Source organism: Candidatus Methylacidiphilales bacterium (genome assembly GCA_028713655.1).
In the GTDB taxonomy this organism is placed as follows: Bacteria; Verrucomicrobiota; Verrucomicrobiia; order Methylacidiphilales; family JAAUTS01; genus JAQTNW01.
Genome location: JAQTNW010000004.1, coordinates 1 through 112,676, shown reverse-complemented (window position 1 = coordinate 112,676; position 112,676 = coordinate 1). Strand labels below are relative to the sequence as shown.

Annotated in this window: 105 protein-coding genes, 3 tRNA genes, 1 pseudogene and 1 riboswitch; of the genes and pseudogenes, 39 read left to right on the top strand and 70 right to left on the bottom strand. The window is 55.2% G+C overall.

The features are described 5' to 3' along the window. Positions 1-776, top strand: a 776-nt coding sequence (locus PHD76_02575; GenBank protein ID MDD5260709.1) for a peptidyl-prolyl cis-trans isomerase, incomplete at its 5' end; no start/stop codon positions are given. Positions 777-790: 14 nt separating this feature from the next. Further along, positions 791-2,170, top strand: coding sequence for an MBL fold metallo-hydrolase (locus PHD76_02570; protein MDD5260708.1), 1,380 nt, complete (start codon positions 791-793; stop codon positions 2,168-2,170). 149 nt (positions 2,171-2,319) lie between these two features. On the opposite strand, the gene glsA is transcribed toward PHD76_02570, so the two are convergent. After that, positions 2,320-4,158: a glutaminase A gene (glsA, locus tag PHD76_02565; protein MDD5260707.1), complete on the bottom strand. Its 1,839-nt coding sequence runs from the start codon at positions 4,156-4,158 to the stop codon at positions 2,320-2,322. Between the two features lie 318 nt (positions 4,159-4,476). Between glsA and PHD76_02560 the strand changes: the two genes are divergently transcribed. The 4 genes from PHD76_02560 (at position 4,477) to PHD76_02545 (ending at position 6,212) form a co-directional block, all read left to right on the top strand. Beyond that, the gene (locus PHD76_02560) at positions 4,477-4,821 is read left to right on the top strand and encodes a hypothetical protein (GenBank protein ID MDD5260706.1); all 345 of its coding nucleotides are present in this window, start codon (positions 4,477-4,479) and stop codon (positions 4,819-4,821) included. Between the two features lie 175 nt (positions 4,822-4,996). Continuing rightward, positions 4,997-5,620, top strand: a complete 624-nt coding sequence (locus PHD76_02555; protein MDD5260705.1) for a serine protease — start codon at positions 4,997-4,999, stop codon at positions 5,618-5,620. Positions 5,621-5,709: 89 nt separating this feature from the next. Continuing rightward, a complete protein-coding gene (locus tag PHD76_02550; GenBank protein MDD5260704.1) occupies positions 5,710-5,952 on the top strand; it encodes a type II toxin-antitoxin system Phd/YefM family antitoxin in 243 nt (80 codons plus the stop codon). Next, the gene (locus PHD76_02545) at positions 5,949-6,212 is read left to right on the top strand and encodes a Txe/YoeB family addiction module toxin (GenBank protein ID MDD5260703.1); all 264 of its coding nucleotides are present in this window, start codon (positions 5,949-5,951) and stop codon (positions 6,210-6,212) included. The genes PHD76_02550 and PHD76_02545 overlap by 4 nt, the downstream gene beginning before the upstream one ends. A gap of 323 nt (positions 6,213-6,535) precedes the next feature. Here PHD76_02545 and PHD76_02540 read toward each other — a convergent pair whose 3' ends face one another. The 6 genes from PHD76_02540 to uvrB all read right to left on the bottom strand — a co-directional run bounded on the left by PHD76_02540 (position 6,536) and on the right by uvrB (position 13,174). Then, positions 6,536-8,404: a potassium transporter Kup gene (locus PHD76_02540; protein ID MDD5260702.1), complete on the bottom strand. Its 1,869-nt coding sequence runs from the start codon at positions 8,402-8,404 to the stop codon at positions 6,536-6,538. A gap of 94 nt (positions 8,405-8,498) precedes the next feature. Then, entirely contained in the window at positions 8,499-8,936 is a 438-nt protein-coding gene (locus PHD76_02535; GenBank protein MDD5260701.1) for a biopolymer transporter ExbD, read from the bottom strand. Positions 8,937-8,953: 17 nt separating this feature from the next. Continuing rightward, the gene (locus PHD76_02530) at positions 8,954-9,454 is read right to left on the bottom strand and encodes a biopolymer transporter ExbD (protein MDD5260700.1); all 501 of its coding nucleotides are present in this window, start codon (positions 9,452-9,454) and stop codon (positions 8,954-8,956) included. A gap of 46 nt (positions 9,455-9,500) precedes the next feature. Continuing rightward, on the bottom strand, positions 9,501-10,286 hold the full coding sequence (locus PHD76_02525) for a MotA/TolQ/ExbB proton channel family protein (protein MDD5260699.1): 786 nt from the start codon (positions 10,284-10,286) through the stop codon (positions 9,501-9,503). Between the two features lie 190 nt (positions 10,287-10,476). Beyond that, positions 10,477-11,130 carry a peroxiredoxin-like family protein gene (locus tag PHD76_02520; protein ID MDD5260698.1) on the bottom strand — a complete coding sequence of 218 codons (654 nt, stop codon included), beginning with the start codon at positions 11,128-11,130 and terminating at the stop codon, positions 10,477-10,479. A gap of 1 nt (position 11,131) precedes the next feature. After that, complete coding sequence (gene uvrB, locus PHD76_02515; protein ID MDD5260697.1) at positions 11,132-13,174, bottom strand: excinuclease ABC subunit UvrB; 2,043 nt, start codon at positions 13,172-13,174, stop codon at positions 11,132-11,134. Between the two features lie 496 nt (positions 13,175-13,670). Between uvrB and PHD76_02510 the strand changes: the two genes are divergently transcribed. Next, on the top strand, positions 13,671-14,198 hold the full coding sequence (locus PHD76_02510) for an adenine phosphoribosyltransferase (protein MDD5260696.1): 528 nt from the start codon (positions 13,671-13,673) through the stop codon (positions 14,196-14,198). A 150-nt stretch (positions 14,199-14,348) separates the two neighbouring features. Here PHD76_02510 and amt read toward each other — a convergent pair whose 3' ends face one another. Next, positions 14,349-16,118: an ammonium transporter gene (gene amt / locus PHD76_02505; GenBank protein ID MDD5260695.1), complete on the bottom strand. Its 1,770-nt coding sequence runs from the start codon at positions 16,116-16,118 to the stop codon at positions 14,349-14,351. A gap of 190 nt (positions 16,119-16,308) precedes the next feature. Further along, complete coding sequence (locus tag PHD76_02500; protein MDD5260694.1) at positions 16,309-16,947, bottom strand: DUF4388 domain-containing protein; 639 nt, start codon at positions 16,945-16,947, stop codon at positions 16,309-16,311. A 121-nt stretch (positions 16,948-17,068) separates the two neighbouring features. Between PHD76_02500 and PHD76_02495 the strand changes: the two genes are divergently transcribed. Both PHD76_02495 and PHD76_02490 read left to right on the top strand, forming a co-directional pair. Continuing rightward, positions 17,069-17,803, top strand: coding sequence for a DUF4388 domain-containing protein (locus tag PHD76_02495; GenBank protein MDD5260693.1), 735 nt, complete (start codon positions 17,069-17,071; stop codon positions 17,801-17,803). Positions 17,804-17,862: 59 nt separating this feature from the next. Further along, on the top strand, positions 17,863-18,795 hold the full coding sequence (locus tag PHD76_02490) for a hypothetical protein (GenBank protein MDD5260692.1): 933 nt from the start codon (positions 17,863-17,865) through the stop codon (positions 18,793-18,795). Between the two features lie 154 nt (positions 18,796-18,949). Here PHD76_02490 and PHD76_02485 read toward each other — a convergent pair whose 3' ends face one another. From PHD76_02485 to metK, 3 genes are all read right to left on the bottom strand, one after another. Further along, positions 18,950-20,695, bottom strand: coding sequence for a 4-alpha-glucanotransferase (locus PHD76_02485; protein MDD5260691.1), 1,746 nt, complete (start codon positions 20,693-20,695; stop codon positions 18,950-18,952). Positions 20,696-20,924: 229 nt separating this feature from the next. Further along, the gene (gene ahcY / locus PHD76_02480) at positions 20,925-22,355 is read right to left on the bottom strand and encodes an adenosylhomocysteinase (GenBank protein MDD5260690.1); all 1,431 of its coding nucleotides are present in this window, start codon (positions 22,353-22,355) and stop codon (positions 20,925-20,927) included. A gap of 21 nt (positions 22,356-22,376) precedes the next feature. Continuing rightward, positions 22,377-23,555 (bottom strand): methionine adenosyltransferase, encoded by a 1,179-nt coding sequence (gene metK, locus PHD76_02475; protein ID MDD5260689.1) that lies wholly within the window; start codon positions 23,553-23,555, stop codon positions 22,377-22,379. A 114-nt stretch (positions 23,556-23,669) separates the two neighbouring features. Here metK and PHD76_02470 point away from each other — a divergent pair, with 114 nt between their 5' ends. After that, complete coding sequence (locus tag PHD76_02470) at positions 23,670-24,605, top strand: metalloregulator ArsR/SmtB family transcription factor (protein MDD5260688.1); 936 nt, start codon at positions 23,670-23,672, stop codon at positions 24,603-24,605. A gap of 302 nt (positions 24,606-24,907) precedes the next feature. Here PHD76_02470 and PHD76_02465 read toward each other — a convergent pair whose 3' ends face one another. The 3 genes from PHD76_02465 to PHD76_02455 all read right to left on the bottom strand — a co-directional run bounded on the left by PHD76_02465 (position 24,908) and on the right by PHD76_02455 (position 25,968). Next, a complete protein-coding gene (locus tag PHD76_02465; protein ID MDD5260687.1) occupies positions 24,908-25,189 on the bottom strand; it encodes a hypothetical protein in 282 nt (93 codons plus the stop codon). Positions 25,190-25,321: 132 nt separating this feature from the next. Then, positions 25,322-25,726 carry a type II toxin-antitoxin system VapC family toxin gene (locus PHD76_02460; GenBank protein ID MDD5260686.1) on the bottom strand — a complete coding sequence of 135 codons (405 nt, stop codon included), beginning with the start codon at positions 25,724-25,726 and terminating at the stop codon, positions 25,322-25,324. Beyond that, positions 25,723-25,968 (bottom strand): AbrB/MazE/SpoVT family DNA-binding domain-containing protein, encoded by a 246-nt coding sequence (locus PHD76_02455; GenBank protein MDD5260685.1) that lies wholly within the window; start codon positions 25,966-25,968, stop codon positions 25,723-25,725. The genes PHD76_02460 and PHD76_02455 overlap by 4 nt, the downstream gene beginning before the upstream one ends. A gap of 158 nt (positions 25,969-26,126) precedes the next feature. On the opposite strand from PHD76_02455, the gene PHD76_02450 reads away from it, so the two are divergent. Then, positions 26,127-26,600: an OsmC family protein gene (locus tag PHD76_02450; protein MDD5260684.1), complete on the top strand. Its 474-nt coding sequence runs from the start codon at positions 26,127-26,129 to the stop codon at positions 26,598-26,600. Positions 26,601-26,615: 15 nt separating this feature from the next. Here PHD76_02450 and PHD76_02445 read toward each other — a convergent pair whose 3' ends face one another. Next, a complete protein-coding gene (locus PHD76_02445; protein MDD5260683.1) occupies positions 26,616-26,882 on the bottom strand; it encodes a hypothetical protein in 267 nt (88 codons plus the stop codon). Between the two features lie 405 nt (positions 26,883-27,287). Here PHD76_02445 and PHD76_02440 point away from each other — a divergent pair, with 405 nt between their 5' ends. Both PHD76_02440 and PHD76_02435 read left to right on the top strand, forming a co-directional pair. After that, positions 27,288-27,758, top strand: a complete 471-nt coding sequence (locus tag PHD76_02440; protein MDD5260682.1) for a molybdopterin-binding protein — start codon at positions 27,288-27,290, stop codon at positions 27,756-27,758. Between the two features lie 533 nt (positions 27,759-28,291). Further along, positions 28,292-31,240, top strand: a complete 2,949-nt coding sequence (locus PHD76_02435; protein MDD5260681.1) for an ATP-binding protein — start codon at positions 28,292-28,294, stop codon at positions 31,238-31,240. A 330-nt stretch (positions 31,241-31,570) separates the two neighbouring features. Here the strand turns inward: PHD76_02435 and PHD76_02430 are convergent, their stop codons facing one another. Beyond that, on the bottom strand, positions 31,571-33,787 hold the full coding sequence (locus PHD76_02430) for a copper-translocating P-type ATPase (GenBank protein MDD5260680.1): 2,217 nt from the start codon (positions 33,785-33,787) through the stop codon (positions 31,571-31,573). Positions 33,788-33,799: 12 nt separating this feature from the next. Continuing rightward, a complete protein-coding gene (locus PHD76_02425; GenBank protein MDD5260679.1) occupies positions 33,800-34,474 on the bottom strand; it encodes a hypothetical protein in 675 nt (224 codons plus the stop codon). Positions 34,475-34,524: 50 nt separating this feature from the next. On the opposite strand from PHD76_02425, the gene PHD76_02420 reads away from it, so the two are divergent. Next, the gene (locus PHD76_02420) at positions 34,525-35,976 is read left to right on the top strand and encodes an AsmA-like C-terminal region-containing protein (GenBank protein ID MDD5260678.1); all 1,452 of its coding nucleotides are present in this window, start codon (positions 34,525-34,527) and stop codon (positions 35,974-35,976) included. Between the two features lie 234 nt (positions 35,977-36,210). Next, a complete protein-coding gene (locus PHD76_02415) occupies positions 36,211-36,420 on the top strand; it encodes a hypothetical protein (protein ID MDD5260677.1) in 210 nt (69 codons plus the stop codon). A gap of 91 nt (positions 36,421-36,511) precedes the next feature. Here PHD76_02415 and PHD76_02410 read toward each other — a convergent pair whose 3' ends face one another. Genes PHD76_02410 through PHD76_02400 form a run of 3 tightly spaced genes read right to left on the bottom strand, consistent with a single transcriptional unit; the run spans position 36,512 to position 38,897 of the window. Beyond that, complete coding sequence (locus PHD76_02410; protein ID MDD5260676.1) at positions 36,512-36,913, bottom strand: hypothetical protein; 402 nt, start codon at positions 36,911-36,913, stop codon at positions 36,512-36,514. 50 nt (positions 36,914-36,963) lie between these two features. Then, positions 36,964-38,559, bottom strand: a complete 1,596-nt coding sequence (gene nadB, locus PHD76_02405) for an L-aspartate oxidase (protein MDD5260675.1) — start codon at positions 38,557-38,559, stop codon at positions 36,964-36,966. Continuing rightward, a complete protein-coding gene (locus tag PHD76_02400) occupies positions 38,553-38,897 on the bottom strand; it encodes a YkgJ family cysteine cluster protein (protein MDD5260674.1) in 345 nt (114 codons plus the stop codon). The genes nadB and PHD76_02400 overlap by 7 nt, the downstream gene beginning before the upstream one ends. A gap of 32 nt (positions 38,898-38,929) precedes the next feature. On the opposite strand from PHD76_02400, the gene PHD76_02395 reads away from it, so the two are divergent. The 3 genes from PHD76_02395 (at position 38,930) to PHD76_02385 (ending at position 40,180) form a co-directional block, all read left to right on the top strand. Next, positions 38,930-39,003 (top strand) — tRNA-Asp (locus PHD76_02395). Positions 39,004-39,413: 410 nt separating this feature from the next. Further along, a complete protein-coding gene (locus PHD76_02390; GenBank protein MDD5260673.1) occupies positions 39,414-39,923 on the top strand; it encodes a hypothetical protein in 510 nt (169 codons plus the stop codon). Beyond that, positions 39,923-40,180 (top strand): hypothetical protein, encoded by a 258-nt coding sequence (locus PHD76_02385; GenBank protein MDD5260672.1) that lies wholly within the window; start codon positions 39,923-39,925, stop codon positions 40,178-40,180. The genes PHD76_02390 and PHD76_02385 overlap by 1 nt, the downstream gene beginning before the upstream one ends. 17 nt (positions 40,181-40,197) lie before the next feature. Here PHD76_02385 and PHD76_02380 read toward each other — a convergent pair whose 3' ends face one another. The 5 genes from PHD76_02380 to PHD76_02360 form a co-directional block, all read right to left on the bottom strand. Then, entirely contained in the window at positions 40,198-41,184 is a 987-nt protein-coding gene (locus tag PHD76_02380) for a hypothetical protein (protein ID MDD5260671.1), read from the bottom strand. Positions 41,185-41,327: 143 nt separating this feature from the next. Further along, positions 41,328-43,145 (bottom strand): DUF4340 domain-containing protein, encoded by a 1,818-nt coding sequence (locus tag PHD76_02375; protein MDD5260670.1) that lies wholly within the window; start codon positions 43,143-43,145, stop codon positions 41,328-41,330. A gap of 34 nt (positions 43,146-43,179) precedes the next feature. After that, a complete protein-coding gene (locus tag PHD76_02370) occupies positions 43,180-44,679 on the bottom strand; it encodes a GldG family protein (protein ID MDD5260669.1) in 1,500 nt (499 codons plus the stop codon). Between the two features lie 29 nt (positions 44,680-44,708). Further along, the gene (locus PHD76_02365) at positions 44,709-45,461 is read right to left on the bottom strand and encodes an ABC transporter permease subunit (protein MDD5260668.1); all 753 of its coding nucleotides are present in this window, start codon (positions 45,459-45,461) and stop codon (positions 44,709-44,711) included. A gap of 26 nt (positions 45,462-45,487) precedes the next feature. Continuing rightward, entirely contained in the window at positions 45,488-46,417 is a 930-nt protein-coding gene (locus PHD76_02360; protein MDD5260667.1) for an ATP-binding cassette domain-containing protein, read from the bottom strand. Between the two features lie 211 nt (positions 46,418-46,628). Between PHD76_02360 and PHD76_02355 the strand changes: the two genes are divergently transcribed. The 3 genes from PHD76_02355 to ppk1 are packed head-to-tail and all read left to right on the top strand — an operon-like array spanning position 46,629 to position 50,534. After that, complete coding sequence (locus tag PHD76_02355) at positions 46,629-47,393, top strand: ParA family protein (protein MDD5260666.1); 765 nt, start codon at positions 46,629-46,631, stop codon at positions 47,391-47,393. Further along, positions 47,393-48,343: an AmmeMemoRadiSam system protein B gene (gene amrB, locus PHD76_02350; GenBank protein MDD5260665.1), complete on the top strand. Its 951-nt coding sequence runs from the start codon at positions 47,393-47,395 to the stop codon at positions 48,341-48,343. Before PHD76_02355 ends, amrB begins: the two co-directional genes overlap by 1 nt. A gap of 37 nt (positions 48,344-48,380) precedes the next feature. Beyond that, positions 48,381-50,534 carry a polyphosphate kinase 1 gene (gene ppk1 / locus PHD76_02345; protein MDD5260664.1) on the top strand — a complete coding sequence of 718 codons (2,154 nt, stop codon included), beginning with the start codon at positions 48,381-48,383 and terminating at the stop codon, positions 50,532-50,534. 166 nt (positions 50,535-50,700) lie between these two features. Here ppk1 and murI read toward each other — a convergent pair whose 3' ends face one another. Genes murI through panC form a run of 3 tightly spaced genes read right to left on the bottom strand, consistent with a single transcriptional unit; the run spans position 50,701 to position 53,872 of the window. Further along, positions 50,701-51,513: a glutamate racemase gene (murI, locus tag PHD76_02340; protein MDD5260663.1), complete on the bottom strand. Its 813-nt coding sequence runs from the start codon at positions 51,511-51,513 to the stop codon at positions 50,701-50,703. 4 nt (positions 51,514-51,517) lie between these two features. Then, complete coding sequence (locus PHD76_02335; protein ID MDD5260662.1) at positions 51,518-53,056, bottom strand: N-acetylmuramoyl-L-alanine amidase; 1,539 nt, start codon at positions 53,054-53,056, stop codon at positions 51,518-51,520. 30 nt (positions 53,057-53,086) lie between these two features. Then, entirely contained in the window at positions 53,087-53,872 is a 786-nt protein-coding gene (gene panC, locus PHD76_02330) for a pantoate--beta-alanine ligase (GenBank protein MDD5260661.1), read from the bottom strand. A 21-nt stretch (positions 53,873-53,893) separates the two neighbouring features. Between panC and PHD76_02325 the strand changes: the two genes are divergently transcribed. Then, entirely contained in the window at positions 53,894-55,135 is a 1,242-nt protein-coding gene (locus tag PHD76_02325) for an LL-diaminopimelate aminotransferase (GenBank protein ID MDD5260660.1), read from the top strand. Here PHD76_02325 and PHD76_02320 read toward each other — a convergent pair. From PHD76_02320 to PHD76_02305, 4 genes are all read right to left on the bottom strand, one after another. Beyond that, positions 55,132-55,860, bottom strand: coding sequence for a cytidylate kinase-like family protein (locus tag PHD76_02320; protein MDD5260659.1), 729 nt, complete (start codon positions 55,858-55,860; stop codon positions 55,132-55,134). The two genes, PHD76_02325 and PHD76_02320, sit on opposite strands and share 4 nt — an antisense overlap. Before the next feature lie 83 nt (positions 55,861-55,943). Next, the gene (locus tag PHD76_02315) at positions 55,944-56,102 is read right to left on the bottom strand and encodes a YqaE/Pmp3 family membrane protein (protein MDD5260658.1); all 159 of its coding nucleotides are present in this window, start codon (positions 56,100-56,102) and stop codon (positions 55,944-55,946) included. A gap of 138 nt (positions 56,103-56,240) precedes the next feature. Next, positions 56,241-57,221 (bottom strand): hypothetical protein, encoded by a 981-nt coding sequence (locus tag PHD76_02310; GenBank protein MDD5260657.1) that lies wholly within the window; start codon positions 57,219-57,221, stop codon positions 56,241-56,243. 122 nt (positions 57,222-57,343) lie between these two features. Next, a complete protein-coding gene (locus PHD76_02305; GenBank protein MDD5260656.1) occupies positions 57,344-58,237 on the bottom strand; it encodes a LysR substrate-binding domain-containing protein in 894 nt (297 codons plus the stop codon). A gap of 82 nt (positions 58,238-58,319) precedes the next feature. Between PHD76_02305 and PHD76_02300 the strand changes: the two genes are divergently transcribed. Beyond that, a complete protein-coding gene (locus PHD76_02300; protein ID MDD5260655.1) occupies positions 58,320-59,015 on the top strand; it encodes a pirin family protein in 696 nt (231 codons plus the stop codon). A gap of 37 nt (positions 59,016-59,052) precedes the next feature. Next, positions 59,053-59,652 carry an NAD(P)H:quinone oxidoreductase gene (gene wrbA / locus PHD76_02295; GenBank protein ID MDD5260654.1) on the top strand — a complete coding sequence of 200 codons (600 nt, stop codon included), beginning with the start codon at positions 59,053-59,055 and terminating at the stop codon, positions 59,650-59,652. A 21-nt stretch (positions 59,653-59,673) separates the two neighbouring features. Here the strand turns inward: wrbA and PHD76_02290 are convergent, their stop codons facing one another. Next, positions 59,674-61,269: a hypothetical protein gene (locus tag PHD76_02290; protein ID MDD5260653.1), complete on the bottom strand. Its 1,596-nt coding sequence runs from the start codon at positions 61,267-61,269 to the stop codon at positions 59,674-59,676. Positions 61,270-61,346: 77 nt separating this feature from the next. Between PHD76_02290 and PHD76_02285 the strand changes: the two genes are divergently transcribed. Together PHD76_02285 and PHD76_02280 are read left to right on the top strand one after the other, a co-directional pair. Further along, positions 61,347-61,922: a TMEM175 family protein gene (locus PHD76_02285; GenBank protein MDD5260652.1), complete on the top strand. Its 576-nt coding sequence runs from the start codon at positions 61,347-61,349 to the stop codon at positions 61,920-61,922. Positions 61,923-61,990: 68 nt separating this feature from the next. Next, positions 61,991-62,317 (top strand): zinc ribbon domain-containing protein YjdM, encoded by a 327-nt coding sequence (locus PHD76_02280; GenBank protein ID MDD5260651.1) that lies wholly within the window; start codon positions 61,991-61,993, stop codon positions 62,315-62,317. 25 nt (positions 62,318-62,342) lie between these two features. Here PHD76_02280 and PHD76_02275 read toward each other — a convergent pair whose 3' ends face one another. The 4 genes from PHD76_02275 to thiC all read right to left on the bottom strand — a co-directional run bounded on the left by PHD76_02275 (position 62,343) and on the right by thiC (position 65,756). Next, positions 62,343-62,636, bottom strand: a complete 294-nt coding sequence (locus PHD76_02275; GenBank protein ID MDD5260650.1) for a response regulator — start codon at positions 62,634-62,636, stop codon at positions 62,343-62,345. Between the two features lie 202 nt (positions 62,637-62,838). Next, complete coding sequence (locus PHD76_02270; protein ID MDD5260649.1) at positions 62,839-63,327, bottom strand: SRPBCC domain-containing protein; 489 nt, start codon at positions 63,325-63,327, stop codon at positions 62,839-62,841. Beyond that, a complete protein-coding gene (locus tag PHD76_02265) occupies positions 63,324-63,668 on the bottom strand; it encodes a metalloregulator ArsR/SmtB family transcription factor (protein ID MDD5260648.1) in 345 nt (114 codons plus the stop codon). Before PHD76_02265 ends, PHD76_02270 begins: the two co-directional genes overlap by 4 nt. 129 nt (positions 63,669-63,797) lie before the next feature. Next, complete coding sequence (gene thiC / locus PHD76_02260) at positions 63,798-65,756, bottom strand: phosphomethylpyrimidine synthase ThiC (GenBank protein ID MDD5260647.1); 1,959 nt, start codon at positions 65,754-65,756, stop codon at positions 63,798-63,800. Between the two features lie 46 nt (positions 65,757-65,802). After that, positions 65,803-65,915: riboswitch (TPP riboswitch) on the bottom strand. A 253-nt stretch (positions 65,916-66,168) separates the two neighbouring features. Between thiC and PHD76_02255 the strand changes: the two genes are divergently transcribed. Both PHD76_02255 and PHD76_02250 read left to right on the top strand, forming a co-directional pair. Beyond that, positions 66,169-66,537 (top strand): hypothetical protein, encoded by a 369-nt coding sequence (locus PHD76_02255; GenBank protein MDD5260646.1) that lies wholly within the window; start codon positions 66,169-66,171, stop codon positions 66,535-66,537. 139 nt (positions 66,538-66,676) lie between these two features. After that, the gene (locus PHD76_02250; protein MDD5260645.1) at positions 66,677-67,141 is read left to right on the top strand and encodes a DUF192 domain-containing protein; all 465 of its coding nucleotides are present in this window, start codon (positions 66,677-66,679) and stop codon (positions 67,139-67,141) included. Positions 67,142-67,162: 21 nt separating this feature from the next. On the opposite strand, the gene PHD76_02245 is transcribed toward PHD76_02250, so the two are convergent. From PHD76_02245 to cpaB, 9 genes are all read right to left on the bottom strand, one after another. After that, positions 67,163-69,631, bottom strand: coding sequence for a pilus assembly protein TadG-related protein (locus PHD76_02245; GenBank protein MDD5260644.1), 2,469 nt, complete (start codon positions 69,629-69,631; stop codon positions 67,163-67,165). 19 nt (positions 69,632-69,650) lie between these two features. Next, entirely contained in the window at positions 69,651-70,301 is a 651-nt protein-coding gene (locus PHD76_02240) for a hypothetical protein (protein MDD5260643.1), read from the bottom strand. 7 nt (positions 70,302-70,308) lie between these two features. Further along, positions 70,309-70,926: a pilus assembly protein gene (locus PHD76_02235; protein ID MDD5260642.1), complete on the bottom strand. Its 618-nt coding sequence runs from the start codon at positions 70,924-70,926 to the stop codon at positions 70,309-70,311. 224 nt (positions 70,927-71,150) lie between these two features. Beyond that, positions 71,151-72,086, bottom strand: a complete 936-nt coding sequence (locus PHD76_02230) for a type II secretion system F family protein (GenBank protein MDD5260641.1) — start codon at positions 72,084-72,086, stop codon at positions 71,151-71,153. A gap of 5 nt (positions 72,087-72,091) precedes the next feature. Then, on the bottom strand, positions 72,092-73,081 hold the full coding sequence (locus PHD76_02225) for a type II secretion system F family protein (GenBank protein MDD5260640.1): 990 nt from the start codon (positions 73,079-73,081) through the stop codon (positions 72,092-72,094). Next, positions 73,082-74,530 (bottom strand): CpaF family protein, encoded by a 1,449-nt coding sequence (locus tag PHD76_02220; GenBank protein MDD5260639.1) that lies wholly within the window; start codon positions 74,528-74,530, stop codon positions 73,082-73,084. 65 nt (positions 74,531-74,595) lie between these two features. Continuing rightward, a complete protein-coding gene (locus PHD76_02215; protein ID MDD5260638.1) occupies positions 74,596-75,747 on the bottom strand; it encodes a response regulator in 1,152 nt (383 codons plus the stop codon). A 15-nt stretch (positions 75,748-75,762) separates the two neighbouring features. After that, positions 75,763-77,808 (bottom strand): hypothetical protein, encoded by a 2,046-nt coding sequence (locus tag PHD76_02210; GenBank protein ID MDD5260637.1) that lies wholly within the window; start codon positions 77,806-77,808, stop codon positions 75,763-75,765. A gap of 15 nt (positions 77,809-77,823) precedes the next feature. Beyond that, positions 77,824-78,723, bottom strand: coding sequence for a Flp pilus assembly protein CpaB (cpaB, locus tag PHD76_02205; protein MDD5260636.1), 900 nt, complete (start codon positions 78,721-78,723; stop codon positions 77,824-77,826). A gap of 290 nt (positions 78,724-79,013) precedes the next feature. Here cpaB and PHD76_02200 point away from each other — a divergent pair, with 290 nt between their 5' ends. Continuing rightward, positions 79,014-80,228 (top strand): C39 family peptidase, encoded by a 1,215-nt coding sequence (locus PHD76_02200; protein MDD5260635.1) that lies wholly within the window; start codon positions 79,014-79,016, stop codon positions 80,226-80,228. Positions 80,229-80,297: 69 nt separating this feature from the next. Here PHD76_02200 and PHD76_02195 read toward each other — a convergent pair whose 3' ends face one another. After that, positions 80,298-81,182, bottom strand: coding sequence for a hypothetical protein (locus tag PHD76_02195; GenBank protein MDD5260634.1), 885 nt, complete (start codon positions 81,180-81,182; stop codon positions 80,298-80,300). Between the two features lie 352 nt (positions 81,183-81,534). On the opposite strand from PHD76_02195, the gene PHD76_02190 reads away from it, so the two are divergent. The 3 genes from PHD76_02190 to PHD76_02180 all read left to right on the top strand — a co-directional run bounded on the left by PHD76_02190 (position 81,535) and on the right by PHD76_02180 (position 84,219). Continuing rightward, entirely contained in the window at positions 81,535-82,293 is a 759-nt protein-coding gene (locus PHD76_02190; GenBank protein MDD5260633.1) for an amino acid ABC transporter permease, read from the top strand. After that, positions 82,283-83,014, top strand: coding sequence for an amino acid ABC transporter ATP-binding protein (locus PHD76_02185; protein ID MDD5260632.1), 732 nt, complete (start codon positions 82,283-82,285; stop codon positions 83,012-83,014). The genes PHD76_02190 and PHD76_02185 overlap by 11 nt, the downstream gene beginning before the upstream one ends. Before the next feature lie 191 nt (positions 83,015-83,205). Next, positions 83,206-84,219, top strand: a complete 1,014-nt coding sequence (locus PHD76_02180) for an endonuclease/exonuclease/phosphatase family protein (protein ID MDD5260631.1) — start codon at positions 83,206-83,208, stop codon at positions 84,217-84,219. Between the two features lie 10 nt (positions 84,220-84,229). On the opposite strand, the gene PHD76_02175 is transcribed toward PHD76_02180, so the two are convergent. Both PHD76_02175 and PHD76_02170 read right to left on the bottom strand, forming a co-directional pair. After that, positions 84,230-85,027, bottom strand: a complete 798-nt coding sequence (locus tag PHD76_02175; GenBank protein ID MDD5260630.1) for a phosphatase PAP2 family protein — start codon at positions 85,025-85,027, stop codon at positions 84,230-84,232. Positions 85,028-85,091: 64 nt separating this feature from the next. Then, positions 85,092-85,439 (bottom strand): hypothetical protein, encoded by a 348-nt coding sequence (locus tag PHD76_02170; protein ID MDD5260629.1) that lies wholly within the window; start codon positions 85,437-85,439, stop codon positions 85,092-85,094. 4 nt (positions 85,440-85,443) lie between these two features. On the opposite strand from PHD76_02170, the pseudogene PHD76_02165 reads away from it, so the two are divergent. Then, a pseudogene (locus PHD76_02165) lies at positions 85,444-85,680 on the top strand (transposase). Between the two features lie 128 nt (positions 85,681-85,808). Here the strand turns inward: PHD76_02165 and PHD76_02160 are convergent. From PHD76_02160 to PHD76_02140, 5 genes are all read right to left on the bottom strand, one after another. Then, positions 85,809-85,967, bottom strand: a complete 159-nt coding sequence (locus PHD76_02160) for a hypothetical protein (GenBank protein MDD5260628.1) — start codon at positions 85,965-85,967, stop codon at positions 85,809-85,811. A 93-nt stretch (positions 85,968-86,060) separates the two neighbouring features. Further along, positions 86,061-86,144, bottom strand: a tRNA-Leu gene (locus PHD76_02155). Between the two features lie 182 nt (positions 86,145-86,326). Then, entirely contained in the window at positions 86,327-86,980 is a 654-nt protein-coding gene (locus PHD76_02150) for an exopolysaccharide biosynthesis protein (protein ID MDD5260627.1), read from the bottom strand. Between the two features lie 41 nt (positions 86,981-87,021). Beyond that, positions 87,022-87,354, bottom strand: a complete 333-nt coding sequence (locus PHD76_02145) for a hypothetical protein (protein ID MDD5260626.1) — start codon at positions 87,352-87,354, stop codon at positions 87,022-87,024. 41 nt (positions 87,355-87,395) lie between these two features. Further along, positions 87,396-89,402 carry a UvrD-helicase domain-containing protein gene (locus PHD76_02140; GenBank protein MDD5260625.1) on the bottom strand — a complete coding sequence of 669 codons (2,007 nt, stop codon included), beginning with the start codon at positions 89,400-89,402 and terminating at the stop codon, positions 87,396-87,398. 63 nt (positions 89,403-89,465) lie between these two features. On the opposite strand from PHD76_02140, the gene aat reads away from it, so the two are divergent. Then, positions 89,466-90,134 carry a leucyl/phenylalanyl-tRNA--protein transferase gene (gene aat, locus PHD76_02135; GenBank protein MDD5260624.1) on the top strand — a complete coding sequence of 223 codons (669 nt, stop codon included), beginning with the start codon at positions 89,466-89,468 and terminating at the stop codon, positions 90,132-90,134. A gap of 100 nt (positions 90,135-90,234) precedes the next feature. Here the strand turns inward: aat and PHD76_02130 are convergent, their stop codons facing one another. Beyond that, on the bottom strand, positions 90,235-91,077 hold the full coding sequence (locus PHD76_02130; protein MDD5260623.1) for a hypothetical protein: 843 nt from the start codon (positions 91,075-91,077) through the stop codon (positions 90,235-90,237). 196 nt (positions 91,078-91,273) lie between these two features. Here PHD76_02130 and PHD76_02125 point away from each other — a divergent pair, with 196 nt between their 5' ends. The 3 genes from PHD76_02125 to PHD76_02115 all read left to right on the top strand — a co-directional run bounded on the left by PHD76_02125 (position 91,274) and on the right by PHD76_02115 (position 94,589). Continuing rightward, a complete protein-coding gene (locus PHD76_02125) occupies positions 91,274-92,596 on the top strand; it encodes a hypothetical protein (protein MDD5260622.1) in 1,323 nt (440 codons plus the stop codon). 54 nt (positions 92,597-92,650) lie between these two features. Beyond that, a tRNA-Gly gene (locus PHD76_02120) sits at positions 92,651-92,726 on the top strand. A gap of 372 nt (positions 92,727-93,098) precedes the next feature. After that, the gene (locus PHD76_02115) at positions 93,099-94,589 is read left to right on the top strand and encodes a glycoside hydrolase family 16 protein (GenBank protein MDD5260621.1); all 1,491 of its coding nucleotides are present in this window, start codon (positions 93,099-93,101) and stop codon (positions 94,587-94,589) included. Positions 94,590-95,477: 888 nt separating this feature from the next. Here the strand turns inward: PHD76_02115 and PHD76_02110 are convergent. From PHD76_02110 to nuoB, 11 genes are all read right to left on the bottom strand, one after another. Next, positions 95,478-96,686: an argininosuccinate synthase gene (locus PHD76_02110; protein MDD5260620.1), complete on the bottom strand. Its 1,209-nt coding sequence runs from the start codon at positions 96,684-96,686 to the stop codon at positions 95,478-95,480. Between the two features lie 47 nt (positions 96,687-96,733). Continuing rightward, complete coding sequence (gene dxs, locus PHD76_02105) at positions 96,734-98,629, bottom strand: 1-deoxy-D-xylulose-5-phosphate synthase (GenBank protein ID MDD5260619.1); 1,896 nt, start codon at positions 98,627-98,629, stop codon at positions 96,734-96,736. Between the two features lie 36 nt (positions 98,630-98,665). Further along, positions 98,666-98,959: an exodeoxyribonuclease VII small subunit gene (gene xseB, locus PHD76_02100; protein MDD5260618.1), complete on the bottom strand. Its 294-nt coding sequence runs from the start codon at positions 98,957-98,959 to the stop codon at positions 98,666-98,668. A 333-nt stretch (positions 98,960-99,292) separates the two neighbouring features. Then, on the bottom strand, positions 99,293-100,516 hold the full coding sequence (locus PHD76_02095; GenBank protein MDD5260617.1) for an NADH-quinone oxidoreductase subunit H: 1,224 nt from the start codon (positions 100,514-100,516) through the stop codon (positions 99,293-99,295). 25 nt (positions 100,517-100,541) lie between these two features. Further along, on the bottom strand, positions 100,542-102,248 hold the full coding sequence (locus PHD76_02090) for a molybdopterin-dependent oxidoreductase (GenBank protein MDD5260616.1): 1,707 nt from the start codon (positions 102,246-102,248) through the stop codon (positions 100,542-100,544). A gap of 222 nt (positions 102,249-102,470) precedes the next feature. Next, positions 102,471-103,802 (bottom strand): NADH-quinone oxidoreductase subunit NuoF, encoded by a 1,332-nt coding sequence (nuoF, locus tag PHD76_02085; GenBank protein MDD5260615.1) that lies wholly within the window; start codon positions 103,800-103,802, stop codon positions 102,471-102,473. A 4-nt stretch (positions 103,803-103,806) separates the two neighbouring features. Next, complete coding sequence (nuoE, locus tag PHD76_02080) at positions 103,807-104,295, bottom strand: NADH-quinone oxidoreductase subunit NuoE (protein ID MDD5260614.1); 489 nt, start codon at positions 104,293-104,295, stop codon at positions 103,807-103,809. Positions 104,296-104,312: 17 nt separating this feature from the next. Then, complete coding sequence (gene bamE, locus PHD76_02075; GenBank protein MDD5260613.1) at positions 104,313-104,594, bottom strand: outer membrane protein assembly factor BamE; 282 nt, start codon at positions 104,592-104,594, stop codon at positions 104,313-104,315. 26 nt (positions 104,595-104,620) lie between these two features. Then, positions 104,621-105,865: an NADH dehydrogenase (quinone) subunit D gene (gene nuoD / locus PHD76_02070; GenBank protein ID MDD5260612.1), complete on the bottom strand. Its 1,245-nt coding sequence runs from the start codon at positions 105,863-105,865 to the stop codon at positions 104,621-104,623. A gap of 11 nt (positions 105,866-105,876) precedes the next feature. After that, positions 105,877-106,473 (bottom strand): NADH-quinone oxidoreductase subunit C, encoded by a 597-nt coding sequence (locus PHD76_02065; protein MDD5260611.1) that lies wholly within the window; start codon positions 106,471-106,473, stop codon positions 105,877-105,879. Between the two features lie 2 nt (positions 106,474-106,475). Further along, the gene (gene nuoB, locus PHD76_02060; protein MDD5260610.1) at positions 106,476-106,988 is read right to left on the bottom strand and encodes an NADH-quinone oxidoreductase subunit NuoB; all 513 of its coding nucleotides are present in this window, start codon (positions 106,986-106,988) and stop codon (positions 106,476-106,478) included. Between the two features lie 317 nt (positions 106,989-107,305). Between nuoB and PHD76_02055 the strand changes: the two genes are divergently transcribed. Beyond that, a complete protein-coding gene (locus tag PHD76_02055) occupies positions 107,306-108,268 on the top strand; it encodes an alpha/beta fold hydrolase (GenBank protein MDD5260609.1) in 963 nt (320 codons plus the stop codon). A 100-nt stretch (positions 108,269-108,368) separates the two neighbouring features. On the opposite strand, the gene PHD76_02050 is transcribed toward PHD76_02055, so the two are convergent. Beyond that, complete coding sequence (locus tag PHD76_02050; protein MDD5260608.1) at positions 108,369-109,604, bottom strand: 4-hydroxy-3-methylbut-2-enyl diphosphate reductase; 1,236 nt, start codon at positions 109,602-109,604, stop codon at positions 108,369-108,371. A gap of 45 nt (positions 109,605-109,649) precedes the next feature. Between PHD76_02050 and PHD76_02045 the strand changes: the two genes are divergently transcribed. Then, complete coding sequence (locus PHD76_02045; protein ID MDD5260607.1) at positions 109,650-109,826, top strand: hypothetical protein; 177 nt, start codon at positions 109,650-109,652, stop codon at positions 109,824-109,826. An 83-nt stretch (positions 109,827-109,909) separates the two neighbouring features. On the opposite strand, the gene PHD76_02040 is transcribed toward PHD76_02045, so the two are convergent. After that, a complete protein-coding gene (locus PHD76_02040) occupies positions 109,910-111,304 on the bottom strand; it encodes a sigma-54 dependent transcriptional regulator (GenBank protein MDD5260606.1) in 1,395 nt (464 codons plus the stop codon). Between the two features lie 207 nt (positions 111,305-111,511). Continuing rightward, on the bottom strand, positions 111,512-112,676 hold a 1,165-nt coding region (locus PHD76_02035), incomplete at its 5' end, for a uroporphyrinogen decarboxylase family protein (GenBank protein ID MDD5260605.1).

Genomic DNA, 112,676 nt, shown 5'->3' with positions numbered 1-112,676 from the left:
CCAAACGCGGTCAGAAGGCCTATGTATTCGCCAATATCTTTTTCCAGGCCTACGACACCAAGCAGCCCGTACCCGATGTCAGCGCAGAAGTCCGGAAGCAAGCCTTGGAGGTCAAAGCAACCGCCGCCTTCACACGTACCGAATCCGTCATCGACAGCACAAAGGGAAAGGCGCTGGCGGATCTGGCCTATACCCTGAATCCGCAGATGCCGGTCAGCGACTATCAACAGGTTGATGACGGGTTTATCGTCCTGCATCTTCTCTCAATCACTCCCAGCCAGCAAAAATCATTCGATACAGTCCACAGCCAGGTGGAAACCGATTACTTGAATTTCCTCACCGTCTCGAGGGTGCAGGAACAGGCCAAAAGCGTCGCACAGGCCCTGAAGGCGAGCCTCGCTCAAGGCAAGACATGGAAGGATGCCACGGCACAACTCGGACTGAAACCCCAAACCCTGCCGCCGCTGGTTCCGGCAAAAACCGATGACCAGAAATCATCGCCGCTGGCGCAAGCCGCATCAGGTTGGGCCGCAAAAACCAAACCGGGTTCAATCAGCGATCCGGTCCGGAGCCCCTCCGGCGCCGCCATACTGTATCTGGCCGCGCGGGAAAATATTTCCGAGGCCGAACGCGCCCTGTTGCAGCTCACCCTTCGCCCCCAACTAGAACAGATGCGCCAGGAACAAGTCTTGAACGATTGGATCTCAGGCCAGTTCAAAAATGGAAAAACCAACATCCCCCCCGAAGTGCTGGGATTGAACCGGAATAATTCCTGAAATGGTCCGGGTTGATGGCCTCACTGCAGAATCTGACGCGAGACAATGAGATAGGGGCCAATTCCTATCTCCTCACTCTGGGTAAAACCAGGATGGTGCTGGATGCGGGCATGCATCCCAAAAAATCCGGCTTCGAAGCCCTGCCGAATCTGGACTGCATCGACCGGAAAAAAATCGACGCCATCTTCCTCAGCCACGCCCATCACGACCACGTCGGTTCCCTGCCCCTGCTCATGCAGCGCCATCCGGACGCCAGGGTTTTCATGAGCGAACCGACGTATTTCCTCGCCGATCCGCTCCTGCACAATTCGGTCAATGTCATGAAACGGCAGCGCGAAGAGCAAGGCATTCGTGAATACCCGCTTTTTAGCCACGGCGATCTCCAGGCCCTGACGGAAAGGTGGCAGGCCTGCCAACTCGAACACTATTGGTCCATCGAAGGATTTCCCATCGATCCCGGCGACTCCTACAACTGCCGGTTCCGATTCTTCAATGCCGGCCACATTCTCGGCGCTGTCATGACGGAGATCGAATGCGGAAAAAAGCGGGTGCTCTACACCGGCGACATCAGCCTGCATGACCAGACACTTGTAAAAAAGGCCGAGGTCCCGAAAGGGCCGTACGACCTCATGATTGTCGAAACGACCCGCGGAGGCCAACCCACCCCGGCAGGTTTTTCCAGAAAAAAAACAGAGCAGGAACTGGTTGCGGCCATCCAGGCCACTTTCGCCAGGGGCGGCGCGGTGTTGATCCCGATTTTCGCCATGGGCAAGACCCAGGAAATCACCACCCTGCTCCACCAGGCGCAGCGCCGGGGGGAATTGCCGGACAGCACCCTGTTCATCGGCGGCTTGGGCAAGGTCTTTTCCCAGGTGTACGACCAGTTGGCGGGACGCCCGGAACGATTGCTGCCCAACCTGCAGATCCTCGAAGACATCCGTCCGCAGGTCTTTGATTTGAGGAAATCGATCGGGTTCAAACCCAAGCGCGGCCATATTTATCTCCTCCCCTCGGGTATGATGACGGAACAAACCACTTCCAACATCGTGGCCCAACATTTCCTTGCCCGGGAAAACGACTCCGTTTTTTTTGTCGGTTACACCGACCCTGATTCCCCCGCTTCACGCGTCCGCCACACCCCGCGCAACGAGCGCGTAGTTGTCAACAATTTGTCAGGCGACCAACCGGTGCGCTGCGAAGTCCGGTATTTCGACTTCACGTCGCACGCCGTGCGCGAGGATTTGCTGGATTTCATCCTGCGGGTCCATCCGCGCCACTGCGCCCTGGTGCATGGCGACAAACCGGCGCTCGAATGGTTTTTCCAGGAAATCCGCAAGCAGGCGCCGGGCATCGATGTGTTCATCCCCGAACCGGGGAAGGAAATAGAGTTTTAAATGGATGAATATTCTCACACGACAACAAAGAAAGCGATTTTACAGAAAGATCGCGAAGGACGTTGAGACGAATGCAGAATTCAGAATGTAGAATTCTGAAGTAAAACTGAAAGCCGAACGCTGAAAGCTGACTGCCCGAGGTTCTGCTTTTACCGGTGAAGCGTACCGAGCTCAATATTGCTCTTGCGCATGCGGTGCGAAATAACCAGCGCCAGATTTCGCAGTAGCGTCACCAACACAGTCGGCCGACTGGCTGACAGCTTTTCCAGCGCATCCACCGTCAGAGAGAGGCATTCGACCTTCGTGTCCGCAGTCACATCCGCCGAACGCGGCAGGCGGTCCAGAACGGCCATCTCACCAAAAACCATTCCCGGCGAAAAGGTCGCCACGCGCCGCCTTTTTCCCGAAGGCAGAGGGATCCAGACGCTGACCGTCCCCTTCAACAAAAAGAAAAGAGCATCGGCCGGATCACCCGCTTTCACAACGACCTCCCCTTCCTTGAATTTACACTCTTTCATGTCCTCCAGCAGGACTGCCACGGCCTTGCGCTCCAGCCCTTTGAGAAGCTCGCACTCATGCAGCTCCACACGCTTGTCGGAAGGATTTCGGACGGCATAGCGGTCCAGGATCTGATTTTCACACCACTCCAATGCCAGATCGCCATCCTCCACAATGCGGAAGAGGGGCTGAGTCAGGTCGCCTTGCGCCTTTTTCAACACCTTGCCCAGCGTCGAAAGATGCTCCAGGCGCGTGAAGACAAGCTGGCGTCCGGCCTTGGAAAGCGCTGGCGCCAGATCAGAAAGGAGTCGCGCAGCGGCAAGGTCAACCGCCTCGACGTGTGCAAAATCCAGCAGGACATGGTCTGGCGCGGGTTCCGCATTCACAGCCCGCCGCACAACCACCTCGGTGGAGGTAAACGTCAACTCTCCCTGCATTTCGATCAGCATCAACTCGTCCCCATGTTCCTTCAGCGAGGCGCTCTCCCCGTCATTTCTTAACATGTTTGAGCCAACCTCGCTCCCCCGCAAGCAGCGCCGGATCACAGACCTCCCGGGACGCAGAACATGGAAAAGGTGCAGGTTGAACTCGCGTGAAAGCTCGCGGCACACCTCGATCCCCCGCACGCTGTTGCCATGCGTGTCCAGGCGCGGCGAAAAGACCCCGATGCCCAACTGTCCCGGCAACACCGCAAGAATGCCGCCCGCGACCCCGCTCTTGGCGGGCATGCCCACATTAAACATCCATTCGCCCGCCGCATCGTACATGCCGCAGGAGTTCATGACACTGATCATCTTCTCAACGTATTCGCCCATCACCGCGCGCTTTTGAGTCAGTGGATTGATTCCCCCGTTCGCAAGAGTGGCGGCCATGATTCCCAGATCACGACAATTGGCCAGGATCGAACACTGCATGAAATAAGCTTCGAGTGCGGGTGTCGGGTCATCCCCAATAATGCTGAAGTTTCGGAGCAGCCAGCCAATCGCCCGATTCCGGAAGCCGGTCTCGCTTTCCGAACGGTACGTATCGGGATCCACCTTCAGGGCTCTTCCGGCATAGCGGCCAAAGGCATCCAGAATCCGATGGATCTTTTGGTCCTGTGTCTTTCCTTCCACAAGGGCGGCGGTGGCAATCGCCCCGGCATTGATCATGGGGTTCGCTGGTTGGCCCGTACCGGGCCGCAGGCTGATGGCATTGAAAGCCTCACCGGAGGGTTCCATCCAGATTTTCTTGAGCACCTCGCTCTGGCCGTTGTCCTCCAGGGCAACCCCATAAACGAAGGGCTTGGAAATGGACTGAATGGTGAAGGTTTGATCCGTATCCCCCGCCGTGTAAATCTCTCCGTCGGCCGTCACCACACAGATCCCAAACCATTCCGGATTGGCCTTGCCCAATTCCGGGATATAGGTCGCCACCTCTCCCGAACGGTCTTGCAACAGCCTGGCATGGAGCTCTTCGAGGTATTTTTGAATGGGAGAAACAATTTTCATTTTTTAGCGAACCTTCCATTTATTTGCCGTTCAGTTTTCTGCAACTAGTGGTCATCCCAACGTATGGAACAAGCCCACTCTCGGCGGCTGTAAAGCCTGCAACAACGGACACTGTGCGCACAAAACCTCGAAAACGTAATAGTTTGGACATAAGGCGACTTTTGAAGCAACAAGCATGCCAAGGAGCTTGAAAGGCTGCATATTTTTAACCGCAGATTGTACTGATAGGCGCGCAAACCGAGTGGTGGGGCGAGCGCCATGTCGTCACACTTTTGACTCGCTCTTGCTCTAACATTCATCAATCATAACCCTGCCTGAATGAATCGGATCCCGGAACCCAATCTGCCTGCATCACGGGCATCATTGCCTGTTGGGTGCTCGGACCTTATCGACGCCTACAAAATTCGGATCGCTTCAAAACAAGAGCGTTCCCATTTTCTATTTAAAATTTCCGCCCTGCTGCACGATCCAGTGCTTTGCCAACTGGATCGGGAATTATTGCTCACTCGGGATCCAGACTTGCTGAAACCCCGCATTTCCGAAATTCTTCACCCCATCCTCCTGCCGAATCCCCAGCTCCAAGAACAGATCGGCTCGTCTGCCGATTTGGTGAACTCGATTTTTGATGTGGTTATGGCCAATTTACATGAAGAAAAAAACTGAACAATACCGCTCTATCACGCTGCTTTAAGCACTCCTACTGGCTGGTTGCGCACCGCTCGGCCAACCCCCCAAACAGGAACGGGACGATTCTTCAAGACGTGGAGCCAAAGAGTTCAGCACACAGTTCCCAAACATCGAACATGGCGGATTCTTTTTGTTTGCGAGCGACTCTCCTATGCACATTAACTTCTCCATCAATGGCAGCCACTGCATCTGGAAAATTGAAAGTCCGGATTGCCTTCTCGGTCTGGCAACGGGGATTACGCAAGATGGTTACCTCATTACCGCAGCCCACGCTGCAAAACCGCACTGCGGCGTCCTCGGCTGGATGGAGGGGAAGCTGGCAACGGCGCGCGCCCGCGTGGTTTATAAAAAATCATTCGGCGAACCCGGAGCGGAATTCGCAATTCTTCATATCGAGAATCACATCGACAATCCTCTGCGATTGGAACCCTTAAAGTCAGACCAAAAACAAGTTTATGCACTTGCCAGTGAGCTGGGCCCAAACGGCAGGCTGATTGTGCTTGCAGGCCAGATACTGAACCAGTCAAAAGTCGGCGCTGACGAAGGTATCTCAGTAATTTCAACAAACCTCCCAACGCAACCTGGGGATAGTGGTGGGGCTGTTTTATCACCCAATGGAAACTTGATCGGCCTGAACACGGGATTCAATATGCCGTGGCTTTCTTTCAAAGTCTTTCACACAGCCTGCGCACCAAGCAAAGAACTGGTAATGTCCATCATCGAACGGGATCGGCAGGAATCTAAAAAGTCCATGCCAATCTCTAAACCCAACTGAACACCCAGGCATACAGATCAGAAGAACAGGATTGTATCTGCAAAAAAATCTTCCTTGACTGCACGCACGCTATTGCGCACGCTTACATTATGCAGACGGTTACAGCCACGACAGCCCGCACCATCATTTACAAGCTACTTGATGAGGCCGCAGACTCGCACGAGCCCATCCAGATAACAGGCAAACGCAGCAATGCTGTTCTCGTCTCAGAAGAGGACTGGCGCGCCATTCAAGAAAGTCTGTATTTGATCTCCATTCCTGGGATGCGCAAATCTATTCGGGCAGGCCTTGCCACACCTATATCGGAGTGCGCCAAGGAGCTTGACTGGTGAGTTACCGCTTGGTTTTCACCAAACAGGCGCAGAAAGATGCAAGGAAGCTTGCAAACACAGGTTTGAAACACAAAGCACAGACGCTTCTGGATATAATTTCAGACAATCCATTCCAAAATCCCCCTCCCTACGAGAAACTGATCGGGGACCTTTCCGGCGCCTATTCACGACGAATCAATATTCAACACCGATTGGTCTATCAGGTTATTAAGGAAGACCGCATCGTCAAAGTCCTTCGCCTGTGGACGCACTATGAATAGATCAGAATGACACAGTGCCCTTGCCATCTTTTCATGAGCGTTATTCGTGTTCATCCACCTGTTCTGATGTGTTTCGGGGGCAAAAATGTGTTCCTCTGCGGCTCCGCGTCTCTGCGTGAGGACCCGCATTTCCAATCACCCTAACCCTGATGTTTCACACGCTTCTGAAAACCTCAGCAAAGTGTCCTGCTCCAAAGTCTGGCAGGAACAGGGATGCAGGAACATCCGGGTTACATAGCCTGCATATGCCCAGTACGTATCTTTCCGTTGTTACGTCCCGGCGCTAACAGGCTGACAATTGAAATGAGCATGAAATATGCAGGCTAAATCGTCATCTGCTCGCCCAACTCGACAACACGGTTGGCGGGAATCTTGAAGAATTTCGCCGGGTCCAGCGCGTTGCGGAACATGAAGACAAACAGGGGCTTCTGCCAAAACGGCAGCCGCGAGCGTCCCGCGCTGGAGGCGATCAATGTCTGGCGCGACAGAAAATACGTGGTCTTCATGGGCGCAAAGGAAAGCTGCTTGCATTCAATCGGCTGGAGAGCCTCGGGAACGTTCGGATTTTCGCGGAACCCGTAATGCAGGGTGATTTGATAAAAGCTTTCTCCCAGTTCCCTGACCTCGGCCCTTTCCCCCTGGACATACGGAACGGTTTCGGTCACTACCGTGAGGAACACGTTTGTTTTATGCAGAACCTTGTTATGCTTGTAATTATGGAGCAACGAACGCGGCACCGTCCCCGGATTCGACGAGAAAAAGACAGCCGTTCCCGAAACACGGTGCGGGCGGCTGCTGCGGATGTCGCGGATGAAATCCGCGCTGCCGATCATTCCGTCGCTCAACATTCGGCGCAGGAGTTCCCGACCCCGGTGCCAGGTGATCATGATGCCAAACAACACGGCGCCCACCAACAGCGGGAACCAGCCGCCGGTTGCTATTTTCAGGGTATTGGACAGGAAAAATGTAATATCCGGGATCAGGAAAGCCCCGGTCAGGCCCAGGGCAAGCCAGAGAGGCCAGCGCCAGATCATGCGGGTGACAAAGAAAAAGAGCACGGTGGTGACCATCATGGTTCCTGAAACCGCCAGGCCGTAGGCGTCGCCCAGCGCTGTCGATTCCTTGAAAGCGACGACAAGGCCCAAACAACCCAGCATGAGAACCCAGTTGACCAGGGGAATATAAATTTGTCCGATGGATTCGGAGGAAGTCTGCAGAATCGCCAGGCGCGGGCTGTAGCCAAGCTGGACCGCCTGGCTTGTGAGGGAATAGGTGCCGGTGATGATGGCCTGGGATGCGATGATCGTGGCCGCAGTGGCCAGGATCACCAGCGGAGTCAACGCCCATTTTGGCGCCAGCAAAAAGAAAATCTGATCCAGTGCCGAGGGATCGTGCAGCAGCAAGGCTCCCTGTCCGAAATAGTTCAGCACAAGGCCGGGCAGCACAATCCAAAACCATCCTTCGCGGATCACCTTGGCATTGAAGTGGCCCATGTCGGCATAGAGCGCTTCGCCTCCCGTGACCACAAGGAAAAGCGAACCCAGCACCCCGAAACTCATCCATCCATGCTTAAGCAAAAAACGAAAGCCCGCCCAGGGATTCAACGCCTGCAACACCTGCGGTTCGCTCCAAATATGGACGACTCCGAGCACTCCAAGCACGGCGAACCAGACGAGCATCACCGGGCCAAAGAAGGCGCCGATCTTGCTGGTGCCATGCTTCTGGCAGGCGAAGAGCAGAACAAGTATCACCAGCGACACCGGAATCACCCATGGGGCAAAGGATGGGTTGATTTCCTTCAAACCCTCCACCGCACTCAGAATTGATATGGCCGGCGTGATCAACGCATCCGCATACAAAAGACAGGCGCCGAAAATGGCCAGGACCAGGAGGGATGCGGCCAACTGTTTCCTGCCTTCGAGCTTTTCGCCCAACAAGGCCATCAAAGCCAGAATCCCGCCCTCATGCTTGTTGTCGGCCCGCAAAATAAACGCCAGGTATTTGATCGAGATGATGAAGATCAAGGCCCAAAATATCAGCGACAGCACCCCGATGATGGACTCGGCGGATATGTCGATGTGATGGGCGCCCTCGAAACATTCCCGGAACGCATACAACGGGCTGGTGCCAATATCTCCATAGACGATACCCAGTACCGCGATAAGCGCAGCGGCCGCACCTTGCCGTTTCATCCCGTTAGACATACAAAAATTTAGGTTAAGAAACGGATGGGTTATTTACGATGCTTGGATTTGCCCAGCCCACAGAAACCGACGCCACCCGCCCCTACTTCTTGGTGGGGGCGACATAGCGGAACGAAAGCTTTTTCACCTTTGCATAGGAACAAGCATCCAGAACCTGTATAAGCCGGGAATGTTTGGTCTGGCCGTCCGGTGAAATAATCACGGGTTGTTCGCCAAAAGTACTCGTGACCTCCTTCAGCTTGGCCCGCAGTTTCTCCAACTTGGCGTCACCCGGCTCTCCCATAGGCTGATCATTGAAACGGACGTTGTCCTCGGCATCGACCGACAAAACAATCGGTTGTTCCTGTGGCACGGGATTGCTCGGTGCAGCCTGGCCCGGTACCTTGATGCCCAGTTCGCCTTCCTTCGACGCATTGGCTCCGGCTCCCACCATGAAAAAGAGCAGAAGTACAAACATCACGTCCAGCATGGGCGCAATCTGCAACCCAAATTCCCCTTCTTCTGATCCGCCACCTGCCATTTGTGAAATCTCCCTGGTTATTTCGTGTTTTTATCCGGACTCTCGTCCGCCGCAAAGATCACATCCAGCACCCCGGCCTGCGCACAGGCCTTCATAATTCCGCTCACCCGTTCGTATGCCGTGTCCTTGTCCGCGCGAATGATCACGCGAAACCCCTTCCCCGGGGCCGAACCGGCGACCGCATTCTGCGCGGCGGATTTGATCAACGGAATGATGGAATCAGCATCGTCGTAATACCGGTCGTTGACCTTGATTTTGAAATTCAAACGCTCGACATTGATGATGAGCTTGCCGGCGCCTTCCTCTTTCTTTTGAGAATCCGTGGCTTTGGGCAACTCCAAATTCGCCGTCTGGGTGATCACCTCCGTCGTTGTCGTCGCCATAAAAAACAGCAACAGCACAAGCAGCACATCGACCATGGGCGCCACCTGGAATTCCATCTCCACGCTTTCCTCCAAACCGGCGGGCGGTCCCGGCAGTGCGTCACTCTGCATGAAGGCTGGATCTGCGTCGCTCATTCGGATGAAATTACAGGTTCAAGGCCGGGGTTGACTGTTAGGCCACTCAAACATTGCCTTCGCCCGGGCCTGCGGCTGTTGCAATCTGGAAGCCTGCCAACTGGGCATACGGCACATTGCGAAGCAGCGCCTTCAATTCCGTATGCACATCCGTGAAAGCCGAAGTGGACGCATTTTTGAAATAATAGAAGAAAATGAACGCCGGGATGGCCACCATCAAACCTGTGGCCGTGGCGATCAACACCTCGGAAATGGCGGTGGACAACCCCGTCATGTTTGCCACACCAGACTGTCCCAAAACGGCAAAAGCGCTCATCATACCCAACACAGTGCCGGACAACCCGATCATCGGCGCCACCACCCCGATGGTCGAAAGGTAGTTGTTTCGCGACTTCAAGCGCACGGAAAACTTCGCAAAATTTTCATTCAGAGCCTCCTCAACCGCATGCTTGCCCAAACCGATGACTTCCAGCGCCGGCCCGAGGACGCGCGTCAGGAAACAGGGGTTGGCCTGGCAGACATCATAAGCCATCTGATAATTGTGAACGGTAATCGCATCCCTCAGGAGCGCCGTAACAGCGGGCGGCGCCAACGCCTTGCCGCGAAGGCGGATGAACAACTCAATAATAAAGGAAATCATGATCACTGAAGCGATCAACAGAATCCACAACACCACTGCCTCGGCTGAGGGTTTGAAGAAAATGTCAACAAAAGTCACATTTTTCGCCTCGGGCTTGGCTGCGTCCTGGGCCGATAGCTGGCTGAGCATGCTGAAATAACCCAGCAGCAGGCCGCCGGCTTTAATGAATTTGGATAGGGTTCTGGATGTCATTCTGAATCGTATGTTAAGGGTTGCTTCCGGCCTTCAACTCTTTAAAGCCCCGGAATTGAGTTTGATAAGCTTTCCATCGGTCATTTGATCTTTTGAAAAAAAATAGAAGGCAAAAGCACAATTGCAACCTAATTAACAAAGGCATTTTACCTCCACCCGCGCCACTCAAAATTCACGCCGCGCGCTCCCTTCAATTCCCGCTCGGGCTGATATTTTCAAGGTCCAGCAGCCGCTTGGCCCGCTGTATCACATCGTCCCCGGATAAACGGCTGGAAATTCGCTCCGGCAGGAACCGGTCCTGTATCTTCCCGTCCCGACCCACAAAATAAAAGGCCGGCTGCGGCAATTCATGATGCGCTTCATCGCTGATGAATTCCAAATCGATGCCGTATCGTTTCAATTGCTGCCATTCCGTACCACTGACCCGATGCGCGATTCCAAACGCCCGGGCGGCAGTCATTTTGTTGTCGCTTAACAGCACAAACCCCGCCCCAAGGTCCGCCGCCGTCTCCTGGACCCGCGCCGGGCGGTCCGGCGACATGGCAAATATCTGGAAGCCCAACGATTCAAGCACGCCCTCGCTGTTGCGGAGTTCCTTCAACTGGCTCATGCCATAGGGACACCAATACCCGCGGTAAAAATAAAGAATCGATCTCAACCCGGTTGTCGCACGCTTGAGGCGGAAATTTTCATCCGACGGCGTTTTAACAAGCACATCCGGAACCGTTGTAACTTCCGGAACCGTTTCACCCCAGGCAACGGCGTCAAAGCCATTCAAAAGACATACGGCCGAAACCACCTTGAAAAGCGCGGTGAACTTCCTCCTGTACCAACCACCGGCCATTTCACCTGCCTCCGCCCACCGGTTTGCGGCCGCCTTTTTTATATCTCACCTGCCTTCCGGCGTTTCCCGGCTCTGCGGTGGCTCCCGACAGCATCGCCCGCAATTCCTGGATCTGGTCGCGCAGCAAGGCGGCGCGTTCATATTCCAGTTTTTCCGACGCCTCAATCATTTCCTCCTCGAGCTCGGCCAGGGTCATGGCCACATCCTCGGTTTCAGGCCCGCCAGCAAGGGGCTTCTTGCCGCCTCCCCGCACAATCGACCCCAGGCTTTCCTGAATCCCTCGTTGCGTCGAACGCGGAATAATTCCGCACTTTTGATTGTACGCAATCTGCCGGACCCGGCGCTCGCGCGTCACGTCGATCAATTTCTGCATCGACCCCGTAATGATGTCGGCAAAGAGAAACACCTGGCCGTTCACATGCCGGGCGGCGCGGCCTGCAGTCTGAATCAGCGACCGCTCGGATCTCAGGTAGCCTTCCTTGTCGGCATCCAGAATCGCCACGAGGGAGACCTCGGGAAGGTCCAGCCCCTCCCTTAACAAATTGATACCCACCAATACGTCAAAATCGCCCGCGCGCAAGGATCTCAAAATCTCCACCCGCTCGATGGCGTCCACCTCTGAATGGATATACTCCACCTTCAGGCCCGCTTCCCTTAGGTAGTCCGTCAGGTCCTCCGCCGTGCGCTTGGTCAAGGTCGTCACAAGAGTCCGCTCATGCCGTTCGGCCCGGAGCCGCGCCTCCCCGATCAACACATCAATCTGTCCCTGAAGCGGTCGAACACTGATCTGCGGGTCGAGCAGCCCCGTCGGGCGGATCACCATTTCCACCTTTTCAGCACCCGCTTTTTGCATCTCGTAATCGCCGGGCGTGGCCGAAACATAAATCGACTGCTTCATCAGCGATTCAAACTCCGCAAAGTTCAGCGGCCGGTTGTCGAGCGCCGATGGCAACCGGAATCCGTGCTCGACCAGCACGGTCTTGCGGGAACGGTCCCCGGCATACATCCCGCCGATCTGCGGCACCGTGGCGTGCGACTCATCGATGACGGTCAAAAAATCCTCCGGGAAAAAGTCGATGAGGGTGTAGGGCCGCGACCCCGGAGGCCGCCCGCTGAGGGGGCGCGAGTAATTTTCTATTCCGCTGCAAAATCCCATCTCCTGCATCATGTCGATGTCATAGGTGGTGCGCATTTTGATCCTCTGGGCCTCCAGATATTTTCCAGCTTTCTCAAATTCCGCGATGCGCCCGTCCAATTCCTCCTGGATGACCACGATGCCACGCCGCAATTTTTCGTGCGGGGTCACATAATGCCGGGCGGGAAAAATGACGGCCTTCTCAAGCGATTCCAGTACCTCGCCGGTCAGCAATTCAAAACGTGAAATGCGCTCCACTTCATCTCCAAAAAACTCAATCCGCAATCCGTCTTCCGAATAGCCCGGGACCAGTTCCACCACATCCCCCCGCGCGCGGAACGCGCCGGAACTGAGTTCGATGTCGTTCCGTTCATACTGCACATCCACCAACTTCGCAAGCAAGGCCTCCCGGCTCAATGCCTCTCCCACAGCCAGCGTAATCACCATGTTCCGGTAGTCTTCCGGCGAGCCCAGTCCGTAAATGCAGGAAACGCTGGCCACCACGATCACATCCCTTCGCGTCAGAAGCGAACTGGTTGCCGCCAGACGCAGCCGCTCGATCTCTTCATTGATGCTCGAATCCTTTTCTATATAGGTGTCGCTGCGCGGAATGTAGGCCTCTGGCTGGTAGTAATCGAAATAACTCACAAAATACTCGACCGCATTTTCCGGAAAAAACTGTTTGAACTCGCTGTAGAGCTGGGCGGCCAGCGTTTTATTGTGCGAAATCACCAGGGTCGGACGGTTTAGACGGGCAATGACATTCGCCACCGCATAGGTCTTGCCCGAACCGGTCACGCCCAGCAACACGTTGTGCTTTTCACCCGCCTGCAGCCGGTTGGCCAGCATTTCAATGGCCGCAGGCTGGTCACCGGCGGGTACATACGGGGCTTTCAGTTTGAATTGCATGCGGATGTGTGGAGACCTTCCAAGAAGATTGGCTTCAAACCGCAGAAGCGCAATCCTTGAAGCTGGTTTAGCGTAGCGCGGGCGTCCTCGCCTGCGAGTTGCGGCCTCCTCTCGATGCCACAGAACGCGGGGCGTGACCCCCCTTGAACCCGCAGCCGGGACGGCAACGCTACACCGCGGAACGCCGCCACTTGGACAGATCCGCCCATCAAATGTGTTTTGTCTTACTTCGTGTCTTGGTGTCTTCGTCGTTAAGTCCGGCTTTTCCTCCCCGCTCTCCGCGATCTTTCTGTAAAATGTCCCTGCTTGGCATCCTGGTGTTCCAAATGTTTTCCATCGGCACGAAAAAAGTTGAATGCCACGGACAAGTCCATTACAATTACCATAACAAGGTGTCATGGCTGTGCCAGTTGCTGCTCAAGAGCAGGCCAAGGGTTCAGTAAGGACAGCCGGTTTGTAATTCAATAGAATAGAAAGCGACTTTTCCATGTCCATCATGCGCAGTGCGACCGAACGGCTCAAAACCGCCATCCGCGACGTTCCTGACTTCCCCAAACCAGGCATTGTCTTTAAGGACATTACGCCGGTCTTTCAAGATCCGCAGCTCCTGCGCCTCACCATTTCGATCCTGGCAGATCGTTACCAGAGAAAACCCGTGGACCAAATCGTGGCCATCGACGCGCGCGGCTTCCTGCTCGGCAGCGCGCTGGCCTATGTGCTCGGCAAAGGAGTTTCCATCGTACGAAAAAAAGGCAAGCTCCCCCATCAAACCATCTCTGCATCGTATGACCTGGAATACGGCTCTAACACCGTGGAAATGCATGTGGACGCAATCAAGAAAGGCCAGCGGGTCGTGGTGATCGACGATGTTCTGGCCACAGGCGGCACCATGAAAGCCACCCTCGATCTTGTCAGCCAGCTCGGCGGTCATGTGCTGGAAACCGCATTTTTCATCGAGATCGGATTCTTGAAGGGCCGCAAGCTTCTGGAACCAACTCCGGCGTTCTCCATCATCAAGTATTAGTAGAGTCCGTTCGGTGGATCGCAAGCAGCAGAACGCGTAGAACCACCTCTAACTCGAACTTTATCTCTATCTCTTAATCCTAATCTTAATCTCCTTCCTATCGCGTCACCGCGAGGAGTCCAACTCCACCCCCGCACCACGTGGCAATCCTTACTTCGATTCGGGATGCACGTCGGCCTGGTAGCCCAGGCATCCCATTTCCGGAATATCCAGCCCGTGCAACTCATCCGCAGGCAATGAGCGATGCCCGACCACCTTGTCGATCGCCTTGAACATGAGCCATGCCATGCCGCCCACCGCCACAATGCATGTGGTCGTGCCCACAACCTGCGCCATAAACTGCGAGGCATCCCCATAAAGCAAACCGGTCACTTTGCCGCTGACCCCGTTCCAGCCATCCCCGTATTGCCCATTCGCAAGCAAGCCAAGGGAAAGTACCCCCCAGGCGCCGTTGGTTGCATGAACCGAAATCGCACCCACCGGGTCATCAACTTTCAACTTTTCCTCAACAATCATCGCGCTAAAAACAACCAGAATCCCCGCCACAACCCCGATGACCACTGCGGCCCAGGAATCCACAAACGCGCAGGGCGCTGTGATCGCCACAAGACCCGCCAACATGCCGTTGCACATGAAACTCGGGTCCGGCTTGCTGAACCGTATCCAGGTGCAAATCATACCCGCGACGGCTCCGCCGGCCGAAGCTAACATGGTATTCGTGGCAATAATGCCGATCTGGGGCGTCATGCCCTCAAGGGTCGATCCGGGGTTGAATCCGAACCAGCCGAAAGCCAGGATGAAGGTTCCAATGATGCCCATTGGAATGTTATGGCCGGGAATCGGGTTGGATGACCCGTCCCTGTTGAACTTGCCGATGCGTGGCCCCAGTATTTTCGCCCCCACAAAAGCCAGCACACCGCCGCAAAGATGCACGACCGAAGATCCGGCAAAATCCACATGGCCATGGCCCAACCCCAGATTCTTGCCCAGCGCGGCAAGCCAGCCGCCGCCCCAGACCCAACAACCAAACAGCGGATAGATGATGGCTCCGACAATGACGGCGTACATGCAAAAGGGCAAAAACCTCCAGCGCTCGGCCATCGCACCCGTGGGAATGGTGGCGGTTGTGTCCATAAAAACCATCTGGAACAAAAAGAGGGCGAAAATTCCGCCCGACAGCATTGAGGGCGGCAAGCAGTAACCGGCATTCCCCATGATACCCCAGAATCCGCTCCCAATTTTAATCCCTAGCAGACTGTTTAAATGTTGCGGCACATCCGCACCAAGGGTCGTAACCGTACTCACAGACCCCGCGGCGCCGGTGCCGCCGAATTGAATGGCAAAGCCCATGAACCAGTACCCCAGCATCGCAAGGGTATAAACCATAAAGTTCATCGACATGGTGTGCGCCACGTTCTTGGCGCGGGTAAAACCGGTCTCCACCATCGCAAATCCGCACTGCATGAACATGACCAAAAAGCCGGTGATCAAGGTCCAGACGATATTGATGGCGGTCGTTTGGCCATCGTTACTCTCCAGCAACGCTTTGAATTTCGTGGCAAAATCGGCCGGGGCCGCCGCAGGCTGGGTCTGTACCACCGGAGCGGCGGCGCTCTTTTTCAAATCCGCAATGGCCGCCTGCAAGTCCTCCTTGTTCTTTTTTAAATCCACGATGTCCTGTTGAACCGAATCCAGATCCTTCAACCTGGAAAGATCCGAACGGAGCGAAGGACCCACGCCGCTGTCCATGAGGGATTTTTGAAGGTCGATGTAATCCCTTTGAAGCTTCCTCATTTCATCCTGCAACGACTGTACCTCCTTGGCCGAAGCGGTATCGCTGCTTTGCTGGGCCTGGAGAGTGCCGCAGAAAAGAACCATCAAAATGCCGGAAGCCACTAAAGACGGGATTTTTATGCTCATCGTGCTTTGTTTAAAGCACTTGCCATGCCACGTTCATTCAAAAGAGCAGGATGTACCCATGAAAGATACAGCGTTCGTCATCGCGGGAACTCAAACCTTTCAGCCGCCAGAGCGCAAAAGAATATCCGCGGCGGACGGCGTGAGAACATTTTCACCCCTCCGCGTTCTCTGCTGCTCTGCGGTGAATCATTCACTCAACCAACTTGCCTCGCCAATAGCGCGGAGATCCACTCTGTGCGTCAACCCGCCCCGCATCCGACTCCGGCGCCTGGGCGGGCGGTGGCTCCGGTGTATGCAACTCCACAATTTTCGCCCTGCGGAATTTTGCGAGAATTTTCGCCGTGTCCGCCGGACTCCGGCTTACCTGATGCGCAATTTCCGACACCGTCCTGCCTCCGTTGCACAACAGCAACAAGGCCAGATCATCCGGAGTCGCCTCCAAACCAGCAAGGCTCGCGCTCTGGTTATAGACCGGAACATCCCCAAAATCCGGAGTCGCCTCATGCATGCTCCGGACTTCTTCCACTTGCTGCCGGATTTTTTCAATCAGCTTCGGAGTCGGGTAAACACCCAAAGTCGGCTTCGATGCGACTTCCCCTTCCTGAAAGGCAAAATTGGCATCGCCGAAATAGCAAATGTCGCTCAACGCATCCAGGCCGGCGGCGGCGCCCGCTTCAGCATGCACGATCTGCCCGCTTTGAAAATACAACGCCGCATTCCGCTCCGCCTCATTCGGTAAAAGTAATTTTAAAACGCCGGTTTGATTCGAGGCGGACAAAAGTCGGCACACCTCGGCAAGCGGTATCTGCAACAATGAACCGGCAAACATAAATGAATTTTCTGGAGCCGAGCTTCGGAATCCGCCGACAGCCCGGCAAGAAGAATATATAGCATCTTTTATACCCAAACATAAAATTCGGCATAAATCGTGCTATACAATAGGTTAATAAATGAAAATCGGGCTGGCGGTCGGGTCTAAAAATGCATGCGAATGGTTCGAGCTGGGCTTAAGCTCCATACCTGACCTGAAAGTCGTTTCCATTGAAACCTGCGATTTGGACTTGCCTCCCGATTTCGATCTCATCCTCATGGATGCGGATCACCCGGGCCCCTCCTTTATCGCCTTTTACCGGAATTTCATCGCGCTCCACAAACAACGCCCACTGGTAATCCTTGGCCAGCCCAGTTCTCCCGCTCTCATGAGGCTGGACTGGGACTCCAACCTGGCAATTTTTATCGCAAAACCATATCAAATTCAGGATGTGATTGAGACGATTTCACAAAAAACCAGGCAGATTACAAGTTTGCCGCATGCACCTGAGGTTAAGGAAAAATCCGCTGCGTCATCCTCTGGAACAGCTGCGAGGCCTCTGGGCTATCTTTCCACACTTCGGCTGCCCGATTTGATTCAAATGCTCTGCTTGAGCAATTGGACCGGTAAAATTGAAATCACCAACCTCACCAGCAATGAAACCGGCGAAATTTATTTGAATGTTGGCGTCATGATCCATGCCTCCCAGGACAAAACCGAGGCTGAAACGGCTGTTTATCGGATGCTACCATGGGGCCGCTGCGAATTTAATTTCATCGAAGAGCACCCCCCCGTGATTCAAACCATCCGGAGCCATTGGCAGGAAATCATGCTGGAAGGAGCCCGCAGGGTCGATGAAAGCCGTATGATGTAATCACAAATATCACGATTTTCACGCATTGACCCTGCCCCCATAAATGCTAGAGTTACTGCATGAAGTACCTCTGGCCTCTGCTTCTGGCCGCCATTCAGCCCGTGTTCCTGCATGCCGAGGACAGCGCCGCCCCCCCGCAAAAACTGCCCGAGCTTCCCTCCGTCAACCAATCCGAAATGCCCGCCCAGCAACTGCCGGACACGAACACCAACATCCTGCCCAACGACAATACAACGCTTCCTGCCAATACGAATTATCGGATGCCCACCAAAGAGGAAATTGACAAATATAATAAGGAAAAAAACTGGGTCGTGACCGCCATGGAAGAAAAAAAGACCCAGGACGCGGAGCAGCAAAGATTGCAGCAAGATGTTAGAAACAAGGAAATCCTGGATAAAGAACGGAAGGAAATCGACAAGCCCACCGCTCCCAGCGACTTCAATTCAAACAGGCCCAGTATCACGCCATTCAGCGACGCCTACAAGAGCCAGTACAACACCACCACCAACAGCAACAAGGTTCATGCGAATCAAAATGCTTCATTCGTGAACTCCGTTCAAAATGGAACGTTCAACAACCCATCCGGGTTCGATAACAAATCGGATGCAAATCTCCCGTTCCACGAAGGAAACACAACGCAGGAGCAAAACAACCCGATGCCCCTGCCCGGAACAATCACTCCGAATGGGCAAAGCCAGGCCTCGGCTCGACACGCCAACACCGGACAACTGCCTTATAAAAAACTTTCCAATAACCCCTACGATATCCCGAAAGGCTACGTGACTCCGGAAGATCGGCTCGCGGCACACCTGCCCAGCAATACGCCCGAACTGGACAAAAAAAATGCCGACGTCGTTGCCGCCAACTCAAAAGCAGCCGCAGATGCCCTGAAAAAAGCCGACGAGGCCCGACAGGAGGCTGCCACGCCACGGCCCACATCAACAGAACTCAACAGCCGTATCCCCGATCCCACCACCATCCGCAGGTATTAAGACATCCCCCATCTCATCCCCATCTAAAAACGAGAAGTCGCATAGATCGCGTTGCACGTACTAGTGATCTGTTTTTCCGGCCGTGTCTATCCGTGGTTCAGGCTTTCTTTCGTGTGTTCCCGACCTCCGTAGCCTCGGCGAAGGAGGTTCGCGGTCAACCCCGCCCTGAGCTCTTGATCTCGCGCCGGATGAATTCAACGATCTCCGCCCGTCCTGGATCGCGGGAAATCTCCTGGACCTCAAACGGCAGCCTCTCCGACCAATTGCTTTCAGCCACTGGCCCCGGCACATTGAAACGGATTTTCATGCCAAACAAATCCGTGATCATAAAAACCGCCAGCCAGGACGCAGTCCCCAGCAGCTTCCGGCAGAGCGCCTCCCGCACCACAGGCTCATAATCACGTATCAACTCTTTGTCATCCAAACCGGCAAAACGCTGGGTTCGATACAATTCCCAGGACGAAAGCTTCCCCTTCTCTTCCAAGGCGGGATCCGATTTGCCGGCGGCGCGGATCTGCTGCGATGTCTCAAAATCCCGCCACCAGCCTTCCCAAAAGCCCGCCATCGTCTCATGGTCGTGCGTCGCAAAGGTGGCCACCGAAAGCTCCGGATAGCCCGCCGGATTCAAATATTCGTGGTCCGATTCCTGCCTTTCAAAGACCGGGATTTTAAACCCGCTGATCCCAAGCGACGCGAGCGAGGGTCGCACATAAACCGGCACCATTCCCAAATCCTCACCGATAACCACGCTGTCCCCGGCTGCACTTTTCAAAATCTGCAGGAGTTTCTCCCCCTGTCGGCGGTTCATCTCCCGCCCCCCCTCCGTCTCGTCATCCGATGGAAAAAATCGCGGCAGGTCCCCGGCCTTTTCGCGCGCCTCATCCGGCGTCAACGCCGCATAGATGCCGTTTTCCTCCGGGCGCCACGGAAAGGCGTAGATTCTGTAAAATCCGAGAATGTGGTCGATCCGGAAGACCGGGAAGAATCTCGCCGCATGCTTGACACGTCTCTGCCACCAATCGTGATTGTCAGACGCCATTGCGTCCCAGTCATAAAGCGGCACGCCCCAGTTTTGCCCCCAGACCTTTGTGAATTCGTCCGGTTGAAAAAAAGGCTCCGGCGGCGCGCCTCCGCTCCACTTCAAGTCAAACTGTCCGGGCCTCGACCAGACGTCCGCGCTGTGCCGGCTGATCCCGAACGGGATATCACCCATCAAGCGCACCGACCGGCTGTCGGCATGGCCGCGCAGTTCATCCCACTGCCGGTGCAGTTGCCACTGGACATAGCTGAAAAATCGAATCCGCTTTGAAAAGGCCTCGCGTTCCGCGTCCGGAAGTGATTTCAACCAAATCCGCGCCAAAGCCGGCGAACGATGCTGCGGCTCCCAGCGTTCCCAGACCGGGCTCTCCCCGTTCCGTTCCATCGATGCCCGGAACAAGGTGTATTCTTCCAGCCAGTCGGCTTCCACTCGTGAAAATTTTTGCCAGCCCGCGTCGCCGCGCCCGCCCATGGATTCAAAATTTTCAAAGGCCGCCTGGCATAGGGTCCATTTTAGCTTTTTGACGGAACGATACGCCACCGGCCCCTCGCGCAGGCGGCAGCGCAAATCATCGGGACACAAAGCGTCGAAAATTTCCTGGGTCAGGCCCGGAATGCTTCCGGGGGAAAGCCCCAACGTGGTAATATCAAGCGCATGGGCGCTGATGGCATTGTAGGGACTGTTGTCAGCGCTGGTTTCGTTGATCGGTAAAACCTGCAAAACCCGGAACCCGGTTTCCGCGCACCACTGGATCAACTCCCGCAGGCAGGCGGTATCACCCACCCCCAGATCGGAACGGGAACGAAGGGCAAAGACCGGCACAAACAACCCGGCCTGCCTTGTGAGAGTTCCCTGGCTCATGGCCGGGAATGATGTAAGGAAATAGTTTTGAAGTCAAAGAAGCTGTTTGGAAAAGAGAGCCATTGCGAACCCGGAATTTTGGAGTGCTCCATCTCAGCTTTCGCTATCCCCCTGAAAAGAAGACAAGGGGGTTTCCCGCGAAAAACGCGAAATGACGCAAAAAAGGTCTTTGTCTTTCCTTTGCAATTTTCGCGTGTTTAGCGGGCAACACTCTCCACCCACGCCAACCTCAATACCTGTAATGCTCGGGCTTGTAGGGACCATCCACCGGCACACCGATGTAATCCGCCTGCTTCTGCGTCAACCGCGTCAGCTTGACGCCGATCTTTTCCAGGTGCAGCCGCGCGACTTCCTCGTCGAGCTTCTTGGGAAGGATGTAAACCGCGGGCTTGTAGGTGTCGCGGTTTTTCCACAGGTCCAGTTGCGCCAGCGTTTGGTTGGAAAAGCTGTTGCTCATGACAAAACTCGGGTGCCCGGTCGCGCAGCCCAGATTGACCAGACGCCCCTCCGCCAGCAGGAAAATTTCATGGCCTCCCGGGAAAATATATTTGTCCACCTGCGGTTTGATATTCACCCGCTTGATGCCGGGATAGGCGTTCAGCTTGTCCACCTGGATTTCATTGTCGAAATGTCCGATGTTCGCCACGACGGCCTGATCCTTCATCTTCGCCATGTGCTCGATGGTGATGACATCCACATTGCCTGTTGTGGTGATGTAAATGTCGCCCCGCCCAAGGGTGTCCTCGATGGGTGTGACTTCATAACCCTCCATCGCAGCCTGCAACGCGTTGATAGGATCGACTTCGTTGACAATCACGCGCGCGCCCTGGCCGCGCAACGACTGCGCACAGCCTTTGCCAACGTCTCCATAACCGCAGACCACGGCGACCTTGCCTGAAATCATCACATCCAACGCCCGATTCAAGCCGTCCACCAGCGAGTGGCGGCAGCCGTAAAGGTTGTCGAACTTCGACTTGGTGACCGAGTCATTGACGTTGAAAGCAGGCACCAGCAGCTTGCCCTGTTCCTGAAGCTTGTAGAGACGATGCACGCCGGTTGTGGTTTCTTCCGACACGCCGCGCCAATGCTTGACGATTTCATGCCAGCGCAGCGGATTCTCGCGATACACTTCTTTCAACAAATCCTTGATGACATTTTCCTCATGGGCGTCGCTGGGCGTGTTGACCCAGTCACTGCCTTCCTCCAACTCGTAGCCTTTGTGGATCAGGAGCGTCACGTCGCCGCCGTCATCGACCACGAGTTCGGGGCCTTTGCCATCCGGATGGGCCAGCGCCTGATAGGTACACCACCAGTATTCTTCCAGCGTTTCCCCTTTCCATGCAAACACCGGCACGCCGGCCTTGGCGATGGCCGCCGCGGCGTGGTCCTGCGTGGAAAAAATATTGCAACTGGCCCAGCGCACCGAAGCGCCCAAGTCCACCAGGGTTTCAATCAAAACCGCCGTCTGGATCGTCATGTGCAGCGATCCCGTGATGCGCACCCCTTTCAAGGGCTTGCCCGCCGCATATTTCCGGCCAATCGACACCAATCCTGGCATTTCCTGCTCGGCAATCTCGATTTCCTTGCGCCCCCAGTCCGCCAGGGACAGGTCTTTGACTTTGAAATCGGCCGATGATTTTTTCGTAGTAGCTGTGGTCATAATAGTTTTAAGTCTTGAAACTTATTTGGCTAGCTTCGCTAGTGTTTTCGCTTTATCCGTCTTTTCCCAGGTAATGCTGTTCAGATCTTTGATCTTTCCAAAATGGCCGTAGTTGGTCGTCTTGCTGTAAATCGGACGGAGCAGGTTGAGCTGCTTCACGATCGCAGCCGGCTTGAAATTGAACGTCTTCAAAACCGCAGCGATGATTTTTTCCTCATCGACCTTTGCCGTGCCAAACGTGTCGATATGCACGCTGACTGGGTCGGGATGGCCGATGGCGTAGGCAAATTGCACTTCGCAACGGTCCGCCAGACCCGAAGCCACGACATTCTTCGCCACATAACGGCCCATATACGCCGCAGAACGGTCCACCTTGCTCGGATCCTTGCCCGAAAAGGCGCCGCCGCCATGCCGGCCCATGCCGCCGTAGCTGTCCACGATGATCTTGCGCCCTGTCAATCCAGTATCGCCTTGAGGGCCGCCGACCACAAAACGCCCGGTGGGGTTGATGAGCAATTCGGTTTCGCGGGTCAGCATCGATTTCGGCAAGACCTTGTTGATCACATGCTCGATGACAAATTTTTCAATCTCGTCATGCTCCACATCCGCGGCGTGCTGGGTGGAAACCACCACCGCCGTGATGCGTGTGGGTTTTCCATCGGTATATTCCACCGAAACCTGGCTCTTGGCGTCGGGGCGCAGCCATTTGGCTTTGCCCGCCTTGCGAAGCCGGGTCAACTCGCTGCCCAAGCGGTGGGCAAACATGATCGGCGCCGGCATCAGTTCTGGCGTCTCGTTGCAGGCATAACCAAACATCAGCCCCTGATCGCCCGCGCCCTGCTCGGCGGTCTTTTTGCCCTTGGCCCCGCGCGCATCCACACCCTGGGCGATGTCCGGGCTCTGGCACGTGATGATGTTGTTGATGAAAACCTTGTCGGCGTGAAACACATCGTCGTCGTTCACATAACCGATCTCGCGGATCGCATTGCGGACGATGGCATTGTAATCCAGCTTGGCCTTCGTGGTGATTTCACCGCCCACGATGACAATGTTGCTCTTGGCATACGTCTCGCAGGCCACGCGGCTATGCCGGTCCTGGGCCAGGCAAGCGTCCAGTACCGCATCGGAAATGGTGTCACAGACCTTGTCGGGATGGCCTTCCCCGACAGACTCGGATGAGAAAATATAACGTTTGGGCATCGCGCAAAAATAAACGATCCGGCGCAGGGTTCAAGTAAAATATTGACGTATCATGATAGATTGATATTTCTTTTCAGAGCCTAAGGCCCCTCTTCACACCCAACATCACCCGTCATGAGCGTTTCCCACCTTAAACTTCTGTCCCTGCTTTCGGACCAAACCCGGCTCCGCCTGCTCGCCATCCTCGAAAAACAGGAGCTTTCCGTGGCCGAATGCCAGGAGGTCCTCAACACCGGCCAGTCCCGCATCTCGTCCCACCTGTCCCAACTCAAAAGCGCCGGACTCCTGCAGTCGCGCCGCGATGGCCAGAAAATATTTTACCTGTGGACAGCCGACATGAATCCCGACGCCCGCCGGGTGATGGACATCGCGCTGAAAGCGGCCCGGGAAATCCCCGCCTCAGCCCAGGATCGCAAGACCCTGGAATTGGTTCTAAAGAAGCGTCAGGAAATCAGCCGGCAATACTTCAACACCATCGCCGGACGATTGGGCCGCAACTACTGCCCCGGGCGCTCATGGGAAGCCATCGGCCAACTCCTCATCCAACTGATTCAGCCTCTCGTGGTTGCCGACCTCGGCGCCGGAGAAGGGTTGCTCTCGCAAATGCTGGCCCTGCGCGCCAAAAAAGTGATCGCGGTCGATAACTCGACGCGCATGGTCGAGGTGGGATCCGAACTGGCCCGCAAAAACGGCCTCACCCGGCTGGAATACCGCCTGGGCGATCTGGAAGATCCGCCGATCAAGCCGGCATCTGTGGATCTCGTCATTTTGAGCCAGGCGCTGCATCACGCCGTCCAGCCCCAACGGGCTTTGGATGCCAGCCATCACATCCTGAAAAAAGGCGGAAGAATCTGCATCCTGGATCTCAACGAACACAATTTCGAAAAAGCCCGCGAACTCTATGCGGATCTTTGGCTGGGTTTTTCCGAGGCGGCGCTCCTCCAGATGCTTCAAAAATCAGGATTTCGCGAAGTGCAGGTATCCATCGTCGCACGGGAAAAAGAGCCGCCGGGATTTCAAACCATCCTCGCCACGGCGACGAAAGGGTGAGGCATATCACCTTTCTCCAGTGGCTTGGGCGTCCCGCCCAAGGCTTGCTGCTGGAATAAAATCTTCTGGCATGCAGCGCAATGCACCCGCGTTCCGCCGTGGCGGACGAGGAGCGGAGCGACGCGGCAATCCATCCAGGAACCTTGGGCGGAACACCCAAGCCACGAAAAACCGCCCCAGCTTACTTGGAGATTTCGGAGATTGAACGTCACCAGTCTGCAACCAAGAGCACCTGGCACCCGAGGTCGTCGCGGCGACCAAAGTGCCAGCGTGTGAAGGGCTGTGGACGACATGGTTCGATATTATTTTTCTTTTCTGCACCAAGGCAAAATGTTGGAGAATGAAGCAAAGTAAGCAACCAGAATAGAAAATAGAAGGCTGATAATAAAAAGAACTAATCCGAATGTTTTAACGAAGTATTTTGCCGCGTCAGCACCAGCCTGATACGAGTTTGCAGGATGATGCATGCCGGCAATACCTCCAGCGATAGCACAACCAAATAGGTAGAGAACACAGAATGTCGGAATAAATAAAACGACAAATATAAAAAACGCTGTCAAGAATCGAATAATGTTAAGGTTCATATGTTTTTATTTTAATCAAACAGTTTTATTGAGCAACATAAAGGCATCGGCATGTTGCTGCTTTGTTGGGGCCAGTGAAGCACTTCGCTGGAGGTTTTTCAAAGAAATTCAGCCACCACTTCCGGCCAGCGGTCAATTGAGCGTGAGGATTTTCAGAGCCGGGAAATAACTGCGCAGATAGCCGCGATCATCCGTGGCCAATGCGCCCGCCTGGGTCGCGGCATGGGCGGCCACGAGAAAGTCCGGCAAGATCGTCCGTCTCGGGCCGCCTTCGGACCGGTACTGGCGAAAGATTTTTCCGGCGAGAAGCGCCGCATCCTCACTCAATGCGCTATGCCGGATTTCCAATGCGCGCAGCGCATTGCTGCAGGCGGCCTCATGCGGGAAAAATGAACGCAGTTCCGCAAGTACGACCGACGAGACAAGCAATGTGGATGTCTCGGCTGATTTGTGCAACCGTTCCAGCCATTGTCCGCCTTTCGGTTCTCCTTTAAAAATGGCCAGCAGGATGGACGTGTCCACGGCAACCGCGTTCATGGCCGTTTCACTTTAGCGGGCAATTCAACCGGGCCGCGCAATTCGTTCATCCACTCGGCCACACTGCGCCCGGCCAGTTCCTTTTTCAGGCAACCCAGTTGCTTGGCCGCCTTGCTGCGATCCACCACCTTGCGCAACCGGATACCGTCGCTGGTGGCAACAAAATCCAACTCGGTTCCAGATTCAATATCGAACTGCTCCCGGAGTGGCTTCGGAATGGTAATTTGGCCTTTCGATGTCACCTGCGCTTTCATCAAGCAAGGGTAAGGAATAAAAGTAAGGAAATCAAGTTGGAATATCAGGATCCGGCATTGTCGCCTTGAAACCCAACCCTGAACCTGTTATCAACTCAATCGGCATCACTTGCAATCAACCCAATCCGCCGACAGGCTAAATCCCTATGACTGAAAAAATCCATTCCTACGCCGTCAAGACCACTTGGACGGGCAACCTCGGCACCGGCACCTCGGGCTACACCGCCTATACCCGTAACCTTGAAATCAGCGCGGAAGGCAAACCCGTCATCCCCGGCTCGTCCGACCCGGCTTTTCGCGGTGATTCCACGCGTTACAATCCCGAGGATTTACTGGTTTCCTCGCTGTCTTCCTGCCACATGCTTTGGTATCTGCACCTTTGCGCCGTCGCGGGCATTATTGTCACAGGCTATGAAGACACGGCCACGGGAACCCTCACCGAAAGCAAGGAAAGCGGAGGGCGTTTTACTGAAATCGTGCTCCATCCCCGGGTCACCATTACCGATGCCGCGAAGGCGGACCTGGCAAAATCGCTCCACGAGAAAGCGCACCATCTTTGTTTTGTGGCAAACTCGGTAAATTTCCCGGTGCGCTGCGAGCCGGAGATTATTGCCAAATAGAGGCGCCGAGCCCGTTCAAACCTGATCCGTGGATAGGGATCGGCTCTGCATCAGATTTTCTTCAGGCAAAATGGAACGCCAAAGCGCCCGGTCATTGACGCTGCCAGACCGCGTGATCAGCCGGACCACACCGTTCTTGTCGCGCACTTTGTAGCACCCGTTCATGCAATACGAGATGACTTCCCTCACCCAGGTAATGGCCACAACCCTTCCCCCGCCGTTCATAAGTTGAATTTCATGCCCTTGCGTCGGCACGGCTGTCGTTGAATCAAAACCAGTCATTCTTCCAATTTAAAGCCTTCTGGGAGGGCGTCAAGCTGCCCCATCAGCCCATTGGGAATAACTTGGCGCTATTGCTTTTTTTGCTTTTCACTGTTTTCCGCGGATTGAAGGCAGGAAGGATCCTCTCGCGTCCGCCAAAGGACGGATTCGTCCCGTGCGCGAACAGGGGCGCGGAGGCGCTGAGTTAAAGCAAGGCTTTAACCACAAGATAGCCGCGAATGAGCGGGCAGAAGTTTGAATTCAGAAATATTAAAAAACTGCGTTCATCTGCGGATAAAATACGGTTGGATTACCTCCGCAGCCAATCTTGACAATCCCGCCCACCCTGCGGATATTAACCTGTGCTTCTGGCATGGAAGACAAACGAATCGTGACTCTTGAAATTCAAACGGCATCTCAAATAAAATGAAAATCGGTTGTGTCATCTACCCGGATTGGAGCCTATGCGGCATCAAGGAAGACCCCTGCACCCCTGAAATCAAGGCCGTGATCAAGGAAGTCTGGCCGGAACCGGTTGATTTCGAAATCCACACCATGCCCAACAATCAGGTGGAGATTGAAAACCTCCTCTGCTACCTCGCCGATTACGGCCACTGCGGTTTGATTCTGACCGCGGGAGGAACCGGCCCCTCATCCAAGGATATCACACCGGAAGCCACCAAAATGGTGATCGAAAAGGAATTGCCCGGATTTGGCGAAGCCATGCGTTCGGTCACCTCCCAGAAGGTGCCGACGGTCATTATTTCCCGCGCCACCGCAGGCACACGCGGCCGATCCCTTATTCTGAATCTTCCGGGAAACCCGAAGTCGATCCGCGAATCCCTGCTGCACCTGGTGCCGGTTATTCGCGAAGTCCTGCGCCAACTGTCCGATTAAAGTACCCATTCGTCGGCGAACCACGGACTTCGACATCCGTCGCGAGCGGGAGTGCATAAGCGGTCAAGGCGCAAGATTACAAGGTTCAGTCACAGATTAATATATGAGTGCCAAAGGCGCGGGTTTATAGCTCCAATTGACTATTTTCTTATCGTTGCTTTTCCTGATTCTTCCTCTCATGCTTCACAGATGGGCGGTTGTATTTCAGTTTTTACAACCCTGACTGTCTCAGGGTCGGACATCCATCCAACATCTGATTTTTTACAATCAAAAAATCGGCGGTAAATTTAAGGAGGCCTTGAAAAAGCGTGTATATCCTTATCAATTGGATTGAGATACTTTTTCGTGACCTCCCGTTACCCATACTGGAAGTGTGGGGCAGGTTCGCCTATTTCATAGGATTCGCCCTCGCGATCGCTGCCTTTGGCGGATTCACATTCAGGCCTGGCGGACGCTGGGGATTGGGCCGGGAGCGGCAGTCATGGGACACAAAGGCAGTTCTGAGCATCCCCATCACATTCATTTTGATCGTCATGTCCGGATACCTTGGCTCTTTCATTATCCTGGTACCCGGCGCGCAAACCTTTGAGTCTCTGAAGGACCTCATGGTTTTTCTCTGCATCGTCTTGTTTGGCTATCCAGCTCTCCTCACGGTGCCGTTTGCTTATGGACTTTCCGATTTGATTGAAGGCGTCCCGCCCGGGTTCCTTCTGGACTGGTTGGCGGGCTACTTCATTAATCCCTCCTGTTTTTGGATCGCCTATCAACTCTTCGGCAAGAATCCGGACTTCCGGCAGGCACGGACTTGGTGGATCTATCTGGTTTTTGTTTTCCTTTTTATGAGCATGGAGCCGGTACTCTGGGGCTATATTTGCGCAGGCAAGTTTACATCGGTGATATCTTACGGAAACATCACACCGGCCCTGTTCTTTACCACAAGCATCACCTGGATCATGGCCCCGTTTGCAATGCTCGCGGCATTGCCCCTGGCACGGAAGATCGGGATGTTTTGGGCTGAAATTCCAGGACATGTAAACGAACGGCGCTTAGGCTCCAGAGAATGGATCTGGGAAGCTGGTGGTGGCAAGACACGTCCCGAAGCCCTCACCATGACCGAGGGCTGGCCAATCCGCATGGTTATCCTTGCACCCTTTATCGGACTCATGCTCCTGATGGTCGGCACAACCGCTTATGTCACATTACGAAGTGCGGAGGAGGATGCGAACAAACTTGTCGTGCGACTTCATCAGGAAATATCGGACAACATCAATCTTCAATTGGACGAGTATCTGGCTCACCAGCCGTCCAATATTGTGAATACAACCGGTATCCGCAGCCTCCTCCAAGGCTTGCCGCTTTCGAAGCATGGTCTCGCTTTAATCATCGACAACTCAGGACATACGATAGCCTCTTCCGCCGAAAACGGCGACGCTGTAGCCGCCGAGGCCGCCGCCACTTTTATCAAAACGCCTGCCAGCTCCGAACAGCTCAAGGCGGGCATCCAGTTCCGGTTTGATCACATCACTGAAAAACCGCTGTCGCGAGAGACTTGGTTGGCATGCGCCACCGCCTATGAGGACCGGCAGGGCGGACACGCGGATTGGGTCGTACTGACTTTGATGCCGGAATCCTTCTATCTGGCTGGCATAAGGGAGGGCAATAGCCGCTCTGCCATGATTTTCGCGATAGCTCTGCTGCTGTCCTTGGCAATGGCCGCTGTCATTGCCGCGCTTGTAACAGGCCGGCTTCGACTCATTTCACTGGCTACCCAGGCCCTGACACAAGGGGATCTGGCCCAACGGGTACCCGGCAGCCGTCTGGAAGAGTTGGACACGCTTGCGAAAGCCTTCAACAACATGGCGGAACAACTCAAGAAATCCTTTGATGATTTGTTGAACGAAGTGGAGACACGCAAGCGGCGTGAATCCCAACTGGAGGAAAGTGAAAACCGGCTGCGAACAAGCGAAGACCGCCTGCAACTCGCCATCCGAACGGCAAACCTTGCCATCTGGGATTGGGATGTGGAAAAAAACCAGTTGCTTTGGGATGATTCGATGTATCAACTCTACGGAGTCAGCAAGGATGAATTCAGTGGCGCCTACGAAGCATGGTCCAAGTGCCTGGCCCCGGAGGACTTCGCCCGCGTTACATCCGATGTCGAGACGGCATTGCGCGGCGAGAGGGAATTCTCATCAGAATTCCACGTGCGCTTGAAGGACGGATCCACGCGCTTTGTCCGTGGCGTTGCCCAGACGATCCGCTCCAAGGATGGACGCCCGTTGCGGATGGTGGGAATCAACTGGGACATGACCGAACGCCTGGCCTTGGAACAACAATTGCGGCAATCGCAAAAGATGGACGCCATCGGCCAGCTCGCCGGCGGGGTGGCGCACGATTTCAACAACATCCTTGCCGTCGTGATGCTGCAGGCCCAGATCACAGAAATGGACGAGCGCATACCGCAAAAAGCACGCGATGAGTTGCAGCAAATCCGTCTTGCCGCCGAGCGCGGCAGCAATCTCACGCGCCAGTTGCTCCTTTTCAGCCGCAAACAAGTGATGCAGCCGCTGGATCTGGACCTGAATGAAGTTGTCACCAGCCTTTCCAAGATGCTGGACCGAATCATCGGCGACGATATTCAGATACATCTGCAACTTAACCCCACAGCCCTGATGATCCACGCCGATGCGGGAATGATCGAGCAGGTATTGATGAATCTGGCAGTCAACGCCCGCGACGCCATGTCGATGGGGGGAAGCTTGCGCATTGAAACCAGCATAAAAAAGGTGAATGCAGATCTCGCCCGCCTTCACCCGGAGGCCTCACCGGGACACTATGTGTGTCTGAGTGTGGCCGACACCGGCACAGGGATTCCGCCCGATATTTTGCTAAAAATCTTCGAACCCTTTTTCACCACAAAGGAGCCGGGTAAGGGCACCGGGCTCGGTTTGGCAACAGTGTTTGGCATCGTCAAACAGCACAAGGGCTGGATTCAAGTCGAGAGCAAGCCGGAGCAAGGAACATGCTTTCGAATCTTTCTGCCTGCATGCGCGGCGACTTCCCCAGGGGCGCCCACCAAAGACAAAGAAGCCAATCCCAAACCACACCGGGGAACAGAAACCATCCTGCTCGTTGAGGACGATGCCTCGGTTCGCGCATTGACGCGGGCGCTTCTGGAACTGAACGGTTATTCCGTTGTAGAATCCCCCTCCGGCGCGGAAGCGCTGACTCTCTGGCCTCAACACCTGCGCCGGGTCGCGCTCGTCCTGACCGATCTGGTAATGCCAGGTGGAGTGGGCGGCCAGGAACTCGCCCGAAGGGTGCGGGAAGACCGTCCGGATCTGAAAATCATCTTTACCAGCGGCTACAGCATCGAGATCGCCGGCCAGGCCTTGGAATTGCGCAAAAACGAATACTTTGTGCAAAAACCCTGTCCCTCAAGCCAATTGCTGCAAACAATCCGCACATGCCTGGATGGATAATGCCGCAAAGAAAAGTCGGCCAAACCTAAAACTATAAATCTGCCATATTCCTCCATTTTTAATGCGTCCGCATTAACCCGGATGTTTCATCCGTTTCTGAAAACCTCTTCAAAGTGTCCTCCTCCAAAGTGTGGCAGGAACAGGGGTGCGGCGACATCCGGGTTACAAGCAAAACCGCCTGAATTGGAATTTTCTTGAATTGGAACTGCCTTATTTTGAGGCGGTTTTGCAATAACCTGCATATGCCCAGCATGTGTCTATCCGTTGTTGCTTAATAAAGCCAACAGGTTGAATGTTGAAATGAGCATGAAATATGCAGGTTAAAAATGCCTATTCAAGCCTGACATTTCGGAGCCTCAGGGCATTGACAATGAGCGAGACAGAACTGCAGGCCATGGCAGCACTTGCAAAGACCGGATGCAATAACACACCCCAAAACGGATACAGCACACCCGCCGCAACGGGCACTCCGAGTCCGTTGTAAATAAACGCAAAAAATAAATTCTGCCGGATGTTCCACATCGTGGCGCGGCTTAACGTGATCGCATGCACAATTCCCAGTAAATTTCCTTTGACCAGCGTGATCCCCGCGCTGTGCATCGCCACGTCGGTTCCCGTGCCCATCGCGATCCCGACATCCGCCGCCGCCAGCGCCGGCGCGTCATTGATGCCGTCCCCCGCCATCGCCACGCGTTTCCCCTCCTGCTTCAATGCAACCACACGCTCGAATTTGTCCCGCGGCATCAACTCCGCATGAACGTCGTCGATCCCTAGTTTTTCGGCGATCCGCCGCGCGGTCTGCGCGTTGTCGCCGGTCAACATAACAATCTTCAAACCCATGCAATGCAACGCGGCAATCGCTTCCGGCGCGCCCGCCTTGAGCGGGTCGGATAAAACAAGCAGCCCGGCAGCCGTTCCATCGACCGCCACACGAATGACCATGAACCCCTTGGCATGAAAAGGCTCAGCCTCCAAATTGAGCGCCTGCAAACCGCGAACACCCTCCTGTAAAAGCCATGCATCGCTTCCAGCGCTCACGGCGCGGCCCGCAATCTTGCCTTTCACCCCGCAACCCGGAACCGCCGCAAACTCATCCACCGCCAGTAACTCCAGATGTTTTTCCTCTGCGGCCCGCAACACGGCCCCGGCAAGCGGATGCTCGCTGTACCTCTCAAGTGAAGCCGCCAACTGCAACAGGCGTTCCTGGGTGTTTCCGTTCACCGCAATCAGTTTTGACACCGCCGGTCGCCCTTCGGTCAGGGTCCCGGTCTTGTCAATCACCAGAGTATCGACTTTGCCCAAAACCTCCAATGCGGCCGCGTCCTTGACCAACACACCCATCCCGGCGCCGCGCCCCACCGCCACCATGACCGACATCGGGGTCGCCAGCCCCAATGCGCACGGGCAGGCAATGATCAAGACCGCAACGGCATTGACCAGTCCGTAGGCCAGGGCGGGTTGCGGGCCTAACAAAGCCCAGCAAATAAACGTCAGCGCCGCCACTCCGACAACAGCCGGAACAAACCAGGCCGCCACGCTATCGGCAACACGCTGGATCGGCGCGCGGCTCCGCTGCGCCTGCGATACCATCTGCACGATACGGGCCAGCAACGTTTCGGCGCCCACCTTTTCCGAGCGCATCAAAAAACTTCCATTCCCGTTGAGGGTCCCGGCCATCACCCGCCCGCCGGATTCCTTGGGCGCCGGCATGGACTCGCCGGTGAGCATGGACTCATCGAGCGCGCTTGCGCCTTCAAGGATTATTCCGTCCACAGGCACTTTTTCACCCGGCTTGACCCTTAACACATCCCCCGCCTGCACCTGATCCAGCGGAACGTCCAGTTCCACTCCGTCCCGCAAGCGGTGCGCTTCCTTTGGCGCCAAGCCCAGCAAGCTCCGGATCGCGGCGCCGGTTGCCGCCCGGGCGCGCAACTCCAGTATCTGGCCCAGTAAAACAAGAACCGTGATCACCGCCGCGGCCTCAAAATAAACCGGCGCCATGCCGTCATGACGAAATGAGTGCGGCAAATACGCTCCGAGAAACATCGACGCCAGGCTGAAAAAATACGCCGTGCCGGTCCCCAGCGAAATCAGTGTGAACATGTTCAACCGGCGTTGAAGAACCGAGCGAAAGCCGCGCTCAAAAAACGGCCAGCCGGCCCAAAATACGACCGGTGTACTCAATACGAGTTGGATCCAAAGCGAAGCTCTCGTTGAAAAACCCGCCAGCATCGGGATGTGCGATCCCATGTCCAATAAAACCACAGGAACAGACAGCAGCAGCGCGATCCAAAACCGCTGTGTCATATTCTTCAATTCCGAGTCCTCTTCCGCTCCAACAAGCGCCGCGGGCGCGCGCTCCAGGGCCATTCCGCAAACCGGGCAGATTCCCGGAAGATCGGACTCCACGCCCGGGCACATGGGGCAGTAATAGGCCTTTGTAATCCGGGGCGCAGGAGTGCCACAGCAATCTTCAGGGGTCGGCTGTTGGGCAGACCCGCAACAGCAGGAATGTTTTTTCTCGGTTTTTTCGTGGCAATCGGTCATGAGGCATCCGGGTTAGTCAAACAGCAATTTCCGCCAACTCGTGTTGTCGTGAAAATATTTTCTGGGGTACGGCGACGTGGACGATAACACCGGCTTCTCCCGCCCGCGAGTGTAATCATAACGGCAAAAGCTTGCCAGCCACTCCCGGTCGGCACCAAAACCAGCAGCGCTCCCGAACAAAGCCAGCGGGATCCGCGCCCAAACCCGCCAGATTTTTCCGGGTGCTTCCACCTGCGTTTCGGAAGAAAACGACCCTGCCGGCAATCCAACACCGGCCAGCCAATTGTCATCCTTGCCCAGGCCGGATGCCACCCGTTGTCGAAAGAAATCCTCACTCTCAAACGCCATCTGGAGCTTCTGATTTTCGGGTGTCACATGAAATTCAAAATATCTCAAGCCCGGCAACGGCCGTAGAAAGATTTCAAACGTGTCCCCCGTTTCCCAAGTCCTCGAATTCTCCTCCCGCGCGCTGTTCGAAATGTCCTCATCCTGCAACACGGCATAAACTCCGAAGTGCGAATCACTCCGGCAAATCCAAACCTGCCCGGGGCGGCAGAAGGGTTCAGGCTCCGGAAGCCAGTGCTGGACCAATTCAGACCCTGCCATGTCTTCAAAAAATCGGCCGGCCTCATCGAGAGTGGCCGGAACGGAGCCCGTTGCAAGGCATCGGATGGGCTGTGCATTCATAAGAAATTGTCACTGGCAAAATATCAAATCCCCTGTAAGATTCCATTGTTATGCTGAAAAAAATAATCATCGTTCTCGGCATTCTCACCCTCCTTGCCATCTTCCTGATCGGAGCCGGCGCGTTCTTCGGATCGCGCTATCTGAACAGCCCCGAATTCAAACAGGTGGTCTCGGCCCAGGTCAACCAAGCCACCGGGCTTCGTGTCAGCCTCGATTCCGTACAAATCGGACTGTTCGGCATCGGGGTGAACAATCTCCAGATCCCCAATCCGGAACCCTACGCCAAGGAAAATTTCATCAGTATCGGAGGCGTTCATGCCGACATCGACTGGCTTTCGGCCTTTAAAGACCCGCTCACCATCCGCAAAATCCGGATCGACAAACCGGTGTTGATTCTGCACCAGCGCCAAGCCGGCGGTTTTTATCTGCCCCTGCCTGAAAAAGCGCCCGCAGCAACAGCCCCCTCCGATTCCGGTAAACCCAGCCCTTCTGAAACCGCCAAGACAAGCAATATTTCGCTTCCGGATATTTCAATCACAGGCGCGCAAGTCACCATTTTCGCCGCTGATGGCAGCGTTCTTTTCAAGGCGGAAAATGCCGGCCTGCAGGCCTCTTATGAAAAACGGGGCCAGGAACAAACAGCCCGCGGCAATCTCGACGTAAAACAAGCCACCGTGACTCCGGGATTCAAGGTAAGCGATTTCCGGACACCGGTTGTGTTCGAAGCCAACAAGTTGCGCTTGAGCAAAGTTGTGGCCTCGGCCTATCAAGGCGCCCTGGCGGGCGAGGCCGGACTCGATCTGAGCCTTGGTTTCTTCGATGTCAAATTGAATCTCGCCGGCGTGAGCGTCAGCGACCTGTTGGTGGACCTCGGCAACCCGCCTGACACCATGAAGGGCAAACTCCTGCTGGATTTCCAGGGCAAGGGATTCCTCAGCGCCGCAAAAGATCTCACCGGCAACGGCAACCTGAAAATCACCGAGCCTGAGATCGGAAAATTAAAATCCTACCATGAGCTGGCCAGCGTCCTCGGCGCCATTGCCGGGGTTTCGGCCCTGCGCGAGGGCAAATTTCAGGAGATCCATTCCACATTCAACATCAGCGATCAAAAGATCGACCTGCAGCCGCTCGATGTGATTTCTCCCAACCTCTCGATTTTCATGAAAGGCCCCTACGGTTTTGACAAGTCGCTCAACCTGGAAGGCACCGTGGACTTCGCTCCGGGGCTGCTGCAAGTCACCGAAGTCGCGTCTGCTCTGACCGGATTGTTCGGCGCTAAAAAGAGTGACAACACCCAGCCGGCTGATGCTTCCTCGCGCGCCAATATCAAGATGCCCATCACCGTGACCGGGACAACCGACGATCCCAAAGTGACCCTCACAAAAGCAGCCGGCGACCAAACCCAGCCGAACCTCCAGCCCCAGAACACGCCCGACAACAAACCGGCGGATACCGAAAAGAAGCCGGGCGTTGAAGGGTTCCTCAAGAATTTGCTGCCCTAACCCGGATGCCTCACCCGCCACTGAAAAGCCCTGCAGCGTGTCCTGCCAAAGGACCGGGTGGAAAATTGGGATACGGCCACATCCGGGTTAAAAGAAAAAACGCCTGAGTGAGAACTTTTTTGAATTGGAACTGTCTTATTTTGAGGCGGTTTTGCAGTGCCTGCATATATCCATTATGCTCCAGCGTCAAAAATAAGCATGAAATATGCAAACCAATGGAATAAGATAAAGACTATGGCACAAGGTCAAGGTAGCGCGGGCAATGTCATCGCCGCATTGTGCAGTTTTTTTATTCCGGGGTTGGGACAGCTACTGCAAGGCAGGCTTTTGCTGGCCATCGTGCAATTCGTGCTTGCCGGCATCCTCTGGCATTTTTTTCTCGGCTGGATCATTCACCTGTGGTCCGTCCTCGACGCCGCGCTCTACAAATCCGGCGGGCGCTGAAGCCCCCGGCCCGTACCGCGGGCGTGACGCCTACGGGTTCTGGCATCGTCTCAATGCCAGAGGAATGTTGCTCCGTCATGACCCGCGAGCTTTATCGAGTTGGGTCAACGATCTTGTTCGGCGTATTTTCCATTCGCATATCTGGCGCATAAATATCGTCACCATCAAGCAATTTTATGTCCCATTGATGGTAATCAATCTTGAGGGTGACTTTCTCACCTTTGACGCAACGAGAAATTCGAAATGTACCGTTGGAGCTCTTTAGCCATACAGCCTTATCGTTAGCTATCAAATCATGAAGCGTAGCACCTGTTTTGATAAAATATATTCCGGGATGCCGCACTCCGCCGCCAGTGATTCGTACAGAGATATTCGACGTGCTTTTCACGCCATAAACCTCGTCTTTATCCACAGTCTGTGTCTGCGCTGCCGAATGCGCCACCAATAAGCAAATAATAATCCAAAAGAACATTGCTGGATGTAGTGATTTCATTTGTTTTCCAAACGTCTATTAAACCGGATTCTGTTATGCTCGATGCCTCGTTATTCCGGCGTTTTCTGAATAACGGTGTCCTTCGCAAGCGGCAGGAGGCCCGGATAATTCAAGGTGTAATGCAGCCCGCGGCTTTCCTTCCGTTTCAACGCCGACTGGACGATGATCCATGAAACCAAAGCGAGATTGCGCAGTTCCAACAAATCGCTCGTGACCTTGAAGTTCCAGTAATATTCATGGATCTCCCTCAGTAAAATGTTCAGGCGGTTTTCCGCCCGTTGCAGCCGTTTGTCGGTCCTCACAATGCCCACATAATCCCACATGATCTGGCGGATTTCCTTCCAGTTGTGCGAAACCACGACCATTTCGTCCGGATCATGGGCATCCCCCTCCTGCCATTCGGGCAACAGATCCGCTGTGTTCAGTCCCGGCAATTTTTCGGCGATCTCCTTCGCACTCCGATGCGCCACCACCAAGGCTTCGAGCAGGGAATTGCTGGCCAGTCGATTGGCCCCATGCAATCCGGTGCAGGCCACTTCTCCGAGGGCATACAATCCGGGCAGAGCCGTGGCCCCGGACGGACTGGTCACCACGCCTCCGCATTGATAATGGGCCGCGGGCACCACGGGAATCGGCTGTTTCGTCATGTCGATCCCAAGGCTTTCACAATAGGAAAAAATATTCGGGAAGCGTTTGCGCAAAAAGTCCCCGCTCTTGGATGTGATGTCCAGATAGACGCAGGCGGCCCCGGTCTTTTTCATTTCCGCGTCGATCGCCCGGGCCACGATATCGCGCGGCGCCAGCGAACCGCGCGGATCGTATTTGGACGCGAATTCCAGCCCATTGGCGTCCACCAATGCGGCCCCCTCGCCCCGCAGGGCTTCCGAAATCAAAAACGACCTGGAAAACGGATGAAACAGGCAGGTGGGATGAAACTGGATGAATTCCATATTCGCAACGGGGACGCCCGCGCGGTAAGCCATGGCCACCCCGTCGCCGGTCGCGATGTCCGGGTTCGTCGTATATAAATAGCACTTGCCACAGCCGCCGGTGGCCATCACAACGACTTTCGCGCTGAAAACGTCGATCCGCTTGGCGGCATTGTCCAAGGCATACACCCCGACACAGCGCGAAGGCCCGGGCAGTCCGGCCTTGTCCGATAGGATCAGATCGATGGCGACAAAGTTTTCGAAAATGGAAATGTTCGGGTGGCTTTCAACCGCATGCAACAGGCCTCTCTCCACCTCCTTCCCGGTCATGTCCTCCGAATGCAAGACGCGCCGCTTGCTGTGCCCGCCTTCTTTTCCAAGATCCAGTTCGCCGATTTTGCTGTCGGGCCGTTCCGTGAAGCGCACACCGATATCGATCAATTCCTGAATCCGCGGCGGGCCGTCGGCCACATAGGAGCGGACCACGTTTTCCCGGCAAAGACCGGCGCCGGCATCCAGCGTATCGCGCACATGCAGCTCAAAACTGTCTTCTTTCGACGTGACGCAGGCAATTCCGCCCTGGGCGTAGTTGGTGTTGGATTCCGCGCGGCTCTTTTTTGTGATCACGGCGACACGGCCGTGGTCGGCGACCTTCAACGCCAAAGTCAGCCCCGCAATCCCGCTGCCCAGAATCAGGCAATCATAATGCCTCAGCATGCGCCCTCCTTTTCAAGCGGAATGGCCTCGCAATGATCGCGCCAGCCGGGGTAATTCCATTTGTTCGGAAAATCCGAGCATTGCTGCGGTTTTGCGGCGTTGACAAGGCAGGTGTTGAGGCCTTCCAGAAATATGCATTCGCCATTTTCACGGGTTTTTAGGATGAGGCAAGTACGCTGCGGATGCAACCCGGTGTGCAGGCGGGTGAATTCAGGCACGCTCAACAGCAAAAAGGCGGCCAGGCGCTCGACATCCTCCGGGATCAATTTGACATGGCCGGGCCAGCGGCAACAATTGCCGCAACGCTGGCATTGATAAAACACTTGCGCCGCACTCATTTGACGTTTATAAAATCTGGCTCTCTTATCGAGGAGTCGTAGCTCAATTGGTCAGAGCACCGCCCTGTCACGGCGGGGGTTGCGGGTTCGAGCCCCGTCGACTCCGCACTGTTTTTACAGGGTAAATTGCGAATTCTCGCCCAATTTTTCATTTTTGCTTACATACAGCATGGTTACACTTCTCGCAAATCATGGCCTGCATGGGCTCCAGAATGGCCAGCCCGGCTGCCAAGTCAATCTTGACGGATAAGGGGGCATTCTGGGTGCCACTTATCCCGGCATCGGAACCCTTGACCGGGGGCGGCAACTGGCTTACTTTTTAAAAACAGGATGCGCGGAATTTGTTCTGCCATCCGATAGCACGAAAAGCCACCATGCCAAAAACACGCACAGTCCGTAGGGAATATCCCAAGGAAACCATCGGCTCCAAGCTTGCCGCTGAAGCCCGCAGTAAATGCAACGGCCTGACCGACTCAAAAAGGGCTGAGCTGTTTAACAAGGGTATGGCTCTGATTTATGGCGGAAGCAGTAAGCAAGCGGCTCGCACTGGACGCTAATCTTCCGCTCGATCTTGCGGAGGGATTCCCCGTTGCACACGATTTCAGGGAAGTTTGCGTTGAGCGCAACTATTCGCTCTGGCTTCCGCCTACAGCCGTTCAAGAGCTGACTTTTATTGCAGAAGCTGGAAGTGATCCCAAAAAGAAACTGCTTGCGATTAAGGCTCTTTCAAACCTGCTTGCGTGGAAAATCCAGCCGTTCGATCTGGAGCCGGTTCAACATGGCTACGCTGAAAGATTCTCCCGCCTTTTGCGTGACCGCTGCTTGCTCCCGGAAACAGAAGTCAATGACGGCATGATTCTGGCTGAAACCTCACTAAAAGGATTGCCCATGCTTGTCACCTCAGACGCGCACATTCTGGACATTGAGCCCGTGCAACTGTCTGTTGCGTTTGCCGATAAAGGGCTTGTCCCGGTGACTCCCATGCACCCCAAGCCAATTCTGAAAACTTTGCAGGGGAAAAGATAATGTCATTTTTGGGGCTTACTCCTCTATATGTGAAATTTGACGGCTCCCGCAAGTTTGCCAAAACGCAGGAGGTTAATTGCGACAAGTCCGGCGTAATCACCGTTGACTTGGATCTCGACGGCGGTGTCATTGGCATAGAAGCCATCGGGATCGGAGAAGTCACCCTCAACACCTTGCTGCAAAGAGCCCATGTTCAGGCCCCGGATGTTGATTTATCAAAAGCACGGTTCGGCGCTCTTGAAGAAGCGCTTGCTTAAACCTGAGGCATCCCGGCTTAAGTCCCCGTCGGGAAGAGGCGCAACAGCCCGAGCGGGTCGGCCTGTTCATCCTGGAGTTCTCCGTCGTAATAAACGCGGATCAAGTACCCGTAATAAAAGCTCTTTTCCGCCCCGCCCTTCGGCATGGGAAAATAACGGGCCCGCAGGATCTCCGTATCTCCGGAGCTCCAGTCCGGCGGATTGCTTAAAAATCTGGCTTCGATTTTCGCCGGCACCAGCTTGTTGTCCCCCACCCGGTTGTAGAAAAAAAGTTGTATTTTGAGTTTGCCCGGATCTACTTTCAAAGTTTTGTTGCTGCGCTTGAGATAAAAGTCCTTCTGGATTTCCACAGGTGTTTCCGGCAGGGGATCCGGATAGGTTTTGACATTGTCCAAAATGATCATCCGTTTGAGATTCAAAACCAGTTTTTCACGCAAACGGGCCTCTTCCTCCAGGCGGGTCTTTTCCTCGATGAGCGAAGCCCGCTCCCGGGCAAGTTGTATGGTCTTTCCCGCGCTGTCCCCCAACTTGATGATGGCCGTCCAATAGGCAAGCGCGCGGCTGCTGTTGCCTCTTGCTTCCTCCAACATCGCAAAATTGGCCAGGGTCTGCGGATGATTGCCATCGAGTTCCATTGCCTGCTTCAAGGCCGCATCCGCCAGCGCAAAATCCCCATTCCGGCGAAATCTCTGGGCCTCATCGTTCAGGCGCTGGATTTCCCGCTCAATTTTTTCGTCACGTCCCGCCACGCTCAATCTTCCGCTGTCAGGCTTTGGAAGATTCGGCACGGATTCCAGCACCGGCGCGGCGAGGCTCAAAGTCGGCGTCGATTGGCCCAGCTCCGGCGCGTTGGTTTCGATCCGGACGGACTGCCTGAACCAAAAGACAAGCCCGAGCGCGACAAGCTCAAAAAGCAGGAACAGGGCAACAACGTACACCGCAACCGAATAGGTTGTGGGACGCAGGCGATGCTTGCTTGAGGCTGTGGGTTCCGGTGAAGCCATTTGAATATCTTTAGACAAGCCGCCATGAAATGCCAGCCCTAGCCTGCATATTTCATATACATTTTGATGATCGGCCCTTTGGCGTTGTGGCGCAATGGCAGAAAGCGGCACGCTGGGTTCTATGCAGCCTGCTGTGGAAAGGATTATTTTTTAGGGCTGGTCGAGGGCGGCGGCGGCACGGACAAATCCGGGCTGGCCGCGTTTTGGGCCGGAAACAGGCTGAGCGCCAGATAATCCGATCTATCGATCAAAAAAGAATATTTGGAACCTGCAAATCTGGCCGTGTATTGATTGATTCTGGCATCACCCGCCAATTCCAGCGTCTTTTGTTGTTTGCCGGCAGTAATGGAAAGCACGGCGGCCGGCTGCGCAAATTCATTGCCCGAAACAAGTTTCCAGCCCTGCGTTTTAAGACCGGCCAGCAGGCGGATCTGGCCCTTAAGAAACAGCGGGTCGATTTTCCCGCCCTGCGCTTCAGCGGGCCAGTCTTTGCCGGGCTCGCGGGATACCGCAAATGAATCCGCGCCCCGCTTCCAATTCAGTGCTGTAATCTCAGGCTCCTTTGCAATGATCAGCATTTTAGCCAGCCACGACGGGATCTGATCCGGAACCCCCACCCACACAGCCGATGGAATCGTGACCAAATCATCGCGGAACTGGCTCTCGACTGCGGATTCACCGCTTTTATCCGCTGAAAAAACGAGCGTGAACGATTGAACCCCGTCCTTGTTGTCGTCGTTTTTCAATTCAATTGTCAATTTCCCCGCAGGTTTCAGCAAGTCCAGCTTCTTGCGGTTCTCATCACTGGCGGGCAAAAAATTGGCGGCGCGCGCATTTTGAACCCGGGCCAGAAGATCATTCACAACTGCGCTGTCGATATCCAGGCCGCCCTCCTGCGGCAATATCCATGAAACCCCTGGAGCTTCACCGCGCGCGATTTCAATGGAAAACTTGCCCTTCTCAAATTTGATCCCCTGCACTTGCCCGGGGTGGATCCGCTTTACAATCCGGCAATCGCGCGTTTTCTCCAACAGTGCGGAAATTAAATCCACTGTCGGCTTTTCAACTGCAAAGACCGCGGGCCGGGAAATGAGCTGCCCGTAATACTGGACTGCGCCGTTGGCCTCTGTTTTCCCAATCCGAAGACTCTGGGTATCCTGGCCCAGCTTGACATCGAAAACCAGATACGGAGAATTAAGCCCGTAGTTCGCATAATCGGCGGGGTTGTCCGTCAGAAATTTGACCGCCTGAATCCCCAGCAAATTGCCCAGGAAACTGTTGACCTGATCGATGTCAGCCGGTGTCGAAAGCGGCTTCAACAGCTTCCAGACCGAGGAGTCCTTCTCCAAATCGACTTCCTTTGTGTCCTGATGCAGCACCATTCCCGTGACACCCGAGGAAACAAAATCGAAAACCTTCGGGCTGCGCCATTGATCCAGTGTTTTTTGAAGCAGGGTCTCCAGACTTTGTTCCAGAATGATGTACTCCTGCGCCTTCCCGTGCACAATCTTTCCATAGACCGCGCCTTTGCGGACCGTTTCACGTCCGATCATGAGTTGATAGGTATCCTGCGCCGTGCGCACTTTGATCTGTATCCGTGGCTGCTTCAGGCCGAATTGCTCCAGGGCCTTGTCCAAATCCCCCATCTGTTTTGGGTCAAGAGTTGCCCGGCGCTCCTGGAATTCCAGTTCTGACGCAAGGGAACCAATCAGACCTCCATTGGCGGGATATTTGACGGGCGATTCGATCTGCCACTCGCTCCCGGGAGTTTTCGCGAATACAAAGGAACCTTCGGAAGTGGTCAGCTCGATATTCCGGATTTGATCGGCCTCAAGAACCATGAGCTTGCGTATCCGGCTTTCCCGTTCGATCGTGCCCGGCATTTTGTTGTCATAAAACTGGATGAAAGCCAGTATGGAAATGGTGATGACGGCAAGAATGAGGGTTGTGCGCGTTTTCATTTAAATAATCCGCCGTAAAACGGCCCAAAAAAGTTTAATTACGGCGCTGGAACCAAAGCCCCACCGCAAGCAAGCCCGCAAAAACCGGGAAAAGCAGAAGGATCCCCGCCAAAGTCCATATATCCCTTGGACTGATATTCACGGTAAATTCCTGCGGCGCCTTGGGTGCTATCCCCAGCGGTTTGCCACCTTCAAGCATCCAATTCATGATATTGATGAAAAAATCCACCTGCGGCTGTCCGATCAACTGGTTCATGAGCAGGGAACCGCTTCCGATGGCGACAATCTTGTCCCCTTTCAACTGCACCTGTCCGCCGGAAACGCTGGCCGTGTCCACTGCCACGGCGACAGGCAGCGGCCCCGCCAGATCCCTGCCCGGATTGTATTCCGCAGCCCCCGCCTTGTAATCCATCTCGCCCCAAAACGCCTCGGGAGTTTGCACCAGCATGGTAAGAGTCGAATTTTTCGACTTGTCGGCAGGCTGTACCGACAAAGACCGGGCGGGGCCCATGCTCAGGTTGCCTCCGGATTTTCGCATCCAGTCAATGGCCGGATGGGCGGCAAACTTCGTGCCGATGGCCTGCGGCAGCACCTTGACCTGCCCCGGCAGCATGATTTTGGCCATCACCATGTCATTCTGGAACTGTACCCCGTAGTCCTTCAATAAATTCTCCAATCCCGTGTCAGTGTCCGGATCCAGCATGAGGATGAGCCTTGCGCCCTTGCCTCCGCCCTGTTGCTGCAGGTATTTGTCCAGCAAATCCACTTCCAACGGGTTGTATTTGCTGCGCGGACCGGCAACCACCAGGAGATCCGCATCGTTCGGAATCTGCCCGGTCTCCACAAGATTCAACTTTTCAACATCCGCATTCTGGCGCTCGATGTAGGCGCGCAATGTGGAATAGCCCTCCTTGCTGCGCAGGTCCGATTTGATGTCGTACTCCCCATGTCCGCTGAGAAAATAAACCCTGGATTTTTTGCCCTGTACGAGCGCCTGGATGGCGGATGTAATTTGCTGCTCGCCTTTGAAGGCCTCAACTTTTGGAGGCGCCCCTCCCATCATCGCCTGGGAACTGTCAATCGTTGCCAGGTCCCGGTAGCTCAACGCCTTCCACTGTCCGTTGTACTCCACAATCACGACATTGTCGTCCTCGGTCAGTTTGTACTTCAGCTCCATGCTGCGGGCGTTTTCAACATCCACAAACGGATCGACTTTCTCAACCCTGACCTTGTTGTGGCCGTTGTAGCGGTATTCCGTGATCAAGGCATCCACATCGTTGTATAGCAGATAGGCGGCCAGATCCGTTTGCGACTGCGGGCTTGCGAAATTGACCAGCTTCACCTCGCCCGGCAATTGCTTGAGCAGATTGAGGGTCATTCCGCTCAGCTTGTTGTAATTCGAGATGGCGATGTTCTTGCGGTAAAAATGTTTGTAGCTCAGGCCGTTGGCCGCGACAAAAAGGACCAGGATCAGGAACAGGCTGATCGCCAGGTTCAGTTTCCATTGCAGTTTGCTTTGAGGTTTCGCCGTCATAAAAATGGGTGCCTAATTTTTCGGGAGCGTCAGGACTTCAGTTTGCGATAGGACAAAATCATGTAGGTCAGAAATAGGAAAAGCATCGTTCCGCTGAGGTAAAGGACGACCGGCCGGCTGTCAAAGGTGCCGGTGCCAAAAACCTGCATGTGCTTGATCGCGGAAACAAGCCCCACCTGCTCCTCATACTCGCGCCCAAACTTCGTAAAGGCCATGAAGCCGGAGAAAAAAATCAAGGCAATGACGGCAAAGGAGGTAAATGCCGCCACAATTTGATTGCGCGCCAGCGAGGAGGCAAAAAGGCCGATCGAAATGTAAAACCATCCCAGCAGGAATGTCATTCCGTAGCTCAAGATCAGCGCGCCCCAATCCACATAAGTCTGGTATTGGGTCAGCCATTGGTAGATAAAAACGTAGGACAGGGTCGGGAGCCAAAGCAAAACCCAGAAAATGGCCACACCGAAAAATTTGGCAAGCACCACATCCCATTCTGTCACAGGCGCGGTCATGAGCAGTTCAAAAGTCCCCGAACGGTATTCCTCGGAAAAAAGCCGCATGGTCAGGATGGGAATGAGCAGGATGACCACAAACCAATAATAAAAGAACATGAAGAAGATCTGCATCACCGTGATGCCCAAAACGCCTTCCGCCATCTTCATGGTGCAAAACAAAAAGGAGAAACCGATGACAAAATAAAAAATCATGTAAATGACATACGCCAGCGGCAAACTCAGCACGGCTCCGAGTTCACGCTTCAACAGGGTCCAAAAAGCTCCGGTCATAAAATTATATCTATCGGGTTTAAAAATCAGTCCTGTGTCAGTTCCACAAAAACATCTTCCAGGGTCGCCTTGCCCCGGCGGAATTCGCGCAGAGGGAGATTTTCTTTTTTGATCAACTGGTCCACGGCTTCCCGCGCGTCCTGCCCGGGACGGGCGCTGCACTCAAACGAGACCCACCCGTCCTTCGATCCCGTTTCCTGCACCGATGAAATTTCCGGAATCTCACGGGCTTTCTTCGCAAAATCCTCCGGCTTTGCGGTTTTTACCTCCACAAAAAGCGCGCCGCCATGCACAAGCTTCGAGAGGTTGGCCAGGGTGTCGGACGCCTCAATCTTTCCCTTGTTGATGATGATCGCGCGATCACAAACCATTTCCACCTCCGGAAGAATATGGGTGGAAAGCAATATCGTGTGTTGTTTTCCCAGTTCCTTGATCAATTCGCGTACCGTGCGGATCTGGTTGGGATCCAGGCCGGACGTCGGTTCATCCAAAATCAACAGTTCCGGGTCATGCACCAGCGCATCCGCCAAACCCACGCGTTGGCGGTACCCTTTGGATAAATTGCCGATCAACTTCCGGGCCGCATCCTGTATCCCGCATCGATCCATCACATTCCCCACCCTCGTCTTGACGTTGCGGCCACGGATCCCCTTCAACTCGGCGCGGTACTCCAAAAAATCAGCCACACGCATGTCCGGGTACAAGGGAACATTTTCAGGCATATAACCGACCTTGCGGCGCACTTCCAGGGAATCATTGAGCAGGTCATGGCCTGAAATCTTGACCTCGCCCGAACTGGCGGGCAAATAGCCGGTCAAAATACGCATGGTGGTGCTTTTACCGGCGCCGTTCGGCCCCAGAAAGCCGACAATCTCGCCCTTGTTCACATGAAAGCTGATGCCTCGTACAGCTTTAAGTCCCGCATAATTTTTGTGAAGATCAACAACGTTAATCATAGCAATGAAAGCCTTTAAAATTATTGCACGTGTTGACGTTGTCAAGACTTGGAATCAGCCAGGCAGACTTTTCCACAATCAAACCACCCATTAAATAGATCAACCCCAGCTCCCCAAAAAGGTTTCAAAAAAAGCCATAACCTTGAATTATCACCGGGGCCCGAATTCCTCTCTCGACTTTTCGGGATGCTTCCTTTTCTCTCTCTCCTGCATGAAGATCATTGCGATCGCCAACCAAAAGGGCGGCGTTGGGAAAACAACAACCGCAGTCAACCTGTCCGCCGCCCTGGCTGAAGCAGGCCACCCGACCCTTTTGCTCGATCTCGACCCCCAGGCCAACGCCACCAGCGGGGTGGGCTTTGCACAGGTACCCGGCGGCAGCATTTACCCCGCACTGATCGGCTCATGCGCCGTCCACCAGCAAATCCGCCCGACCGCTTACCCGGGGCTTTCCATCATTCCATCCGAAATCGACCTCGCAGGCTGCGAGGTGGAAATCGCACGTCTGGAAAATCCCCTCCATAAACTCCGTGAGGTACTAGAACCCCTGCGCAAGGATCAAAGTTTCCGCTACCTCATCATGGATTGTCCGCCGTCACTCGGGATTCTCATGACCAGCGCCCTTGCCGCAGCCGACGGGCTTTTGGTTCCCGTCCAATGCGAGTTTTTCGCGCTGGAAGGCATCAGCAAAATTCTGGACCTGATGAAGCGAATGCAGACACAGGGCATCAATCCGGGGCTGCAGTTGGTGGGCGTCCTTCTGACGATGTACGATGCGCGGACGCGGCTGAGCCAGCAGGTCATGACCGAGCTGCAGAGCCACCTGTCCGAGAAAGTCTTTCAAGCCATCATCCCGCGTTCCGTCCGGGTCGGCGAGTCGCCCAGTTTTGGCCAGCCTGTGTTGCAATATGATCCGGGCGGCATCGGAGCCCACAGCTACCGCCAACTGGCCGTTGAATTCACTGAAAGATTTTAGTGAAATCCCAGACCATCCAGAGCGCGTTTGCCGGCCTCTCCTACCCCGCTGTCCCCAAAAAACTCCTTAAACAATTTCACGAGCTGCTAACAGTCCACGCCGGCGCCAAAACGCGTTCAAACGGAAAGAGCCCGGAAACACTTATTGTACCGCATATCGACTTCAGGGTAAACCTGGATTTGTACGCCAAAGCTTATGCGCGGCTTTTGCGCCTCAAAAAATTTCCGGACACCTTTTACATCCTCGGCGTCGGCCATAACTGCCCGCATGAATTCAGCGCCTGCCGCTGCGACTACCTGACGCCACTCGGCAGCGTATTGTCAGATGACGGCATATTGGAAAGCATCCAGGATCATTGCGGTTTTAAAATCAGCCGCGCTCCCGTGTCATTCCGCCGGGAACATTCCATCGAATATGTGGTCATCTGGCTGCAGGCCATCCGGGACTTGTTCTTCCCGGAGCAAAATTTCCAGATCGTGCCGATTTTAATGGGCGGGCTTATGGACAGCATGCAAAGCGGGAGCCTTCCGGAAAAGGGGCATGAAATCACACGCTTCGGAGAGGCTGTGGCACGGGCCATTGCGGAACAAGCCTCCGGGAAAAGCGCCCTTATTGCCAGCATCGACGGATGCCACGTCGGCCCCCGTTTTGGACATCCCTTCGCAGCCCTCTCCCCTGTCCAACACGCCGTGGAAAAATGGGAGGATGAACTTTGGCGGCTCTGCCGAAGCGACTGCCTGGACCAGTTCGTCCTCCATCTAGCAGCCCTGCAAAACTGCTTTTATTTTGATGGAACAGGGGTGCTCGCCCTGCTGCTGCGGAACTTTCAAATGAAAGCGGTCAGAATGTCTCAACACCTTTGGTATGAAGGGCGGGATCAATCCTTTGTGAGCTTCAGCGCGGGCTATTTTGAGCCTTTGCGCACAAAGCGGGAAAATTCCAAAAATTAATCTTAATATAGCCCGCGAATTTGCTATGCTTGGCTGTGTGCCGCACAAACTTGGAATCTACGCTCCGGAACATTTTCTAAACCGCGAACTCAACTGGCTTGAGTTCAACCAGCGTGTTCTGGAGGAATCCCAGGACCCGGGCAACCCGCTATTGGAACGGGTCAAGTTTCTTTGCATTGCCAGTTCCAACCTGGACGAATTCTTTGAAATCCGCGTCGCCGGAATCAAGCAACAAATTGAAAACAAAAGCAGCGATGCAGGACCGGATGGGCTTAACGCAGTCGATGCCTTTTCCTCCATTCACCAGCGCGTCAGCCGGATGGTCCGGGACCAGTATCTTCTCTGGAAGGAAGAACTGCTGCCCGATCTCGCCAAAAATGACATCCATTTTCACAACCTCCAGGAACTGACAGCATCTGAAAAGAAATGGATCGAGGAATATTTCATCAGTGAAATCTACCCCGTCCTGACCCCCTTGGCGATTGATCCCAGCCACCCCTTTCCGCAACTCCTCAACAAAAGCCTTAATATTATCGTCATGCTCGAAAAGCCGGATATGGAGGGCGAAACACGCCATGCCATCGTACAGGTACCGCGCGTGCTCAACCGTCTCATCAGCCTGCCTCCCCGTTCCGAGAAGAGCCGCGACTTCATTTTTCTAAGCGCGGTGATCGAGGGATTCGCGCAAAGCCTGTTTCCCGGGGTCAACGTGCTGGGGGCTTACGCGTTCCGCGTGACACGCAACAGCGACCTCTACATCGACGAGGAAGAAGCCCAAAACCTGCTGCGTAGCATTGAGGAGGAACTCCGCAAGCGCAACCGGGGCAACGCGGTCCGCCTTGAGCTGGAAAAGAAATGCCCTCCCGTCGTCCAATCTTTTCTCCTGCAAAAATTCAAGCTCCAGCAGGAAGACCTCTATTTGGTCGATGAGCCTCTCAACTTGCTACGCCTTATGCCGTTGACCGAGAGCGAGGGCCTAGCCGGGCTCAAATACAAGCCCTTCACTCCAGCCATTGCCCCTCTGTTGCAATCGGAAACGGATATTTTCGAGATTATACGCCATCAGGACGTGCTGCTGCATCATCCCTACCACAATTTTTCATCGATTGTGGAATTTCTTGAAACAGCGGCCGCGGACCCAACGGTCCTTGCGATCAAAATGACGCTTTACCGCACCAGCGGCGACTCCCCTATCGTCAAAGCCCTCATCCGCGCCGCAAACAACGGCAAACAAGTCACCGTCATGGTGGAACTCAAGGCGCGCTTCGACGAGGCAAACAACATCGCCTGGGCGCGGCGCATGGAGGACGCCGGCTGCCATGTCGTCTATGGGCTTGTCGGCCTGAAAACCCATTGCAAGCTGCTCTTTATCGTGCGGCGTGATGCCGATAAAATCAGGCATTACGTCCACCTCGGCACCGGCAATTATCATTCACGCACAGCCAGGCTCTACTCGGACCTCGGCCTGCTGACGACCCAGGAGGAAATCACCAACGACGTCGCCACGCTGTTCAACGCCCTCACAGGAATGTCAGACTACCGCGGGTCCAAAAAACTCATCGTTGCGCCTTTCAACATGAAGGAAAGATTCCGCGAACTGATCGAAAGGGAAATCGCCCATGCCCGCGCGGGCAGGCCAGGCCGGATTTTCGCCAAGATCAATTCCCTCGCCGAACCGGAAATCATCACCCTGCTCTACGATGCCTCCACGGCCGGCGTCAAAATAGAGCTTCTGGTGCGCGGCATCTGCTGCCTGCGCCCCGGCCTGCCCGGAGTGAGCGAAAACATCGAGGTGCGCAGCATTGTGGACCAATACCTCGAACACAGCCGGATTTTCTACTTTGAAAACGACGGCCAGTACGAAATTTATCTGGGCAGCGCGGACTGGATGTCACGCAACCTGCGGCGCCGGGTTGAAGTGGTTTTCCCGGTTGAAGACCCCAAACTCAAACAACATCTTGTCGATAATGTCATCCACAGCTACTGGAAGGACAACCAGAAGTCCCGCCGTATCCTGCCTGATGGCAGCCATGTACGCATCGCCGTCGGCAAGGGACAGCACCATTTTCGAGCCCAGGAATTTTTCATGCGCGCCGCAGAAAAAGAAAAGGCCGTGGTGGAGCCCCTTGTCTTGAACAAACCGGTGGAATTCATTCCGATTGAGCACCCGCCCGACGAGGAAGATATTTGATTGAAACCAATAACTTGGAACTCTCATGCAAGCTGCCTCCATCCCCCTGAAAAGGGGGATGATAGGGGGTTTGTGTTTGCCTGCGAAAAACACAAGGTTACATGGGAATACAAGTGCAATTGATGGGACGCGGTATTCGCGTCCATCCATTTTTAACGCGTCCGCGCTAAAAATGCGTTCCATCCACTGAGATCACCTCGACATGCTCGAGCTTTTGCTTGAGAAAGCGTTCTGCCAGGCGCGTAAACTGCGCCGGTTGGTCTGTCAGATAAACCTCCATCCCGGCCCCGCCCGGTTGCGCACTCAAACTGCCAGACTGCTCCAGCTCGCGCCTCACATAATCCGCGCAGGTACGCGCTGAATCCACCAGTTCAACCGAGGGGCCAAGCATATCCAGCAGCGTGGGCTTGAGCAGAGGGTAATGGGTGCAGGCCAATACCAGCGTGTCCACCCCCGCCCTGCGGAATTTCCAAAGATATTCCTCCAGAATCGAGCGGGTTGCGGCATGATCCAGCCAATCCTCCTCGATCAACGGGACCAGCAGCGGGGTTGCTTCTGCCACCAGTTGGATGTCAGGCCTTTTGGCCTTGAGGGCGTCCTGATAGGCGGAGCTGCGGATCGTGCCCGATGTCCCCATGATGCCCACACGGTTGTTTTTTGTGGCTTTGAGCGCTGCCTCCACACCCGCCTCAATCACCCCGAAAACCGGCGTTTTCAATTCAACGCGCAGGGTTTCGAGGGCATAGGCCGATGCGGTGTTGCAGGCGACCACAACAGCCTTAACGTCCCGCGAAAGAAGAAACCGCGAGTTTTCCCGCGAGTACCGGATGATGGTTTCGCTCGATTTGTTGCCATACGGCACCCGGGCCGTGTCACCCAGATAAATCAGGGACTCGCCCGGCATCACCTCGCGCAAAGCCCGCGCCACTGTCAGGCCGCCGAGACCGGAATCAAAAATTCCCAAGGGTCTGTCATCCATAAAATTAGTTTGATTTGGTTGTTGTAGCCGCAGGCTCGGGTTTCGGATCCGCAGGTTTGGACTCCGACCCGCCTTCGGGCTGGTTATCCACGGGCCTTTTCCATTCTTTAAACGAAGGCACCACAACGGGCTTTTTCACATCGGAATTTTCCGGAGCTGTCTTCGGAGATTCCACCGGCTTGCTCAAGTCGGGGGTTACTGGCGTTGTTTTCGGCGGTTCCGCAGGCTTTGCTTGCTCGGAGGTCACCGGGGTGATCACCGGTTCCTGGGCTGGAGAGAGCGTAGTCCCGGGCGCTGGAACTGCAGGTTTCTCATTCTGCGCCTTGGTGGCGGGCGTCGAGGCTTCCGGAGCAGGCGCCGGATTCTCGGACGGCTTTTCTTCAGGAAGCACGGGCGTAATCGCCGACGGTTGCAACGGACCTTCCGGGACTGGCGCGAGAACAGGAGGTGTTGGCGAAACCTGCTGCGGAACAGCCGTAGGCTGCAAAGGCTTGGGCGCCGGTTTGGCCGGGGGCTTTGTAACGGTCTGCTGGATTACCAGCGGAGCGCGGCCGACCGGGCTGTTCATCAAAGCCATGTAGTTTTTGATCCCGAGAGCTACCGCCTCCGCGAGTTGCTGCCGGTATGCGGGCGTGGCGATCATCCGGGCGTCGCTCGGATTGCTCAGGAAACCTCCCTCAACCAGGACGGCCGGAATTTTGGTTTCCCGCAAAACAACAAACCGCGCGCGCTTCATGCCCCGGTCCCCATCCTGCGGGAACAGCTTGAGGGCCTGCTGATAAACGAAGTCCGAAAGCAGGATGTTCAACTGGTCCTTGTCATTGCCAAGCTGGCGCTCGCGGTCGGACCTTCTCTGATACGAGCCATCCGAGGTTGATGACGCATACTGTGGAGTTAGGCTATAAATTTCAATTCCGTGCGCCGAGGGCGTGCTGCAGTTGTAGTGCAGGCTGACAAAAATATAGTCAGGATTGCGGTTTGCAATGTCAGCCCTCTCTTCCAGCAGATGATACAAGTCCGAATTTCGGGTGAGCCGGACCGGGATCCCCTGCCCGGTCAGTATTTCCTTCAACCGCATCGCGGTATCCAGGGTCATGTTCTTTTCCAGGTTGCCACTGCGGCTCTTGGCGCCCTCATCCGTGCCGCCATGCCCGGGATCGATAATGACCCCCTTGACCGGATGGCGCGGCGCCACCTCGGCGCGCCTCAGCAACGGGTCGAAGAGTTTGATCACATCGAGCCGGGAGACATAACAAGTGCCGTCGTCTTTTTTGATAAAAGGATAACTCAACCAGACTTTGCGCCCGTTGAAGCCAGCCTCGCGATTGCCCGAACGAAGCGTCAGCGTGCCATAAATTCCCTTGATGGTGAAAGGCTTGTCATCCGGAACCGGCGCCTGCGTAAATTCATAAAACTGGCAAAATGAATTAAACGTGACACAGGGAAGGCCATCCACCTTTGCTTCTTTCCAGTCGTCCGCCCGGGCACGGAACACAGGCTGGATCAAAACTGCCAGCAAAATTAAAATACGGAACTGACTCATTTGGAAATATTCCGGCGCCGCCTGCTCGCTTTATTTCACCTTAAGGGGAACATTGTCAATCAACCGCGTGGAGCCCACCTGCACAGCAGCGCACAATCTGCCCGCCTCAGCCTCCACATATTGAAGCTTCATTCCCGGCGCCCTTGACAAAAGCTTGCGGGCGCGCGCCACTGCGCTCCCCATGCCAGCCTTCGCGGCCCTATTCAGAATCTGGGACAGGTTCAAAGCTGTTTCATACTCGCGGGCGCTCAAATAGGCGTTCCGCGAGCTCATCGCAAGCCCCCTGCTGTCGCGCAAAATCGGCGCCCGGACCATCTGGACCGGAAAATACAAGTCTCTCGCCATACGTTCCAATACATCACATTGCTGGGCATCCTTTTGCCCAAAAACCGCCACGTCAGGCTGGACGATGTTCAGGAGTTTGGCAACCACGGTCGTGACCCCGTCGAAATGGCCCGGCCTGAACCGTCCGCAACGCCCTTGGGAGAGGCGGCTCTCTGAAACCTGCGTGGAATCGTCCGGCATATAGAGATTCCGTGGGGCAAACAGGATATCCACCCCCGCTGCCGCCGCCAGGCGCGCGTCCTTGCGGAAAGGCCGTGGATATCTGGAAAAATCCTCTTTCGGCCCGAACTGGGTTGGGTTGACGTAGATGCTCATCACCACCATATCCGATTTTTTACGGGCCAGGCGCACCAAACTCAGGTGCCCGGCATGCAGGGCCCCCATGGTGGGCACAAAGGAGATTTTTCGACCCAGCCGCTTGAATTGCAAAGCTTGTCGTTGCATTTGCCGTGAGCTCGTAATAATTTTCATGGTTTAATGGAGGAAGCATAGATGTCAGACAGCTACATTCAAAACTTATTCGCCGACCGTATCGGAGGGAACCGCTACGGCCTGGACACAGCCATTTATAAATTTGAGAAAATCAAGCGGGCCAAAAGGGCGGCTCTGCAGGAACGCCCAAATGTTGAGCTGTTTGACCTTGGCGTCGGCGAACCCGACGAAATGGCCTTTCCCGAGGTGGTGGCCGCCCTGGCCTCTGAAGCGCGCAAGCCCGAGAACCGGGGATACTCCGACAACGGCGGGGCGCGGCTCAAGGAAGCTGCGGCGCGCTATTTGAAGAATGTCTGCGGCGTGTCCATCGACCCCGAAACCCAGGTTTTGCATTCCATCGGCTCCAAGGCCGCTCTCAGCATCCTGCCTGCGGCCCTGATCAATCCCGGCGACATCGTACTGATGACCACTCCCGGTTACCCGGTTTTTGGCACGCATGCCAGGTATTACGGCGGCATTGTTCACAACCTGAAACTCACTGTTGAAAACAATTTTTTGCCTGACTTGGATTCCATCCCTGAGGACATCCTGAAAAAAGCCAAGGTACTTGTCATTAATTATCCTAACAATCCAACAGGCGCCAGCGCCAGCCCGGCCTTTTTCGAAAAAGCGGTTTTGTTTGCCAAAAGGAACAGCATCGTGGTCATCCATGACGCCGCCTACACCGCGCTTGTTTTTGAAGGCAAACCCCTGAGTTTCCTGGCCACGCCGGGCGCCATCGACGTCGGCATTGAACTGCATTCCACCAGCAAATCGTTCAACATGACCGGCTGGCGCTGCGGGTTCGTCTCGGGCAATGAGTTGCTCGTGAAAGCGTATGGCGACGTCAAGGACAACACCGATTCCGGCCAGTTCCTGGCCATTCAGAACGCGGCCGCGTATTGCTTCGAACATCCCGAGATCACGGAAAAAATCGCCGCCAAATATTCACGCCGCATGGATCTGCTGGTGCAGGCGCTGAACCGCCTCGGATTCAAGGCCGCCAAGCCAAAGGGCTCCTTTTTCCTTTATGTGAAAAGCCCAAAACGCGTGGCAAGCGGATGCAAGTCCGCCGAATTCGCCAGCGCCGAGGACTTTTCACAATGGCTGATCCGCGAGCATTCCATCTCCACTGTACCCTGGGACGACGCCGGAACGTATGTGCGATTCAGCGTCACCTTCCAGGCTGCCAGTGTGGAAGAGGAACGGCGCGTGATAAACGCCCTCGTGGAACGGCTCTCGCCATTTGCGTTTGAGTTTTAACCGGCGCGGCCTTGCCCGGCCTCCAGGGCGGCCACCGCGGTGGCGATCAATCCCGCCGCAGCCTCGAAGCCTATCGTGGCGGTATTGATAACGAGATCGTATTGCAATGGATCTTCAATATTTCGGCTGAAATAACGTTTCACATAACGCGCCCGCGCCCGGTCCGCCTGATTGATATAAGCCAGCCCTTCCGACGTGCTCAAACTGTAAAATTGTTTGATGTGCTTTAACCGGAAATCCAGCGGGGCGACCAGGCGCACATGAATCATGTTATTCAATCCATGCGTGATGATATTGGCTCCCCTGCCCACGAGAACCGCATGGCCTTTGTTCGCAAGCTTGATGATCGTCTTGCTCGTCTGCTCGACCATGGTGGCTGTGGACGGATGCAATCCCAACATTTCCTCCACCGTGCTTTCCAGCTCGGAACGCACATCTTCCGGATAAAATTTTTCAATGGATCGCGGCAGATCGTGGTCTTCGAGGATCTGATGCACCAGATTGCGATCGAAGAGGGTCCAGGCCGGTTCGGTCCTTTTGCGGTGCTCTTCAAGGTAATCAACCAATAATCGGGCCACCACGAGCCCCCCCGCGCCCGCCTGGCGTGAAAAAGCCACCGAAGGATAAAACGACGTGTTTTTGAGAACTTTGACGGAACCTTGGGATTCAATATAGGCCCGGCATTTGCCCATCAAATCTACGGGATCGGATTGGGTCTGGAGCACAATATAAGGCTATCAGAGCGCCGCTCCTTCGCAATATTAGAATATGAACAGGACAAGGTCCTGCACAGCCGGGCCTGAACGCCTTATTTCAGGACAATATAGAGCGCGTGGAGGACGGCTGGAACCCAAAACACAAAACAAAGAATCACGTTGATGATCGTGTCTTTGGCTGAATTTGTTTTGAGATAAACTGCAAGCGGCGGAATCAAGATGGCCAGAATAATCAGAATAATTGGGTTCATGATATAACTCTCCTTTGTTGTTTTTCGAGATGGAGAGTTGAGGCGGAATACCTAACAAAGTCAAGGGTGGATGACCCGTATTGCACGATATAAAAGCCGCTTATTTCAAAATACCCGGTCATAAGCCGGCCAAGTGGGCTACTTGTACTGCCAGTGGTCGTTGGACTCAAGCACCGACGCCGGCCCGGCACTCTCAAGCCAAGCCTTCGCCTCCGCGTCACCGCGCAGCCATACGTCCCAAAAAGCCGTGCTCAAGGCCAGAATAACGCGGTGATGGTTGGGGTTGCGCGGTTCATGATCGCCGGGCAACGCACGATCGGTGAAAACCGAATGCTCCGCATTATAAAGAACCAGTTCATACTTGCCGCCCGGCGGCAAAGCCGAATAAACAGCTCGGCGCGTCTCCATCGTGGCGCCGCCGATCGGTGCCAGGTCCTTGGTGCCGGTCATCAGCATCCAGGGAATCTTCACCCGTCCAAATGCCATCCTGGGATCACCCACGGGCGGGGCGCTGGGGCTGAAAGCAATGGCGGCTTTGATGCGCGAATCCGTATAACGCGGCCCCAACATGGCAAAACTTTGTCCGCTCACTGCCTGTGTCGTAACAGCGCCGAACGAATGGCCCGACATGCCCAACTTTGCCATATCCAGCCTGCCCGACAACGGGTGGCCTGAGGTTTTGTTCCAAAGCTCCAGTTGATTGATAACCGCTGGAACATCTTCCGTCCGCAGAATGAAATTCCGACCATTGGCGGCTTCTTTCATTGCACCCATCCGCTCCAGCAGAGGTTTGCCCTGCCAAACCGAGGTGTCGCTGCCGGGATGCTGCATAAAAACGGCCATATAACCCCGTCCCGCCCAATGCCGACCCAGGAACGTACTGCCCTCGCGCGACCCGCCAAGTCCGTGGCTGAAAAGCACCACAGGCGCAGGCGTCTTGTCCACCGGGCAATACACCCGGATGGGAATTTCCCGATTCCGCGCCTTGTCCTGCACCGTAAAATCCTGAATGCGGACGGCATCCGGATTGGCCACAGACAACGGGTCATACGCAAGACAACAGGCCTCACACAGCACGCAAGCACAAATCGCCCCGAATAATTTATAAAATGACTTCATTCCGTCTCCATAAATTACTGCCGGATATTCAAATAAACCACAAACCCCGCTCAAGGTTACAAAAATTCCGTCAGAATTGGCCGCCGTGCAGGTGCGTTCACATGCCCCTTATCCTTCGCCTGTTATTTTTTTAGTGCGGCCTTTTTTGCGCACTTTAAAAATTCCTCCCCGGCGGCGCTAAGGCCCTTTTTGCTCCACCCGGCCCCAATAACCAACTGCTTGGGCGCGGGTAAAAGCGGCAAAAGCTTGAGTCGCGCTCCGGTAAAACAGGCCACTGATTTTGACACTACGGCCACGCCGCCACCAGCTTCGACTGAGGCAATGAGGCTGCTAAGTCCATCGTGTTCCTCCGCTATGCGCAGCTTGCGTTTCGTCGCAGCAAAGGTTTCTGCCAAAAATACATGATAGTCAGGATACTCCTTCCGACTGTAAACAATAAGCGGTTCCCGCACAGCCTCCGATAAAGTTACCATGCGACGCCGGGCAAGAGGATGGTTTGGCGCCACTGCCAGGCACATGAGCTCGCGGCCCAGTTCCTCAAAGCGCAACCCATTCAACAGTGTTCGCGAAGGACGCACAAGCAGGGCAATCTGCAGCTTCCCTTCCCGCAATTGGGCGAGCATCTCCTCGGTGGACAGATCATGCAGCACCACGCGAACATGGGGAAGGACAGCTTGAAACGCACGCAATACCGAGGGCAAAATGCGAGCGTACAGCGAGGGGGCATAACCAATGTGAAGTTCTCCGCGATTTCCGGTGGCGACGGCCCGGGCCGTATTCACCGCTTCCTCCGCATGCCGGAGCACCGCGCGCGCCTCATTCAGAAAAATTTTGCCGGCCTCGGTCAAATAAAGGGACTTCGCGCTGCGTGTGAAAAGTTGGAAACCGATTTCCTCTTCCAGATCATGGATTTGCCTGCTCAAGCCCGGCTGCGAAACATGCAGCTTGAGGGCCGCGCGCGAAACATTCTCCTCATCTGCGACGGCGACAAAGTAGCGAAGGTGGCGCAGCTCCATTCCCCGAGCATGCCTTTAAGTTATGCTGAGGCAAGAAACATGATATTTCACGGCGCACCGGCATGCGTGATAATCTCATTTCATGATGATTATTCGCAAATCAAACGAACGCGGCCATGCCGAACATGGCTGGCTCGACAGTTACCACACATTCAGCTTCGCGGATTATCATGACCCGCAGTGGAACGGCTTCCGCAGCCTGCGCGTCATCAACGACGATCTTATCATGCCGGGAATGGGCTTCGGAACCCATCCGCATCGCGACATGGAGATCATTACCTACATCCTGAGCGGCGCACTGGAACACAAGGATTCCATGGGCAATGGCCGCGTGATCCGCGCGGGAGAAGTCCAATACATGGCGGCAGGCTCTGGAGTTCAACACAGCGAATTTAACCCATCAGAGGACGAAGCCGCGCATCTGCTGCAAATCTGGATCAAACCGAACGCGAAGGGCGTGAGCCCGCGCTATGCGGAAAAGTCGTTCAAGGACGCTCCAACGGGAAAGCTGTTGCTCGCTGCCAGCAAAAGCGGCCGTGATGGCTCGATTGCGATTCACCAGGACGCCGACCTCTGGCTGGCCAAACTTGATGCAGGCAACGGCGTGGCACATTCATTGGCGCAAGGACGCCATGCTTGGGTTCATGTCGCCGAAGGCGAAGTTGAGCTGAATGGGCACCGGCTTTTCGGGGGTGATGCCGCTGCTGTGAGCGAAGAAACCCAACTGAAAATTTTCACAATCAAACCCTCGCAGGTTTTGATATTCGATCTAAATTAAGCAGCCAATCGATAAACCAACCCAACCGAAAAAACATATGACCAAACTCCTCGTCCTCTACTATTCCATGTACGGCCACATCGAAACCATGGCCGGTGCCATCGCCGAAGGCGCCCGCTCCGTCGAAGGCGTGGAAGTGATCATCAAACGCGTGCCGGAAACCATGCCACCTGAAGTGGCGCAACGCAGCGGCGCAAAACTCGACCAAGCCGCGCCTGTTGCCTCTCCGAAGGAATTGGGCGACTATGATGCCATCATTTTCGGCACGCCCACCCGTTTCGGCAACATGACCGCGCAGATGCGCAACTTTCTGGACCAGACCGGCGGACTGTGGGTCAAGGGCGGACTTGTTGGAAAAGTTGGCAGTGTGTTCACCAGCACCGGAACCGGCGGCGGCAACGAAAGCACCATCATCAGCTTTGTCACCACGCTGATTCATCACGGGATGATCTACGTCGGCCTGCCCTACGCGTGTCCCGAACTGGCCGACATCAGCGAAGTCAAGGGCGGTTCGCCCTGGGGCGCCGCTACCATAGCCGGTTCGGACGGCTCCCGCCAACCCAGCGCAAAAGAACTCGCACAAGCGCGTTTCCAGGGCAAACACGTGGCCGGCATCGCGGCTCAATTGAAGAAATAAACCGCAGCACAAGGAACTTCACTATTCTGCAATCTCGGCTTCTGCGATTTCTGGAACTGCGGGAGTTTCCCCGCGTCCCTGCCCGCGACCCCGGCGGCGTCTGCGGCGGGAGCGCTTGGCTTTGGGGGGCTCGCTTGTCTGCGCTCCCGCTCCATCCACCGCGGCTGGCGAACTTTTGGGATTGGCCTTTGGCTGTGCCGGCTTCCGGGCAACTTCCAGGCCGCGTGCCGCGTAATCCATGACGTGCCCTTCACGCAAGAGCCAGATGAAATCCGCCATCACGGCAGTTTCACGGGCACTCTCGCTCATCTCCGGCGCCAGGGGGCGCAGCTCAAGAAGCGCCTTCCATTGCCCGGCTCTTGGCGTTGAAACGTGAGTTTCCAAATATTCCAGCATGCCCCACACCGCTTCGGAAACGGGGGTGGCTTCACGGTCCAGATACCGCGGACTGGCGGGAGCAACATACGTAACGTTTTGGTGAGCCTTGAAAATTTTCAGCCCTTTTGACTCCAGTTGCCGGCTTATCAAATGCACCATCGGCAATGGGAAACGCCTCAGTTCGTCCAACGAGCGCCGCACCAGCAATTGAACCGGCGGTGCCGAGCGGTTCACGGCCATGGCGCCGGGCAACGCGACACGGCTGCGTATCGCCTCGACCTGCGCCCCCATGTGGTTTTGCCGGAAATGGGCCTCCACTTCGGCCAGCGTACCCAGTTTGACCGGTTCGCTTCGCTCAGGGATTTCCAGCGGATAAAATTCGTCCTTTGAACTCAGCTCGTCCTTCCACTGCTGAATCAAGGCTTCGTCCTTCACGATGCGAATGCGGTTCTTGTACGCTTCGAAAGGCATGTGAGCAAAGCGCTCAGCATGCAGTTTGCGGATCTTGCTTTGGTAATCGTGGTAATTCGACGGGCCCAATACAACACCGCTCAGTCCGCACTGGGCCACGGAAGTGTACACCCCTTTCGGCGGTTCCACGGGCACGCGTTCGCGGCGGTAAAATGCGTCCAGATGATGCGCCAACAGATGGGCAATGGCCTCCTGTTCGCTTAGCCAAACACTGCCGTCAATCTTGAGTTGGAACAATGAGGACGCAGTGTCTGCCGCACGCTTGAACTCCACACGGAAACGCTCCGGCTTTTCCAAAACAAGCCGGGCAAGTTCAAATAACGGGAAAGCTTTGGTTCCGGTCTTGATTTGCCGGGCCAGGCCCTCAATCCCGTGCGAGTCGGGTATGAACTGCAACTCCCAACCGGTCAAAGCGGGCTCGCTCCGCACTTCGGGAACCGGGCGCTGTTCGTGTCGCGCGCCCCGGCCTCGATCTTCCCGTCTGCCATCGCGCCTGCCACTCTCGCGCGGCTTAGGACGATTGCCTGCGCTGCCGCCCATGCCTGCGCCAAATCCACCACCTGGCGCCGATCTCCGGGCCGGGCGTCCTCCCCCGTCATCACGCCGTCTGCCCGAACCTTCCCGACGACTGCCACCCGCATCGCGTTCGGCCATGCGCGCCAGCCGTTCCGAGCTGCCAGCCTCCCTGGTCCACGCCGGGAGAAAACATTGCGCCAGATCGATTTCCAAACTGGCTGCATCGGGCGGGAGAGAAGGCTCGGTAGTCATAGCCTGTACATAGTAACACCACCCGGCGGGAAAGACCAGTAATTGCATCGCTGCAGTCTCTCGGATAAAATCCCCGGATGCGGAAAAACCGGCTTGAAGCCTTCAGCGACGGCGTACTTGCCATCATCATCACCATCATGGTGCTGGAATTGAAAGTGCCCCACACAACTGAATTCAGCGGTCTGCAACCGTTGCTGCCGGTGTTCTTAAGCTATGTATTGAGCTTTATCTACGTCGGCATTTATTGGAACAACCATCATCATATGTTCCATTCAACCAAATTCGTAACCGGCGGCATCCTGTGGGCAAACCTGCATTTGCTGTTCTGGCTGTCGCTCTTTCCATTCACGACAGGCTGGATGGGCGAAAACCATCTTGCGCCGATACCCACAGCCGTTTATGGATTCGTGCTCTTGATGGCGGCCCTTGCGTATTACATTTTGCAACGCACCATCATCGCCGAGCAAGGCCGCAACTCCCTGCTGGCTGAGGCAATTGGAAAGGACTGGAAAGGCAAACTTTCGCCCGTGTGCTATCTTACCGCCATCCCGCTCGCGTTTCTAAGTCCGTGGATTGCGAGCAGTCTGTATGCGTTCGTTGCACTCCTCTGGCTCATCCCAGACCGGCGCATTGAACGCATGCTCGTAAAATAGGTTTTATCAACCCTCTGTTCAATAGACGCTTGAAAGCCAGCATAACGGCGGGTTAAGGTGCATGGCTTATGAGCAAGTCCTCGTGTCCGATGTGCGAAATGACCGAAATTATGGAGCACCCCACGCACTGGGAATGCGTGACCTGCGGGCACGAGTGGGAGCGCGAGCCTGAAGCGGAGAAGGCTCGGGTCGTCAAAGATGCCCACGGCAATGCGCTCGCTGACGGAGACATGGTGGTTTTGATCAAGGACTTGCCGTTGAAGGGCTCATCGCAGGTTCTAAAAGGCGGGACAAAATCCAAACCGATCCGCCTTGTTGACGGCGATCACGAAATTTCCTGCAGGATCGACGGCATCTCCATCGGCCTTAAAGCCTGCTTCGTGAAAAAAGCCTGAACAATTTTGCCTTTTTGCGTACAGCTTATGCGCGTCCGGCGGACCCGGGCGGCGCCTCATTGAAAAGAGCCCAAAAACAACCGATTTGCCTGACCGCTTCAACAAATCCCTGGAATTTCACAGGCTTGACCACATAGGCATTCACGCCAGGTTGATAACTGTTCAGCAAATCCTGCTCCTCACGCGAGGAGGTCATCACGACGACCCGAATCATTTTGAGACTGGGATCATTCTTGATCTGGCGCAGGACTTCCAATCCACCCACCTTGGACATCTTCAAATCCAGCAGGATGCGCTTGAACCAGTCAATATCCCACATCCAGCCTGTCAACACCAACACTCCAATAATAGCGGCCTGCCGGGCGGCAATCCCGGGAAAAAGCCGGAACCGGGAATGCAGGCATTTGGGGGATTATTCTCCATAGATATGCGTTTAGTAATATGTCAGCACAATCCCAGTATGGATGCAATTCGACAATACACCAGGTGATATCAGATTCGATTCCCAACCAGGCCTTGGGTCACTGCTTTGGCAGGAAAGCGCTGAGTTCGTTGAGGCAACGGGTCCAGCCAAGGTTGTGGCGGTCACGGCTTTCAACAGACGCAAATTTCTCATGCGTCAACGTCAGTTCCGTTTGTTTGCCGCGTGCCTTGAATTCAAGCGTTACGAGCATTTCGGGAGGCTCGACTTCGCCGAATTCATTGCCGCTGCCGTCCTTTTCAAACTGCCATGTGAACACCAGGCGCTCCAGTGGTTTTACTTCGCGATAAACCCCAACGGTTGTAAAAAATTCGCCATCCGCACGCAACACCTGGATACGGTATTTCCCCTTCGTGCGCGCATCCATCTTCACCGATTTCAGTGAGGATCCTTCGCATGCCGCCGCGCCAAACCATCGGCTGAATTGGTTCACATCCGTCCATGCGCGCCAAACCAGTTCACACGGCGCGTCAAACACACGGGTCAGTTGCAGCTTGATTGTTCCTTCCGTCATTTTGTTTGTGCTCATTTTTTCTCCTTGGCTTGCAGTTGTTTCAAGTATTCGTCCAAACGATCAAAGTTATCCTCCCAGAATTTCCGGTATTCCCCGATCCAGGCCTCCGCCTGTTGCATGGGTTTGGCCTCCAGCTTCAGGTGATGCACGCGCCCGTCACGCTTGCGACGGACCAGTCCCGCGCGTTCCAAAACGCGCAAATGTTTTGAAACGGCGGGGAGCGACATCCGGTAGGGCCGCGCCAGGTCGGTCACGCAGCGGTCGCCGCCCGCGAGATGTTCGAGGATGCGACGTCGGGTCGGGTCGGCCAGGGCGGCGAAGGTGCGGTCCAGCGATCTCGCTATATATTTAACCATATGGTTAAATATTATGACAAAATAAACCCGGCGCAAGCCCTATTTGATAAAATTTTGCCGTTGGACAGCCTCCATGCCCGGCCCTTTGTAGCCTGCAAGGTTCGGAGTCATGGTGGTACCCGCTGTTCATTACGCTCTCGAGTAAACCTCCGCCCCCTTCTTCACAAACTCTTTTGACTTTTCTTCCATCCCCTTTTTCAACGCATCTTCCTCCGCGATGCCTTGTTCTGCGGCATATTTGCGGACGTCTTCGGTGATCTTCATCGAGCAGAAATGCGGCCCGCACATGGAACAAAAATGAGCGCTCTTGGCGCCATCCTGCGGCAGGGTTTCATCGTGGTATTCCCGCGCCCGCAACGGGTCCAGGCCGAGGTTGAACTGGTCTTCCCACCTGAATTCAAATCGGGCCTTGCTCAACGCATTGTCGCGATATTGCGCGCCGGGATGCCCCTTGGCCAGATCGGCGGCATGCGCGGCCAGTTTGTACGTCACCACCCCTTCCCGCACGTCATCCTTGTCAGGCAAACCCAGATGCTCTTTCGGCGTGACGTAGCAAAGCATCGCGCAGCCGTACCAGCCGATCATCGCCGCGCCGATGCCGCTTGTAATGTGATCGTAACCGGGAGCGATGTCGGTCGTGAGCGGCCCAAGCGTATAGAACGGAGCCTCGTGGCACCATTCGAGTTGCCTGGCCATGTTTTCCTCGATCATGTGCATCGGTACGTGGCCGGGGCCTTCATTCATCACCTGCACGCCGTGCTGCCACGCGCGCGTGGTGAGTTCGCCCTGGGTCCTGAGTTCGGCGAATTGCGCCTCGTCGTTCGCGTCGGCAACCGACCCGGGACGCAGGCCGTCCCCAATGGAAAAACTAACATCGTAGGCGGCCATGATTTCGCAAATCTCGTCCCAGTGCGTGTAAAGGAAACTTTCCTGGTGATGCGCAAGGCACCATTTGGCCATGATGCTGCCTCCCCGGCTGACGATACCGGTCATGCGGTTGGCTGTCAGCGGAATGAAGCGCAGAAGCACGCCTGCGTGAATGGTGAAGTAGTCCACACCCTGCTCGGCTTGTTCAAGAAGCGTGTCACGATACATTTCCCAGGTAAGTTCCTCGGCCTTGCCTCCGACTTTTTCGAGCGCCTGGTAAATCGGCACGGTGCCAATCGGAACCGGAGAGTTGCGAATGATCCATTCGCGCGTGGCGTGGATATTCCTGCCCGTGGAAAGGTCCATCACGGTGTCGGCCCCCCAAAAGGTGGCCCAGCGCATTTTTTCGACTTCCTCCTCGATACTGGAAGCGACGGCGCTGTTCCCGATGTTGGCGTTGATCTTCACCAGGAAGTTGCGCCCGATGATCATCGGCTCGCATTCGGGATGGTTGATGTTGGCCGGAATAATCGCGCGGCCCGCGGCGACTTCGGCGCGAACAAACTCGGGCGTGATCTCCTTCGGGATGCGTTGAGGAAATTTTCCCAAAACATATGGGACGAATGGGGCAAATGCGGCCGATTGGCCGCTGCCGACGTGTTGTTTGTGAAGATCATTGCGAACATTGTCCTTCGCCATATCAGCCATCTTCGCGCAGCCCATGTTTTCGCGGATGGCGATGAATTCCATCTCAGGCGTGATAACACCCTGGCGGGCGTAATGAAGCTGCGTGACTGGAGAACCCCTGGATGCCCGGAGCGGCTTGCGCGCAAACCTCGCATTTTGCAATTCGAGGGATGAATGCCCGTTTTGCAGGCGCGCATGCGTGTCGGAAAGATAACCGTCGTCGATGGGCTGAATGTTGCGCCCTTCGTACTCATTCACATCCGCGCGTTCCAAAATCCAGGCCCTTCGGACAAGAGGCAAGCCCTGCTTCACATCGCCATGAAAATCCGGATCGGTCCAGGGGCCGCTCGTGTCATACACCCGCACCGGTTCGTTGGCTTCAATCCGGCCATCCAACGTTTTGGTGGGCGAAAGCCCAATCTCGCGGAACGGCACCCGGACATCGGGACGAGAGCCTTCCTGGTACACTTTTTTTGAGTTGGGAAACGACAGGTCGGTGCTGCCGGGTTCGATGGTGCTGGTCTTCGCTATCATACAATCTCCTGGTGACGTTCCCGACACGGAGTGGATGACATTCGGAAATGATGCTTTGAGCACCTCCCTTCGTCGGCATGATCCGCATCAGGTTCAACGGGTCATTGGGCTTACCCCAAACTCTCAGCCTGCAATCGGCAGACTCCCCACTGCAAGTACGATAGCTTGCGGGCTACACCGGGCAATGAAAAATCTCACTCTTATGTCCATTCTGGGCATTACAATCCACGATCTCTGGATTGCCGCGTCGCTCCGCTCGCAATGACGCAGTCGCGTGAGGCACGCCTGCCTGCGGAACCAAGGCCACCGCCACATGGGAATCGTCCTCGCGCGGCCCATCCTGGGCCGTGGCGATCCATCCTTGATTCCAGTTTTAAGTTTAAAGTTTTCAGTTTCTGGATAAGGTCAGGACATGAATGAAACCCAGGATTTGGAATTAATGCTGATCCAGCGGCAGGCGCCCGCTGAAATTGCCACCACAGACGCCGGCGCGAGCCCCTTTCGCACCGTAGTCGATCCCGCCATGCGGGTTCGCTTGAAAAAAGCGCTCTTGGAACTGATCGACAACCATGACCGTTCCCTTGAAACCTATGTAAGCAACGGCCAATTGAAGCTGGATTCCTACAAGGAGTACATTGAACTTTTTGCGCGCTGCCTGCGCGAGACGATGGAAACCCGCGAAGGCGTGGCGTATTTGCTCAAGTCCTGCGGCTTCGAAGCCACGCCGGAGGAGATCAACCTTTATCCGGACTGGCGCTGGGAAGAAACACCGAGCCAGTAAATGAGGAATTCAGAATGTAGAATTCAGAAAGCTTGACACTTAAAGGAGAAAAGAACCGCAGATGGACGCAGATACACGCAGATTTTCAGAGCTAAAAAAAGAGTTGGCTTGTTACCTTTTCCCCAATCTGTGCAAATCTGTGTCAATCAGCGGATGGATTCGCATTTGGATTATCGTTCTGGCGCTTTTCGTCTCAGGCTGCACCAAGCCGCAAAGCCAGGACCCGTCGCAGGCCAGGCTCAAAACGGCTGTTCTGACCGTAGGCTCACATCAATTGAATGTGGAAATTGCCGACACACCGGAGACAATGGAGCGCGGGCTCATGTTCCGGAAATCCCTTGGTGAAAATGAGGGCATGCTGTTTGTGTTTCCGGAGCCGAAACAGGCTGTATTTTGGATGCGCAACACGCGGATCCCTCTCTCGGTGGCCTATCTGGATGCCACGGGGCGGATTCTGGAAATCCATGACATGTTCCCCTACGATGAAACAGCGGTGTCATCCCGAAGCCCTCTGGTTGCCTATGCGCTCGAAACCAATCAGGGATGGTTTGTCGGAAACAAGATTTCGCCCGCAGATAAAGCCAGAGGCCTGCCGGAAAAATAAAGCTCCGGAAAAATCACTGGATTACTGGCTCAGGCGTACGGTGATGCGGGCGGCGATTTCCTTAAACGCGTCTTTCAAGGTCTGAATTTGAACCGCCTGATTGCCGTTGGTGATCGGATAAAACTTTCCCTGATTCTGGCCGGCTATGATCGTTGGTGACATGGTGGTACCTGAAGTATTACGCGTAGCGCCGGGATCATTGGCCATGGTCGCCAGATACACATCATAGTTGCTGTTATCCGTGCCATACTTGATGACGTAAATCGTGGCATTTTGGCCATTCAAGGCGTTTGTCTTGTCTTTGTACCTCAAGACATATGACTGGCACATGGCCAGCCAATAAGCCTCGCCTGCGATACTGCCGGAGCCGCTGGCGTACCACTGCTTGTCCATAAAACTCCACCATTCATATAATTTTGGATCACCGATAGTATTTGTTGCGCCAGTGACAGTGTCAGGACCGGCTCCGTTTCCGCACATGGTGTAATCCGGGTAGTAATCAGTGATTCTCGCACTGATGCTGTACCAACCCTCATTGTTGCTGGGAAAAAGCAAATAGGGGCTACTAGTGGAGGTGGGCGCAAAACCACTGGTATAAGTCTCCTGTGCGGCCAGGCCCATTTCCCGAAGCGGGCATCCTGCCAGAGGCGCATAATAGGCGCCAACCGGGTACGAGTTCACTCTTGCATCCGTCAGTTGATAATTTGGCGCGTCCACATAGTTATGTTGGCGGTAGTTTTGGTAATAGCCTTCAGGCAACCAGACATAGGTATAGCCATTACGGGTGATTCCGCTGGTATTTCCAACCTGCGTCCAACTGGTGTCATTCCCATCCGCGCTGGAGCTGGGCGCAGACCCGTTAGCGGCCAGATAAAAATCCGTACCTCGGGCGGGGTTTTGCAAGGGGCTGGTCACTTGTAAGGGAAGAACCAGACGGTCAAACTCCGCTCTTGGAGTGCTCTTATTGTTTGCCGCTACACCCATTTTTTCTTCCGTATCCAAAATACTTGGCGAAGAGGTGATGGTAATGTTGGCCATGGGACTCATCTGGTTAAAGGAGGATGTATCCGAGGTCAAAACCAAATGGGAAAAGGTGAAACTATAACCAGGGACTCCGCTGTTCGATGTAGTAGTGGTGGTAGGCGAAACAGTCTGAGTACTTGGATTTGTTGGCGCCCACCAGATGGTGTTAATAGGACTATCCGTGAGATTGGTAGGCGCGAAATTGGCGCAGATCCCAGGCATGTTGGCGCTATTGGTATTGGTCAATCCCGTCATACTGCGGCTAACGGTGCTTGTAGTGCTCTTCCAACTCGCAGTAGACGAGATATATGCACCCACCAGAGGTGCAAAATCATGGAATGTATTATGGACTGAAAGCCTGGAAGCGGCAGTCTCGGTGTTTCCCCTCAAATTCATTCCAAATCCCGGGCCCCGGACGTAACTGCGCACGAGGTTAAAGCCGCCGTCCGTCATGAATATGTAGTTGATTCGCGTCAGCGAGCGGTTGGTGGCATCGGGAATGGTATTATCCAGCCATTTCTGCACATTCTCAGCCGCATAACGCAGGCCTTCGGCGCCGTTGGTGCCGGCGCCATCCACGGAACAATACGCAAGGTAGTTGTTGACAGAATCCATCAAGGGACCACCATTGTAGGTTGCGGATGAGGTGGACGTATCGCCCGTGACAAACATTTTCGCCGGACCGAAATAGGGAAGGCCGTACATTCGGCTTCCGGAGATTGTATTCGTAAAATTCGCCGTTTTCGGCCAAATGACCTCTGCCTTGGATGAGAAGGTCACCACCATCATGTAATCCCGGGTTTCGTCAAATTCATCGACAAACAACTGTACCGCGCCCTTGTTGCTGCCGCTTCCCAAGATGCCCGTGGCGCCGCCATTCCCATACATGGAGGCCGAAATATCCAGCACGAGAATATTAACGGAGGGATAACGTTGCCCCTGGGCAATATCGCTAAAATGAACATATTTCAAATTGGAACTGAAAATCGGCAGAAAGAGATTGGTATGTGTAGCTTCAGCAGTAATTGTACTTTGAATCACGCCTGTTGAGGTAAAGGATTGTGTGTAAATCGTAATCTTTTGCATGACACCACCGGGATAAGTATCCGTCGAACTGAGTGTCAATGTTTCAGAAGTGCCGGTGGCCAAATCACCGCTGCTGGCCCAGGTTCCGGGATTTTTCATATAGCCCGGCATATTGTCCTGCATGATGCTAAGGGCCAGGCTCTCCCGCATGGATTGAATGGAGGATGAATTGTACGCCTGCCGGACCATGCGCAGTGCAACCGCATCGGCCGCGCGAGAGAGCTGGGCTTTGGTGTGGTACATGAGCGCCGCATCAATGGACAAACCCAGCATCCCGAAAAAGAGCGGCGTTAAAATTGCAAACAACACGAGCATCTGGCCCCGGCGCAACGGCGTGAGTTTAAATCGTCCAAATGCTGGGATAACTATTTTATCTTTCATAGACTTATATTGTTAGGTATCAGTACATGGCATATTCATACAAATACTGGAAGCCTGTCATCTGCATGAGGTTGGCAACGCCGGGCAACATTCCCGTTTGGTGAAAAATCTCAACAACCACTGTTCGTTCCCCCACCCGCAAGGCGTTCAGTGGTAAAAATGACGTGTCCACTTTTTGGACCGTTTTGCTATTCACATCGGTAAACGAACTCGTCGGAATTTTGGAGGAGACCGAAACCGTCGAAGATGAGGGGAAGGTAAATTGATAATCCAGTTGGATGTAATCGTCCGTCTGCGTCGAGGCATCGCTGTAATTGGTATTATTGCTGGGATCCGAGCGGATCAGGTATGAAATAATCACACGGCCCTTATTGGGAATATCCGCCGGCTGCGTCATGTTGTCAATGTCGGCATAAACCGTTGTGTTCAGTTGAGAGGAAAGATTGGCGCTGTTGGAGGCAGTGGACAGGGTCGGATCGGGGGTGATGTTGTTCGATATAATAAGCCGTCCGCCCTCGCGGGCTGTGGCCGCCATCCTCAGGGACAAGGAACAATCCATGCCGAGCTCAATGGCGGCAAACACAATGAGCGATAGCACAATGACCAGTATGCTGAGCTCTATGGCCGCCTGGCCGCTCTTCCCATTGGCATTATGCCTTCTCGTTTTCATAAAACTGTTAAAAGTGCTCTGCCTGATAAAACGTACTGACAGACATGGTGTATCCCGTGGTCGAACTCTTTAGAAATGTCATAAAAGGCGTTATAAACTGAAAGTTGTATGTATAGGTAATTTTGATCAGATCCCCCGATACATCCGGCAAACCCAGGGTCGACGAGAGATCCTGCCATGAGCTTCCAGAATCCGAGGAGTGCTGGATGATAAAGTTGTCCCCTGTTGCCGCTCCGGCACTGCCGGCTGTCAACGGGATCATGGCAATCAACGGGTGATTGTTTGTCGAATATGTGATAATAGACTGCCTCAAAGAAGAAACAACCGTATTGCCATTGCTGTCGGTGCTGCTCATTTGTTGCCCGGTGATTGCATAGCGCAAACCGGTGCGGATGACATGGGTCATGGTGGATTGAATAAGCATGTAACGGGAAAGATCCGTCAACCCCAGGATCATCATTAGAAAAACCGGCAAGGCCAAGGCAAACTCCACCGTGGACTGGGCTGCTTTCCACCAGCGATATCTGCGGCGCTTTTCCGCTCCCCTATGATGAAAATGCTCCGAAGGCAAATTTTCACTGGATTGCGGGGTCGCCACTCTTAGCCCTTTAATCAAAGACATCATAATAGGGTATTTTGACCTTATTCACTAGAGTAGTTCGGCCTTGCTGTGGCCAGTGTACCTCCGAGCAAAGGCAAATTTCAAGGCAAAACCATGTCCGGCCTGTGAATAAGAATCTGATAAGGGCAGAAGCGCTTCAAAAATACCTACATCTTTGAATACAATGTACACTGCTCGCTACAGGAGATATAGAGCCCTGATTTGTCGTTCAAGGAGACAAATCAGGTTCATTTTGATGTAAATAACAGGAGTCCTGCGGGTCCAAGGATCACGATAAACAGGCAAGGCAGAATGAAGAGAACCAGCGGGATCATGATTTTTACGGGCGCCTGGTTTGCCGTCCGTTCCGCCCGCTGCCGGCGTTTGACTCGCATGGCCTCCGTCTGTACCTGGATGACATCCACAAGGCTGCCGCCCAGTTTGGTAATGTAATTCACCGCGGTGATAAAGGTTCTCAGATCCTCCACACCGCTGCGCCGGGCCAGGTTTTTCAAGGCCTCTTCCCGTGTAATGCCCAAATTAATCTCCCTGAGGGTACGTTTCATCTCCTCCGCAAGGGCGCCTTTTGTTCTTTCCGACACGACAGCCATCGCCCCGTCAAAAGCCATTCCCGCCTGAACGCTGATGCTGATCAAGTCAAAGGTGAACGGCAGTGAAAGCTGGATTTCATGCGCCCGCTTCTTCGCCCGGCCCTGCACAATTCCAATGGGGAGTCGAAATCCCAAAAAAGCGGAAACGGCGCAAATGACGATCAAAAGTATAATCGAAACATCGCCGCGAAACACATGGGGTAAAAACGCCAGGAACATGGAGGCCGGCAAGGCCACCATCAAAACCCAGCACAATGTGGTCAACTGCACTCCACTCACCTTTCCTATCATCCCGGCCTGTGCGATGGCGTCCTCGGCCTTGCTTACCATGCTAACCGGCGTGATGCCGGAAAAAGTTTTGGACCATTTGCTCGCAAGGGGCAACATGACGCGGGTCATGAGGCTCTTATCCATCTCATCCGAGTCACGGATGCCCAAGCCCGCATCATCCCCTGTTCCCTGGGCCTGGCGGACACGGGCCGCCAGGCTCACAGGCTTGGCGCGAAGCCCGCTGACCGCAAAAGCGAACATCAGGAGAGCAGAGGTCCAAAGGATGATGATGAAAAAAAACATAGGCGTTAAATTTCGATATCAACTACCCTCCAGATGATAAAAGCGCCTGTGAGCTGCATGCAAACGGCCAGGCCCATTAGAAAATAGCCCGGCACCGTCGTAAGCAACGGCTTGATATAGGAAGGGTTGATGCATGAGATCGCAAAACCGATAACAAATGGCAATGAACCCACCAGGCACCCGGAAAGCTTGCCCTGGGTGGTCAGCACGGATATCTGGCCCTGGATTTTAATGCGCTCACGGATCGTCGCAGCCGTGGTTTCCAGGATTTCAGCCAGGTTGCCGCCAACCTTCCTCTGGATCACATAGGCGCTGACAACGATTTTTAAATCCTCGCTGGGAACGCGTGTGAGCATGTTTTCCATCGACTCCCACTCGGGCATCCCAAGATTGACTTCCTTGATGACCTGTTTGAACTCGGCCGAGATGGGATTGCCGGTCTCCGAAACCGCCACCGCGCATCCCTGCATAAATGTTTGCCCGGCCCGCAGGGAATTCACAACCAGGATGAGAAAATCCGCGAGCTGGACGTTGAACTTGGCAACCCGGCTCTTTCTCAGGATCACGAGGATGGGGATATGCAAAAACAGGACAGGCAGGGCGCACAGGATGCCATAGACGATATTATGGAAAAGAAGCATGGCCGACATCCCAACCACAACGGTAAAAGCAAAACGAAGGATTAAAAATTCCGAAACTCTGAAGGGAAGATCGGCCCGCGCCAATTGTTCCTCGACCTGGGTAAAGTACCCCTCACCTGTGATTCTGCCAAGAATTGGCTGTAAATCAATAGAGCTTAGAATTCCGCGGCGAGGTTCGTCAATCGCAACGGCGGTCAATTCGGATTTCAGCGACTCGGGAACGCTGGTCAGCTTTTGGAAGCGGGTCTTCACCGCGGACTTGCCGCTCCCGATAAATATGTCGGCGATCACCATCGCCGACACAAGGAGGAAAAGCAACCAGCAAACCGACATGACAAAAAACAGCGGGGACATTCAAACCTCCATTGTTGTTTGGAACACTTCGACCGGCAGATTTTCACCATGAGCCCTCAGGTGGTCCATGCACTTCGGTATAATGGCGCAGCCGTGAAAGGATCCCTTCACCTTGTTTTCCGGCGTGATGCCGGTTTGTTCAAATCTAAACAGATCCTGGAGAATAATCGTCTGCCCCTCCATTCCCTGCACCTCCGTAATGTAGGTTATTTTCCTCGAACCGTCCTGGAGGCGTCCGCATTGCACAAACAAATGGATGGCGCCGGCGATCTGCTCCTTGATCGCTTTTTCCGGCAACTCCACCCCGGCCATCATCACCAAGGTGGCGATGCGCGCCAGAGCCTCGCGAGGCGAGTTTGCATGGGTCGTGGTCAACGAGCCGTCGTGGCCGGTATTCATCGCCTGAAGCATGTCGAGCGCTTCCCCGCCTCGGCACTCGCCGATCACAATGCGGTCGGGGCGCATCCGGAGGCAGGTCTTGACCAGGTCCCGGATCGTGATGGCCCCCTTGCCCTCAATATTTGCAGGCTTGGATTCCAGCCGCACCACATGTTCCTGCATCAACTGCAGCTCCGCGGCGTCCTCCACCGTGATGATGCGGTCATTCTCCGGTATGAAGTTCGAAAGCGCGTTCAACATGGTCGTCTTGCCGGAGCCGGTGCCGCCTGAAATGACGATATTCAGGGCGCCGCGCACAGCGCTTTGCAAAAACATGCACATCCCCTTGGACAGCGCCTTGTAATCCATCAACCTTTCCATCGTCAGCTTGTTTTTGCTGAATTTGCGGATGGTGATCGTGCAGCCGTCCAGCGCACAGGGCGGGATGACCACGTTCACGCGCGAACCATCGGGAAGACGCGCGTCGCAAATCGGGCTGGACTCATCCACACGGCGGCCCAGGGGCGAGAGGATTTTATCAATGACCCGGCGGGTGCTGGATTCATCCACGAACTTCACCGGAGAAAGGGACACCATGCCCTTTTGCTCTATATAAATCTTGTGGGCGCCGTTCACCATGATTTCTGTGATGGCGTCATCCTTCAGCAATTCCTCCAGCGGGCCAAAACCCACCATTTCATTGATGACATCATTGACAAGTTTGTCGCGCAATTGCTTGCCAATCGGAATCTTGTCCGCCGACAACTTCTCGTCGATCAACTGCTCGATTGTTTGCTTCAAGGCTTCCTGATTGCCGCTGTTGAGCAATTGCGGATTGATCCTTTGGATCAGGTAGGGCAGCAATGTGCGCTTGAATTGCAGCAGGAATTCAGCCGCCGCATTGGTGGCTGCGGGATGGGCCGGTCCGCCGCCCGCAGATCGCGCTATGGCGGGAGGCGCCATCCCGGGAGACACAGAAACCGGCGCGGCCGACGGGCGGGCGAGCCCGGGAGGACGCATGGCCGGTCGGGTTGCACTCGCTCCGCCGTATCCTGGTGGTATGGGTCTCATGCAAAAACTACCTTAACTGATTTTCATGCCCGTTCAATCGCAAAGGGGGGGGTGCTTCATCTGATTCACGCTCCATCCGCCCACCTCGTAACCGTATATTCGGCCAGTTTGTCAATGACTATGGAAAGCGGATGATCAGGGCGGGCATGCACCATGGGCTTGCCGCTGTTAATGCTGTAAGTCACCTCACTGGCGCAACTCGGAAGATAGGCCGTAACCGGGCAGGCGAGAATTTCCTCAATTTCCTCATCCTTCAATTCGGAGCCGACTTCCGAGTGATTGACCACAATTCTGAGTTTTTCCGAGGAAATACTCTGCGAGGTCACATTCTTGATCCAACGCTGCAAGGACATCAGGCGCGCCAGGTCCCGTGTGGTGATCAAATAGACCAGGTCCGCCTCCTGTACGGCTGCAGTCGTAGGGGCAAGATCGTAGGCGCCGGTATCGACCACAAGATAGTCGATGATCTGCCGGCATTCCTTCAGCAGATTTCGCGCTTGTTCCGCGTCGAATCCGTAAAAATCAAATTCGTCATTCGGACAGGCAAGGAACTTGAAACCCAGATTGTGTTCCGCAAACAAATTGGTCAGCAGTACCGAGTCCAGGCCGATCCCCTGCGATATGGCGTCCGCCATGGTGTTTCGCGGCACCTGATCCAGCATGGTAAAAAAATCCCCCGCATTCATGCTGTAATCCAGCAGGGCAACTTTTGCGGATTGGCGGGCCATGGCAAGGGCCAGATTGGTCGCAAAAATACTTTTGCCCACGCCCCCACGAGCGCTTGCAACCGCAACAATGTAACTGCCGACAGGCTGGTCTGCGGCAGCCCTCATTCCAGCATGGGCCTGGGCATGCTGCGCGGCCTGCCCGATGCTCTGTGTAAGGTTTTGCGCGGTAAATGGCGGCAGCAACACGTCACGCAAACCCAACTGCAAAAGCCTCTGCCAAACCTCTCCGGTTTCATTTCCCTGCAAAATCGGCACAATATAAATGCCGGGATTCCGGTTTTGGATTTGTCCGGCCAGGGCAAACCCATCCGCGTCGGGAAGACGAAGTTGGAGCAGCAATATTTTGGCGCCAGATGTCCCGATTTTGGAAAACATTTCCGGGCCTGATCGCGCCGTGCCCACCACCCGGAAACCTGCGATCGCCGTAACTGCATCCCGAATTGCCTGGCTGACCGCTGGGTCTTGATGGACCAGGAAAAAGTCGCTCATAAACCGTTAGGCAGGCTAGGGTTGTTCCGGCCTCGGCGTCAATGCGCCTTCGGGGCTTTTCGGTTCGGGCTTGGGCCCGTTATCACTGGGAACGGCATCAGCAGGAGGATTGGCAGGCTGGGCCGCATCTGCGGGGGCAGCAGGAACTGGCTGTGCCTGATCGGGTGTAACCGGTTGTGCGCCTTCGGGCGGCGCGGCGGGAGCCGGCGCCACGGACGGGGCAGATTCCGGCTCAGGCGCGGTGTTCAACTTGGTTTGTTGGGTATTGGAATTGGCATTGCTTTTGGAATTTTGGGAGCTTGCCGTAGCGTCAGGTTTCACCTCGCTCGGCACATGAATCACCGCCGTTTCCAGCGTTCTTGGCAGAACCTCCGCCGCGCTGATCCGGGTCGGTTTGGCTACCATCGGGAGCACACCTTCATCAGTCAGAATATCACGCATGGTCTGGCTTCTGGGATTATAATCCTTGGCATTGTCCAAATCTTTAAGGCCCAGGATTGTGGGCGTTAACACAAAAATCAATTCGTTCCGCTTCTTGTCCTTCGAGCGGTCCTTGAATAATTCACCCAGGATCGGAATCTTGCTGATAAACGGGATACTTTCCAGGTTCTTGCGGGTTTGATCGTCAAACAAACCGCCGATGACCAGGGACTCGCCGTGCTTGATCGCCACACGCGTTTCCACGGCATTCCTGTTGAAGGAGGAGACTCCGTTCACATCCGGCCCAAGCGATGAGATCGAGGGTTGCACCCCCAATTGTACAATTCCATTTTCCGATATGGTGTTGGTGACTTGATTGAAGGAAGGTCCGGGGTTGGATCGTGGCTGCTTGTTTTCCTGCTGCGTGATATTCCCCCAGGGAATCAACCCGGCCGCATCGGGACGGTAGGTTTCTTCTTCCTTTACCAAGGGGTTGACCAGAAGTTCAATGCCGATGTTTTGCTGGGCAAAACTTTGAATCGGGTTGTGGTTGGCATCGAATGAAACGCTCGTGGGGACCGAAACAGTCTGGCCGACCAAAAACATCGCAGGCTGGCCGTTGAGCACGGTCAGGGTCGGTTCCTGCAACAGGGTTGCAGTGGCATTCAGTTCACTCAAATTGACGGTCGTGTTGATGTTAGTGGGCAGATTCGCCCCAAAGATGGGAATGTTGCCATTGCCGCCGGTTTCAAAAAATGGGGCCGCAGAGGAAAAACCAAGGGCGAATCCCGCCGTTGACCCGCCTCCGCTGGCGGCTGCATCCACTTTGCTGGCGGCAGAACGATGCTGGAGCCCGATGTGGGAATCCATATTATGAGTCACCTCAACAACCTTGACCGCGATTTTCACCTGCAGGGGGTTTCTGACGCTCAGCAGATTGACAAGATTCTTCGTATAGGCATGGGCAATGTTGACGGCCTTTGTGACGACGATGTCATTCTCCACCTCGCCCTCCAGGATGATCGTCGGGCGAAAATCATCGGCGCCCAACAGTGAGCTGGCTGCATTGCCGGCAGTTTGCCCGCGCGGCGCCACAATATCCGATGCCGTATCATCGCCAAAGGCGCGGCTCAGGTTGGCCCCAACCAGGGACGCCTGCGGCGGCAAGACCCGGACCTTCAGTCCCGGATCGTTCACAAAAATCCGAATCGCCTCCTCCACTTCTTTTTCGATGCTGTTCGCCTTGAAACGGGCATTGGAATTGATTTTATAATGTTTGGTTTTTCCGTCCTCCGTGACCGTCACAATCGCCTCGCCCGGCGAACGCAGCGCCACCACCATCTGGGCCGTAATGTCGGCAGGCTGGGACAAAATGACCGGCGTCTTCAGCACCTGGCCCGCTTCGTCCTTGAATTCCCAGTAACCGTCTATCGCAACCGCCTTGTTGTCAATCTTGACCACGGCTGTGCGGAAATCATTCACCGGAATGGTGATGTTTTCCTGCACATAACCCGAGAACTCGCCGTCGAAGGAGGCCTTGTCCTTTCCGTCGGCCAATTGAACCGTGTCCGCAGCCAAAATAATGGCGGGAAACAGGGCCAGCGCAATAAAGCCGCTTAACGTGGAAAATGTTTTTCTCATTTTAGCTCCAATAGTTTATAAAACCCTCTTCCGTGGCTGCGGCGCGGGTTGAACCGGCGCCTCTTCGACTTTCTTGCGGGCTGATTCCCCTGAAAGGTTTGTAATCAAATCCTTGTACAAATCCGATGGCGGCGGGGTGATTGTTTCATCGTCAAAACGGCGCAACATCAGCATGAGATTGCTGGCCTGCCCCTCCGCCGTTAAAATCAACTCCGCTTCATGGGGGGTCACATCAAAAGTCGCTGTCGCCGTCCCTCTTGCCATGCGTTTATCCCCGGCAGGATTTTTCCCCTTGCCGACGCCCGGCCCCGTTCCGCTCGTTTCCTGTCCCGTACTACCGGCTTCATCGCCATAAATAATATCGAATATTTTGACCCGTTGGAGAAAGGTAACGGTCAGGTTCTTGTTGGCCGTGTCCCCTGGCTTTGCCATGCCATCCGGTATGGGAAACGTGCCGACCAAATCCACATAATCCCCGTTTTTGACCAGGTAACCATTGGCCTTGATATCATCCACGCGGATCGAAACCAGCCTGCGGCCCGGTTCAACTATCATCGACGCCCGCGGCAACTGGTTCGGGAGGGCCACTTTTTTGTCCAAAAGGATATCGCCCTTCGGAATAAGTTGCGCCGATAGTTTCCCATTCAGATCATCCATGGATTTTAAGGCGCCGGGAGGCGTGAATTTCTGCGGAAAATCAACCGTATCCACATCGAGCAATCCGATCGGCTTTCCCATAGGGATATCTTCCTTGGCGATCAAAACTTTTTGCATTTCCATCTGCTCCGGTTGCGGGGCAGGCGCTACATTTGCCTGGGCCTTGGCATTATCCAAAAGGGTCTTGAACAAATAAATACTCAGCCCAGCGAGAGCCAAGGCAAGAATAATTAAAAATGTTAAACCCTTTTTAGGCATATAGAATTTACACAGAAATTAGTAAAATCCTCGGATTACGTCAATTAGTTTATATCCTAAGGGCTTGGGCCTTCGTGAATAAGATCAATTTATCGTCCGCAAATCCATCTGCCAACTGCCTTATCTTCTCGCAAGAAGCTGCCGAGACGCAAAGTTTTACCCGCAAAACACACAAAATGGGAAAGGAAAAACGGTTTCCCATCCGTATTTATCTGTGTTATCTGTGGTTTAAGCCTCCATAGACTGATTAATCCATGCGACACATCCATTCATTCAAAGCATGCCAAGCCTTGGCTGTCCTTGTCTGGATACTGGCCGTTGCACCAGCCTTTAGCCAAGGCCTGAACGATACTTTCGGCCTCCCTCTCTGGAAAGACGAGTCACTGTGGGACGACACTGCCAGGGGCGCCGCTGAACGGCTCGGTCTGCGGGGCGTTTCAAATTCGGGAGGCGAATCATACCGGGCGGAATTCATGGGCCAAAGAACCGTGTTGGGCGCCAAACTCTACGCCATCGATCTCTATGGCAACAACGGAACAGTCCAACGCGTTGTCTTCGGCTTTTTAAACAAAGCGGATTTGCTGCAGCAACTGGGCTACTCCAGCACCTCACCCAAAGAAGTCATCGGCCCGTTTTTGATCGATTTCGACCGCAATCTGGGCAAGGAGCGGGATACCATACGGAGCAAGCTCATCCTGCGTCTGGGCCAGCCCATTGAGGCAGGCAAAGCCGAGATCTGGCAATGGGTCGGCCATCAATTGGTTTTGGAACGCAGCAGGGAAGCCCTGATCCTGACCATTCAAAAAGGCCAATATGCTCCCACAACGGCCGAGTCCGAGAAAGCGCACGAAATGGACCAGACGGTGATGAGCCCCGCCAGCTATGTAAAACGCACCGGGGAAGGGGATGTCTATATTGACGGCATTCCCCCGATCTCACAAGGCAACCGCGGCTTCTGCGTACCTGCCGCCTGGGAAAAATACCTGCGCCATTACGGCCTGACTTTCAACGTCTATGATTTGGCAGACGAGGGCAGGACAACCGCGTTTGGCAGCACATGGATACCGTTTGCCCGGGGCATCAGCAGCCGGCTTGAACCCTTGGGTTACAGCCTCGTGTATGAGAGATCAAAGCCTGACAACTTCACGCTGCTGAAAAAATACATCGACCAGGGCCTTCCGCTGCTCTGGTGCCTGGACGCCCAGTTGTTGCGCGAGTGGGTGGATCGCAACAACCAGCGCTCAACCCACCTCCCCGCCTCACCCCGCTACACTTCCAAGTCGCCTCAGATAGCCGGACATGGCATCCTCATCATCGGCTACAATGCCGGGTACAAGGAAATCGCCCTTTCCGATTCGACGGATCTGGGGCATGCCATCCCCCAAATCTGGGTTCCCGCGGATGAGATACGCCTCTGCGATCTCAACCAGGAATTGATCGCCATCCTGCCTCCCAACTCACACGTCACTCCCAGCACCGGCTTCCTCAAAGCCCGCGAGTTTTAAGCTCAACAATTGAACCACTGACTCCGACATCCGTCGCGAGCAGGTGGACGCGGATAAACACGGATTTCCCTATTGATACTCCCGGGGTGCGGAAGGCGGTTTCGCTTTGACGTGGATCGGCGCAGCAACCACGGCCCAATCTCGGGCAATTTTCTCATTCACAAACCAGGCATGCTGCGGTTCCTGTCCCCGGGGAATCTGCCGCGCGGACAAAACCGCGCGCGTTTGAAGTTGTCCGCCCCAGCCCAGGATCTCCGTCACATTTTCCAGGGCCGAAAGCGGACTGAGTGGATTCAGGCGCGCCGTCAAAACCGCCGATATATATTTCCGGTCAAATTCAGTTGCTGCGCCGCCTTCCGAGCTCTCCGCATACCGCACAAAGGACCAAAGCGCGCCTCTTTCGCGATTTTTGCCGAAAAAATCCAGGTTTTTTTGCACTCGCTCATCGCTCTCCGCTCCGTCCACAGCAAACAAACCCGGCACACGCTGCCCGCCACCTGTCGGAAATGAAGTGAAATACAGCCCATTCGAACAGGCGAACCCGGCAACCCGTTGCGGCTGGTATTGGGTAAAACTATAGGCAAACTGCCCGCCACTGGAGCTGCCTCGAAGAAAAATCCGGGCCAGCAGCAAATCACGACCCTGGGGCTTTCGAGAAAAATCTTCAATGGCCCGGATAAGTGTCAGGCCGCTGCCTCGTTCCGCCTGGCTGTAATCCCTCACGGCATCGCCTTCAAAAAAGACGCCGACCAGAGCCAGACTCTCTTTGGCGGCAAAGTCCTGCCATTGCGGTTCCTCCACGGCCGGTCGGCCGTCTGCATTCTGGCCCGGCAGCAACACCAAAATCGCCCGGAGCGACTTAAGCCCGGGCGGTATCCAACAACGGAATTTGGCGGTTTGGTAGGCGCGGTCCGGGGGTGCCTCATAATCCCAGGCTTGCTGCTGCTCGGCCATGCAAGGGCCCTGCCACAACAGACACGCCATACTGAATACAAGACTGGGAATAAAGCGGTTCAACTGTTTTAAGATAACAGACAACAGGACCGCCTTCAAGCTGCGTTACTGGCCTAACCCGGATGTTTCACACGCTTCTGAAAACCCGGCAAAGTGTCCTGCTCCAAAGTGTTGCAAGAACAGGGGTGCAGCGACATCCGGGTTACATAGCCTGCATATCCCCAGCACGCATCTTTCCACTGTTATGTGCCGGCGCAAGCAGGTTGACCATTGAAATGAGTATGAAATATGCAGGCTAAATATTGGTTTTATAGAACCTGCGAATGGGTAATAATACGGAGCAAGGAAACCGATGAACCCGAAAGTCCAATCTACCATGCGCCATATTTTCAGTTTTGCGCTGGCAATTGGCGCCATCATACTGATATTCGACTGGGCTTTCCGGCGTCTCGACCATTCCTGGAATTGGGCCGCAATCCTGCCCTACTGGCCCAAGTTCGTCCAAGGCTGGCTGGTCACCCTTGCCGTTTCCTCCGCCGCGCTCGTCCTGAGCCTGCTTCTCGGCCTTGCCTCCGCTCTCGCCCGGCGACAACCCTTCCTGCCCCTCCGTTATCTCAGCCTGATTTATACCGAAGTCGTACGTGGCACACCGCTGTTGGTGCAAATTTTGATCCTCTTTTACGTTGTAGCCGACGCTCTGGGCCTGGAAAACCGCTACGTCGCCGGCGTGCTCATCCTCGCCTTCTTCAGCGGCGCTTATCTTTCCGAAATCATCCGCTCCGGCATCGAAAGCGTGGGCGCTTCTCAAATCGAATCCGCCCGGGCCATCGGCCTGGCTCCCTGGCAAATTTATCGTTATGTCATTTATCCCCAGGCGCTCCGGCAAAGCCTGCCCGCCATGGCCGGACAATTCGTTTCGCTCATCAAGGATTCCTCGCTGCTCTCCATCATCTCCATCAGCGAATTCACGCTCAACGCCCAGGAGGTGAATTCCTTCACCTACAGCACACTCGAATCCTACCTGCCGCTGGCAGCCGGCTACTTGCTGCTCACCCTTCCCGTCACTTGGTGGACGCGCTCGCTCGAAAGGAGCTTCCATTATGAAACTTGAGCTTCGCGGCCTGCGCAAATCCTTCGGCATGCACCGCGCACTCTCCGGCGTTACATTCCGTTGCGAGTCCTGCCAGTCTCTGGCGCTTATAGGGCCTTCGGGAGGCGGTAAATCCACGCTGCTGCGCCTCATCGCCGGACTGCTCCCGCCCGACAGCGGCTCGATCGTGCTTAACGAACAGAGTCTGGCCCATCAGGAACCCGAGCTGCGGCGGTATCGAAAAAGCCTCGGGATCGTCTTCCAGGCGTATAATCTTTTCCCCCACCTGACTGCGCTTCAAAATATCATGCTTCCGCTCGAAAAAGTGCACCGTTACAGCCCGGAAGCAGCACGCGAGCGCGCACTTGCTTTGCTCGAAAAATTCCGCCTGGCCGATCATGCCAACAAAAAACCGGCTGAACTCTCCGGAGGACAGCGCCAGCGCGTCGCCATTGCCCGGGCCCTGGGAGCCGGACCCAAACTGCTTTTGTTTGATGAGCCCACCTCCGCGCTTGATCCGGAAATGTCGGCCGAAGTCCTTGCGGTGATTGAAACACTCAAGACCGAAGGCACCGACTTTATCCTCGTCACCCACCACATGGCCTTTGCGAGACGGGTGGCGGATCATGTTGTTTTTCTGACCGATGGCGCCGTGGGCGAATCCGGCCCGGCTTCGCGCCTGTTTCAGAGCGCCGAGACCCCGGCACTGCGCTCCTTTCTCCAGACCTACACGCTGTATTAGTGATCTCAATCCCTTCTATCAAGAGGGGCGGAAAGGTCGCCGCGGCGACCGCTTCGGGGTGTGTGGTTTTCTGGGCCGTGGCGATCCATCTTCGCCATCCCCCTGACAAGGGGGAAGAAAAGGGGGTTTTCTTTTGGATTATCGCATTCTATTATATTGGCAAGCCGCTCCGCCTCATCTAGCATTCTTCCATGCCTGCCACTCCGCTCCGCCTTCTACTTCCTGCATTTGGAATCTTCCTGGCCTGCCTCTCCTCCCCACTCCAGGCCGCGGAAACCTACAGCATCTGCTCCTGGAACGTGGAAAACTTTGGCGTCACCGACCGCATCATCGACGGCAACCGCGTGGAGATCGCCATGAAACCCGACAAGGAAATCGCCTCCATGATGGCGATTTTAAAACGCCTGCACCCCGACATCCTCGGCCTTTGCGAAATTCTCCAGGACCCCAAGGACCGCTACGTCAAACAAGTGCAGTCGGAATTGAAAAAAGCGGGTCTGGACTACCCTCACCTCAGCACCTGCAAAGGCGGCGACAGCCGCATCCAAAATGTATTGCTCTCGCGTTTCCCCATCTTGCGCGAGGAACCCGTCACGGATCAAACGTTCGACAGCACCCTCAAAGATCCCGTCACAAAACTAAAGACAAGGCAACCGCACAAAATGGAGCGCGGCATCATCAACTCCGTCATTGAAATCAAACCCGGCTATCAGGTGCGCGTCATGCTCGTGCATCTTAAATCCAAACGGGCCGACCCGGGGATTGTCAGCGACGAGGCGAAGGAATCAGGCGATGCCTTCGTGCGCCGCAACGAGGCCCTGATCGTGAAGGGCGCCATGAACCGGGTTCTCGACGCCGACCCCGAGGCCCGCCTCATCGTCATGGGCGATTTCAACGACACATCCCGAAGCCGCGCCGTCACGACCATCATCGGCTCAAAGGACGCCGCCAACCGCTGCTTCGACCTTTGGTTGAAAGACTGGCTGGGCGACTGGTGGACTCATTACCATTTTCCTGAAAAATCATACGAGCGGATCGATTACATGGTCGTCAGCAAACATTTGTTCGGCGAGTGGAACACCTCCAAGTCCTGCGTGTACCGGCAGAACCAGAATGATCCTCCCGAATACAGCACCTACGCGCCCAGCGACCACCGTCCGCTGCTTGCGGTGTTCAACCTTCCGGAGATCCCAAAGACTGACTAACACGTTTGCCCTATTTTGAAACCGCACCCGATTGCCCGGCATGGACGAGAAGTTCCTTTTGGAACTGCACTTTCGCGGCAGCGAGATCGTTTTGATAGGATTTCTTGTCCTTAAGCGCTGTGTAAATGGCCTGAGCGAGAACACGCCCGGCGGCAACGTCGCTTGGAAAATGAACGCCGAGGATCACGCGGTCATTGCCATACTGGACGCCACGGGCGATTAGCTTGTCTTTGAGCTCGGGCGCAAGGTCGGAAAGAACAAGCGCAAAAACCATGCCGTCAGTGGCATGGCCGCTGGGATAGGAAGCGCTGGTCGGCCCGGGAACTTCTCCGGGATCATCCGTCTGAAGCTTGATATCGGCGGGGTCCTGACGGAATGGGCGCGTACGATTCCAATTTTTCTTGGCCGGTCTAATGACACCTTCAGCGTCATCAAGGGCATTTTTGAGCAGCGCGACAGTGAGACTGATATTCGCGTTGTCGGCCTTGAACCAGGGACCAATGACATCCGAAAACGAGAACGGAGAAGGCATGTGGTCGGGCGTGCGAGCTTCGTCGCGTGCGCGCTGGACATCGGCTGCGGAAGCTTCCTTCTGCGTCTCGATGACCACGGAAAGCTCGAAATCCTTTTCAACCTTGGCCTGCGGATCCGTGACAGCGGCAATGGAAGGAAGAATTTTAGTGAAGTCGATCTCGGACGGAACGACGTAATGGGCCGGAGTCGCATCCTTCGCCCAGACAAAGGAAATCAAAGTGAGAAGGGCGAAAAAAACGGCAAGGCAGCGGGATTGGCTGGTGCTTGTAATCATCAGGCAAAGACTAAAGCAAGCCAGTTGACAGCGTCAATATGCAGATCGCGCCACGGGCGATAATTCACCTAAACGTCACACAAGGTGTCTGATTTTGAAGCTGCGTCAAACCGTACATCCAAGCGGAGAGAATGGCAATCAGAAACACAAGAAGCAAACCACCCATGATTCTGAGACCCAGCAAAAAATATTTTGCGGATAGAGCAATCAGCAGAAATAACAAGATTTTGGGAAAGAAAATGACGAGGCGGGACATGATTTGTGTTTTGGACATTTTGCCGCCATTCAAAATTTTATCACTTGTCATCGGGCTGTTGCCCGAATTCTGAATAAAAATTGAACGTTTAGCGAGAGGGAAGTGTCGCACTTGGATATGATGCCCGCTTAAAGCGCAATGCACCCGCAGTTCCAACCGGGTGATTCATCGGCACGCTCATCAAGAACTAATTGAGCAAATGGAGCGGGAGAGGCAAACAGAGGCTTACCGCTTGAGCATGCGTTGTCGCAAGCAGATCGAACACCTCTTTGGAGAAGCCAAGAAACAGATGGGATTGCGGCGCGCCCGGTTGCGAGGCAAAATAAATGTGTTGGAACAATGCCTGATGACAGCCACAGCCCAAAATATCAAGCGCTTGGTCAAGGCGCTGGAGCGGATGCCTGCAGCCGCAATAACTGCAGTTCAAAATCAAGCCCAACAGTCAGCCGACTTTTTTGCGCGGCAATTGAACCTTCTGTTTATCGAAATCAGTCGAGCAACCTTCAGATGCATTCCATGTGCAACCTAACACCCCTTTTTCAACAGCCTCTTGACATTGACAGTTCCGGTAAGGGAGCCATTTTGCCGATCAACCGCATAGCCGGGGACGCGCAGAGCCTTGACTGGTTGCGGCCCGTTGACATCCGCTTCGTCTTCCCGCACCTCGAAGAGGATCTCGCTCATGAAAGTAATTTACCGGATTGCCAATGGTGCGGCAAGCGCTCCGTTAGTGGGCGGTGGAGAAAAAAGCCGGCGGTGGGTACGCCTCAAAAGGCGTGCCGATGGAGGGGGTCGAACCCACACACTGTTGCCAGTACCAGATTTTGAGTCTGGCGCGTCTGCCAATTCCGCCACATCGGCCTTTTTATGCGATAGCGGGAAAGAGTATGCCCGCCTCCATGAGTGGGGCAAGGAAATTTGGCGAAGCCCCAAAACCAGACGCGTTGCGCGCGCTTAACCCGGATGTGGCGCGCCCCTGATTTTGCCCGGCCTTTTGACTGAACACTTCGCAGGAGTTTTCAGAAGGATGTGAAATATCCGGCTCAGTCCCCATATAAATGGCCCACAAACGCGCCCGCCGAGATTCCTCCCAGAAACAGGGCGGCAAAAAACAGGATCGTCACAGCGAAAGCAAGCGTTCCCGCAATGACAAAATAGCCGTCCTTCTCAATCATGGCGAACGCCAGCAAAATGACCGTCAGTGCCGGAGCCAGGTTGGTAAAGGGAATCGGCAGCGGCAGCAATAGGAGTGCTCCGGCAATCAGGATCATCAAGCCCATGCCATTTACCAGAAGCGGGAGCTTGAACACGGCGGCGCAGCGGGGCTTGAGCAGATACTCAAGTCTCACGATGAGTTTTTCCGCAGCCATCAATACACGCGGCAGTAATTTGGCAGGCAGTTGAATCTGCTGCATGCGCTGCGGGACCCAGGGCGCCTGGCCCAGCGCGAGGCGGAATCCAATCAGCGCGACCACAAGCCCAAACGGGGTCGAGAGGCCCGGAAGAGGGATCGGCGTGCAAAAAGGCAGACAAAGCAGTATAAGCAGAAACGAGTAGGAACGGTGCCGCATGAGTTCCATCACCTCGCCGAGCCGCACAGGCCGCTCGGCAAACTCGAGAAGCAGCATGGCAATGTCCTCGGAAAGCCTTCTCGGAACCGCTGACACAGGCAGCTTGCCATCCGTTGAGTCTTTCACGTCTTCAGGCTTCAATTGAAAGAGCGTGGCAGCGCGGCGTCTTACAGCAACTCCGAAATCAGCCGGCCCGAAATGGCGATTCTCAAGTCAGGCTGTTGGGTGACGTTTCCCGTCAAACTAAAGGAGCTGGCCGATGCAGTTCCCGAAAGAGTAAGGCCACAATGGTTCAAGGCTCCAAAAACCGAGTGCTGCTGCGGATCGAAGTTTTTAATCGTGATGGTGGCCGTGCCATTCGGAGGATTTTCCTTGTAGGTACCCAGATACACAAAGCCCGCATCACCGCCATGCACCTTTCCATTATCAATAACAACAATCCCGCTTCCAAAGTTTTCAAGACTGGACTGAAACGTGACCAGATAAATGCCCGATTTCATGGAGTTGCAGTGTATTCCATCTTAGGCCGATGACAATACGGCTATTCAGGATATTCACCGAGCCGCGCCCGCAACGCGCTCAACCGGTCCACCACCTGCTCCGCACCCGCCTGGGTCAGGGTGCTGGCCGCATCAATCGGCTCGATGATGTCCTCCGGCAGTTCGAGCAGAAAGCTCGAAGGATGCCGCGGTTCTTCCTGCCCGTAACGGCGCCTGCTGCCGCACTGGCTCAGCACCAGTCCCCGCATGGCGCGCGTCATGCCCACATAAAACAAACGCCGCTCCTCCTCCACATTGCCTTCCAGCTTGCTGCGGTCGTGCGGTAAAATCCCCTCCTCCAAGCCGACCAGATACACGCGGTTGAACTCCAGCCCTTTGGCCGAGTGCAGCGTCATCAAGGTCACGCCATAACCGTCCTTCTCCTCGTCCTTCTCATCCTTTTGGTCCAGGCGCAGCCCGTCGATAAAATCCTGCAGTGTGCCCCCGCGCTTTTGTTCATGCGAAGCCAGGGCCGACACCAGTTCCTGGACGTTTTCGCAACGGCTCGACGCCTCGTTGTTATCCTTGCTCGTGCGGCGGATCTCCTCGAAAAAGCGGATCTCTTCCAATAAATCCTTGAGTATCTTCGACCAGGTCGTTTCCTGCTTGAACCTCGCATGATAGCGATGCACAAGGCTCGAAAAATTTTCGAGTCCCGCGGACGCCCTTCCGCTTTTCTTCCGTTCCTCTTGAAGCTCCAGCCAGATGTGATGTTTCCGCTCCCGCGCCGAGCGTATCAATTCCTCGAGCGTTGTCTTTCCGATGCCGCGCGCCGGCTGGTTGATGATGCGCAACAGGCTGATGTCGTCGTTCGGGTTTAAAATCACCTGGAGATAGGCCAGCACGTCCTTGACTTCGCGACGCTCGTAAAAGCCCAGCCCGCCCACGATCCGATACGGGATGCGCAACCTGCGGAACTCATGCTCGAACACGCGGGAAAGGTGGTTCGCGCGGTAGAGCAACGCGAAACTTTCCCAGGAAAGATTCTGCTCGCGCCGCAAGCGCAGAATATCCGACACCACCCAGGCCGCCTCCTCCTGCTCGCCCGCGGCGGTCACCAGGCGGATTTTTTCGCCGGGCGGGCCGTCCGACCAGAGCAACTTCACATGGCGCCGCGCATTGTTCCGGATCACGCTGTTCGCAGCCTTCAATATGTTAGGAGTGCAACGGTAATTTTGCTCCAGCCGGACCACCGTCGCCTTCGGGAAAAACTGCTCGAATTCCAGAATGTGCGAGCTCTCGGCCCCGCGCCAACTGTAGATGCTTTGGTCGTCGTCGCCGACGACACACACATCGCGGGTCTCCGAAGCCAGCAGCCGGACGATTTCAAACTGGATGCGGTTGGTGTCCTGGTATTCATCCACCAACAGATAGCGGATGCGTCCGCGCACCTGGCTGCGGACTTCGGGGTGGTCGCGCAACAACTTGACCGCCAGGACGAGGAGATCGTCGAAATCCACGGCATTGCGCAGTTTGAGTTCGTCCTGGTACTTTCGAAAGATGGCGGGCGCCACGGAATCCCCCGCTTCCTCGGGAGCTTCATGCCCTTTGTTTTTTGCCAGGCTGATGAGGGCCTTTATTTTTTGCAAATCGACATCGCTGTTGTGCCCCGCGACACGTCCGATGATTTGTTTCAAGAGCGAGACCTGGTCGGATTCGTCGTAAATGGTGAAATTGCGGCTGTAATCCAACTTTTCAATAAATTCCCGGAGCAACTTCACACAAAAGGAATGGAAAGTTCCGGCGAAGAGCTGTTTCAAGGCCTCGGTATCATGCCGGCTCCGCACCAGCGCCATGAAGCGTTCCTTCATCTCGCGCGCGGCTTTGTTCGTAAAAGTTAGTGCCAGCACCTGCCTTGGATCCGCCCCCTGCTCGATCAGATAGGCCATGCGGTGCGTGATGACCCGCGTCTTGCCCGTGCCCGCGCCCGCCAGGACCAACACAGGCCCGTCAAGGGCCTGGACCGCCTCGCGTTGGGATGGATTTAAGCCTGATAAGAGCCGGGACACAGTCCGCAAAGTAGAGATCAACCCACAGTTGTCAAAGGCTCTGTCCCGTATTATTTTCAGGGAGTGAAATCAGGATTTTCTGTGCCCGTGCTCAAGCACGGCACGCCGCTACCCGACCCCCGCGGCGCCCGTCCTGACGGACTGGTGGCCATTGGCGGGGATCTCTCCGTTCCACGCCTGCTGGAGGCCTACCGGAACGGCATTTTTCCCTGGTCCGCAAACCCGGTGACATGGTGGTCACCCGATCCGCGCTGCATCATTCCCATCGATACATTCCACATCCACCGACGTTTGTCGCAGAAACTAAAACAACAAAAGTTCCGGATTACATTCGACCAGGTCTTTCATGCTGTGATGGAAGGTTGCGCCGCATCCGCGCCGGGCCGCGAGTCCAGTTGGATTGAGGGTGAAATGTTCAGCGCCTATGCGGAATTGCAACGCTGCGGCCATGCGCACAGCGTGGAATGCTGGCAGGGCGACACTCTCGCGGGAGGCCTCTACGGCGTGTGCCTGGGCGGATTTTTTGCCGGCGAATCCATGTTCCACCGCGTGACGGACGCCTCGAACATCGCCCTTGCCGCGTTGATGCAGCATTTGAAACAGCGGGGATTCAGTCTGTTTGACACGCAGGTCAGCACGCCGCACACCTTGCGTCTGGGTGCCATCGACATCCCGCGGGAGGAATACCTTCTGCTTCTGAAGCACGCCATCGAGCTGCCGATAAGGTTTTAAGTTTTTCGCGTCTTGGCGTGCGCCACAGGCGCATTGTTCGCACACGGGACGAATCCGTCCTCTGGCGGACGCCTCTGCGTTAAATTTTTAGCGTTGGAGATTAGCGCGGAAATTTCTCGCGTTGCGAAAGTTGATGGCTGGCCTTTTCCAGAATGATCCGTTCCTGCGGCGTGAGTGATGACAATCCCGAGCAGGAGATTTTTTCAAGGATTCCATCCACCGTCTCCTCCTGATGCCTGACCTTGTTCTCATAAGCCTCCCGGCGGCGAATGAAGCCACGTTCAGCGCGCTGCTGGCGCCAGCTTTCAAACCATTCCCAGAAACCGATCCCATTCCCCACGCCAACAAAGCGCAGGTAGAGATAAACGGTCGCAAGCGAAGCGCAGTACGGGATCAGGGCATAGCGGCTCTGGCCGGGCTGCGATAGAAACGCCAAAAGCACCAGGCCGAACACCGCAACCAAAGCCAGTGCCTCCCACTTGACTTTGATGCCAGGCAGAAGCATGACATTCGGATAAATGACGGCAAATCCGACGAAAATGGAAAACTGCCAGATGTACGGCAGGTGTACGCTCAGGTCATGGAGTTTCAATACATGCGCCGCCGCCAGGCAAACCAAAGGCGGAACCACCATCAAGGCCAGATACAAAACGGCAAAATGCAGGCGCCCGATAAACCGTTCCACATCCCGCCCAAACCAGCAGAACAAGGCAATTGAAACCAGAAACCAAATATGTTCCGTCGCAATATTATGATAGAAAATATCGGTGAACAAGGTCCAGTATTTGCCGCTCCAAAAACTGGAAGTGCTGAAGACTAATTCGGACCAGCACAGGTTTCCGTATCCCATTGCAATCCCCACGGTGCATAACAGCATGGTCAGCACATGCAGGACGGTGATGGAAACGGTGAGATCCACCGGGATGCCCCGAAAATACGTCATCGGCGCGTACGACCAATTCGAAGATGGCCAGTTCCGATACGACATGCTTCGAGCCTAATCCATCCCCCCCCCCGGCGGCAAGACGGGATTCATCTGCAACGCAGGGCACAATTAACACCGCCAAATACAACCTTGCGCTTGTCCACAATCCCGTCCTCATGGTATAAACTCGCTCAACTCCAACGAAAGCTCCACCATGCCAAATCCATCGCCATCCAGTGGGCAAACCCCTCCCCTTCCGGAAAAATCAGGAGGAAAAGAAATCGTACTCCGCCTCAATCCCATGCTTCTGCTGGGCACGTTCGGCGGAATTCTTGTCCTTGGATTCCTCCTGCTTGTCGCAGTCGTTACGATTTATTTTGGATACCGGACAATCAGCGGCAATCCCCAGTCCGCAGCTTCCGCATCCGCTCCATCCAAATATGTCGCAACCGAAGCCGATTACCAAAATTGGAAAAATAGCCTCCAATTGCTCGGCGCCCAAACACCGCCTGTTGAAACCGGCAAAACCAAAATCGGTTTCTGGGACCGGCTACTCCATCTCCCCGGCGACGGCCCGGCACGCAACCATCTGGAAAGCCGGATGGATCCAAACCTGTCCCTAACCAACCTCAAGCTTGTTTCCTATGACAAGAACGACAGCAGCTTTTCCATGTCCTACCTCGCGAGCTTCCGTAGCCGCGCCACCCTGTATCTGGTATCAATCATCGACGAACCGGCCCCGGCCAAGGCCGACGCCGCGGAGAAAAATCTGCGCAAGCTTCTGGTGCTTTCCGATGACCTGCCTCCAGGGAAATCTTATCAATCCATAAACACCATCTTGATCGCCACGGTTGACCAGCCGCTGCAATACCACTGGACGGCGCGGCGCATGGCCAAATCCGAGGGCAGTTGGCAGATTTTTGAAGCCGATCCCCTCCCCCTCGATCGCAATTATGCCTACGAAAGCCGGTTGCTGCAGGAAGCCGGGGGCGCGCCCGTCTATCTTTTGCGTTCCGAAACCGAGCGCCAGGCAGCCGCGACAAAGAGAAACAGCGCGTTGCAGTCCTTCAACGACCGCATGAATGCAATCAACCAACAGGTGGCCAATTTCCGGCAAAGCCGGATGGGCGACCTGCCTACGATCAACGCCGCACCTGTGGACCGCCATGGCGGTTCCGGCAGCGGCACACCCACCAGCGCGGGAATCGGAACCCTTGCGGGAGCCGGGCTTGGTGCCGGAATCGGGGCCGCAGCGGGCGGCGGCGATGGCGCGGCCATTGGCGCCGGAGCGGGAGCGGCGGCCGGTCTGTTGGGCGGTATTTTTGCCGGGCGCGAACACGAAAAGCGCGAGATCCAACGGGCCAATGCGGTTCGCAGCGAGCAAATGGCCGAGCGCAACCGGGTTCTCCGGGCCATTGATACTCAGGCTGAAAGTCTCCGGACCCAACTTTTGCAGCAGTACCAGCAGGAATTGCAGTCCCGGGCGGACCAGCAGATTGCCCTGCTCCGGCAAAAATCCGACGCTACAATCCGCTGAAATTTTTGCTTGTCTGGGCAGCCGGGTTTGGCAGTCTGACCCCCTGTTCTTATTGCGGGCGTAACTCAGTTGGTAGAGTGCAACCTTGCCAAGGTTGATGTCGCGAGTTCGAATCTCGTCGCCCGCTCCACCTTCGCTCCTTCGGAGCTAGGGTGGACACAGTCTCCTTCGGCCAAGCCTCCGCAACATCAATTGAGATTTTTCGCTTGGGATCTTGTTTGGTATTCCGCCTTCCCCGCAAAATCAAAAGCCATGGCGTTTGAAAAATATCTCAAGTCGGGTTCCGGCCATGCCTTCCGCAATAAACAACTGGCGGTGTGTTCACCAATGGGATAAATCGCTTCACTTCCTTTAGAGACGCTACTAATTCGTTAAAGCAAATCATTTCACCATAAAAATCTTTTTGTTCAGTCGCAATCACCTTGACCAAGCTAAAAAAGAATAGTAACGATTATTGTATTAGTCACCTTTTCATCCGAAACCCATAAAGGAATCACTCCCAATGACCCCCCATACAAGCAAACCAAGCCTGAATACCCTGTACCTGCTGGCCCTGACATTGATGCTGGCAACCGTGACAACGGACGTTCTGGCACAAAATGAAACACCCGTTACCCCAGCCCCCACTGCACCTGCCACGCCCGCCGTCACGGAACCTGTCACCGCCACGGCCCCCACCGCACCTGCAGCCACCACAGCCGCGGCACCCACCGTCACTCCCACAACCACTGCACCAGCAGCCCAAGCCAGTTCCAAGCCGGATCTGTCCGATTTTCTATCCACTTTTTATACCGAGGCCAGTGGAGCCAGCAAAGTAAAGACCTTTTGGTCCCCATCGATCTCAGTGAGTTCACCGGCTTATTGCTCGAATATCAAAGGAGATGTCACCGTCACCTTTACGGCGCGCAGGATGACCACCGTTCACGCACTCTGCTGGCAGCAGCCCACAACGGACAATCCCAGTCCATGGGGACACGACGTGGATTTGGCGCCCGACCTCAAACTTGAAGCAGACGGCAGCGGCAGCTTCGTTTTCCATGCGGACCAATTCCCCAACGGACCCATCAACCTGCGCATCTACGCCAAGGACGACGGCGACAGGCAGGATTACTGCGAGCTTCAACTCTTCAATGACGGTGGCGTCGTCTGGAACCAGGGCATTCCCAAGACAAACCCTGCGCCTGCCAACGGCATGAAGCTGGTCTTCTCCGATGACTTCGATGGCCCTCTCTCGATTGCCACTGACGACAAGGATACCACAGCCAAGTATTGGACCCATTGGGGCGGCGGCGACGGCAGCTCCTGGCCCTTTACCAACAACTCAGGCCCCAACAATCCTTTCAGCCAGGTCAAAGGCAAGATCAAGAATTATCTGCGGATTCACGCCTCCAAACCGCCGGGCACCCGCGGTTCCACAGGCAGTCTCACACCCACACATTTTAGCTCTACAGCACCCTGCTACTTGGAGTGCCGGTTCCTGGCACAAAACGCCACAGGCACCTGGCCCGCTTTTTGGGGCGGGTCCAAAAAGCCGGAAGATCTTGGGACAAACAAGGGGCCCTGCGATGAATTGGACGTGATAGAGGCGTACGGGACTAATTCCAAGAACGGTGGCATCTGGACCGGATACCACGCCACCACTCATTTTTGGGGCCAGCCAGCTCCGGCCTGGGTTACAAGCAAGACAATGAAGGGCCCCGACGGCAATCCGTATGACGCCCATAAGATGGTGGAGACCATGCAAACAGGTGGCAAATCCTCCTGGTCCACGACGTTCCACACGTATGGCTTATTGATCACACACGATTTCACCGTCTATTATTTGGACGACATCGAGGTACTGCGTCATCCCACGGGCGTGATCTCCGCGAACAATCCCTTCATCTTCATCATAAATCTGGCCATTGGCGGCAGTTGGCCTGCCAATCTTCTGCGCTACGGCAATCAAAGCGACATGTGGGTGGATTATGTCCGCGTTTATCAGGGCATGTAGCAAAGCTCTCCAACCTTACGGATTGGGGCATCTTATATGGAGTGCGGCGGCACGACGCCGCTTTTTATTACGGACGACATGTCGTCCGCTTCAAAAGCGCAGACATGTCTGCGCACTCCAAAGTCCGCAACGGCGGACGTAACAGCGCCAATTCTCTTGATCCAGTTTTATTGAAGCGCAAACTGCCCGCATGCAACGCCAACGGCAGCTTGTCCACAATCGAGTTGCATTTGCTGGAGTTATACCGCACGCGGCGCAATGAAAGCATTCCTATGCAAGATACGCATTCCTTGGATCATATCTATTGGTAGCGCGCTATTTGGTCTTACGATTCTCGCAATTTGCCTTCCACAGGGTCGCGAAATGCGCACCGAAGGTGTCTGCTTCAGTCTGGGCTACCTCGGATTCCCTTCGACGCTTCTGGGATCGCTTCTGTTTATGTGGTTCCCGATATCATGGGATCCGCACGATCTTATTCCGCCCATTGTTGTCACGGTATTTTATCTTGCCCAATGGCAGTTCATCGCCTGGTGCATGCACAAATGGATAAGTGGCCCCGCTGCTGCTGCGCACAGCAACTAACAAGAGGAATTTCGGGAGCAACTCTGAATAACCAACGGACTGCAGGAAACTCTCAAATGAGATTGGGGGTCAACTCTCAATAATCAACGGGCTACGGAAAAAATCATCTGCAGGAATCTGCGTTATCTGCGGTTAAACCTGTGTTAGTGCGCCCCTTCAGGGCTTGGGACGCTTTATATGTCGAAGTTCCTGGGGCAATGCCCCAGGCTGGTATAAATCCGCGCCGTTGGCGCTCAATGCTTGCCTACATCCGTGTCATCCGCGGTTCAATTCCGGTTTTTTCTCTGCGTCTTGCGTTAAAACTCTTCAGCCTTTTTTGCCTTTACCGCCCGAACGACGGGCCCAGGAACGCAGGCGCAGCCCGTTCAAATTGATAAACCCGGTTGCGTCGCCCTGATTGTAAGCGCCCTGGTCCGCTTCCATTGTCGCAATCTGCGGATTGTACAGCGACTGCGGGCTCTTGCGTCCGGCCGTGATGATGTTTCCCTTGTATAGCTTCAGCCGCACCGTGCCGCAAACGTGTTCCTGGCTCTGATCAATCGCCGCCTGCAAAAACTCGCGCTCGGGAGCAAACCAGAACCCGTAATAGACCAGCTCGGAATACTTCGGAATCAAGCCGTCGCGCAAATGCATGACTTCGCGGTCCATGGTCAGGGTCTCGATCTGCCGATGGCCGAAATGCAGGATGGAACCGCCGGGGGTTTCGTAAACACCGCGGGATTTCATTCCGACGAAACGGTTTTCCACCAGATCCACCCGCCCGATGCCATGCTTGCCGCCCAGCTTGTTCAGGGTGCGGAGTACATTGGCCGGAGTCATGCGCTTGCCGTTGACGGCGACGCAGTCCCCTTTTTCAAACTCAAGCTCGACATACTCGGGCTTGTTAGGCGCCTTTTCGGGCGAAACCGAAAGCTTGAACATATCGGCGGGCGGCTCGTTCCAGGGATCTTCCAGAATCCCGCTTTCAAAACTGATGTGCAGCAGGTTGCGGTCCATGGAATAGGGTTTCTTCACCGACACCGGCACTTCGATGCCATGCTTTTTCGCGTAATTGATCAGGTCCGTCCGGCCCTTGAAATTCCAGGTCCGCCAGGGCGCGATGATTTTCAACTCGGGCGCCAGCGCCGCAAAGGTCAGCTCAAAGCGCACCTGGTCGTTCCCCTTGCCCGTGGCGCCGTGCGCAACCGCGTCCGCCTTTTCCTTGCGGGCGATTTCCACCTGCCGTTTGGCAATCAGCGGGCGCGCGATGCTCGTGCCCAGGAAATACTGGTTCTCATATAAAGCGCTGGCGCGAATCATCGGATAAATAAAATCCCGGGCAAATTCTTCCGTCAGGTCGTCAATGTAACACTTGGACGCCCCGGTCTTGATGGCCTTTTTGTCAAGGCCGTCCAACTCCTCCTCCTGCCCGATATCGGCGCAAAAGGCGATCACTTCGGCATTATAGGTTTCTTTCAACCAGGTCAGTAAAATGGAGGTATCCAAACCCCCGGAATAGGCAACTACGATCTTCATAATATTAAGAGACTGTCAAAAAATATCCGGCCAGGCTTGCGGGCCAATTACGCGACAGCCGCCGCTTTTTTCAGCGGTTTGATTTTTTTCAGCCAGGGTTCCGCTTTGCTCAACGCGGCCGCAACGCTCAGGCCGTAAGCCTCGCGCAAGCCGTCTTCCTTGCCGTGCGGGATGAACTCGTCGGGCCAGCCCACGCGCACCACCGGGACCGAGAGGCCCAGGTTGGAAACTTCCTCCAAGACCGCGCTGCCGAAACCGCCCGCCACGACATGGTCCTCCAGCGTGATGATCAAGCCGGCGGAACGCCCGAAAAATTCCAGCGTGCCGGTGTCAATCGGCTTTGCAAACCGGGCATTGATAATGGCGGCGGAATAACCCTTGGCTTCGAGTTGCGCGGCCAGTTCCTCGGCCATTTTCGACATCCGGCCATAAAACATAATCGCCACCTGCTGCCCATGCTTCACCACCTCGGCCTTGCCAATCGGTATCAATTGCGGCTGCTCCTTGATCTTCACCCCCGTGCCGGTCCCGCGCGGGTAACGAATCGCAATCGGGCCGGAATGTTGCGTGGCCGTGAACAGCATGTCGGCAAATTCGTCCTCGTCCTTCGGCGACATGTGAACCACGTTCGGCACACAGCGGAAATACGAAATATCAAAAATACCGTGATGGGTCGGACCGTCGTCGCCCGAAAGCCCGCCGCGGTCCATGCAGAATATAACAGGCAGGTTCTGCAGGCAGACATCATGGATGACCATGTCATAGGCGCGCTGGAGGAAGGTTGAGTAAATGGCGCAGACCGGCTTGAAACCCTTGGTCGCCATGCCCGCGGCAAACAGAACCGCATGTTCCTCCGCGATGCCCACATCAAAATAACGGTCCGGAAATTTCGGCTGGAACCGGTCCAGCGCAGTACCGTTCGGCATGCCGGCTGTGATGGCCAGCAGCTTCTGGTTGGTTTCCGCCAGCTTCGCCAGCGTATCGGCAAAGACCTGGGAAAACGTCGGCAGTCCGCCGGATTTTGTTTCACCCGTCTCCGGATCAAAGGCAGGGGTGCCGTGAAAGGCCTTCTGCTTTTGCATGGCCGGCTCAAAGCCCCTGCCCTTTTGCGTAAGCACATGCACGATCACAGGGGTTTCCTGCACTTTGAGAAATTCAAAGGTGTTGATCAGCGTCGGGATGTCGTGCCCGTCAATCGGTCCATAATAGATCAGGCCCAATTCCTCAAAAATAACGCTGGGCAGCAAAAAGCCCTTCATCGCTTCCTCCGCCCTCCGCGCAATCTTCACCGCGCCCTTGCCGCCGATCATTTCAATAAACCGGGCGGCCTTGTCATGCAGATGCGAGTAGTTGTCGTTGGTGACGATTTTGTTCAGATAATGCGCAATCGCGCCCACATTCTTGTCAATCGACCACTCGTTGTCGTTCAACACCACGATCATCCGTTTGGTTGTGGTGGCGATATTGTTGAGGGCTTCAAACGAAACGCCGCAGGTAAAGGCCGCATCCCCGGCCAGGGCCACCACATGCTCATCGCCTCCGCGCATGTCGCGCGCCTTGGCCATGCCCAACGCAGCGGACAAGGCGGTGCCGGCATGGCCCGCTCCAAAACAGTCATGCTCGCTTTCGGTCCGCAGCATGAACCCGTTCAATCCCTCCGGCTGACGGACGGTATGGAACCTGGAACGGCGGCCGGTCAGCAGCTTGTGAACGTAGGCCTGGTGGCTGACATCAAAAACGAAGTGGTCCTTCGGCGTTTCAAAAACACGATGCATGGCGATGGTCAATTCCACCACGCCCAGATTGGGGCCCAGATGCCCGCCGTTCTTGCTCAGAACCGTGATCAGTTCCTCGCGAATTTCCTCCGCCAGTATCGGAAGATCCTCGAGCGGAAGTTTCTTCACATCTGCCGGGCTTTCAATCGTGTCCAAAATACGCGCCATAATGTTCCTCGTGTCTCTCTATTCCACCTGTTTAATTTAAAAAAGGGACGTTTCAGAAGGACCGTCTCCACGTGAATCGCCCTGTTGCGATTCCGCGCTTTCCAGTTCCCCGCGCTGTAGTTTCCCGGCTTTGTCCCGGGTCAACAGCTCGATTTTCTTTTCAGACGCCTCCAATTTTTCCTCGCAAAAACCGAGAAGCTTCATGCCTTCCTCGTATTTGTCGATAATTTTATCCAGAGGCAGTTCCGCAGACTCCATCTGCGCAACAATTTCCTCCAGCCGTCCAAGCGCGGATTCAAAGGTCAACATATCTTTGGCCGCCTTGGACATAGACGTATATGAAAATAGGAATCCGCCAGCCCGTCGAGCCTTAAATTTCACCCTCCCGCGGCGGAAGAGGAGTCTGTCAAAGCCGGACTTCTCGCAATGACGCGGGTGCATGGGGCGTATCCGCCTCCGCGCAGGCTTCGGCGTGAAACCCTGGGCTGAAGGACGAAACGCCGTTGGCGTTTTGATCCGCACTTTCAGCGCGGTCCACTGAAAACACAAACCCCCTTGTCTTCCCCCTTATCAGGGGGATAGTTCAAGCTGAGTTTTAAGCCTTTCTTTGCGTGCGCCGCAGGCGCATTCCGGCTTTGCGTTAAAATCCGTTTTGCTTCGCACTTATCTCAACTGGAACCAGGCGACGATGCCGGCGGTGACGAGCACGTTGGCCAGCGCGACGGGGATGAAGAATTTCCAACCCAAACCCATGAGCTGGTCGTAACGGAAGCGCGGAAGCGTCCAGCGCACCCAGATGAAGAAAAAGATGAAGAAAAACATTTTACCCAGGAACACCAAAATATGCACCGGAGTAAACCACCACGGCGCGACAGAAACGTCGTAGAGCCAGGGATGGAACGGCAGGGTCCAGCCACCAAAGAACAAAGTCACCATGATCGCGGAAGTCACCAACATGGCGGCGTATTCTCCGAGGAAAAAGAGGGCGAACTTGAACGCGCCATATTCGGTGTGATACCCACCGACGAGTTCAGTCTCGCATTCCGCCAGGTCGAAAGGCAGGCGGTTGGTTTCGGCAAACGCAGCAATCAGGAAAATAATAAAGGAGAGCGCCAGGAACGGCCAGAGTACGAGACTCTCAGTCTCAGCGCCCCAATGGCTTCTCGGTGCAAACACCGCGAGCGCCAGCCAGCCGTGTTGCGCCTGGTATTCCACGATCTTGCCCAGGTTCAACTGGCCTATCACCAGGAAGATCGGGACCACGGCCAGGCCCATTGAAATCTCATAGGAAATCATCTGCGCGGAAGAGCGGATGCCGCCCAGGAACGAATACTTGGAATTGGACGACCAGCCCGCAAGCACGATGCCGTACACGCTGATGGAGACAATTGCAAAGACAAAAAGAATCCCAACATTGAGGTCGGCGATCACCGCGGGAATGGCAAATGCGTTCAGAGTCGCCGCATCCAAGGGCAGCTTGAATGAAACGGCCACCCAGGCCGCCAGCGGACGGAGATCGATGATGCTGCCAAAGGGAACGACGGCGACGGTCATCAGGGCCGGAACCATGGCCAGCACGGGCGCCAGGAAGAAATACGGCTTGTTGACATGGCCGGGCGTGATTTCCTCTTTGAGGATGAATTTTAAGCCGTCCACGATGGGCTGGCCCAAACCCCACAGGCGCCAGTTGGGTACCGTGAATTTTCCGATTCGCACGCCGCCGAGCAGCATGCCGACGCGGTTGGGCCCGATCCGGTCCTGGAACCAGGCGCTGAAGCGGCGTTCGGCCACCACGCTGTAGGCCACCATGCCCAGCATGATCCCGACCACCACGGCGCATTTAAGCGCCGAGGCCAGAATAAAAACAAGTGTAGGTCCGTCTATCATAAATCAGTTCCCCTCGCCCGGGCGTTCAAGAAGCCGCAACCCCGGCCGGACTCGATTCGCGCTTGGGCGCTTTGGCTTCCAAATCCAGAGGCACACCCATATCTCCAATTCGACCGAGGCACAAGCCTGACAAAACCGAAATCTGTCCCGCCATGGCGTGAAACACATCCTCGACCGAGCCAATTCCGTTGCCACCTGTGGTCTGGCTGCGCAGGTCGCGCAGGATTTCCCAGTCTTCCAACGCCTCGCCGGGCGGTTGATGCGCCGGATTGAGCCGCTGCAGGCGTCCGTTCACGTTGATCATCGATCCGCGCTTTTCCGCAAAACCCGCAGCCGGGAGAATGAAATGCGCAGCCTGGGTTGTCGCATTCGGAATCAGTCCGACGAACACTATCAGGTCCAGCTTTTTGAGGTCCTCAGGCGTCAATCCAATCTCAGCGGCATCCTCATGCAAAACAATCAGGGCCTTGATCGCACCCGACTTCACCGCATCCCGGATGGCGGGCAAATCCTTGCCCTCCTTGGAAACACCGAGCAGGCGGGCTCCGCTTGAATTGGGATTCAAGTCGGCGGAACGCAGGAAGCCGTCGGCCTTCCCTGCCCTCGGCACTACGTCATAAAGCGAAACCTTCAGTTCATCGATCCACAGCTTGGCCAGGAACAATTCCTCGTTGGTCATGCGCGCGGAGGCGACAACGGCAATCTGCCCGCCCGAAAAAGCTTTCAAGCGCCGGGAGGCCTGTCCCAAAACATCATCCCAGCCCGATTCAAACAAGTCGCCACTGACACGGGCCAGAGGCCGACTGAACCTCTTTTCATCATGCAAATAATGGATGTTCAGACGCCCGGCATCACACATCCAGAGTGAATTGACCTCTTCGTTCTCGCGCGGTGTCAAGCGGTACACGACTCCTTCGCGCGAGCCGACGGTCACATTGCAACCCGTGCCGCAGCTTGTGCAAATGCTGTTGGTCTCCTTCAAAAACCAGACGCGCATCTTGAAACGGAAATCCTTGCTCGTCAGCGCGCCGACCGGGCAGATATCGACCGTGTTGAGCGAATAATTGTTGTCGAAGCGCTTGTTGGGATGGCAGGTCACGGTGTTGTGACTGCCGCGATTGACAATGCCCAGCACGTCGTCGTCCATGACCTCTTTGGCAAAGCGGATGCAGCGCGTGCAAAGAATGCAACGCTCGTCGTCGAGCATGATGTTCCGGCCGAGATCAAAAAGCTTCGGTTTCTTGACCTTCTCCTCCACGAAGCGGCTGGTGTTGGTGCCGTACTCGCTGGAATATTCCTGCAGCTTGCACTCGCCCGCCTGGTCGCAAATGGGGCAGTCCAGCGGATGATTGATCAACAAAAATTCCATCACGCCCTTGCGGCATTCCTCCGCGAGAGGCGAGTTGGTCCGGATGCCCATTCCCTCTGTCACCTGGGTGGCGCAACCGATCTGCGGCTTGGGAATCCAGGCGATCTCGGGCTTGCCGTCGGCGCCCATCACGGGCTGGCGCTTGGCGTCCATTTTGGGCGTACCCATTTCAAACAGGCACATGCGGCAGTTGCCGGAAATGGAAAGTTTGGGATGGTAGCAATAATGCGGGAGGAACTCGTCCTGCTCGCGGGTCACTTCGACCACATTCGCGCCCTTGGGCACCTGTATCCATTTGCCGTTGAAATTGACATTCACCAGCGGCGTCTCGGGCGCCGCGATGTCGTGATTGAAGGGATTCATTTTAGGAGAATTCATAATGTAGCCGCAAAGGAGCGCAAAGATCTCAAAGAATTGCGCAAATACATTTTCTCACACGAAGCCACGAAGCCGCTAAGTTTCAAAATCTTTATAAAACTGCACATATCTGCGCTCATCAGCGTGATCTGCGGTAAATTTGTTCTCATACTCATACTCGCGCTCATTCTCTTGATTTCTCTGCGTCCTCTGCGGCTCTGCGGTAAATCATCCCGCCGTTTTCGCTTTCGCCAGAAATTCTTCCCGGAACCCGTCCACAAAACTTTGCACCGGCCAGGCACAGGCTTCGCCAAAGGCGCAGATCGTGCGACCCGCGATGTTGTCCGCCACACTCTTCAACAAATCGGCGTCTTCCGCGCGGCCATGCCCATGCGAGAGGCGGTGCAGGATTTTCTTCATCCAAAGCGCGCCTTCGCGGCAAGGAGTACACTGGCCGCAGGATTCATGCGCATAAAACTCGGCAAGATTCGACAGGCATTCCACCATGTCGCGCGTGTCATCCATGACGATCACTCCGCCCGAACCCGCCATGGAACCGGCCGCGGCCATCGTGTCAAAATCCAGCGGGATGTCTTCCAGACCGATTTCACGTTCCACCATTTTGCCATCCGCGGCTTTTTCCCGGATCCTGTAACGGACTCCGGCGCGCAACACCTTGGAGGAAGATCCGCCGGGAATGACCGCCTTAAGCTTGTTCCCGTTCCGGATGCCGCCGCAGACATCATAAATCAGCTCGCCCAAAGTAATCGCGCCACATTCAAATTCGTAGTAGCCCGGTTTCTTCACGTCGCCGCTCACGCCCAGGACGCGGGTGCCGGTGTTGTTCGGTTTGCCAATTTTGGCAAAGGCCTCGCCGCCCATGGCGATGATGTGCTTCACATTGCACAAGGTTTCCACGTTGTTGACGATGGTCGGGCACATGTAAAGGCCGAGGACGGCCGGGAAATAGGGAGGTTTGATGCGGGGATACGGGCGCTTGCCTTCCAGGGATTCGATCAGGCCGGTTTCCTCGCCGCAAATATAAGCTCCAGCGCCGCGATGGACATAAATCTCAAGCTCATAATCGGTTCCAAGGATTCTCTTTCCGAGGAAATTCCTGGCGCGGGCTTCCTCAATCGCGCGCTCGAGGATTTTTGCGCCGTCGGGAAACTCGCCCCGGATGTAGATGTAGGAAAGCTTCACATGGTTCGCGAAGCAGGAAATGATCATTCCCTCCAGCAACTGGTGCGGGTCCTTGTAAATGATCTGCCGGTCCTTGAAGGTGCCGGGTTCGGACTCATCGGCGTTGCAAATCAGGTAAACCGGCTTGGTGTTTTTCTTCGGATCGATGAATCCCCATTTCATGCCGCAGGAAAAGCCCGCGCCGCCACGGCCCCGAAGCTGGGATTTTTTAACATCCTCGCGGATCGCAGCCGGGTCGAGGCGCACGGCCTTCTTCAGGTCCTCGTAGCCGCCGTGCTTGAGATAACACGCGATGTCCGGAGTGTAACCCGGTTCATCGATGTGTTTGAAAATGATGCGTCGTTCAGCAGCGGCCATAATCTTATTTGTACTTGTTCAAAAGTTCCCCGGCTTTTTGCGGGCCGACGTTTTCGTAAAAATCATCATTCACCATGACCACCGGGGCCGTGCCGCAGGCAGCCAGGCACTCCACATATTCAATCGTGTATTTGCCGTCCGGGCTGCTGATCGGGCCGTGGTCGTCGCCCTGCGCGCCGGTCTGCTTTTTAAAACAGGCGTGGGTCTCGTGGGCGCCTCCCAAGGCGCAGGACAGCGTCCGGCAAACCTTGATGTGGTGCTTGCCAATGGCTTCACGCCGGAACATGGGATAAAACGTCACCAGTTCCAGAATATGCACCGGCTGCAGATCGAGTTTTTTGGCGATGAACTCAATCGCTTCATCGGAAATAAAACCGAACTGTTCCTGCCAGAGATGAAGCACGGGCAGCGAAGCGCTGCGCTTCGACACCGGATAATGGGTGATGACCTCGTCGATCTTTTTTTCCAATTCGGCTGGCAATGAAACACTCATGGCATTGGGAACGGCTGTTACTCGAAGCTTCCGGTTTTGCTGACGACCCCGTCATTGATGAAATTGATTTGTACCCGGGTTTTGCCCTTTTCGTAGTAGTAGGTGGAGCCGCGCAGGCCCAGCACCTCGCCCGACTCAACCTTGGTGGGCCCGCCGAGGATATCCTTCACCTGGGCTTCTGTCATCCCATTTTTGACCTTGAGCAGGTTGTCATTGGTCAAACGCGCTCCGCAGGCGATCACCATGAAACCGAACACAACAATCGCCGCCAAGCGGCCCGCCGTCTTTTTATAGTTCATAGGTTATAACTCCAGTTCGCTGATTATCAGCGGTCGCATTCTCCCATCACAAAATCCAGGCTGCCCAAAATCGCCACCACATCGCTGACCGTGCAACCCGGCAACAGATGCGGCAGGATGCTCAGGTTGACAAAGGAGGGCGAGCGTATCTTCATCCGGTGCGGCACGCCGCCGCCGCGGCTGTTGATGTAAAAGCCCAGTTCGCCCTTGGGATTTTCCGCGCCGAAATAAACTTCACCCTTCGGCGCGTCGATGCCCTCGGTCACAATCATGAATTGCTGGATCAACTCCTCCATCTTGGTCAGGACTTTGTCCTTTTTCGGCAGGATGTTTTTGGGGTCATCGACAAAGATCGGGCCGCCGGGCAACCGGTCGATGGCCTGCCTCAGGAGGCGGACGCTCTGGCGCAACTCCTCCATCCGGACGAGATAACGGTCATAGCTGTCCCCGACCGAACCCAGGGGAACGTCGAAGTCGTATTGATCGTAATCCAGGTAAGGCCTTTTCTTGCGGACATCATAATCGACGCCCGAGCCGCGCAGGTTCGGACCCGTCAGCCCGTAGCTGATGGCGTCTTCGCGCGAGATGATGCCGATATCCTTCGTGCGGTTGACAAAAATCGGGTTCTTGGTGATCAGATTATCCACCTCATCGATTTTTGCAGGGAACTGGTCGAGGAAAAGTTTGAGATTGGGGATAAAGCCCTCGGGCAGGTCGCGCGCCAACCCGCCGATGCGCGTGTAGGAAGTGGTGAAGCGGGCTCCGGTCAATAGCTCGATCAAATTATAAATTTTCTCACGTTCCTCAAAGGTGTAAAGAAATACCGTCATGGCGCCGCAGTCCATCGCATAACAACCCACGCCCAGCAAATGGGCCGAGATGCGCGCGAGTTCGCAACAAATGACACGGATGACCTTTGCGCGCGGCGTCAGTTCGTATCCCATCAGTTTCTCCACCGCGCATGCGTAGGCCACGTTGCTGGCCAGCGGAGCCAGGTAATCCAGGCGGTCCGTGTAGGGGATAAATTGGGTCCACGTCATGTTCTCGGCGATTTTTTCATCGCCCCGGTGGAGATAACCCACGTCGGGATCGGCCTTGACGATGACCTCCCCGTCCAGTTCCAGCACGATGCGCAGCACGCCGTGCGTGCTCGGGTGCGACGGCCCCAGGTTCAGTACCAGTTTTTCGCCGACTGTATCGACAACCTGCCCCGCCGCCTCGGAGTTTTTGGCCGCTGTGTCCTTGATTTCAAGTTCCTGTACCGAGCTCATGAAAAATAGCTTTAGTTTTGGGGTTGGCGTTTCGGATCTTCCTGTTCCGGGGGCCGGGCTCGCGGTTCACGGCGCAGCAAATTGCCGGTCGGCGATGTCACAAACGGCCCGCCTTCCAGCGGCGCAGGCTTGGTGAAGGCGATGTCGGGCATTTCGGTCTTTTTGCCCTCCAGCGGGAATTCCTTGCGCAAGGGATAATAGGGGTAGCCTTCCCACATCAAAATGCGGCGCAGATCGGGATGTCCCTCGAAGGTGATACCCATCATGTCATAGGCTTCGCGCTCATGCCAGTTGGCCGTCTTCCAAAGATGTACCACGCTAGGCACCGCCTCGCCGTCCGCAACACGCGTCTTGATCCGCAGATGCTGCAGGGTGGAAAGATTCAGCAATTCATACACCACCTCGAAGCGCGGCTCTTGATCGGAGTTGTCCACCGAGGAAAGATCGGTCAGAAAATCAAACCCGTCTTTTTTGAGCGATTCGAGGACGGCAAGGACCTGGGATTTTTCAACCAGCCAGGTGGTTTCACCGCGGAACTCGGGCTGCACCGACAGCCTGCCCGTGAATTTGCCCGTATAGGTGTCGTTTAATGCGGAGGGGGCGGACATACTCAAGCGGCGGCCTGTTTCAGCGTACGGAGAGAATGTTCCCCGGCGATTTTTTCCTGCAATTTCATCAACCCTTCTAGCAACGCTTCCGGCCGGGGCGGGCAGCCGGAGATATAAACATCCACCGGAATCAAATTATCAATCCCCTGCAGTACCGCATAGCTCCGATACATGCCGCCCGTGCTCGCGCACGCGCCCATGGCGATGCACCATTTCGGATCCGGCATCTGGTCCCAGATCCGTTTGGTTGCCAGCGCCATTTTATAAGTCACGGTGCCGGCCACCACCAAAAGGTCCGCTTGACGCGGGGAAAAACGCATGACCTCGGCGCCGAAGCGGGAAATGTCATAACGGGAAGAAGCGGCCGCCATGAGCTCAATCGCGCAACACGCCAGCCCCATGGGCATGGGCCAGAGTGAATTTTTGCGCATCCAGTTGATGGATGACTCGACGGTCGTCAGGACAATGTTTCCTTCAACCTTTGAATTATAGGCAAATTCACCCGCTTGCGGCATAACTGAGAAACAGTAATAGACGCACGGTGTAGTTCAAGGGAATTTGCAGCTTCTCCGCGAATTTGTTTTCGCAGCCTGCATGCTCCCGGCACCTTCCTTCCTGCACATGGATAAGAACGGCAAGCGGCGCGATTTCCAAAGAAGGCCGGGGTATGCAGGCTAAGACGGCGTTGATGGCAAAGCAATTTTACAGAGAGATCGCAAAGAAGGCGGGGGAAGATTAAGAGCAGGATTAAGATTAAGATCGAGATTGAGAGGCAGGGATCCTGTACATTATTGACAACACAATCCAAACCTTTAATTAAAAAATCCAACCTATGGCCACCTTTGAACTTCCTTTGGACCAATTGTACACGTATCAGGGCTGCAACCCGCGTCCGAAGGATTTCGACTCCTACTGGGAGCGTGGGCTGGCCGAAATGCACGGCACGGATCCCGATATCGCGCTGGTCTCCTTCAAGGGACTGGACTCTGAAACCGTCGAATGCTTCGACCTCTATTTCACCGGGGTGCGCGGCGCCCGGATTCATGCAAAATACCTTCGTCCCAAGCACTCCAAGAAACCCGGACCTGCTGTGTTGCTGTTTCATGGCTATTCGGGAAACAGCGGCGAATGGGCGGACAAACTCAACTATGTGAGCCAGGGATATTGCGTTGCCGCTCTGGATTGCCGAGGCCAGGGCGGACTCAGCGAAGACAAGGGCGGCACCAAGGGAAACACCCACCGCGGCCATATCATCCGCGGCTTGGACGACCATCCCGACAACCTTCTTTTCAGGCATATTTTTCTCGATACCGCACAACTGGCCCGGATTGTCATGGGCTTTCCGGAGGTCGATGCCAACCGTGTCGGAGCCCATGGCGGTTCGCAGGGAGGCGCGCTCACACTGGCATGCGCAGCCCTGGAACCGCGCATCCGGAAGGCGGCGCCGTTGTATCCATTTTTGAGTGACTATCTTCGCGTCTGGGAAATGGATCTGGCCAGGGACGCCTATCAGGAACTCAGGGATTATTTCCGGCTCTTCGATCCCCGGCACGAGCGGAAGGATGAAGTTTTCCGCACGCTGGGCTACATCGATCTTCAGAACCTGGCGCCGCGCATCCGGGCGGACGTACTGCTGTTCATGGGGCTGATGGACACCATCTGCCCGCCGTCTTCACAATTCGCTACCTATAATAAGATTACCGCCCCAAAACAGCTCAAGCTGTACCCCGACTACGGGCACGAGCACCTGCCCGGCCATGTGGACATGACGTTCAACTTCATGGCCGGGTTGTGAGGGAAATGATGAAGGCTGAGAGCTGACTGCGTCTCTGACTTAAAACTTAAGACTTACAAACTTAAAACTAAGCGTTCCCCGCGATTAAGCGGTGAACGCTTCACTCCCGCGCCCACTCAGGCAGCAGATCCAGCACCTTCACCCCTCGGAAGGCGTAGAGCTTGTGGATGATTTCCTCAATCAGGTTGTTCGGACAGGACGCGCCCGCCGTCACCCCCACCGTCACGTCTCCGTCGGGCAGCCAGTTCTCTGTCGATTCCTCGACATTTTTATGCTGGTTCCAATGGCGGATTAACTTCGTCGATTCCATTTTGGAGGCGTTCTTGATGAAATACGTCGGCAGCTTGGCCTCGCCCATTTCCGCGAGGTGCGAGGTGTTGCTGCTGTTGTAACCGCCCACCACAATCAGCAGATTCATGGGTTCGGCCAGCATGACACTCAAGGCGTCCTGCCGCTCCTGCGTGGCGCCGCAAATCGTGTCGAAAAATCGGAAATGCTCCGGCAACGCCTCCTTGCCATAACGGTCTTCGATCGCCTGGCGGATCCGGCGCTGCACTTCCTCGGTCTCGTTGCGCATCATCGTCGTCTGATTGGCCACGCCGACATAACGCAGGTGCTGGTCCGGGTCAAAGCCGGGAGAATAAGCGCCCTCGAATTTTTTCAGAAAATCTTCCTTGTTGCCGCCATGCCGGATGTAATTGCAAACGTAATCGGTCTCATCAAGCGTGAACACCACGAGATAATGGCCGCTGGCATCGTCGCCCAGCGCGCGGGAACTGGTGGCCTTCGTCTCCTCATGCCAGGCCTTGCCGTGGATGATCGAGGTCACTTTTTCGCGATTGTATTGCCGCACGCGTTTCCAAACGCTCATCACGTCGCCGCAGGTCGTATCAACCGTGATACAATTCAATTCCTTCAGCCGGTTCATGGTTTCCACCGGAGCGCCAAACGCCGGCACAATGACCACATCCTCCACTGTGATATGCGAAAGATCATAGCCGTGCTCGCCTTCCTGCAGGGAATGAATGCCCATTTCCTTCAATTGGTCGTTCACTTCGGGGTTGTGGATGATCTCCCCCAGCAGATAAATCTTGCGGTCATGGAAATATTTGGCTGCCGCATAGGCCAGATCGATGGCGCGTTCCACGCCATAGCAAAAACCGAACGCCTTCGCCAGTTTGACGACGAGGGAATTTGCCGAAAGCCGGTGCCCGGAGTTGCGCACATAATCCACCACGCGGCTGCGGTAATGGCTTTCGACCTGGGCTTGGACAATCGACATCACCTCGGGCGTGCGGAGGTTGACTTTTCTGGGCTTAACCTGATTTTCGGGCATGGGTTAGAATCTAATGCGTTTTCCGGGAACGTCGAGGATTTCCCGGTGCGGGAAATCCTGTGGTTTTACCGGGGGGATTTTAACGCCAAGTCGCAAAAAGCAGGTTTCAGCGCCGAGGCGGCCAGAACGCGGAGAAAAGCATTTATTGCGACAAAAGAACACAAGGAGAACAAAATGGAAGATCAAATTAAACCGCAGATGAACGCCATGAAAGCAGCTTAAAGCTTAAGTTATAAGCCCCTGCTTTTCTGTGGTAAAAGCTTCCCCGTTCTTCGCGATCTCTCTGTAAAATGGCTTCCCTTGCGTTAAGTCTGTTTTGTATTTTGAGTGTTAGTCGCACTCAACTCCAGCCCCATTCTGCGGTACAGCGCGAGTTTGTTGCGCATGGTGCGCAGGCTGATGCCCAGCATTTCAGACGCATGGGTCCGATTCCCGTTGCAGCGGTCCAGGGCGCGCAGGATCAATTGCCGCTCCATTTCCTCCATTTTCAAAATGTGCCCGTCGCCCGGCAATCCCTCCGTCTCTGCGGCTTCCGCCAACGGCAGGTCGTCAGGCCGCAAGTCCACGTTGTCCGACGCCAAAATCACCGCGCGTTCAATCGCATTCTGCAGTTCCCTGACATTGCCCGGCCAGTGGTAGGCTTGGATCTTCAGCAGCGCTTCGTGCGACATCTTGTTGATTTTTTTTCCGTGCTTCCGGTTGAACTCCTGCAAAAAGTGCGAGGCCAAATGCTGCACATCCTCACCCCGCTCGCGGAGCGGCGGCAGTTCGAGGGGGACCACGTTCAACCGGTAATACAAATCCTCGCGAAAGCTTCCGGATTTCACCGCCTTGAGAAGGTTCCGGTTCGTGGTGGCCAGGATCCTCACATCCACTTTGATGGTTTTGTTGCCGCCGACCCGTTCAAACTCCCGCTCCTGCAGGACGCGCAGCAATTTGACCTGCAGGTCCGGAGGAATTTCTGAAATTTCATCCAACAGCAACGTACCGCCATTCGCCAGTTCAAAGCGCCCTTCCCGGCGCTGCACCGCGCCGGTGAAAGCCCCCTTTTCATGCCCGAAGAATTCACTCTCCAGCAATGTGGCAGGGATCGCCGCACAGTTGACCCGGATGAACGGCTGGCTTGAACGATGGCTCTGCCTGTGCAGCGCATGCGCGACAACCTCCTTGCCCGTGCCGCTCTCCCCCTGGATCAAAACCGTGGCATCCGTCTGGCATATCCGGTCTATCACTTCCTTGACGCGCAACATGGCCGGGCTGTTGCCCCATGAAACCAAATCGCCGTCCCGTTCCGCCACCGCGTCGCGCAAATAAACATTCTCCGCCTCGAGATCCAGCACGCACTGCAAACGGTCCAGCGTCACCGCCAGGCGCCGCCCGTCGATCGGTTTAAGCAGGTAATCAAAAACACCGATGCGCAGCGCTTCCACCGCGGAATCCAAACTGCCGAATCCTGTCATCAGCATGGTATGAATGTTGGGATACGACTTTCGGATTTCCTGAAGCAAGACAAGCCCGTTGCCGTCGCTGAGTCGAAGGTCGCAAATCACAAGGTCGAAGGCGTCTTCCTTCAGAGCGTTTCTGGCCTGTTCAATCGATGCGACTCCAAGCGCCAGATAATCCATCTCGCGCAACAAATCCGTCACCAAGACGCGGACGGGGCTTTCATCGTCAACAACCAGGATACGTTCCAGCTTCATGGAATGGGCAATTTTTGCCCATCTTGAGGCGCTTTACAAGGCTTAACCTGCATATTCCATACTCATTTCAATGGGCAACTTGTTAGCGCCGGGACGCAACAGCGGAAAGACACGCGCTGGGTCTATGCAGGTTATTGCAAAACCGCCTCAAAATAAGACAGTTCCAATTCAAAAATCAAAACAAAATACCCATTCAGGCGGTTTTGCTTACTCACCCAGCTCAACACAGCGCCTGCGGTAGTGGAGGTAGTTTTCGAGCGAAACTTCAGCCGGGACGCCGTGATCGCAGCATGGAATATACCCTCCACGCTTCCGCATCGCCGGAAGAATGCGTTCAACCATCTCGTCAATGGCCTTTGGTCCGGCGGCCAGCACACGTTTGTCAATCCCGCCACGCATGCAGAGCTGCGGATATTCGCGCCCGATTTTGACGACATCGCAACCGCTGGCCACTTCGAACGGAGACATGGAATCCATCCCAATGTCCTGGATGTAAAACGGAATGAGGGAACTGCAGTCGCCATCCGTATCAATCTGAAGGTAAAGATGCCGGGTCTTGTCGATCTGCCGCGCCCTCACGCGCTTCAAAAGTTCCTTGTAATAGGGATGCAGCATGGTGCGGATCATTTCGGGCGAAACCAGAGGCCCGTGATTGTAGCAATTATCCTCGGCGAAAAATATCTCATCAAAGGTGACATAACGCTGGTGGGCGGCGGTAACGGCATCGGCCAACTCGATCCATCGCTCCATGGCGGCTTCAATCAATTCGGGCTGGTCGTAAAACGCATAGAGAAGCGCTTCCGGCCCGATCATCGACCGCAGATACATAAACGAGCCGGCCAGGCCCTGGATAATCATTTCCCCGCGCGCGGCAGCATCACGCGCTGCGGACATGGTTTTTTCCAGATTTGCATAGCGGCGCGGGTCTTTCGGATCGAGCCGCCATTCCGCATTAGACTTCCAGGTTTCCATGTCCTTGACCGGGTGGTCGAGGTATTCGGGCATGAACCCGTTCCGTCTGCCTTTGAAATAAAGAACATGCCGGCCCGCCCAATCCTGTTCGACTTCCGTATCTCCGCGATCCTCGAGGATTTTCACCTCGAACTGCGGCACATATTCGGGTTCGCACCATCCAAGCCCTCCGAGATTATGCCTCCCCTCCCCGACGGCATCATAGTGGAAAAATGCCGCCGCTTCCGGTGACCACGCTTCAATGTCAGGCAATCCCTGCTTTTTCCACTCATCCCAGCAGAAGTAACCGAACTCGGTTTTGAGAAGAGGCGCACCGGGTGTGATGGCGTAGGCGTCGCGGCGGCGGCGGGCGGCTTCTGTCCAAGCTTCGCGCGGCGGCAAACCGTGAACCCCGTCGGCT

Excerpts from the sequence above, each read along its gene's own strand:
- PHD76_02570 (MDD5260708.1), top strand. The coding sequence starts at position 791 with ATGGCCTCACTGCAGAATCTGACGCGAGACAATGAGATAGGGGCCAAT.
- glsA (MDD5260707.1), bottom strand. The coding sequence starts at position 4,158 with ATGAAAATTGTTTCTCCCATTCAAAAATACCTCGAAGAGCTCCATGCC.
- PHD76_02560 (MDD5260706.1), top strand. The coding sequence starts at position 4,477 with ATGAATCGGATCCCGGAACCCAATCTGCCTGCATCACGGGCATCATTG.
- PHD76_02555 (MDD5260705.1), top strand. The coding sequence starts at position 4,997 with ATGCACATTAACTTCTCCATCAATGGCAGCCACTGCATCTGGAAAATT.
- PHD76_02550 (MDD5260704.1), top strand. The coding sequence starts at position 5,710 with ATGCAGACGGTTACAGCCACGACAGCCCGCACCATCATTTACAAGCTA.
- PHD76_02540 (MDD5260702.1), bottom strand. The coding sequence starts at position 8,404 with ATGAAACGGCAAGGTGCGGCCGCTGCGCTTATCGCGGTACTGGGTATC.
- PHD76_02535 (MDD5260701.1), bottom strand. The coding sequence starts at position 8,936 with ATGGCAGGTGGCGGATCAGAAGAAGGGGAATTTGGGTTGCAGATTGCG.
- PHD76_02530 (MDD5260700.1), bottom strand. The coding sequence starts at position 9,454 with ATGAGCGACGCAGATCCAGCCTTCATGCAGAGTGACGCACTGCCGGGA.
- PHD76_02525 (MDD5260699.1), bottom strand. The coding sequence starts at position 10,286 with ATGACATCCAGAACCCTATCCAAATTCATTAAAGCCGGCGGCCTGCTG.
- PHD76_02520 (MDD5260698.1), bottom strand. The coding sequence starts at position 11,130 with ATGGCCGGTGGTTGGTACAGGAGGAAGTTCACCGCGCTTTTCAAGGTG.
- uvrB (MDD5260697.1), bottom strand. The coding sequence starts at position 13,174 with ATGCAATTCAAACTGAAAGCCCCGTATGTACCCGCCGGTGACCAGCCT.
- PHD76_02510 (MDD5260696.1), top strand. The coding sequence starts at position 13,671 with ATGCGCAGTGCGACCGAACGGCTCAAAACCGCCATCCGCGACGTTCCT.
- amt (MDD5260695.1), bottom strand. The coding sequence starts at position 16,118 with ATGAGCATAAAAATCCCGTCTTTAGTGGCTTCCGGCATTTTGATGGTT.
- PHD76_02500 (MDD5260694.1), bottom strand. The coding sequence starts at position 16,947 with ATGTTTGCCGGTTCATTGTTGCAGATACCGCTTGCCGAGGTGTGCCGA.
- PHD76_02495 (MDD5260693.1), top strand. The coding sequence starts at position 17,069 with ATGAAAATCGGGCTGGCGGTCGGGTCTAAAAATGCATGCGAATGGTTC.
- PHD76_02490 (MDD5260692.1), top strand. The coding sequence starts at position 17,863 with ATGAAGTACCTCTGGCCTCTGCTTCTGGCCGCCATTCAGCCCGTGTTC.
- PHD76_02485 (MDD5260691.1), bottom strand. The coding sequence starts at position 20,695 with ATGAGCCAGGGAACTCTCACAAGGCAGGCCGGGTTGTTTGTGCCGGTC.
- ahcY (MDD5260690.1), bottom strand. The coding sequence starts at position 22,355 with ATGACCACAGCTACTACGAAAAAATCATCGGCCGATTTCAAAGTCAAA.
- metK (MDD5260689.1), bottom strand. The coding sequence starts at position 23,555 with ATGCCCAAACGTTATATTTTCTCATCCGAGTCTGTCGGGGAAGGCCAT.
- PHD76_02470 (MDD5260688.1), top strand. The coding sequence starts at position 23,670 with ATGAGCGTTTCCCACCTTAAACTTCTGTCCCTGCTTTCGGACCAAACC.
- PHD76_02465 (MDD5260687.1), bottom strand. The coding sequence starts at position 25,189 with ATGAACCTTAACATTATTCGATTCTTGACAGCGTTTTTTATATTTGTC.
- PHD76_02460 (MDD5260686.1), bottom strand. The coding sequence starts at position 25,726 with ATGAACGCGGTTGCCGTGGACACGTCCATCCTGCTGGCCATTTTTAAA.
- PHD76_02450 (MDD5260684.1), top strand. The coding sequence starts at position 26,127 with ATGACTGAAAAAATCCATTCCTACGCCGTCAAGACCACTTGGACGGGC.
- PHD76_02445 (MDD5260683.1), bottom strand. The coding sequence starts at position 26,882 with ATGACTGGTTTTGATTCAACGACAGCCGTGCCGACGCAAGGGCATGAA.
- PHD76_02440 (MDD5260682.1), top strand. The coding sequence starts at position 27,288 with ATGAAAATCGGTTGTGTCATCTACCCGGATTGGAGCCTATGCGGCATC.
- PHD76_02435 (MDD5260681.1), top strand. The coding sequence starts at position 28,292 with ATGTCCGGATACCTTGGCTCTTTCATTATCCTGGTACCCGGCGCGCAA.
- PHD76_02430 (MDD5260680.1), bottom strand. The coding sequence starts at position 33,787 with ATGACCGATTGCCACGAAAAAACCGAGAAAAAACATTCCTGCTGTTGC.
- PHD76_02425 (MDD5260679.1), bottom strand. The coding sequence starts at position 34,474 with ATGAATGCACAGCCCATCCGATGCCTTGCAACGGGCTCCGTTCCGGCC.
- PHD76_02420 (MDD5260678.1), top strand. The coding sequence starts at position 34,525 with ATGCTGAAAAAAATAATCATCGTTCTCGGCATTCTCACCCTCCTTGCC.
- PHD76_02415 (MDD5260677.1), top strand. The coding sequence starts at position 36,211 with ATGGCACAAGGTCAAGGTAGCGCGGGCAATGTCATCGCCGCATTGTGC.
- PHD76_02410 (MDD5260676.1), bottom strand. The coding sequence starts at position 36,913 with ATGAAATCACTACATCCAGCAATGTTCTTTTGGATTATTATTTGCTTA.
- nadB (MDD5260675.1), bottom strand. The coding sequence starts at position 38,559 with ATGCTGAGGCATTATGATTGCCTGATTCTGGGCAGCGGGATTGCGGGG.
- PHD76_02400 (MDD5260674.1), bottom strand. The coding sequence starts at position 38,897 with ATGAGTGCGGCGCAAGTGTTTTATCAATGCCAGCGTTGCGGCAATTGT.
- PHD76_02390 (MDD5260673.1), top strand. The coding sequence starts at position 39,414 with ATGGCGGAAGCAGTAAGCAAGCGGCTCGCACTGGACGCTAATCTTCCG.
- PHD76_02385 (MDD5260672.1), top strand. The coding sequence starts at position 39,923 with ATGTCATTTTTGGGGCTTACTCCTCTATATGTGAAATTTGACGGCTCC.
- PHD76_02380 (MDD5260671.1), bottom strand. The coding sequence starts at position 41,184 with ATGGCTTCACCGGAACCCACAGCCTCAAGCAAGCATCGCCTGCGTCCC.
- PHD76_02375 (MDD5260670.1), bottom strand. The coding sequence starts at position 43,145 with ATGAAAACGCGCACAACCCTCATTCTTGCCGTCATCACCATTTCCATA.
- PHD76_02370 (MDD5260669.1), bottom strand. The coding sequence starts at position 44,679 with ATGACGGCGAAACCTCAAAGCAAACTGCAATGGAAACTGAACCTGGCG.
- PHD76_02365 (MDD5260668.1), bottom strand. The coding sequence starts at position 45,461 with ATGACCGGAGCTTTTTGGACCCTGTTGAAGCGTGAACTCGGAGCCGTG.
- PHD76_02360 (MDD5260667.1), bottom strand. The coding sequence starts at position 46,417 with ATGATTAACGTTGTTGATCTTCACAAAAATTATGCGGGACTTAAAGCT.
- PHD76_02355 (MDD5260666.1), top strand. The coding sequence starts at position 46,629 with ATGAAGATCATTGCGATCGCCAACCAAAAGGGCGGCGTTGGGAAAACA.
- murI (MDD5260663.1), bottom strand. The coding sequence starts at position 51,513 with ATGGATGACAGACCCTTGGGAATTTTTGATTCCGGTCTCGGCGGCCTG.
- PHD76_02335 (MDD5260662.1), bottom strand. The coding sequence starts at position 53,056 with ATGAGTCAGTTCCGTATTTTAATTTTGCTGGCAGTTTTGATCCAGCCT.
- panC (MDD5260661.1), bottom strand. The coding sequence starts at position 53,872 with ATGAAAATTATTACGAGCTCACGGCAAATGCAACGACAAGCTTTGCAA.
- PHD76_02325 (MDD5260660.1), top strand. The coding sequence starts at position 53,894 with ATGTCAGACAGCTACATTCAAAACTTATTCGCCGACCGTATCGGAGGG.
- PHD76_02315 (MDD5260658.1), bottom strand. The coding sequence starts at position 56,102 with ATGAACCCAATTATTCTGATTATTCTGGCCATCTTGATTCCGCCGCTT.
- PHD76_02310 (MDD5260657.1), bottom strand. The coding sequence starts at position 57,221 with ATGAAGTCATTTTATAAATTATTCGGGGCGATTTGTGCTTGCGTGCTG.
- PHD76_02305 (MDD5260656.1), bottom strand. The coding sequence starts at position 58,237 with ATGGAGCTGCGCCACCTTCGCTACTTTGTCGCCGTCGCAGATGAGGAG.
- PHD76_02300 (MDD5260655.1), top strand. The coding sequence starts at position 58,320 with ATGATGATTATTCGCAAATCAAACGAACGCGGCCATGCCGAACATGGC.
- wrbA (MDD5260654.1), top strand. The coding sequence starts at position 59,053 with ATGACCAAACTCCTCGTCCTCTACTATTCCATGTACGGCCACATCGAA.
- PHD76_02290 (MDD5260653.1), bottom strand. The coding sequence starts at position 61,269 with ATGACTACCGAGCCTTCTCTCCCGCCCGATGCAGCCAGTTTGGAAATC.
- PHD76_02285 (MDD5260652.1), top strand. The coding sequence starts at position 61,347 with ATGCGGAAAAACCGGCTTGAAGCCTTCAGCGACGGCGTACTTGCCATC.
- PHD76_02280 (MDD5260651.1), top strand. The coding sequence starts at position 61,991 with ATGAGCAAGTCCTCGTGTCCGATGTGCGAAATGACCGAAATTATGGAG.
- PHD76_02275 (MDD5260650.1), bottom strand. The coding sequence starts at position 62,636 with ATGTGGGATATTGACTGGTTCAAGCGCATCCTGCTGGATTTGAAGATG.
- PHD76_02270 (MDD5260649.1), bottom strand. The coding sequence starts at position 63,327 with ATGAGCACAAACAAAATGACGGAAGGAACAATCAAGCTGCAACTGACC.
- PHD76_02265 (MDD5260648.1), bottom strand. The coding sequence starts at position 63,668 with ATGGTTAAATATATAGCGAGATCGCTGGACCGCACCTTCGCCGCCCTG.
- thiC (MDD5260647.1), bottom strand. The coding sequence starts at position 65,756 with ATGATAGCGAAGACCAGCACCATCGAACCCGGCAGCACCGACCTGTCG.
- PHD76_02255 (MDD5260646.1), top strand. The coding sequence starts at position 66,169 with ATGAATGAAACCCAGGATTTGGAATTAATGCTGATCCAGCGGCAGGCG.
- PHD76_02245 (MDD5260644.1), bottom strand. The coding sequence starts at position 69,631 with ATGAAAGATAAAATAGTTATCCCAGCATTTGGACGATTTAAACTCACG.
- PHD76_02240 (MDD5260643.1), bottom strand. The coding sequence starts at position 70,301 with ATGAAAACGAGAAGGCATAATGCCAATGGGAAGAGCGGCCAGGCGGCC.
- PHD76_02235 (MDD5260642.1), bottom strand. The coding sequence starts at position 70,926 with ATGATGTCTTTGATTAAAGGGCTAAGAGTGGCGACCCCGCAATCCAGT.
- PHD76_02230 (MDD5260641.1), bottom strand. The coding sequence starts at position 72,086 with ATGTTTTTTTTCATCATCATCCTTTGGACCTCTGCTCTCCTGATGTTC.
- PHD76_02225 (MDD5260640.1), bottom strand. The coding sequence starts at position 73,081 with ATGTCCCCGCTGTTTTTTGTCATGTCGGTTTGCTGGTTGCTTTTCCTC.
- PHD76_02220 (MDD5260639.1), bottom strand. The coding sequence starts at position 74,530 with ATGAGACCCATACCACCAGGATACGGCGGAGCGAGTGCAACCCGACCG.
- PHD76_02215 (MDD5260638.1), bottom strand. The coding sequence starts at position 75,747 with ATGAGCGACTTTTTCCTGGTCCATCAAGACCCAGCGGTCAGCCAGGCA.
- PHD76_02210 (MDD5260637.1), bottom strand. The coding sequence starts at position 77,808 with ATGAGAAAAACATTTTCCACGTTAAGCGGCTTTATTGCGCTGGCCCTG.
- cpaB (MDD5260636.1), bottom strand. The coding sequence starts at position 78,723 with ATGCCTAAAAAGGGTTTAACATTTTTAATTATTCTTGCCTTGGCTCTC.
- PHD76_02195 (MDD5260634.1), bottom strand. The coding sequence starts at position 81,182 with ATGGCCGAGCAGCAGCAAGCCTGGGATTATGAGGCACCCCCGGACCGC.
- PHD76_02190 (MDD5260633.1), top strand. The coding sequence starts at position 81,535 with ATGAACCCGAAAGTCCAATCTACCATGCGCCATATTTTCAGTTTTGCG.
- PHD76_02185 (MDD5260632.1), top strand. The coding sequence starts at position 82,283 with ATGAAACTTGAGCTTCGCGGCCTGCGCAAATCCTTCGGCATGCACCGC.
- PHD76_02180 (MDD5260631.1), top strand. The coding sequence starts at position 83,206 with ATGCCTGCCACTCCGCTCCGCCTTCTACTTCCTGCATTTGGAATCTTC.
- PHD76_02175 (MDD5260630.1), bottom strand. The coding sequence starts at position 85,027 with ATGATTACAAGCACCAGCCAATCCCGCTGCCTTGCCGTTTTTTTCGCC.
- PHD76_02160 (MDD5260628.1), bottom strand. The coding sequence starts at position 85,967 with ATGAGCGAGATCCTCTTCGAGGTGCGGGAAGACGAAGCGGATGTCAAC.
- PHD76_02145 (MDD5260626.1), bottom strand. The coding sequence starts at position 87,354 with ATGAAATCGGGCATTTATCTGGTCACGTTTCAGTCCAGTCTTGAAAAC.
- PHD76_02130 (MDD5260623.1), bottom strand. The coding sequence starts at position 91,077 with ATGACGTATTTTCGGGGCATCCCGGTGGATCTCACCGTTTCCATCACC.
- PHD76_02125 (MDD5260622.1), top strand. The coding sequence starts at position 91,274 with ATGCCAAATCCATCGCCATCCAGTGGGCAAACCCCTCCCCTTCCGGAA.
- PHD76_02115 (MDD5260621.1), top strand. The coding sequence starts at position 93,099 with ATGACCCCCCATACAAGCAAACCAAGCCTGAATACCCTGTACCTGCTG.
- PHD76_02110 (MDD5260620.1), bottom strand. The coding sequence starts at position 96,686 with ATGAAGATCGTAGTTGCCTATTCCGGGGGTTTGGATACCTCCATTTTA.
- dxs (MDD5260619.1), bottom strand. The coding sequence starts at position 98,629 with ATGGCGCGTATTTTGGACACGATTGAAAGCCCGGCAGATGTGAAGAAA.
- xseB (MDD5260618.1), bottom strand. The coding sequence starts at position 98,959 with ATGTCCAAGGCGGCCAAAGATATGTTGACCTTTGAATCCGCGCTTGGA.
- PHD76_02095 (MDD5260617.1), bottom strand. The coding sequence starts at position 100,516 with ATGATAGACGGACCTACACTTGTTTTTATTCTGGCCTCGGCGCTTAAA.
- PHD76_02090 (MDD5260616.1), bottom strand. The coding sequence starts at position 102,248 with ATGAATCCCTTCAATCACGACATCGCGGCGCCCGAGACGCCGCTGGTG.
- nuoF (MDD5260615.1), bottom strand. The coding sequence starts at position 103,802 with ATGGCCGCTGCTGAACGACGCATCATTTTCAAACACATCGATGAACCG.
- nuoE (MDD5260614.1), bottom strand. The coding sequence starts at position 104,295 with ATGAGTGTTTCATTGCCAGCCGAATTGGAAAAAAAGATCGACGAGGTC.
- bamE (MDD5260613.1), bottom strand. The coding sequence starts at position 104,594 with ATGAACTATAAAAAGACGGCGGGCCGCTTGGCGGCGATTGTTGTGTTC.
- nuoD (MDD5260612.1), bottom strand. The coding sequence starts at position 105,865 with ATGAGCTCGGTACAGGAACTTGAAATCAAGGACACAGCGGCCAAAAAC.
- PHD76_02065 (MDD5260611.1), bottom strand. The coding sequence starts at position 106,473 with ATGTCCGCCCCCTCCGCATTAAACGACACCTATACGGGCAAATTCACG.
- nuoB (MDD5260610.1), bottom strand. The coding sequence starts at position 106,988 with ATGCCGCAAGCGGGTGAATTTGCCTATAATTCAAAGGTTGAAGGAAAC.
- PHD76_02055 (MDD5260609.1), top strand. The coding sequence starts at position 107,306 with ATGGCCACCTTTGAACTTCCTTTGGACCAATTGTACACGTATCAGGGC.
- PHD76_02050 (MDD5260608.1), bottom strand. The coding sequence starts at position 109,604 with ATGCCCGAAAATCAGGTTAAGCCCAGAAAAGTCAACCTCCGCACGCCC.
- PHD76_02040 (MDD5260606.1), bottom strand. The coding sequence starts at position 111,304 with ATGAAGCTGGAACGTATCCTGGTTGTTGACGATGAAAGCCCCGTCCGC.